The following is a 115,343-nucleotide window of genomic DNA, read 5'->3' on the forward strand; positions in this document are numbered from 1 at the left end:
TCATGCGCCGTGATGATGACCTTRGCCTTGTGTTTGGCGAGTGCGTAGAAGATCGACGGCGAGAGAATTTGCGACCAGCCGTGCACATGCACGACRGTCTCCTCGTCCGTTTCCTTCAGCAGACCGTCCAGCGCCTCGTAGGCACGCTTGTTGTAATTCTTCTCGAAGACATCGTTGAAAGCAGGCCCGTCGCGAAGGGGCCGTTCGCCGAGCGCGACCGTGCGGATGCCGGCAAAGCGCGGCTTCAGTCCTTCGCCGTCATCGCCGACCAGGATGGCGCAATTCAGCCCTGCTTGCCTGCTCGCATCAATGCATTGCAGCGCTACCTTTGTCGCTCCGCCGCGAATGATTGAGACGTCGTTGACAAGTATTAGACGCATGTAACCCCGAGACTCATTAACAGTATTTGCACGGGAGCGCGCGAAAGGGATTCGCCTTCTACATCAAATCCTTGATGACATTCAGCCGCTTATTCCCGCCGGATTTCAATTCGTCCTTTCGCATTAAGGCGAGTGGTCGCACGGCATGCGCGAGTAGGTTTCCCGATTGCTTCCTCTGGGATAGTTGACATCCGGAAAAGACCGAAACGTAAACACATGGGTCGCAGACCGCCTGGTTCGTGCCTTTCAACCTGCCGGGGCGTGGAGGTTTGAGGATATTATGAGTAGACAGCGACCAAATCCGCATCCTGCATAGAAATTATGGGCTGTTTGGATATTTTGCACCACAGGGTCCTTTGAAATCGGCGGCGTTCCGCGGCTTCAGGAGCACGACTAAAACCACGAGACGCCGGCAAAGAATGAATTGGTGCGTCGAGATCCCGAAGAGTGCTAATCTAAAACCCTGAGAAGAGGCCATATGCCTGTATTTGGCGATTTATGACCGCGACCGCGGTGTATCGGACTCGTCGTCTGGACGTTCCATATTGAGCAGGTCTGCCAGATCCTTCGCAACTCGCTCGCCAAGTCCGGCGAGGACAACGCCAGAATAGGTCACCACCTCCCCCGCGGTGGCATCTATGACGGACCACGATTTTCTCTCTTGCACCGCGCGATATCTTGCATAGGCCATGTTCCACCTCAGCAAGGGTGGTTCAATGCAACCATCAAGTGAAGCAAAGGTTCCCAACCGGTGGCAGATCGGACGTATGTGGCTCGAATATTAAGGTGCCAGTGGCGAGCCGGCAGTGTTCCGCAGCGGTGCAAGACATGGGTGGTCAGTCTTCGACAAGTMTGCCGTCAGCCCGCGGGGGCGATTGCTGGCGACAGACCGTCTCGTGGCGCCGTTAGGAGCTACGATGGCGAGGACGGGGGATCGCTCGCCATTTTGGAAATCGTGAGAGAAGGCCGTTCGTTCCATAGACAAATGGGCAAAGCCAATCGGCCAACTGTAAAATCCACGTGGACACGCCTATGATCGCTAATCATGGAAGGCGCACGAATAAATTTTTTCCGGCATGGCTGGCTTCACTTGCGTTAAAGTGTCCTGGTCTTCGCTCGCGTCCCAGAAATGCACCATGGTTCAGGGATTTATGCAAAGACTATAGCAAAGCGGTGATGCATCGCGACCGTCAGCGAAAGAAACTTGTCGATACAAATCGTTTGGGAGAATACGAGGGACTCTGCGCCGATTTGGAGAAAGAAGCCCGGCTCTATTTGAGTTTGTTAAATCAGAAATCGTAGGCGACTTGGTCCGATCCTCTATCAGCATCTCGACAGAACGAGCGGTGATAGTTTTTCGGCGTTGTCTGACAGTAAGAATGATGTCGCCATATCATAGAAAAGGTCTTTGCCCAACTTAACGAGTAAGAGCCAAGGCGTTGAATAAAGCCCGATATCTTCGTCGGGCATCGTTTACCGCTGAGGTTTGAGGGCGTTCCTCTGGATCAGGTCCTGGACATTCCATCAAATATTCGGCCTCGTCCTTCGTGAGGCAATCCACTACATGTCCGTCGACAACGACCGGCTGACCCGTGAAGACATCATTGATCGACCAATAACCGTTCCAGTCGTTCTTCTTAAGTTCGTAGCGCAGAGTGATCATGCGCTATTTTATTCCACCATAATAATTTAGATAAGATGTCTTTCATCATCATTCTTGAGTAATCACGGCCCGAAAAAGAATATACCCGCTTCTTCTGCTGCAGCTATAAAAGCGCCGCGGGCATATTCGACTGAGTCCTTACCGTCGCAAGCTTCGATCAATGCTTGCTCTGCAACCTTAAATACTTATCTGCCATCATTTCTCGGCCACAAGGCTTCCCGAGACGATCGCTCAGTTCTCTATCAGCGCGTTCCAAGGTTGTTTGACCAGCTTTCGCTCGCGCGTGGTGACGGCAGGTATGCCCGGCTGCAACGGACCTTGGGCCATGTTTAGCTCCTGATACTGGATGATTGGAGCTCGAACCGCTCAACGAACAGGCCTCTTGAGATGGCCGTGAGAACTTTCGATCGAGCCGTTCTCATGTGGCGACGCGCTTGTTGTTGTGGGTTGGCGTCATCCGATAATGAGCGCACAGTTCCTTATAGCGGTCTGTGAGATCGACCTTGGCATCGGCATCGAGGGTACTGAAGGCAGCCGACAGGCTGTCGCAGCGTGATAGAGCGGCGAAGCTTTCGGGCAATTCCGGATGACGCCGCAGCATCTCGTCGTGAACGACGACGGCACGAATGCTGGGAGCGGCGTTGAGGAGTGGAACGAACTCTGCATCAAAGATATGCTCAAGCTGATCGGCGCGCCGCCAACCGCGCGACGGCTTGTTCTGTGACGGAAGGCGCTGCTCTTTCTCGATACGGAATGCCGTCGCCCGGCTGATGGACGCCTTAGAGTCTCACCGTGATTGTCGCCGCGCAGAAAGCGGCCCATCGGAAATATCCTGGGGTAGACAATGTAGATTCTGATACAATTCAATGCGTGCGGTGAAAAGGAAATGAAACGCCAGGGGTGGGATGATCCTGTAAGAATCAAAATTCGCCATCCTGGCAGGCATGTCATCATCAACAGCACTGAAAGTGCTGCCCAATACATGTTCGAGGAGCCGCCTGGTGACCGCAGTACGACAGCCTTTCAGGCGGTGGCACGGGCTCTCTTCGATGCCGTTGACGAAAAGCTGCCGGTCAATGACGCCCCCCGCTACATCGGCCGGTGAAATCTACGAAGAGCAAATAAAAGCCGTTAGCGGCGATTGGTTTCTGCTAACGGCAACGGAACGCCACCCTGGCGGATTCGCGCCTGGGTAGGCCTCCAGCAGCCGTCGAACCTTGTGGTACCATCATTGTTACCGCTGCGACTCTGGGTTCTTTCGCTTAGCGCCGCACTTCCGCCGCGCGCATTTGGCATCCATCGCATTGCAGCATCTTTGTTGCGCACGCTCCTGGTAACCGGATTGTAGCCGCGGATTTCGAGGCGACGTTATCGAGCGCGGATTGTTCGTCTCGGATTTGCGTTACAGCACTCAATGGTGCTCCAACCTTGCGCTATTGGGACCAAGAATTTCCGAGCCTCGCTCGAACGATGTGCTTTTCAATCTCGGAACAAGTCTCATCGTACTTCCGCGCCAGATCCACTTTGAAGGATTGTCCCTGAAGAGCATTGCGAGCTTCCACAGCGGCCTGGTAGGCCTCGAAGAGTTCGAGCTGCCAAGGATCGCGCGCTTCCATAATAAGGTTTCGCATTTCTGGCAAACGCATCGCGAGGCGTCTGCGTCCGGCCTCACGCCTGTTGGATCGCGTCATCTCCGTTAATCTCCTGCCGGTGCCCGGGAGTATAAGGCTTCCCTTCGCAAGTAGGGCTGGCAGCGGACTTTAAAACGGGGTTGAGACCAAAGGCCGTAGGCCCTCAGACTGAAGTCCATATTGTGGAACGACCTGCCATGCGGTTCGTTGGTTCGCCAGCGGTCATGAGGCCTGCCTCAGGAAAGGCAGAAATACCTCGCTATTACGGCACCGCAACGGGGAGAGAGAACATGATCTATTCCACAGAAAAGTCCCATGGCCTGGCAATGCCCCTGATAGCCATTTTGTTGGCGATCCCCGACATTCTGGCCGCGCTTGTCGCCGCCAGGGGCCGGCATAGCGGTACTCCCGGCCCCGTCTTAGTTCCAGAGGTCCAATAGCGGGGTCCGGGAAAATGAACGCGCTCGCATCCGCCGCCTTCGGTATCGTCAGCTCGGTCGGGGCTTGCGTCATGCTCGCATCTGTCGCCTCCCAGTTCGTGGCAGATCCGGAACCCCATGCCTTCAAGGACATTGCAGCGCATGACCTATGGACAACGAAGCCGGTGAAAGTCGATCCTTGGCAGCAGCACTACGAACGCATTCCGCCGCTCTATTCTAGCTATGTCACCAAAGCCTCGTCAGTAAAATTAGTGCCGGAAGATCCCGCCCACTCGTTACGTCAACTGCCCACACCCAAGCCAAAGCTTTCGGGCGAGCACCTTGCTTGGTGTGCGGAACGCTATCGCTCCTTCAATCCTATAACCAACAGCTATCGATCCTATGGCGGCGGAATGCGAGAATGCTCTTCGCCGTTCCAACAGTTCGCCGATACGGCAGATCAACACGTCGGCCCGAAGGAAAATGCGGGCGCCGAAGCCTGGTGCGCCGCGCGCTATAAGTCGTATCGACCGGAAGACAATAGCTACCAACCGTGGGAAGGACCGCGACGCACCTGCGATCCCCCAGACACCGTTCTTGGCCCTGATCGCGTTGCGACCAGGGATTGAATCCTCTAGGCCGGTGGGTGAACTACACCAACTTAGATAGGCCGGGCAGCATCCGCATTAAAAATGCGTCTTTCATGATAGGGAATTACGTGTGAAATTGGAGACTGGCGATGACCGCCACGCTGATAACAGAAATCCAGCAAGCTCAGTTAAGAGCTTCGTTCTTGAGCAGGGCGGACCGGGGAGCACTCATTGTTCGCATCCTGAACGAGCTGAAGACGCATCGGTGCTCACTCCTCGGAAATGCGTCAGCCGACCATTTCGTCTGGATGGACAGGCTCATCGCGCGCGTCTCTTCGAGGATGCCGGAAATCGCCGGCATGCAGAGTGCCGAGTTCAATCGTGTGCTAAGTGAGTTCGAAAAGCTTATGATCACGCTCGATGGCATTTCGAATACAGTCACCCGACATTGAATGTCTGCTCCGGCGCAGATGGGATGCAATTTTCATAGGGAGCGGGAAAAAGGTGGGGGTAAGGATCTTCAGGTAAGCAGGTGCCTTTTGTGAAGGGGCAATCGTGACAGCGCAATTGCAGATGATCGTTTCGGTAGAGTTTGTTGGGATGGACGGCGTTCTGCAGCGTCGCGAGGTTACCAACGTCGGACGGATTGTCGATGGGGCCCGTCTCGATAATTTTGGCCTCTCCCTGGAAGAAGGCAAAGAAATACAGCGGCGCCTGCAAGGGGAACTGACGCAGTTTCAGACCGAAGCCACCCAGCGAGATCGGAAATGCCAAGGCTGTAACCGACCTCGCCAAATCCACGATTACAGACCCCGCACAATCCATTCGCTCTTCGGAACTTGTTCTTTGCGCGTACCGAGGTGGCGCAGCTGCGAATGCGGATCGACTTCGAGATCGGACATGGCCGCTCGTGCCCGCATTTGCTCGCGATTTCCGCCCGCTCTTTTTCTGGCCAAAACCTAGAATAGGAGTATCCTGAGGGGGCTACGTCGAGCTCGGCATGGGGGCGGGTATGGCAAAACTTCGCGAGTGGCTGGAGTCGCGGGGACTCGGACGCTATGCGGCCGCGCTACTCGCCCACGACATCGAAAGCGATATCCTGCCCCAACTGACAGACGCCGATCTCGCCACGGCGGGCTTACCCGTTGGCGCGCGCAAGCGCCTGCTTCAGGCGATTGGGGAACTGTCAAAGGACGACGGCTTGGAGCCGCTACCGCGTCCGATTGTTTCGGAAGTTGATCCGGCAGCCGAAGCGGAGCGACGGCAACTGACCGTCCTTTTCTGTGACGTCGTCGGCTCAACGCACCTCGCTGAGACGCTAGACCCGGAAGATCTCCGAGATCTCCTCCTATCCTTTCAGAAGGTTTGCGCAGATGCCGTTCAGCGCAACGGCGGACAAATCGGGCTTTTCATCGGCGATGGCGTKACCGCGTATTTCGGCTATCCCAAAGCCCATGAAGATTCCGCTCAGAGTGCAGTTCAAGCGGGCCTGGACATCCTAGCGGCGTTGGCGGAGCTTCGGAAGGATGGTCTGTTAGCCCGCTGCGGGGTCCACACCGGCCAGGTCGTGGTTGGTGAAATGGGAGCCGGCGAGAAGCGGCTTCGGGATGGCATAGTGGGCGAAGCACCCAATATTGCGGCACGATTACAGGGCTTGGCGCCTCCGGGCAACCTCGTCATGAGCGACGCAACCTTGCGGCTCGTCGAGGGCCTCTTCGAGGTCGAACCGCTTGGGCCGCAGGTGCTCAAGGGCGTCAGCGCGCCAACCGAAACCTACCGGGTGCTCCGTTCAAGTAGCGCGCCCAACCGGTTCGAAGCCAGAACCGGTCAATTCTTGACCTCCCTCATAGGCCGCGAAACCGAACTCGGCCTTCTCGCCAAGCGTTGGCAGCACGCGATGGAAGGCGAAGGTCAGGCGGTGCTTCTGCAGGGAGAACCCGGCATTGGGAAATCTCGTTTGTTGCAGACGCTTCGTGCGCAGCTTTGCGAAACGCCGCACTCCGAGATTGTCTTCTATTGCTCTCCCCAGCATCAGAGCAGTGCTCTCTGGCCGGTGATCCAGCAATTGCATCGGGCACTTGCTTCGGTGGGCGAGCAATGTGGCGGAAAGCAGCACCAGCGCCTTCGACAGTTTCTCGCTGATCTCGATCTGGATGTCGCCGAGGTAGTCGATCCCCTCGCCAGGCTCTTGGGCCCGCCTGTGGCACCTGGGATGGACACGACGCCTTCGGATGCAAAGCAGGTGCGTCGCGCCGTCTTCCTCGCACTGTCGCGGATTATTTCTGCGATGCAGCAGAGGAGCGCGACGCTACTAATTATTGAGGATTCCCATTGGATCGATCCTTCGACGGCAGAACTCGTTGGTCAACTGCTCTCCGGCATGGCGTGCCAGCGGCTCCTCGTCCTGATTTCCGCCAGGCCGGAGTTCCGGACGCCCTGGTCGAGCTCCTCGCTGGCGATCCTGCCACTCGCCAAGCTCAGCTATCGTGAGACCGAAGCGATGATCCGTGATATAGCCTCTCGTGAGCTGCCGGAAGCCATGTTAGCACAACTGATTGCCAAGACGGACGGTGTGCCGCTCTTCGTCGAAGAGCTAACCAAGTCGATAGCCGAAAACGGGAGTCATGGTGATTTTGGCACGACGTTCGAGATACCCGCGACCTTACAGGCCGCGCTTCTCACGCGTTTGGACCGTCTCGCGCCAATCCGGCAAATAATCCAGACAGCGGCGCTGCTGGGCCGCCTGTTCGACGCTGATCTTCTGACCAAGGTGACCCAACGAGATGCCGACACTGTGGAACGCGCGCTGCGCGACCTGACCGAGGCCGGGCTTATCTACCTGCGGAGGGATCGCGACAGGGAAAGCTATGAGTTCAAGCACGCTTTGATCCAGGATGCCGCCATCGGCACCCTTCTTCGCTATCAGCGGGCTGAGTTGCATCGCCGGATCGCTGCCGCCCTGGCGGAGCTGCGCGCCGAAGCGGTAGATCGCAACCCTGAGCTGCTCGCGCACCATCTCCAGGAAGGGGGGGATTTTGCCGGCGCGCTCGATCACTGGCAAAGGGCCGGAGATGCGGCCTTGGCGAGAGCCGCCACCCAGGAAGCCGTGTCGCACTTTGGCGGAGCTATTGCCTGCAGCAGGAGACTTGACCAAGTGTCCGGCGGCGCCGAACGGATGTCACGTCTGCACCTTTCGATGGCCAACGCCCTAATGCAGGCCGAAGGATATCGGTCCGACCGCCTTGGAAATACGCTCGAAGACGCTCGTGTTGCCGCCGCGGACACTCCATTGGTCGAACTGCAGTGTGACGTTGCGCTTTCACTCGCAGCGTATTTTTACGCGACCGGGCGCAATCGCGATTATCTGACGCTTGTTGAAGAGCAGCTTGCAAACTGTTCCGACCGCCTTCAACCGGCCTATCTGGCCGGTCTCTGGGCGACAAAAGGGATCGCGCATTCCAATCGGGGAGAACTACCGTTGGCAGCGGAGGCCCTGCGCAAGGCTTTGGATTTGATTGATCAGGTCGACCCCGCTCATCGCATTTCGTTCGCTGGTGCGGATCAACGTGTCTCTGCCCAGGAATATTTTACTGAAACGCTGACCCTAATGGGCTTCTTCGACGCTGCAGTCGAAACGAAAAAGCAGGTGATCCGTTCGTTTGACCAATCCGACAGGCCCTTCGAGCTCGCCTGGCACCATCTCACCCAGTGCGAATTGTGCGCGCTACTCGGACAACACGAGGAACTGCTTGAGCACGCCACGAAGATCGTCGCCATTTGCGAACGGCATGGCTACATGGCGCGTCGAAGCAGCGGAATCAGGTGGCGTGGCTATGCCCGCTCTCATCTAGGTGAGCTGGACGGCGGGATCGAGGACGTCCGGGAGAGCATGCGTCTTTGGCGTGGCCAAGGAGTCGTCTTTCACACGACTGAAAAAGCGTGCGCACTTTGTGACCTTTTGATGCGGGCGGGTCGCATTGAAGAAGCATCGCAAATACTTGATGATGTCAATGCCCTCGCTTTCGGTACGGACGAAGCGTCCCACCAAGCAGAATGTATTCGCCTTCGTGGACAGATCGCTGCCGGCAGAAATGATCTGACAGGGGCCGTTCACCTGTTCGAAAAAGCCATCGCCACTTCCAAGCGGCAGGGAGCCAGACTTTTCGAACTCCGCGCCAGCACACAACTGACGCTCGCTCTTGCACGGCAAGGACGTGTCCACGACGGCGGGACCCGCCTGCGAACATTAATCGACTCATTCGAGACCAAGCTCCCCATCGTTGATCTCGTCGACGCACGAGAAGCACTCGAGCGCTGCTCCAACTATTCAGGCTGACTTCCTGTCCGCAGACCTGAGTCTAATCTCAAGTTATTATATTCAACTTTCCGCAGCGTCCGGCTTGTTGCTATCGCGTTCACGGTTTAGGCCAGGAAAATCGCATAATGCATCGAAGGGAACTTCTCCGGCCGACGAACAGTAGAACGTGTTGCTTGCCAATCACTTAGCTATCACGAGTGGGGTGGTCGGCGGTTCGATTCCGTTCAAGGCGAGATCGTCGAAATACCGCTTACAGCGAACAACTAGAGCAGATCCTGTTCAATCCGGGTCATATCCGGCAGCCCTGAAGTAGTTCGCGCATTCTGGCGGAGTGAAGCGGGGTATCAAAGCGCCGACTGCGTCCCACAGTGCATCGATCTTTCGCTCCGCCCGGCCTCGCAACATGGCTTTCAATTTGGAGAATGCATTCTCGATGGGATTAAAATCGGGGCTATAGGGCGGGAGGAACGAGAGCCTAGCACCGACACGTTCGATGGCATCGCGCACACCAAGTGTTTTGTGGGCGGGTAGATTGTCCATCACCACAACGTCACCAGCCTTAAGGGTCGGCAACAACACCTGCTCGATATAGGCCAGAAAGACGTGTCCATTCATGGCGCCGTCGTAGACGAACGGTGCGGTCATTCCCGTGAGACGCAACGCTCCGGTAAAGGTCGTTGTTTTCCAATGGCCATGCGGCACACCGGCTCGGCAGCGCTCGCCTCGAATGGCACGTCCACGCAGACGCGCCATCTTCGTCGAAAGCCCAGTTTCGTCTATAAATATCAGTCGCTCAGGATCGAGATCGAGCTGGCCATCAAACCAGATGCGCCGGCGTTTCAGGACATCCGGCCGCTCCTGCTCCAGTGCATGTGCGGACTTTTTTTAAAGGTCCATCCGCGACCTCGCAGCCACGCACCAAGCGCACTCCGGCTGATCCTCACCTGCTGCTCGATGAACAGACGCTCTACCATCTCATTGAGTGTCACGTCCTTGCGGTCTTCGATCAGTTCAACAACGAATGCTTCGTGTGCATCCAGCGCTGACGGCCGTCTCCAACCTTGCGGCCGGGAGGTCGGCTCGCCCTCTTTTGCTCTTGCGATCCACCGGATCGCCGTCGAAATTCCAATTCCGAACCGGGCTGCAGCCTGCCTCGCAGACATGCCCGCCGCAGACGCCTTCAATACGCGTAATCGAAGATCATCGCTCAGTGCCTGTGCCATCATCCACCTCTTCGCTGTGTGGATGTTGAATCAGACGCCGATCGTTACGTCACCTCACAATCGATTCATCGATCGCAGGACCTGCTCTAGGTCTCTACCGAATGATATGAAAAGTACGCGAAAATAATAGGGTGGCCGATTATGTGCCAAAGATGCCAACCGGTCAGTTTCGTGCCGCGTGCGTTCCGCTTCGTGGCGTCACAGACTGATGACACTCCATGACAACACATGGAACGAAGCCGACCATGTTTGCGCAATGTTTGGAGCGAAGATGACGGCTGGGCCAATCTTGCTCAGATTGGTCAAAGCGGCTGTGGCCAAAACCGAATAGGCTGGGATGAAGAATTCGCCGTCACGGGAGAAAGACCAGATGAAATTCGTGCCATCATAGGTCAATCGCTGCCAAACGGGCTGGGCGGGTTGAGGCAAACCTACATCCTGGCTCGCAATATCATTGACACGGTTGTTTAGTCCGACACCGCCCGACGTAATGTAATAATCGAGGCGGTAGTCTCCCAGCCCGTTGGCGCTGATACCGAATTCGACGGCCTTGTTGTTAACTGCATCCCGCACGGCAATAGACGGCAAGGTAAAATTGGAGAGGCCTCCCGTGTAGACCCCAAGCATTGTCGCCTGCCAATGGCCCGACGGCACATCCGTTTCCGCCATCATCGCCGCTAGATTTACGGCAGCTGATGCTGACAGTGCGATGCCTCGAGTAGTATTTGTGAGTGTCGCGCCAGTCGGTGGCGTTGTAGATGTCTGCAGCACAAAGCTCGCTGCCGTTGGCTTGGTAACAGCAGTTCCGTTCAACCAATCGGCTCCACCGCCGCCCAAGGTGCCAGTTGCCGAAATTGATATACCGCCCGGAGAGCTGGCTCGGTTTGTCTGAACAGTTCCGGGCGTTTCGCTAAGTGGATTTCCGCCGTTGTTATGCTGCCGCCATCATTGGCATCAGCGCGTTGAAGTAAGCCTGATCCGGCGTCTGCCGGTCAAGAGATGAGTGTGGACGTCGGGCATTGTACAATAGGGCTACAGAACGCCCACAGGACCGCCGCGCGAAAGCTTCTTTATCCCTGGCACCCGTGGACCGAGCATATTGTGTACGCTCATGAGGTGTTCGACTCCATCCTGAAGCTGTATCCTCACGGTGCGGACGGCATGATGCACGCTCCGTTCCGGCCGGAAGCCATAGGATAAACGATGGAAATCGCTTTCCCAGATCGGCTCCAGGGCCATCAGCATGGCACGTTGAACGATGCGATCCGTCAGGGTCGGAATACCCAGTGGTCGTAGCTTCCCATTGGCTTTCGGGATATAGATGCGCTTGACCGGCTGGGGGCGATAACTATCCTCCAGCAGGCTTGTCCGCAGGCCGTCCAGATGCTCATCCAGCTTGACCTGCAGTCGTTGCTTATCCATTCCGTCGATGCCCGGTGTTCGCGCGCCACTTGACGCAAGAACCATCCGGGCGGCCTCGGCAAGCCATTCACGATTGGCAATCAGCCGAAGAAGCCGATCAAACCGTCGGTTTGGATCGTTTTCGGCCCATGTTGCGAGCTTGTGCTGCATTTCGCTGATTATCAAAGGTCTTCACCTCTTTTGGTCAGATAGTTTGCACTTCAAGCAGTTTGAACTGTTCTCCTTCGCCATGTGGCAAGCTTTCCCTGCCGCGGACTACTACGAGAACTCCGCCAACATGATGGACATCAGGGTCAACTCCCTTGCGATGCAGAACATCGTGAGCATTCCATCATGCCTTCCCTCGTTCATATGCTGGACGTTAGCGTATTGGTGAGGCTGCCGGTCGCAGTCTTTTCCCTTGCTTTCCGCAAGTCGATGCCGATGTCATGGTCTGGCTGCATTCTCCCCATGACCTACCGCGAGCATCCTTACATCTGTGCTCGCGTGAAGACGCACGCCGTCTTACGTGTCTGGCGACATCATCAGCATTTCGCCTATTAAGCCGTGTAGGCGAAGGCGACCTTTCAGCCCTCAGATGCGGGTTACGCTCGGCATCTCAGGCCGGATCGAGAATCCCTATTGGGATCGGACGAAAGGCGAGATGGCCGAGGATTGCGCCAATCCCGCGCTCCTTCGGCGGCTCTCTCCGTCGTCGCTCTCCTGCGCCTCGCCGACGAAGGGCAGATGGCAGGGCCACGGTACCCAGCACTGCGGTTACTGCCTGCCATGCCTGATCCGACGTGCCGCGCTCCTAAGGGGCCTGCGCCCCGATATCGACCCTACGGTTTACACCGTACCCAATCTCACAGCCTACGCGCTCGACACTCGCCAATCGGAAGGCGTGCAGGTTCGCTCTTTCCAGCTCGCGATCGAGCGCCTTCGGGCTCGCCCGGCATTGGCACCGATACTGATCCATAAACCGGGCCCTCTGTTCGACGAGTCCCCCGGCGCCAAGCAGCCCTCGCTGACGTCTACCGTCGCGGGCTTGAGGAAGTGGGTGCGCTTCTGACGGGCGTGAGGACGCGGCCCGGATGAGTGACATATCGTCGATTGGGGGAGTGGACTTTCATTGCCATCTCGATCTCTATCCCGACCATCAGGCGGCGATTGCAAAAGCCGAAGCCGGACGGATCTATACGCTGACGGTAACGACGACGCCGAAAGCCTGGCCGCGCAACTATGAACTGACGCAACACACCCGTTATGTCCGCGCAGCGCTGGGGCTGCATCCGCAACTCGTCGCAGACCGATCCTCCGAGCTGTGCTTGTGGGACCGTCACCTACCCGAGACACGATATGTCGGCGAGGTCGGTCTCGACGCGGGCCCTCGTTTCTACAAGTCGCTCGAGGCTCAGAAGAAAGTGTTCCGGCACATCCTCGAACGATGCGCTGAAGCGGGCGGCAAGATCCTTACGGTCCACAGCGTTAGGAGCGTTCCAGCTGTCCTGGATATGATCGAAGCGCATCTTCCGCGAGAACGCGGCAGCGTCGTGCTTCATTGGTTCACCGGCAGCAGGAGCGACGCCCGCCGAGCGGCCGCTCTCGGATGCTATTTCTCGGTCAACGCCGAAATGACCCGGACCGACCGTGGCAGGGAACTGATCGGAAGCCTACCGCGGGACCGGATCCTCACCGAAACCGATGGCCCGTTCACAAAACAGCAAGGCCGTGCCGCTGAACCCAGCGACGCGCCGTTTGCCGCAAGTGCACTGGGTGGCGTTCTCGGGCTATCACCAGACGCAATGACGAAAGTCATCGTGTCGAATCTCCGTGCCTTACTCGGCTGAGGTGTTTACCCAGTTTCGCACCGCCGTTGACGAAGTTTCTTCTGTTGATGCCGTCATCCGAAGATAGCTGCGTTGAACGAGGGACGAGGCGTAATTCGGGGCGGGTTGTTTCTCTCATTTCTCCCGGTGCTTTTCCGTCAATCATATGCAAAAACCCTATTAATTTGTTTGTTTTTGCGTATGATCAGCGCATGTCATTACTGGACGATTACATCGAAAGAAAGCTCATCAACGGGTTCTCAACGTTCATCCGCGAAGAGGTTTTGGCTGAGCTGCCGCTTAAACCTGACGCCCTCACTGCAGCTTTGACGCGGCAAATCTCCAGGAAAAGATTAGCCAACCCGAAACATGGATTTTACGTCATCCTGCGGCCCGAGGACAAGATTACCGGTGCTCCGGATCCTGCGCGCTGGATTGACCCGTTGATGAGATACCTCGGCCTCGACTACCGGATATCCCTTTTACGCGCGGCCGCGATGCATGGTTCGTCGCACCAGGCTGCCATGGTGTTTCAAGTTGTTGTTCCGCAGCAGTTTCGCTCAATCGTGATCGGGCGCCACCGTGTCCAGTTCATCTATTTGGCGCCTGCCATATTCAGTGCAACCAACCAAAAGGAATGGCTGGCGTCCCTGAAAACCGATACCGGCTACGCCCAAGCAGCAGGCGTCGAGCTCACCCTCTTGGACTGCATCCGTTATTTCAAGCGGGCCACCGGAATTAACGGCGTTGCGCAAATTGCGAAGGATATTGGCGACAGAGCGAATCCCAAGAAGTTGGCATCCATTGCGCAGCACTTCGAGAATACGTCCATCCGACGTCTCGGCTACTTGCTCGATATGTCGGATCACAGGAGGCAGGCTAATGCATTGCAGCCATTCGCCCGGCAAACCGACAAATATACACCCCTCGATCCATCGGTGAGGCCCCTGATCGAGGGTCTTTCAATTTCCGGAACGAGGGATGACCGTTGGCGTCTCGACATTAATGAAACTGTGGAGATCGACTTTTGATCCCGAACTCGCATCTTACCTCCTGGGCTTCTCAGGCGCCTTGGCCTGACTCTCGTCAGATCGAACAAGATCTTATTATTTCGCGCGCCCTCTGTGATCTCTTTTCGGCGCCGAAGCTTCGGGGCAAGATCGCCTTCCGGGGTGGCACGGCAATCAACAAACTGCTTTTCAAAAGGCCTTTGCGCTATTCGGAAGATATCGATTTGGTTCAGACCACTGCCGAGCCTATTGGACCGACGATCGACGCAATCCGCGACGCACTGTCATGGCTGGGGAAGTTCAAAAGAGAGCAGGCTGGTCATTCTACGCACTTGGTTTTCCGTTTCGCACCAGAGGCGGAGCCCGATTCCTGGCTTAAGCTGAAGGTGGAGATCAATACACGCGAGCACAAATCATTGTTTGGGACTCAGGCGTACCCCTTCTAGGTCGAGAATGGGTGGTTCGCCGGTGCTGCCGACGTMGTATCCTACGATAAGGAAGAGTTGTTTGGCACAAAACTCAGGGCTCTCCTGCAGCGGCGAAAGAACCGCGATCTCTTTGACCTACATGAAGGTTGGCGCGAGCTTTCCCTCGACGCTGGGCGACTCGTCGCAGCTTTCGAGCACTACCTTGCGCTCGAAGAAAATGTAATCACCAGGGCKAACGCGGAGCAACGAATGCTCGAAAAGCTGACGAAGAGTCTGACCGAGGACATTGCGCCGTTGCTTCCCCCAGGCGTCGAGTTCACCGACGACGATGCTATTCATGCGTTCGGTGTGATCTGGAATCATGTTTTACCGCTTCTCAAAGGCGAGGCATGGAAGTCGTCGGAGAGGGCGATAGAGCAACTTCGGGAGAAGAAATTCCCTACGCTTCTGCTATAGTCGGCAGGCCGGCTATAACACTGAAACAACTACGTTGGGTGCCCTGATCGGGCGGCTTAGCAACCGAGTCAGTCGTTCGATTCCCTTCACGGCGACATGTATTCTGGCGCTTCCTAAAGCCGATTGATTCGACATCCATGAGGGACACCTCGATGTGAAAGATTTCCGCCTCTCAACTGAAAGTGTAGGGACGTATATTAGTCGCTCTGCGGCTCCTCGAGATCTCGGTCCTGGTCCACCTATCGAGAGATCGCCGCGGCTCAGCTCTCGCTGGATAGTGCGCTCTTAAGATCTGTTTCTATAAAGTCACGCCCTTTGAACAGGATCGGCATCTTGAGAGTGTCCGCGCAAGCATAGGACAGGCAGTCGGCGAAGTTGAGTTGGGCGGGATGGCCCTTTCCCTTGCCGTATATGGCGAAGGCTTCCACCGCGCGCCGGGCGATGGCATCGGTGATCGGAACCACGGTGATTTTGGCCGCTTGAAGAAAAGCGTCGAACATCTCTTGGGCATCAAGGACCTCTAGCCCAAGAATACGCGCCAGATTGATGGTCGCCTCAAGCCGGACATGCGCACCAGTTTGCCGCCGTGCGGCGCCATCGAGCGCGTCCAAGTAGATATCGGCTTCCGGCTCTCCGGCAAGGATGGCGACGAAGGCTGAGGTCTCGATGAACATCATTGACCCCAGAGTGCGTCACGTTCCTCTTTCGTTAAGGGTGGGGCAGGTGGGAGCTTTGCCTTGGCAAGTGCTCGCGCACGGATCTCTGCGACGTGCTGTTTCAAGGGCACAGCTTCGTCAGCCCGCTCAATCTCGTGCTGCAACGCAAGCTTGATAGCCGCGGTCAGGTTGGAGGCGCCACGTTTGCGCATAACGGTTTCCGCTAGGGTACGAACTTCCTGATCTCGGATACTGAGCATGTGGCGTCCTTGTTGTCATGACAATGAGCGTATATACGCATGGACGCCATTTGTCCATACGCGTGCGCGTTCGAGATTATATTGCTCGCCACGCATCGGGAGAAAATCGTCGCCGCAGCATCACAGCAGGCATCGGGTAGTTCGAGTGGCCTTCCGCCTCGTCTCATTTGGTTAATAAAGCGTGGGGCAATTGGGGCCGTCCCGTATGAAAAGTCTCCATTGATTAGGCACGCTCATAAGCCTATGCGAATTGCTGCGCCTAATCGAACGATGGCAACCACGCTATATTCAACTGGGCTCGTGACTACGAAAGTGGAACGCTGAGATCATTGGGCGGTTTGAGGCTCCGACGAAAACAAGTCCGCCTCGGCCATCTGCAGGAGTATCGACGGCTCCCATGGGCTTCTGTCCCGCGAATGCGGTTGTTGACTGGCGAATAATTAATGAGGGATGGCCATGAACTGGTCACAGGATGAGCTTGCGAAAATTGATCAGGCGGACAATCTGAAGATTGCACCATTTCGCGAGGATGGCGCGACCTACGGCACCCCGACATGGATCTGGGAAGTCGTGGTTGATGGCAGTCTCTATGTGCGTGGCTACCATGGCCAGAAGTCGCGCTGGTACCAGGCCGCGCATCATCAGAAAGCCGGCCGGATTATTGCCGCCGGCATGACGCGGGAAGTCGCCTTCGAGCCGATCGACGGGCCGATCAACGACCGCATCGACGACGCCTATCGCGCAAAATACGGCAAGAGCCCGTATCTGGCGCCTATGATTAGCGCTCGGGCACGCTCGGCGACCATGAGGATCGACCTCCGCGAGAAACGCTGAGGGTGAGGTCGGATCGCATGAAGTTCGGGGCGCGCAATCCTGAGAAGCACGGCGTCTCATCCGCATCTTGATGATGCCGGCCGTCGAACACCAACTCCAAGGAAGGAACTGCAACATGAAAAAGCGCAAACTGGGCCAAGGCCTTGAGGTTTCTGCCCTGTCGCTCGGCGCCATGGGTTATGGCAAGGCGCGCGCGCTTCCCGACCGGGCGGAAATGATTACCCTTCTTCGCACCGCGGTCGAACGCGGCATGGATTTTTTCGACACCGCCGAGGTCTATGGCCCGTGGACCAACGAGGAGATGGTGGGCGAGGCGCTCGCCCCCGTCCGCGATAAGGTCAAGATCGCCACGAAATTCGGCTGGGATATCGACCAGGAAACCGGCCGGCATCGTGGCGGCGTCAACAGCAGGCCGACGCAGATCCGCCGCTCCATCGAAGGAAGCCTGAAACGTCTGCGCACCGACCACATCGATCTCTATTACCAGCATCGGGTCGACCCCGACGTGCCGATGGAAGATGTCGCGGGAACGGTGAAGGAACTGATTGCCGAGGGCAAGGTGCTGTGGTTCGGCCTGTCGGAAGCTGGCGCACAGTCCATTCGCCGGGCGCATGCGGTGCAGCCGGTTGCCGCACTGCAGAGCGAATATTCACTCTGGACCCGCGAACCGGAGACCGAAATCATCCCGACCATCGAGGAACTCGGTATCGGGCTCGTTCCCTTCAGCCCGCTGGGCAAGGGGTTCTTGACCGGCAAGATCGACGTCAGCACCACATTCGATAGCTCCGATATCCGGGCCGACATCCCGCGTTTCTCCGAGGAGGCTCGTGTCGCCAACCAGAAGCTGATCGATCTGATCCGCAAGATTGGCGAGAAGCATGATGCGACACCGGCGCAGGTCGCGCTTGCCTGGCTGCTGGCGCAAAAGCCCGGGATTGTTCCTCTGTTCGGCACACGCAGGCTGGAGCGGTTCGAGGAGAATATCGGCGCGTTGAATGTCGCTCTGGATAAGGCCGATCTCGACGAGATCGAACAGGCTGATATCGCCATAAAGGGCGCCCGCTACCCCGAAGCGATGCTGCGTCGTTCGGGGCTTTAGGTGTCATTGGTCTGAATGTCGGGCCGCCGCCACTGCCGGCAGCGGCATGAGCTCCAGCGATCCGACGTCTCCAGCTTTTTCGATCAGCGGCCACTCTGTATGATTGATCAATTTGCGAGGCGGTCACTCAACCGCCTATGCGTTTTGTGCCCATAGAGAACGAAGCGCCGATGAAGCTCGGCAAGCGTTCTGCCACGTCCGCGAATGTCTGGGTGGTCGCCCTCCTATTGCGGGAGGGCTCCTGCTGCGAGAAAGCCGCCGTCTACCGGAATTATTGCACCGTTCACATAGCTAGCGCCTTCTGACGAAAGAAACGCAACTACCGCGGCTATTTCATGGGGTTTCCCATACCGTCGGCTCGAGATCGCTGCAGTATACGTGGCGCGGAATTCCGCAGAATGCAAAGTCTCGGTCAGAGGCGTGTCAACCGGGCCAGGAGCAATTGCGTTACTCGTAATTCCAAATGCTGCGAGGAAAACGCCATCGAGGGCGGATTCCGTGAATTTGGGGGCCCGAACGCGCTCCGAGAACTAGCCGCTCACCTGTGGCTCTTCCGGCGATTTTCACGCACCGCCGACTTTTTAGAGCTATTTGCGAGACGGTTCAGGTCCTAATCAGGCCTAAACCCCGCAATGTCGTCTCTGTCAGCAGCCACAGGTCACTTTCGCCACGCACAACTTTAGAGAGGACATTGAGCCCGACCATTAGATTTTGCAGAGCAAGCGCCAGAGCTTGAACATCTGCATGACTGTCAATTTCGCCTTGCTCGCGCGCTATGGCCAATAGCTCTGCTATGCGCTTCGTTGAACTCGTCGCCAAGCTGGTCAGCATTGGCGCCGGTCCCTCGTCTGACGGGCAGAGCTCGGCAATCGAATTCACGATGATGCAGCCTTTGCCCTCGGGATCAGCGGCACGAATACGGCAAATGTTTCGCAGGACACCATGAAGGAGAGGTAGGATAGGTCCTTCCACTTCGGCATATAGTGGTGCGTCCGGCGCAGTGGCGGCATATCTGGAGATGATTTCAGCAAACAGCTCATCGCGCGAACCGAAGGCGTTGTAGAAACTTGATCGCGGAATGCCCAGTCGCTCGGATAGAGACTTCACGGACGCTTGCTCGTAGCCACCTCGTCGGATGACTTCTGTGGCGATATCCAAAGCTTCGTTGCGGTCAAACTTACTTGGTCGTGCCAATTTTCGATCTCACATTTTAGTTTTGTACATATATGGACAAAACAATCGAAATACAATATTCGTGCGGCAATACGGACATAGAGCCTCCATTCAGGAAGATGAAAGTGACTGCTTTGATTATGGCCCAAACTCGCCAGAAGGTCGTCAGAAAACGGGTGATGGTTTCGGTACGTTCTCTCACCGGGCACGTGAGGTCGTGAATCGGGGGCAATGATGCTGGCCGGCACGTAAAAACGCAGGCGGCCTAACTTTCCGTCTTTGAAGCAGCACGCCTCCTCAACATTGATATCGCAATGGAGTATTATCCATGTTCAATTTCTTCCCACCACGACGAATTGCAGTTCTCGCGCGGCTTTTGGCGCTATCGTTCACCGCGACCACGACGCTGCTTGCTACTTCGGCATGGGCGGCTGAAAGGGCGCCGGGAGTGAAGAACATTGTCCTCGTGCATGGAGCATTCGCAGATGGGGGGATTTGGTCCGATGTCATCCGACTGTTGCAGGCTAGAGGCTACCACGTCACAGCCGTTCAGAATCCCTTGACATCGCTAGCTGACGACGTAGAGGCAACTCGCCGGGTTCTCGCAAGGCAGGAAGGCAATGTTCTGCTGGTGGGTCATTCTTGGGCAGGCGCGGTTGTGAGCCAAGCAGGGAACGCTGCGAATGTGAAGGGTATTGTTTATCTTTCGGCGCTCGCTCCGGATAGCAATGAATCTGTCGCAGAATTACTAAAAAAGCGCGATGCGCCCATGGAAAGTCTCCTGCCGGACGAGAATGGTCTCGTTTGGCTCGATGATCCAACCGTATTTGCTCACGTCATGGCAGGGGATGTTTCTCGCAAACGCGTTGCGGTACTTGCTGCGACCCAACAGCCGATGGCCGCGAAAGCATTCGGCGAAAGCATCACCCACGCCGCGTGGCTAGATAAACCCACCTGGTATCTGGTGACGCAGGGAGACAATGCTCTACCGACACATGTGCAGGAATGGATTGCTAAACACATCGGAGCCAAGACTGCGACTATCAAGTCGAGTCATATGTCGATGATCACGCATCCTTATTTTGTCGCGGATCTCATCGCTAAGGCGGCCAGAGAGGCAAGGTGAATGGCGATCTCGGTGATGGCCTATTAGGAGTTGACGCGTCATTAGACTAGTGCCCGTCCATTGCTGCATCAAGCAGAAGGAGGTTCGATGAACTGACAACATGCTAAGTAGCTGCGTACGCAGCTGCGTAAAAGAGGAGGACATGGACATCGATCTGGCCGCGGGTCGCACCAGAGCAGCTGCCCGCCAGCACGCTTCCAGCTCGTTTGTTCCGATCAACTTGCCAGAGTTTCCTGAAGCGAGGCCGCGCCGAATGAAATTCCCAGCTAGACCAATCGCTGTGCCAGACCCGCCTGTTACCAGCTTGTGGTCGTCAATCGCTGCCCTATTGCAATCAGATCCTGATCGAATGTCGCATCGACGATCACCAATGTATCATCCTTCTCGGCAAGCGCAGGGGCGACTTCCTCGGCACCCTTGCGAACCGTATCCAGCGCGACGTGCCCAACGGACGATCGGGTCTGGTATCGCAGCTATCGGCGAATTTCGGGGTCCGTCAAGGGTTTAAGCGGATGGTTCTGCATGCCAGATTCACTCAGAAGCTGGTCATGGACGATGGTGCGCCATGTAGACAGTGCGGCCAACACCTGGGGAATCGAGCGCGGCTGCGAGCGCTTTGCCCACGGGTCCAATGGTCCAATCTTAAACTGCGCGGTGCGCAGTCCACCGTTAGGCGCCACGCCCTTGCAAGTGCGTTTGCAATATCGCTTGCGCCTGTAAAATCGTGGGCAATCACTCCTAAAAGCACTTCTTTCCCTTCTCCCCGCGAGACACCACCCGACGGGCGGCTTGCAGCGAACTGCTCTTATCGCCCCGCGCCGCCCTTACGCGAAGCCTTCTTTGGTCACTGCTTTGCGATCAGATCGCGCAGCTTTAAGACGGCCTGTTCGGGACTGCTGAAAACCGGCAAACCGCTGGCCTAACTGTGCGCACTGTCTTGGACGCTTAGTGCGGAGGACATATGCAGCACACCAAGTTCAGGGCTAGTGAGTACTGGCACCGATGTCTCGCTTATCTCATTTAGAGCATTTGCCATTGATGCTTGAGCAAGAACAACCACGTCGACACTGCCCACGAGGGAAGCGAGGCCTTCACGTATCATCGCATCATGCGCCGCCCTGTCCCCGTTGCGCAATTTATCAAAGGCTCCTTCACAAAGACGACCGGTTACAGAAACGTTATGACCTATTCTTTGAGCATGGCGTTCAATTAGGCGGGTTGTAGGGTTCATTGTTGTAGCCAGAGTTGCAAGGACGCCAATTCGGTTCCCGCGCTGGATCGCCTCAATCGCCATCCCGTCATCTATGCGGAAGAGGGGTACGGGGCAGAGCGGCACTGCCGCATCGACTGCAGGACCGAGCGAGGAACAGGTGACGAGGACAGCCGAAGCCCCCGCGTCCGCCGCCGACCAGATGTGAGTCGCAAGACGCCGCATGGTCTGGCGTGACAGCGTGCCTTCGGGGATCGTGTTCTCCAGCAGGCTCTCATCCAACATGTTGAACGAGCGCCAACCGGGCAGATGGCGGCCAACGAGTTCGTTAAACGCGGGGATGATCCCGGGGACCGTGTGGATCATGGCAAGCGCAGGGGACTCATGAACCTCTGTACTCATGGCTTCATCTCTGTTTTTGATTGTGCATGCGCTTCAATGTTCTGTAGCAGCAGGGTTGATATGAACCGATCGCGGCATCTGTCGTGTTACGACCGGAAGTCAATTCAAAACCACTGTCGTCAGACGATGCTCTGTAACTTACATGCTCAACGACCGAAGACTTGTCTGTCGTGCCGCCGAATACGGAACTTTCCGCCGTCCCTGCATGATCATTCGATGCATGCTGCTCGCCTTCCTCCGGTAGCTTCACATGAGCTCACTTCGAGGACGCGCCATGAAACCGATCTTTCCAGGCAATCTGCCCCTGCCCATCGGGCATTTCATCTGCGACCAGCTGCTTTCGGCCGAAGATGTCATCGACACGTATCGCGCGTCGAATGGCAAGGCTTAGGCGTATCCCGCCCGGCTCGCATCGTCATTCCAAGTCGATGCGATAACCGTCATCGTCGCAGATGTTTCTGCCGGAGGGGCAAGGAAACAGTGCCGTATAGATCAGCCGCCAAGATAAGTTCAGGTCAACCGATGGCTCCAATTGTCAAACGCATACAGAACGATCAGCAGCTCCCCGCCGAGGCGGATGTCGTCGTGATCGGGGGCGGCATCATTGGTGCAACGGCAGCTTTCTTTCTCGCGGAGCGGGGACTGTCCGTCGCCCTGGTCGAAAAGGGCTATATCGGCTGCGAGCAATCGAGCCGCAACTGGGGTTGGTGCCGCCAACAGAACCGGGATGAGCGCGAGCTGCCGCTCTCGGGCGTCGCCCTGCGGCTATGGGATGAGTTTGAGTCCAAAATCGGAGAGGACGTCGGCTTCCGCCGATGCGGTCTGCTTTACGCTACAGACAATCCGCACCAATTGGCGGAATGGGAAGCATGGCGTGATACGGCCCGCCAGTTCAACGTCAATACGAAGATGCTGAGCGCCAGGGAAGCGGCTGCCACGATTCCGGCGAACGGTCGCCGATGGCTGGGCGGAGTGCATTCGATCGATGACGGCAAGGGCGAACCCGCCATCGCCGCGCCGACGATCGCGAACGGCGCGCGCAAATTTGGGGCGACGATCCACCAGGAGTGCGCTGCGCAAGGCCTCGATCTGGTCAATGGAGCGATGGCGGGAGTGATTACCGAAAAGGGGCTCATTCGGACACAAGCCGTCCTCTGCGCCGGCGGTGCCTGGACGTCAATGTTTTGTCGTCAGTACGGAATTCTTTTTCCGCAGGCAAGCGTGCGCCAAACGGCGCTTCGTACGCGGCCCACGGCGAATCTGGGCGAGGCGATCTATACGCCGGAGTGCGCGCTGACCCGCCGGCTGGATGGCAGCTACACGCTAGCGATCAGCGGCAGGGCGATGCTAGATATCACCCCACAAGGTATTCGATACGCCCGCTGGTTCATGCCGATGTTCATGAAGCGCCTAAAAGCGGTGCAGTTCGGCATCGGTAAATCCTTCCTCCATGGTCCGGAGGCAATCGGTCGCTTGAACAAGAGTAAACCGTCGGACTTCGAGCGGGTCCGCGTTCTCGACCCGCCGCCGAGCCGCCGCACCATCACGGCTATCTTGAAACGGGTCACGGAGCAGTTTCCTGCATTGGCGGGGGTCGAAGTCGCCGATAGCTGGGGAGCCTACGTGGATTTCACGCCGGACGCGGTGCCGGTCATCTCGCCGGCCGACGGTGTGAGAGGTCTCTACCTGGCCGCGGGCTGCTCCGGCCATGGCTTCGGCCTTGGCCCGGGCATCGGCCGCCTGGCGGCCGACCTGGTTGCCAATGACACGCCCTGTGTCGACCCCACCCCCTTCCGCCTATCGCGCCTCATTGATGGTTCGAGGGTCATGGTCGGAGCAATCTGATCGTGAGGCCGGATCGGGAAACAAGCCTTTGGGGCGACGCGCCGAGGAAAGCGAGCGGAATGGATTACGACGTAATCGTCATCGGCGGCGGACTGGTGGGGGTATCGATAGCCTGGGGTCTGTCGAGGTGCGGGGAAAGGGTTTCAATCCTCGACGAGGGCGATGTGGCAAACAGGGCCGCCCGGGCGAATTTCGGTCTTGTATGGAGCTCCAGCAAGGGCCTCGGCAACGCCGCCTATTCGCGATGGTCGCGAACCTCGACGGCGAACTGGCACCAGCTGGCAGCCGAACTCAAGGCCGAAACCGGCATCGACACCGGCTTTGTCCAGTCGGGCGGCTTCTCAATCCGACTCACGCCAACTGTCAAGCGAATCGAGGAATTGACCCCTCTGCCGAATTGAAGAACTGACCCCCTCATTGGTTTGCAGTTTCGTTGGTTTCAAGCGCCGCTCCGGCCTTCTGCAGAAGGCCGGAGCGGCGCTTTTCGCGAAGTCGGTAGCTATCGCCCCGAATGGTGATCACTGTCGAGTGGTGAAGCAGGCGATCCAATATTGCCGTGGCAACGACGGGATCCCCAAAAACACTTCCCCATTCGCCCACGGAGCGATTTGAAGTGATCAGGATTGAGCCCTTTTCGTAGCGCCGAGACACCAGTTGGAAGAACAGGTGGGCGGCATTGGCCTCGAAGGGCAAGTACCCCAGCTCGTCGATGATCAACAATTTCGGTCGCGACAGAATCGTCAACTGTTTGTCGAGCGAGCCGTCGCTGTGAGCCTTCGCCAGCATAGCCACCAAGGTAGCCGCCGTGACGAACTGGACGTTGTAATTTTGACGGATTGCCTCGCGGCCGAGGCTCACAGCCAAATGCGTCTTGCCTGTACCTGGTGGTCCAAGGAACAGAACAGTATCACCGTGGGCGATCCAGCGGCAGGTCGCAAGTTCCCTGATCTGCCCCTGATCCAGCGAGGGCTGCGCCTCGAAGTCGAAGCCGTCCAGTTCGCGCACGAACGGGAATTGCGCCAGCTTGCTCGACATCGATATCCGCCGCTCGTCGCGCCGGGCGATCTCGCGCGATACCAGGAAGGCGAGAGCCTCCCGCAATGTCATCTTCGACCGCGCTGCCTCGTCTAGCAACGTATCGAGCTGGTCGCGGATTGCCGTCAGCTTCAGCCGGTCGAGCGTTGCGATCAGCACGTCATGATCCACAGTCGTCATCACCAGCCTCCTCCAACCACTGCTTCATATTCCGCAAGCGGCCGCAGCAAGGCAGCGGGCGCGGCCTCGATGGCCTCTTTACGCACCGGCCCGTCGAAGCCGGTCACGCCAACAAAGTGCGCCCGGTCCACAATTCGTTGTCGTCGCCCCCGGCACTGGAGATGGTCAGCGATGACCTGGCCGGCATGACGGATAATCACGCGGCCGGCCAACACTACGACCTGAACGCTTTCGCCGATCAGGTGCCAAGGGACCGAGTAGCTGTTGGTATCGAGGTCGATCGCGCAATCGGCTTGAACCTTGCGAACCAGATCCCGCAATTGTCCGAAGGGTGCCCGTCCGGCCAGCGGACGTAGCGCCTTGGCTTCGTCGGCAAAACGTTCCGCCGGTTTGACACCGGTGGTGCCGTGTTCACGCTGGTCGGCAACTTCGCGTGTCCATCGATCCAGGTGCGCTTCGAACTCGGCCCAGCTCTCGAAGCGTCGCCCGGCGATCGCGTTCTTCTTGACATAGCCGACCCCCCGCTCGTCTTTGCCTTTCGTTCTCGCCCGATACGGTGCGCAGGCCCGCGGCGTGAAGCCCCAATAACGGGCAAAAGTATGCAGTCGCGCGTTGAATCTTACCTCTCGCGTCACCGCATCATGATGCTCGACCAGGGCTTTCGCATTGTCGATCAGCACTTCCGCCGGAACCCCACCAAACCGCAGAAAGGCGCCTTCCATCCCCTCGAACCAGTCCGCCTGCCGCTCCCTGAGTGACGCGCGAGCATGCATCCGCCGCGAATAGCCCAGCGTCGCCACGAACAGATGAACCCGAGCCCGCTCGCCGCCGATCCACACCTTCGTATCACCGAAGTCGATCTGCATCTGATGGCCTGGCGCCGTCTCAAAGCGGACTGTCGCCCGCTTCTGTGCTTTTAGCTCTCGCCGCCACTGCCGAACTCGAAGCTCAACTGAACGCAGACCGATGGTGATTCCATGCTCACTCGCCAATTCCTGGCGGATTACATCCGCATTGCCGTCATGCCGGAAAAAACGCTCGCGAAGCCAATCATCAAGCCCGTCGAACGCCGTGCGTCGAACAGGCTGTTTGAACGGTGCAACTCCGCCTTCTCGAAGATAGCGCCGGACCGTATTGCGGGCGCATCCGAACTCCTTCGATAGACGTTTGGCGCCCCAACCGAGCTCGTGCAGCCGCAACATCGCCACCACCTCATCAGCCTGAAGCATATCCCCGTCCTGCATCGTTCGCGACAATGCAGGATGCGATAAAATCGTGCTCGTCATCCATCACTCCTCGTTTTGACACGAGGGGTCAGTTCTTCGGTTCGTTAGGGGGTCAGTTTTTCATTTCGCCCGACAAGGCGGGCGGGTAGCAACAATGCCGCTGCCACAGGACGTAGGCGCGGCCATTGCGGATTACATATTGAATGGACGGCCCACCACCGGATCCCGGACCATCTTTCACAGGGTCGAGACTCCCTGCACACCGTTCTTCACCGCCACACCTGTCATCCTTATCGCCGGTCGGGCACTGAAGCGGGCCGCGATTACAGGTCTTCGCTCACATCATGCCCATGTTTTTCGGCACACCTTTGCGACGATGGCGATCCGGTCCGGCGTGAGCCTCACGGAATTGGCCCGGGTTCTCCGCCACAAGGAGCCAGACACAACGAGAATCTATGCGAAGCTCGACACCGAGCGCCTTCGATTACTTGCCCGTCCGTGGATGGGAGCAAACCTATGAACACGATGAAGATGTCCCTTGAGCAATATCTGGCACTGCGCCGCTCTCTCGGTTTCAAGCTCCAGAGCCAGGAAAGCCGGCTGCGCAACTTCGTGGAATATGCGCAGGCGCGCGGCGAACAATACATCACCGCCAAGCTTGCGGTTGAATGGGCGGAGCACCAGTGCGGACCTCGGACTTGGTCATCGCGACTGTCGACCGTCAGGTCTTTCGCCCGCCATCTCATCTTGACGGACCCGAAGACCGAGATTCCGCCTTCCGGCATTTTCGCGCCACAACGGCGGCCACGGCCTTTCATCTATTCAGATGACCAAATCGCCGACCCGCTCAAGGCAATGCCTCTGTTGCATCCGGGAAGCTTTCGCGGCGTGACCTATCATTATTTCTTCGGGCTGCTGGCATCGACGGGCATGCGATTTTCGGAGGCTGCACGCCTGCTTCGCGAGGACGCCGATATGGAAACCGGCGCGTTGACGATCCGCGAGACGAAGTTCGGCAAGAGCCGATACATTCCCTTGCACACGAGTACCTGGGATGCACTCCGCCGGTATTGCATTGAGCGGGATCTTTTACCAAGCAGACGCGCCAGCAGGTTCTTCTTCACAGGGGTGCATCGGCGGAAATCGAAAGCGAAACCTCAACCGCTTTCTCCACTCAAAGCCCCCAGAAATTGCATCATCCCGAGAGGTTCGCAGGCGCAATCCTACTGCGTCCACAGCCGCTCTCCCAAGGTTTCGATTTTACGGCAGTGCCGGGAAAACCAATCTTGGTGATTGCTGGAAAGCACGACGACGCCGCCGTCGCTCGTCGTGCTTTCCAGCGATCTCCATAGATCTGGATCAGCAGCGTCAGGCGACATCAGTATAGCTGCTAATCGAGCGTGTCGACGTCCAGCATGCGATGACCTCAGCAGATAGCGTGGTGGCTACAAGTCGTTTCTGCGACGTCGCAGAGCATCAAGCAACTCAGCAAGTCCAAGTTCGAACCCATGCGGCCCTGCCGCATTTCCGTCTTCGAGCTGCTCACCCACCGACTGAGCGGCCATGGCAAGCGCTGCCCCGTGCGCATAGTCGATCAGGACATAAGCCCATCGCAGAGCCTGCTCCGATGACAGGCCGGACTCGCGCAGGAGAGAGATCAGCGTCTCCGTTATTCGCCGCGCCTCAGCTGGAAAAAGCGCCGGCCGCGCGAAGATCGCCAAGGTAAGGGAGGGATGCAAAAGCACCTTGGCATGGTAGGCGACGAGTAGGTCCTGCGCCCGTGCAAGCACATCGCCCGTGGTTGGGACAGTGACCCCAGCATAGACGAGTTCCGCCAGTTCACGGATCAACCCATCACGATCCCCGAAGCGGTGATAGATCGTCATCGGCGTGATGCCGACACGGGCCGCCAGGGCTCGCATCGTCAAGCCCTCGACGCCCTCGGACGAGAGGAGCGCCAGGGCGTCGGCCAAGATCGCGTCCTTGGCGATGGTCTTCCCGTCAGCCGGCCGACCGGGTTTCCTTCCAATCACCGGATGACCTCATAATACGACTGGACGAGGCCGGATGGGAAAGCCTGGCTGCGCAGATGTTTGAGCGCCACATCGCGGGGATCGCCGCCGAAGAGCGGAAGCCCTGCGCCGAGCAGGATGGGAATGGTCGTGATTACCATGTCGCTGATCAAGTCACGCTTGAGAAAGGACCGGATGACGGCGCCGCCATTGACATAGGCCCTCTTCGCTCCTTCCGAGTGCAGCATCGCCATTACCTCTTCAGGAGATCGGTCGGTGAAGCGCACCCGACCAGAGAGTTCGGGAGAAATCGCCCGTGGTGCAAGTTCTGACGACAAGACAAGCACCGGGCGGGTGTAGAACCAATCGCCCATGCCCCTGACTGCCTCATAGGTGCCCCGACCCATGATGATGACGTCGATATCACTGATGAAGTCGTCGTAGCCGTGATCCTCACCGGCCTGGTCATGCCTCAGCAGCCAGTCGATGTCACCGTTCTCGCGGGCGATGTAGCCATCAAGGCTCGTCGCAATGAAGACGTGTCCGGAAACCATGCCATGCTCCATATTTATACGACGTATAATTATGATGTCGGAGGCCTTGTCAAGCGTTGGCGATGCCCCGTTGCTTCATGGCAGAACCGGAGGCAGGAGACGAGACATAAGCGGAATGGGCGATCTAACGGACCGAGGCCGGTCCGCAGTCCCACGTGACACTCGGGTAGTGCGAGCTACACCAACTCGAGGGAAGGCATCAGAGTCCAGAATTCAGTTGCGTTTATCCGCTATGGGTCGCATGTAGCCAGCGGATGGACGACTGCAGCGCTGGCAAGTGTCGATGAGGAGAGCATGGGCCGTCAGAACCCGTTTGATGGATTGGCAGAATTCCTGGCGGTCGCAAGCCGGAACAGCGTTCGCAAGGCCGCACTGGACCTCGAGGTCACCCCGGGGGCCGTCAGTCAGGCGCTGCAGAAGCTCGAGCGTCGATTGGGCACGCCGCTGTTTCACCGAACGACGCGACGGATCTCCCTGACGGAGGCAGGTGAAGCGCTGCTCGCCGAGGTCGGACCTGCCGCACAGGCTATCGAGGCCAGCCTTGACCAGGCGTCAGGCTCCGCAAACGAACCTTCCGGGACCCTAAAGCTCATCGTCGAGCGCCTCGCGGTGCCCTTCGTCATCGAGCCGCTCCTGCCCGAGTTCTCTGCCGCCTGGCCCAAGGTCAAGGTCGATATCACAGTCAGCAACAGGCATCATGACTTCGTGGCCGCCGGTTACGATGCTGGGATCATCATCGGGCCTTATATCGCTCAGGACATGATTGCGGTCAGGCTTTCCCCGCACTTCCATTGGGCGGTTTTCGGGTCTCCGGACTATTTCCACAAGCATGGGCGGCCAATGGTCCCGGCAGATCTCGCCAAGCACAACTGCATCCGTTTTCGTCGTCCCGAAAAGGGCGACATCTATCGCTGGGAATTCCTGGAGAATGGGCAAAACGTCAGCATCGAGCCTACAGGCCCCGTCACCGTCAACGACGGAGAGCTGATGCAACGGCTTGCAGCACGCGGTCAGGGTCTTATCTACTCCTCGACTTACCACGCGTCACACCGCGTCGCTGCCGGGCAGCTCGAACCGGTCTTGCTCGACTACTCACCCGGCACGGACGGGCTCTATCTCTATTTTACCAAGGCAGCTCAGGCGCAGCCCAAGCTGCGCGTCTTTATCGATGCCTGCTCGGAGCTGCGGCGATCATCGATGGACTGAAACGGGCGCTGCATAGCCACAGACGACGCGCTCGCAAACGCCCGAGCAGCCATCTACAGATTGTTTAGTTACTCTATGCAGCAAGTGCAGCAGACGCCGATTTATCCACATCGATAAACACTGCATGTTCCGCCGACCTTCAGGTCTTCAACGGAGCAAGGCACATGGCGTTCACCCTCCAGATCAATGGACACCCGCATTCAGTCGATGTGGATGGCGACACGCCACTTCTGTGGGTCATTCGCGACGTCCTCGGCATGACAGGCACCAAATTTGGCTGCGGGCAAGCGCTGTGCGGCGCCTGTACCGTCCATGTAGATGGCGTTGCGACGCGGTCCTGTGTCGCTCCGATCGACAGCGTCGCCGACAGCGAGATCACGACGATTGAAGCGCTTGGGACGCTTCCGCACGGGACGGCGCTTCAGAACGCCTGGATCGAGCTGGATGTGCCGCAATGCGGCTACTGCCAGTCGGGTCAGCTCATGTCGGCTGCTGCCCTTCTCTCTGACGTTGAACATCCGACCGACGAAGACATCGACAACGCCATGTCCGGGAATGTCTGTCGATGCGGGACCTATCAGCGCATTCGCGCAGCCATCAAGCTTGCCAGCGCCTGAGAGGAGCAGAGATCATGTCGAACAGAATGAACGGCCCCAGCCTCAACCGACGCAGTTTCCTCAAGGCGAGCGCAGCACTCGGCGGCGGTCTCATCGTCAGTCTCGGACCTCTTTCCACCGGACCTCTTGGCGCCACAGACTTCGCACCGAACGGCTTCATCCGGATCGACCGCAGGGGTCTTGTCACCCTGGTCATGCCACAGGTGGAAATGGGGCAAGGGATCTATACCGCCCAGGCGATGCTGATTGCCGAAGAACTGGATGTCAGCCTGGAGGAAGTGAAGATCGAGCATGCGCCCGTCAACGAAGCGCTTTACGGTCATCCGGTGCTCGGACGACAGATGACCGGAGGGTCGACTTCGATCCGAGCATTCTGGACACCGTTGCGAACGGCTGGCGCGACAGCGCGGCTTCTTCTCATGCAGGCGGCGGCCAGGGAGTGGAAGGTCGACGTGGCCGCATGCAAGACCGAGCAAGGGTTCGTCCTAAACCCGGACGGGCGCACGCGGCGGGCCTATGGTGAGCTGGTCGACATGGCCGCCTCTATGCCGATTCCCCCTGCGGACACCATCACCCTCAAACAACCGGCCGACTTCAGGCTGCTCGGGACCTCAGCGAAACGCCTCGACACGCGCTCGAAAACGAATGGCGCATTGATATACGGTATCGACGCCTCGCCTGCCGGGATGAAGTTCGCAGCCATTGCAATCGCGCCAGTCCTCGGCGGGAAACCGATCTCTGTGAACCAGGCGGCAGCACTGGCCATCAAGGGTGTGAAGCAGGTCGTGATCACGGAGGATTCCATGGCGGTCGTCGCAGACCACACAGGGGCTGCCAAGAAGGGGCTCAAGGCCGCTGGCATCGCGTGGGAAGACGGCGCGAACGGCACGGTGTCACAGGCCGACATCCTCCGGCAGCTTGATGAACAGTCGCAGGAGAACGGAGCCGTGGCACGCAGCGAAGGCGATGTCGCAACGGCGCTATCCAGCGCGGCTGTCACGATCGATGCCGTATATCAATTGCCCTTCCTTGCCCATACGGCCATGGAACCGATGAACTGTACCGTCCATGTGCGCGAGGACACCTGCGAACTCTGGGTCGGAACACAAAACATGTCTGCGGCAAAGCAGGCGGCGGCTGCGGTCACCGGCCTGCAGCCCGAGAAGATCATCATCAACAACCACATTGTCGGTGGCGGCTTTGGTCGACGGCTGGAGGCCGATGGCATTGCTCATGCCGTGAAGATCGCAAGACAGGTCCAGGGCCCGGTCAAGGTGATCTGGAGCCGTGAAGAGGACATCCAGCACGGCTACTACAGACCTTATTATTACGATCGGATCTCCGGGGGGATCGATCAAGACGGCCGTCCTATCGCCTGGAGCCACCGCGTCTCCGGATCCTCGATTTTTGCTCGCATCGCACCCGCTGTCATGCAGAACGGCGTCGATCCCGACGGCGTCGAGGGCGCCGCCCACCCGCCCTACAAGCTTCCGACGATCCACGTCGAGTTCAAGCAGGTTGAGCCGCCAGGTGTCCTAACAAGCTGGTGGCGGGGCGTTGGGCCGTCCCACAATATCTTTGTGGTCGAAAGCTTCATCGACGAACTGGCCGCAGCGGCGAAGACCGATCCCGTCGACTATCGCAAACGGCTGCTCTCGGAAAACCCGCGTGCGCTGGCCGTGCTCGAGCTCGCGGCAGAAAAGGCGGGTTGGGGCAAAACACTCCCCGAGCGGCAGGGCCGCGGCGTTGCAGTACAATTCGCCTTCGGAACCTATCTCGCAATGATCGCCGATGTCTCAGTGGCGACAGATGGAACGGTTCGCGTTCCACGGATMGTGACGGCGGTCGACTGCGGCTTGACGGTCAATCCGGATACGATCGCCGCCCAGATGGAGGGTGGCGCGCTCTATGGCCTGACTGCGGCCCTCTACGGCGCAATCACCTTCGCCCAGGGCCGCGTCGAGCAAAACAATTTCGACACGTATCTGCCGCTTCGCATCGATGAGGCGCCGCATGTGGAAACTCACATCGTGCGAAGCGTCGAGGCGCCCGGAGGCATCGGCGAGGCAGCGACCTCTGCGGTCTTCCCCGCGGTCACCAACGCTATCTTTGCAGCCACAGGCAGGCGTGTCAGAACCCTGCCGATCAATCCGGAAGAGCTGAAGGCGTGACCATGCTCAATGCACTGCGATTGATCTTGTCCATCGCGACCCTCTGCATTGCGGGCCAGGCCGCCGCCGCAGACTCAGGCGACACGGTCCGTGGCCACCAACTCTTCAGCCGCTGTTCGGGGTGCCACTCGGTGGAAGGCGAGAACAAGTCCGGGCCCTTCCTAAACGGTGTCGTCGGGCGAGAAGCGGCAACCGTCGAGGGCTATCGCTACTCCCCGGCGCTTTCGAACGCCGGCATCATCTGGACGGAGGAGGCCCTCGACCACTACCTTGCCGGCCCGACCAAGGCTGTGCGTGGAACGCGCATGAGCGTCAGCGTTTCGAGCGAGTAGGATCGCGCGGATATCATCGCCTACCTTAAGTCCCTGGGTGGCCCGTGACCAGTTCCCGACGCACGTGTCCGACCGCCGACACCCACACCGGTGCTCGGGCTGGACCTAAGCAGATGAAGCGTGTTGCCGAAGCCGGCAACTTCTTTCCGATTGAGCAATCCGACTATGTGGGCACCGATGAGGGATCCTCAGTCAGACGAGAGGATCGTATGAACACCGAATACAGATCAAGGCGTTTGTCCAGGAAAGGCCCAGTCGCGAATCTCCCAAAACCGTCTGGCGATAGAGAAGGAATAGACGGCGTCGAGGCCATCTGCGACCTTGTCGCCCTGCGCTTTGGGCGTCAGAAGATCGGGTTGCAGAGAGACTTCGATTTCTTTGGTGCGATGGTCAGGGCCAAAGAGATCCGCGGCTCCGTTGAAATATAAAGCCATGACCTGGCTCTGCCCGCTTTCAGGAGAGCGGGGAGAGGCGCAAAGGCCGCCATCGCAGTCGGCTGGCCAGATCGTGTGGAGCGGATAGCGCTTCTATACTCTCTGCCTCGAATGGGCGTGCTGAAAACGCCATCATTCCGACAGGCATAGAGGTAGTGAGATCACTGGTTCATGGCCACGGAACGTGGTGCCGAGGCGATTGCTGAGGATCCACGTGGCTCTGCTCGCGTTCAGCGGGAGCGCGCCACGCTCTGGCCAGCCCTCACAAATCGAGCTGCAATTCATCGTCCGTTTGTGCAGGAACCGAACAACAGATCAGCGCCTCGCCATCTGCTACGGCATAGCCAGGCTTTGCTTGATAACTGACGTCGCCCTTGACAATTGTTGTCCGGCAATCGCCGCAATTGCCAGCCCGGCAGCCATAGAGTGGGCTGAGGCCGCACTGCTCGGCGAGTTCCAGCAAGGAGCCGCCGCCCGGCTTCCAGAGCACCCTCCTTTCCTGATCGTGTGAAGACGACGCGGGTCGGAGCTTGAGCTATGGGCAGAGGCGGCAGCGCGGACAAGCGAACACCGGGATCGCGCTTCAGACCGGAGGGGCCGAACGCCTCCGCATGTATACGACCGTCTGGAATATTCAATCCGCGCAGCCCGTCATACATCGACTGCATGAAGGCGGAAGACCCGCAGATGTAGAAGACAAAGTCTCCGAATGGCAAATATGCCTTCAACAGCGTCATGTCGATACGACCGGCCCTATCAAAAAGGCCCTCGTCGCCGACATCGGGCGTTCCGAGCACCCTGATATCCTGGACCGTCCCTTCGCTACGCGCGACCAGTTCGCCGATTTCGCGATCAAAGGCTCTTTCGGCAGAGATGCGCGACGACCGCACTAGCCAGACTGGCCGGCGATGGCGCGTTCTATCGCCAGTCTGGACGACATGGCGCAGCATAGACAGCAGCGGAGCGATACCGATGCCAGCCGCGAGGAACACGGCCGGACGGCTGCGTTCCGTCGCATCGATGGTGAACGCTCCAAGAGGCGCCAGCGCCTCGATCTCGTCGCCTTCCTGCAGTGCGTGAAGGAGCGTGGATGCCCGGCCCTCACGCTTGACGCTCAGCCTGTAGCAGTCATCCGATGGAGCACTTGATATCGTGTAGTTTCGACGACGCGTGTCCTTCCCGTCCTTGATGCGGATCGGCAGATGCTGGCCTGCAAGGTGCGGGATGACAGCCTCTCCATCGACCGGCGTAAGATGAAGCGAACGGATCGTTGAGCTTTCCTCGATGGCCCGCTCCACGCGGAAGCGCCTCCATGTCTTTGGCTGGGCCGCGATCTTCAAGCGGCTTACGGCCTCCTTCCAGCCCCCCGTCATCAGACTGTTCGGCGACATGCCGTCATGGGACCGGAACCCGCGCCTGATGCAAATATCGTGCCGCTGGATTTGCACATCCGACGGCCGACCTATTGGAGTGAAGATCAGGCGTAGATTTTATCACCAAATGGTGCTATCTATAACACCATAATTAGGAAGCCAAACGATGCGATCGACTATCAATCTCGACGACACCCTCATGGAAAGGGCTAGGTCTCTAACGGGCACGAAAGAAACCGCCACTCTGGTCCGCCAAGCGTTGGAGACGCTTGTTCGTGTGGAGTCGGGAAAACGCCTCATCGCGCTTGGCGGAACTATGCCGGATGCGGAGGCAGCCCCACGCCGCCGGAGCGCAGCTGCCAAGTGATACTTGCCGACACTTCCATCTGGATCGATCATTTCCGGCATGCCGATTCAGAGCTGCGTAGGATTATTGAGGACGATCGTCTCTTATGCCATCCAGCCGTAATCGGAGAGCTCGCACTTGGCAGCCTTCGGGATCGCAGTAGCGTGATAGCTTTCCTGGCGGCCCAGCGCGAAGCGTTCGTCGCGACGCACGACGAAGTTATGATGATGATTGATCGCCACGCCATTTTCAGTATGGGCATTGGCTATACAGATGCCCACTTGATGGCCTCAGTTCTCCTCGATCAACGAGCGGTCTTATGGACCAGAGACAAGCGTCTGCGGGCAGCGGCCGAAAAGGCGGGCGCTTCATTGCATACCCCTGCCAGCGCGCAAAACTAAATGCTATATCGAAGCGCTCATGCTGGTCGTGAGCCGCCTGAGCGCAGAGTTCCGATCGATGCATTATGCGATCTTCTTGGCCCTAAAACGCGAACCCCATAGCAACAAGTCGAACGCTGGCCTCGAAAGCTCCCGCCGTGCCTTAACCGTTGATCCCGCTATTTCGGTGTCAGTGGCGTAAGGGGTATTTATGGAACAGGATGCGGTTTGCTGGAGTTAGGTCTTTTTTAGCGACTATGACAACCTGAGGACATAGCAACGGGGCTGAAGCCAGATTATTTGAACTGGCAGCAAGCATGTCTCAGCTTACTCTCGAGTTGGGGACCCACCGGACGAATGGCGGTCGCTACGAGGCTTGCAGCTCTGTCGCAGTTCGTCCGGAATTTCCTGAACATTTCCCCCCCAGTCAAGATTGATCGCCTGCAGCCAGATTTCCCGCGCGCGCATCCAAGGTGTACTTGCAATGGGTGTTAACTCGCCAGCGAGTGATCTGACATGCGTTTCCCATCCCGCATCGGTAAGATCGCGCCACTCAACGTTTAAATGGACCTGTGAGTGTTGAAATAAATACCGCAGGGCATGTACAGGAAGCGTCGCACCAAATTCAATGTCTTCATTGATGTTCTCAGGCTCGGTCAGGCACTCTACTGACGCGCCTTTCCGCGCGGCCTCGACCAGGCGTGCGAGTTTGCGGGCCTGATATCCGATGTTCGCGACAACGTGGCGCCGTCTCCAGCCTGTAACGAGCGAAGGTGCGTCGAATTCCGCATCCGTCATTTCGTTGAGCTTGCGGGCAAAGTAGGCTGTTCCTCGTCGGGCCAGCAGAAGGTGATGCACCGGAGCCGTCGGCGCATCGTAACGCGCGCCCTGCCCCTGCCTGTCACGCAACCAGGCCTTAGCCGCTATCTCATTCTGATCAGTCATTCCGGACTCCTGCATCAGTCTCCTGGTTAGCGACCTACCCCTTCCACCTGGGTGCGGGCAAAGCCCAAACGCTCCATTATCGGCGCGTCCGAAAAGCGGAACAGATCGAATTGGGTTTCGGCCTTGAGTGACCAGGCCACCCAGGACGGGACGACAAAGAGATCGCCCTTATTAAGCTTGCTTTCGATATTGTTCAGCACAACAGTGCCTGCTCCCTCGAAAACCTGAAACACGCTCGAGCCCACCTCCCGGCGGGGCGGGGTTATCGTTCCCACGCGTAGCCGGTGAAACTCGCACCGAATAGTGGGCATGACGTCCCCGCCGGTGGTGGGATTGACATAGCGAATTGCGGCATGGCCCTGTTCAACCGTTGCCGGCTGTCCTTCGTTCTCCAGAAGCAATTGTTCGGTCAGCGCCTTGTCCGTGTTTTCCCACCGATAAGCAGCCAGCGGCGAACTCACAGTATCCTTGAGTTCCGACAATGGCCGTAAGCCGGGATGTGCCCACAGGCGCTCGCCGCGCGAAAACCGGGGGGTGGCATAGTCGGTAACGCGGTCTGCCCCGAATTCAAAAAATCCAACGTCGTTTTGGTATGAAAATGGAATATCGAGACCGTCGATCCAGGCCATGGGATGGTCCGTGTCATTATGATGTCCGTGGAAGTGCCACCCTGGCGTCAGCAAGAGATCGCCTCGGCTCATCCGCACGGGATCGCCGTTCACAACGGTCCAGACCCCTTCACCTTCGACAACAAAGCGGAATGCGTTCTGGGCATGTCGATGCTCTGGTGCTGTCTCTCGTGGCCCGAGATATTGGATTGCGGCCCAAAGCGTGGGTGTGATGTACGCCTTGCCACCCAGACCAGGATTGGCCAGTCCGATTGCACGCCGTTCGCCACCGCGACCGACTGGAACGAGTGCACCTGAGCGCTCAGCCAGCGGGAAAAGGTGAGACCACTTCCAGACGTGCGGCACCGCTTTTGGTTTTGGGACGACGGGCATGATGTCATCGATCTGAGTCCAGAGAGGCATCAGGTGCCCCGCCTCAAAATCCGCATAGAGTTGACGAAGTTCAGGGGTATCCTCGGATTTCATGACATTGCTGTGGCTTGCCTCGTTCATCTTCTCCTCCTTGCGGTCTTTTCCCGATGAACCAATGAACCTTTGGCTGCCGCCGTGCCTGGTTGCGTTGGATTTAGCTGAAACTGTCATTGCCGGCGGCGTGGTTGATATCACTCCGCATCGGGTTGATTGTCCGGAGCTGCCTGTTGAAATTGGGGCAATTGCGCGCAAGCTTCAAAGATCCGGCTGATCGTTGGATAACCAGACATATCTACATTGAAGCGCTGGTTGTTGATCACCTGGGCGTAGAGGCAGACATCCGCGATACTCGGCGCGTCTCCATGGCAAAAGCGGCCTGTCTTGGCATCTTCGGCCAGCATTTTTTCAAGAGGCTTGAATGTTTCATTAACCCAGTGTCTGAACCACAGGGCGATGGCGTCTTCATCGGCGCCGAAAGCGGATCGTAGATACTCGAGAACACGAAGATTGTTCAGCGGGTGAACCTCGCAGGCGATTGAGTAGGCGATTGCACGGACGCGCGCCCGGTCGATTGACGTCTTGGGTAACAACGGCGGCTCGGGATGCTCCCTTTCCAGATATTCTATGATGGAAAGCGATTGGGTTAGGGTCGTGCCATCCTCCAATACAAGCGAAGGAACCAGACCCTGAGGGTTTATCGCGAGGTAGGATGCCTCGCGGTGCTCACCTCTGCGCAAATGGTGAGGGACGTATTCGTATGGCAAACCCTTCCAGTTGAGAACAGCGCGGACCCTGACCGACGTGGACGAGCGGAAATAGTTATGAAGGATGAAGGCGGTCATGATAGCGCCGCACCGATCGGCGTTGTAATGGAACGGAGTCCCTCGATCTCAACTTTGCAGACATCTCCGGGAACCAAGGCGCCGACACCTGCGGGAGTCCCCGTATACACAAGATCTCCGGGAAGCAATTGCACAGCGCTAGACAAAATCGACACGATTTCGGGTACGGACCAGATGAGGTCGGACAGGTCTGCCTCTTGCCTGACCGTCCCGTTTACTGAAAGTCGGATCGCACCCTTTTCCAGTCGTCCGGTCTCGTGCGCCCTGCGGATTGGTCCGCATACCGCCGAGTTATCGAAAGCCTTCCCCCAGTCCCACGGTCTTCCCTTGTCACGTGCGTCGAGCTGCAGATCGCGCCGAGTTAAGTCGTTGCCAACCGCATAGCCCCAGATGAGCTCCCAAGCATCGCCTTCCGTCACGTTGAAACCGGGGCGACCGATCGCAACCACCAATTCCGCCTCATGATGAAAGTTCTGCGTGAGGGGCGGGTAGGGCACCACAATACCATCGTCCACAACGGCATCGGCAGGCTTTGTAAAGAAGAACGGAGGATCGCGCGAAGGATCCTTCCCCATTTCGCGCGCATGAGCTTCATAGTTTCGGCCAACACAAAAGATGCGGCGAACTGGAAAACGGGCGGACTCGCCTTCTACCGCAACACTTGGTACCGGCTGGTGCTCAAATACAAAATTCATGGTGGTTGCCTTTGCCTCCCTGTGCCGGATCATGGCGATCAAGCTCTTCCTCAACGCAATTATGCATATAACTGTGATAAATCACAATACTGATATATGCATCAGTTTTTTGTCTGGCGTTATCAGGGGGGCGCTCAACTGGCGCCCACCCTTCCTGACGAATGTCCGCTGGGCGGAAGATCTGTGCAGACGCCCTCAAAGAGCTCGGCAGCCATGCCGATCGTCTCGCCGAGGGTGGGATGCGGGTGAATTGTTCTGCCGATATCTACGGCATCCGCTCCCATCTCAATCGCGAGGCAGATTTCACCGATCATATCGCCAGCATTGGGTCCAACAATCACACCCCCGACAAGACGATGCGTATCAGGATCGAAGATCAGCTTCGTCATTCCATACGCCGCGCCGTTGGCAATCGCACGCCCAGACGCGGCCCAGGGAAACTTTGCTGTCTTCACTTTTCGGCCCGAGATCTTGGCTGCATCCTCAGTGACGCCGACCCAAGCAATCTCCGGATTGGTATAGGCGACGCTCGGGATGACTTTGGCATCGAAGTGACTTTTCATGCCGGCTGCGACTTCGGCGGCAACGTGACCTTCATGAGCGGCTTTATGCGCCAGCATAGGGTCGCCGGCAATGTCACCGATAGCGAAGATGTTTTTCGCACGTGTACGCATCTGATTGTCGACTGTGATGAAGCCGCTCGAGTCCACTGCAATGCCGGCCGCCTCGAGCCCKAGAGATGCGCCGTTGGGTCTGCGGCCGGCAGACTGAAGAACGAGGTCGTATGTCCGCTCCACCGGCGGCGAGCTGCCGATCGAAACCGTTATACCCTCTGGCCCGGCGGTCGCCTTCTCGACGCTTGCGCCAAGGAAAATATCGCCGAGACGCTTGGCGTTTTCCTTCCGCCAGATCGCTACGGCATCGCGGTCGATCCCCGCGAGGAGCCCATCGAGGCGCTCGACGACGTCGACCGTTGCCCCTAGCGCGCTGTAGACCGTCGCCATTTCGAGGCCGATAATCCCACCGCCGATCACCAGCATGCGCTTTGGAATGAGCGGCAACTCGAGCGCACCTGTAGAATCGATGATACGAGGGTCTTCAGGCAGGAACGGCAGCCGCACCGGCGAGGAGCCCGCCGCGATGATGCAATGGGCGAAACTGATCAAACCCGTGCCGTCGACGGTGAGACTACGGGACGAGGCGAATGTCGCCGTTCCCCGGACGACTTCGACGCTGCGCTTGCTTGCCATTTGCGCGAGCCCCGTTGTGAGACGTGACACTGTCGCATTCTTGAAGGACCGAAGCCTGCCGAGACCGATCGCCGGTTCGGAGAAGGCTAGCCCGTGTTCCGCGAGTCCCTCCATTTCAAGCTTGAGCGCTGCGACGTGCAGCAATGCCTTAGAGGGAATGCACCCCACATTGAGGCAGACGCCACCCAGGGTCTCATCCTTTTCGATCAAGACCACGCGAAGCCCAAGATCGGCCGCGCGGAACGCAGCTGAATAACCTCCAGGGCCGCCGCCGATGACCGCCACGTCGAAGTCAACCTCCGCCGCATCCTTTACCACCAGCATCGCTTGGGAGACCGGCGCTTCTTTCGTTACTCGGGACCGCTGGAGCTCTGCCGCAGCTTGTGGCACGGTCTCCGGCGCGGCTCCTGGCGCAGGCAAGATCGTCCCGATCAGCGAACCAATCGAAACGCGATCACCGACTGCGACGGCAACCGTTTCGATACGCCCAGCCTGCGGCGATGGCACCTCAAGTGTCGCCTTGTCGGATTCAAGCGTCAGGATTGGCTGGTCGAGAAGGACGTCATCTCCCGGTTTGATCAGCACCTCGATGACCGGAACATCTGTAAAGTCCCCAATGTCCGGAAGGCGTATATCGGTCATGTCATGTCCTCAGAGCGCTGCGCGACGGAAGTCGGCAAGGGTTGCGGCGATATGGCCGAGGAAATTTGCGGCTGCGACGCCATCCACCACGCGATGGTCCCAGGACAGGCTGATAGGGAGGATCAGACGTGGCCGGAAACCAGTCCCGTCCCAGACCGCCTCTGTGGCCGAACGACCGGCTCCCAGGATCGCCACTTCCGGGGCGTTGATGATGGGAGTGAACCCAGAACCGCCAACGCCTCCGAGCGAAGAGACCGAGAAGCACCCACCTTGCATGTCTGCACCCGCAAGCGTCCCTGTACGCGCCTTGTCCGCGAGTGCGCGCATTTCCGTCGCAATGTCTCGAAGACCCTTTGTATCACAGTCACGAATGACCGGAACCATGAGACCCTTTGGCGTGTCGGCTGCAAAACCGATATGGACATAGTTCTTCAGAATAAGTTCATCACCAACAAGCGAAGCGTTGAAACGGGGGAATGCCTTCAGTGCGCGAGCGGACGCCTTGATGAGAAACGCGACCATAGTGAGCTTGAAATCGGATGAACGCGATTCTGAGTTGATCGTCTGACGAAACGTCTCGATCTCGGTCACGTCAGCCTTATCGAAATTGGTGACATGCGGGATCGTCAGCCAATTGCGTGTGAGGTTGCCGCCAGAGATCTTTTGAATGCGCGACAAGGGCTCGCGGGTCACGGGGCCGAACTTTTCGAAATCGACGGACGGCCAAGGTGGCAGATCCGCTCCGATGCCCATCCCGTTTGCCGTTGCTGGCGCTTCCAGTGCTTTCTTCACATGCGCGGTGACGTCTTCATGCAGGACACGGCCCTTGGTCCCGGTGGCCTTGACCTTGCCGAGATCCACCCCGAGTTCTCGCGCCAAGGCGCGCACCGAGGGGGTCGCGTGTGCGCCGCCGGGGACAGATCCAGCCGGTGCGGCTTTTTCTGTGGCCGGAACCGGTTCGGGCGCTGGCGGTGCAGGATTATCTGCTATCGACGCCTGTCGAGCGGGTGTGTCGTTATCCGCCTTGCGTATTTCCAGCTCCGGGGTGGGACTGGCCGTCAGCTCCAGCACCATGAGCAGCGAGCCCTTCGACACCCTGCTGCCGACTTCGACCTTCAACTCATGCACCGTGCCGGCGTCGGTCGCCGGGACCTCCATCGTTGCTTTGTCGGACTCGACGCTGAGAAGCGGATCATCGCGGGAGATGCTGTCGCCGGGCTTTACGAGAATTTCAGTGACGGGAACGTCCTTGTAGTCGCCGATGTCCGGCAAGAAAATGTTTATGAGGTTGCTCATGATCAGCCTTGGAAGAATGGGGGTCAAACAGTCCAGGGTGCAGGCGCGTCAGCCGCGACCCCGTAGCGGTCGATTGCCTCGGCGACCGTTTCGCGCATGGTTGCACCTTCCCGTGCGAGCGCGGAAAGCGCCGTTATCACGATCTGATGGCGGTTAACCTCGAAGAAGGCACGCAGGGCTGCTCGGGTGTCACTGCGTCCAAAGCCATCCGTGCCAAGCACGGAAAAAGGTGCGTTCACATAGGACGCGATAAGCTGAGGCCACGCTMGGACATAGTCAGTTGCCGCTATGATCGGCGCACTGCCCCGCAAGCACGCCTCAACATGGCTCACTTGAGGTTCCGCAAGCGGGTTCAGCCTGTTATGGCGTTCGACATCGCGGGCGTCTCGAGCAAGCTCGGAAAAGCTGGTTGCCGAAAACACGTCTGTGCCAACACCCCAATCGTCCTTCAGAAGTTTTGCTGCCTCCACGACCTCCGGCAGGATTGCGCCGGAACCCAGTAGACGGACGGTTGGCTGGCCCTTCTGCGGTAAATGGGACGCGAGCTTATAGAGACCCTTAACGATGCCTGCCTCTGCGCCTTCAGGCATCGAGGGTTGGGCGTAGTTCTCGTTCATCGCAGTGATGTAATAGAATTCGTCCTTCTGCGCCTCCAGCATCGAGCGAGCTCCATGGTCGAGGAGAACTGCCATTTCATAGGCATAGGCGGGATCATAGGCGCGGCAGTTGGGGACGGCGGCGGCCATCACCAGGCTGGAACCGTCCTGATGCTGCAGGCCTTCCCCGCCGAGGGTCGTCCGTCCAGCGGTCGCGCCAATCAGGAAGCCTCGCGCCCGCTGATCGGCCGCCGCCCATATGAGATCGCCCACGCGCTGGAATCCAAACATCGAATAGTAGATGTAAAATGGCAGCATCGCCTTGCCGTGTGCACTGTAGGCGGTGGCGGCCGCCGTCCAGGAAGCAATTGCGCCGGCCTCCGTGATCCCCTCCTCCAACAGCTGTCCGTCCTTCGCCTCTTTGTAGTAGAGCATCGAGCCGGCATCCTCGGGCTCGTAGAGTTGTCCGACCGGAGAATAGATGCCAACCTGACGGAACATGTTGGCCATCCCGAAAGTGCGCGCCTCGTCGGCGACGATCGGCACGATGCGCGGACCAAGCTCGTTGTCTTTCAACAAATTGCTGAACAGACGCACGACTGCCATTGTGGTCGACATCTCCTTGCCGTCTGCCCTCAATGCAAACTCAGCGTAGCTGTCGATGGCCGGGACCGGGACGGCAGATGATTGGCGCTTACGGGCCGGCAGGTATCCGCCGAGCCCCTCTCGCCTTGCCCGCAAGTATGTCAGCTCAGGACTGTCTTCTGCAGGGCGGTAGAAGTCCAGGCGCTCCACCTGCTCATTGGTCAAAGCGAGGTCAAACCGGTCCCGGAATGCGAGAAGGGCCTCAATATCGAGCTTCTTTGCCTGATGCGCGGTCATCCTGGATTCGCCTGCGCCCCCCATGCCATAGCCCTTCTTGGTCTTGGCGAGAATGACGGTGGGCCTGCCTTTGGTCTGGCGCGCCGCCTCAAATGCAGCGTAGAGTTTCCGGAAATCGTGCCCGCCTCGACGCAGGGCATCAACATCGCGATCCGACATGTGAGCAACAAGCGCCCGAACTTCCGGGTCCTCATCGAAAAAGTGGGCGAGGTTATAGGCGCCGTCTTTTGCGCCGAGCGTCTGGTACTTTCCATCGACCGTTGCGGCAAAGCGACGAAGCAGCGCATGATTGACGTCGCGTGAGAAGATGCTGTCCCACTCGGAAGCCCAAAGTACCTTGACGACATTCCATCCGGCACCGCGGAACAGCATTTCCAATTCTTGAATTATCTGGCCGTTTCCACGTACAGGTCCATCCAGACGCTGAAGATTGCAATTGATGATGAAGGCCAGGTTGTCCAGCCCTTCCCGCGCGGCAAGCGACAGTCCAGCGATCGACTCGGGTTCGTCCATCTCGCCGTCGCCGAAGACGCCCCAGACGCGCCGTTCGTCTGTATTGGCCAGCCCCCGATCGCGAAGATATCGCATGAACCTTGCCTGATAGATTGCGCTCAATGGGCCGATACCCATTGATCCGGTTGGCAGCTGCCAAAAATCGGGCATCAGCCATGGGTGAGGGTAGGAACAAAGTCCGGGGCCGCCGATCTCCTGGCGATAACGTTCTAGCTGCTGCTGCGATAGCCGGCCTTCAAGGAAGGCGCGCGCATATACCCCGGGGGCGGAGTGTGGCTGGAAGAAAACGAGATCGCCACCCCCTTCGGCGTCTGGTCCCTGGAAGAAGTGATTGAAGCCAACCTCAAATATTTCGGCTGCCGAGGCATAGCTCGCAATATGCCCACCTAGTTCGCCATAAGCTTTGTTGGCCCGCATCACCATGACGAGCGCGTTCCACCGCAAGATCGCGGTAATCCGTTCTTCCATTTCAATGTCGCCCGGAAAGCGCGGCTGCTCGTCGATCGGTATGGTGTTTCGATACGGGGAGAATGGCAACAGGTCTGGCAGGACGCCCAACTCTGTCGCTCTTTCCTCAATTGCAGAAAGGATAAAGCGGGCGCGCTCCTTTCCACCGTTTCCGAGGAGTGACTCAAGCGAGGCCAGCCAATCGTGAGTCTCGGGCGGATCCGTGTCTCCCACCCTCGCTGCGACCGCGAGATTCTTAAGATTAGAATGCATAGTTGAGCCCTCCCTATTTTCGGACATATTATAAAAATAGCAGAGTTGCCACCGCAGGTCATGCTGAAGATGTTGATGTTTGCATCGTTTGAAGGTTATTATGCCGTATAGACCGCAAAATGCAGCACGAAGTGCCGAGGATCCGCATGGATACGATCGACGTGAAAATTTTGATCGAATTGCAGGAAGACGCCAGCCTGTCGAATGTCGAACTGGCTCAGCGCGTCGGACTATCTCCATCGCCGTGCCTCGTCCGCGTCCGTGCGCTTGAGACTTCCGGTGTAATAGCCCGGCGCGTCACCTTGCTTGATCCACATAGCGTTGGCGCCAACATCAGCGTTTTCATTCAGGTAACACTGGAGAGGCAGGCGGAAGTCCAACTGGAACGATTTGAAGCCGCGATCCAGACTTTTTCGGAGGTGATGGAGTGCTATCTGATGACCGGCGATTCAGACTATATGTTGCGTGTCGTGGTATCCGATGTCGGGGCGCTTCAGCATTTCATTGTCGAGAAACTCTCTAAAACACCGGGTGTTGCCAATATTCGTTCAAGCTTCGCTCTTAAACAGGTCAAGTACAAAACCGCGTTTCCCATTGGCGAGCTCCTTGACGCGCAACGGAATGTCGGGGTTCTGCCCAGGCGGCAACAACGGCCCGATCAAGGCTAAAGATCGCCGCCGTCGTAGCGTGGCAGCGCGACATACAGAAACACTCACGCCGCTGACACCCGCATTGCGTTGTTCTGTCGATCCGGGCATGGCATTAGGGTGCTGGCGAGGAGCCAAAACGCGTGTGATGGCAAGCACCGCCTGCGGCAGCGTTATGGCCTGGGAGTTCTACCGCTTCTTGAGGGCTGCTCTCTGACAGGAGGGCGGTTCGACATCGCCCCAGCTTCGCGACGAACGATTCTAGATGGGCTTGGGGCGAGGTCAATCCGAGGCCTGCGGCCCCCTGCCCTCCTGGTCGCAGGCGCGTTATTCGGCGGATATCGCTTCACGCAACGGCTCATGTTGCAGGCCCAGTGTCACAGGGACCGAGTTCCACAGGATATCGAGCACGGGGCAATGCTGATCAACGATCTTTTTCAGCCTTCGCAGCCGTTCTTCCGTGGCAGGGCTATCGATTGTCACAGTGCCGGTAATGTTTCGAAATCCTGGGCGGACTGAATTGTCCGCAGTGAAAAGAGCGCGCAGATCGATTTCGCCATCGAGCTTGACCGAAACGCCATTGACGGGACGCCGAGGGCGTCCGCGTAAGCCTGTCGGTAATCTCCTGACATGATCCAAGCGCGGCCAGAATATATTCAACGCGATTTGGGGGGCGGGTCGTTGCCGCCAAGGGCTGCGGGCTCATCCACCTTGACCGTGAACTGCCACGCCTGGACGCTGCTGTCGACGCCGTCGCCCTGGCGCGATTGCGTCGAGAAGACGGCGACCGCTTTTGTCGGTGCGTTGCGTAGCGCTGATTGCGTGCCATTGAATATGTCTTTGAACCGGAATGTCATCGTGGTTCCTCCAATGGGATTGGTAGCCGCTGAATCCGCCGGCGGCTCAGATTGAAGCCACGGTCGTGAGGCTCTGTTCGATATCAAGAAGAATATCATCGAGTTCGAGGCCGATTGAGAGCTTCACATAACCGTCCGACACCCGCTCGCGATCTGTTCCTCCAGGGTCAGTTGCGAGTGGGCCGTTGTCGCAGGGTGGATAGCGAGACGGCGGGCATCGCCGATATTTGCCACGTGGTAAAGAAGTTTGAGATTGTTGATGAAGGCGCTGCCCGCCTCCTTGCCGCCCCTGAGTTCGAAGCCACAAGCCCACCATATCCGCCCTTCCGGTATTTGTCCGCCCGCTCGCGATTGATCCCCTCCTGTCGCGACCGATGCGAAGAGAGGGAGGGTTTGAAAGATACCCTCCCTATCAGATTGCGGCAATTCGTGTCAGTCCAATGTCTACCCGCCCGATCTGCGGCACAGGCTCTCATCGGCGAAACAGATGTCAGACTAGCCCATTCGATATGCCTCGAATTGACCGCGAATGAATTCCTCGAGGGACCTCGGTTTTCGCCCGAGAAGCCAGGTCAAAACGTTGGGGTTTCCGACAAAATCGTGATTTGAATAGTGGTCGCTAATGCTCTTCAGAACCCGGTCCTGATGAGCAAACCTGCTCCGGTCACCATCTCCGAACAGACCTTTGCGATAGTCTTCAGAGTTCACTTCCTCGACGCGGATCTCGCGCCCCACGACGTGGGAGATCACCGCACCGATCTCATGCGCCGTAAATCGCCCTTCGCCGCTCAGTTCGTAGGTTGCACCATAGTGGCGCTCGCCCTCGCCGAGCACGCGCGCCGCAACATCAACAATGTCGCGTAGATCGATCATCGACTGCCGCCGATCGAGCGACCAGAACAACCGGAACACGCCGTCTCTGAAGGCAGGCAGAAACCGCCACGGCACCATGTAGTTAGTCGGTTGGAGAACTGTGAATTCCAGTCCGGAAGACAACAGGTGTTCTTCTATGTCGCGCTTGATCTCATGCTGCACCAGGTCCGATATAATAGGGTGAAGAACCGAACTGAACACGAAATGTCGGACGCCAGCCTGGCGCGCGGCATCCACCATACGAAGCCCCATCTCGCGCTCGCGAGGATGAGCAGATGGCCCGATGTGATAGACCCGACTTACGCCTTCAACGGCTCGCTCCAGGATATCCGGTTCGGCAATGTCTCCGACGATCACCTCCTTGACACCCAGAGCGCGAATAGCGTCAGCGGAGCTTTCGGACCGGGTGCAGGCTCGCACATTGAAGCCATCCTTAAGGAGCCGCGGCAGCAGTAGTTTTCCTTGGTTGCCATTCGCGGCTGTTAACAACAACATCACTCTTCTCCTTGTCGATTGTGATGAAAGGTACTTGCTCAGGACCCGCTGAAGAATCGAACATTGTACGGGCGACCCGTACTTTTCTGCAGGTCGATGGGATCCGTCGAACGCGCTGTCTGGACAACGCGCGATGCTAGGTCGCAAAAAGAATCTCAAATCCGGTTTGCGAACACATTGCCGATGAAGTCGTCAATCATCTTGTAGGTCTGGCGTGCGGCGCCGGGGTCGTAAACGCCAATACCGGGAACGTTAATCCCCTCTTCGGCGAAAGCGTGGAGCAGCCCACCGAAGTTGAGCATTTGCCATTTGGCTTCCGCGGCGTCGAGCTCCGCCTCCAATGCATCGCGGTCAGCCTTGGGTGCCACCGGATCTTTCGTCCCGTGTAATATGAACAAGGCGGCTTTGATGTCGCCTTTGCGCGCTGGCAGCGCTCCTGCGAGATCCCCGTGGACGCAAACAACCGCGTCGATGTCGGCTCCGCTCCGCGCCAGTTCCAGTACATTGGCGCCACCAAAGCAAAAGCCAATCGCAGCCGTTTTCGAGGGATCTCCGATTCCACGCCTGGTAGCCTCGGCGACCAATGAGTCGAGGGCTGCATTTACCCGCGTTCTGCGTTCTGCCGGATCTGAGGCAATCTCCTCCACCCACGCTTTCGACGTAGGCGGTCCATCGCAGGTCTTGCCCAGGCCATACATGCAACCCACGAAAGCGATATAATCGTCGCCGGCCATCCGTGCTGCCCGGGCGATCGCAGCCTCGGTCACTCCCAGCCAGTTTGGCATAACCAAAAGAAGCGGACGCGGCCGTTCGATCTTGTCATTCCACACGAGCGCGCCACGGCCGACGACGCTGCCCGCCGCATAGTCAATTCTCTCCACAACCAAAGCAACCGCCTCCCTCGATTCCACGGCCTCGGAAATTCTATAACGTGTACGATTTCATGACTTGTCAAGTTTTTGTTGGGCGCAGTACGAAAGATTGTGCTATAGTTGCCTTCACCACCGATGGCTCTAAAATGGCAGTCCGGATCGTACTTGATGGCGTGGTTCCGGGCCGCATAAGATGAAGGTTAGTAAAGTCCATGAAAGCTGTAAAACAGGTCCCTCGAGAGGAACCGGTAGACGACGACATCAACATTGAAGACAGCGATGGCCTCGATATTTATCGCCTTCGGGATTTGCTCGGGATCGATTCTGAACGGTTTGGCCTGCGAGAACAGAACAAGGTCGAAAAGCTGGAACGGATCTTTTTGGCGGCGCGCCGGCAGTTCGCGGACGTCGGCTACGATGCGACTACACTACGGGACGTCGCGAAAGAAGCACGGGTTGCGCTGGGGACACTCAGCTCATACGCGGAGACCAAGAGCGAACTGGTGCTGCTCGTGTTTAATGCAGGGATGCCATCGCTGATCGCCAAGTGCAGGGAGGAAGCAAAGAAGGAAGGCAATCTTCTCGATGCGCTGACCGGTTATTTCAGGCCAGCTTACACTGCCTATGCAAAGGAGCCCGGCCTGTTCCGCGTGCTCCTTCGCGAAAACGTATTCCACACCAACTCACTCCATGCGCGGGAATTCCACCGCGTCCGCGGCGAAACCCTGAACGACGTCAAGGTAATGATTGTGCAGGCACGTGAAAGGGGAGAGATCAGGCCGTACATGGACGCGACGTTGAGCGCGCGTACTATTTTTCTCCTCATGTTTGCCGCAGTGCGGATCTGGATATCAACCGACCAGCCGGATGTCGAAGCCGGGCTTAGCGAGCTGAAGAGCATGATCGCGCTGCTCCTGGACGGAATGAGGGGCGCAACAGCTTAACGCGAAGTTTGCGACCGGCGCTTCCGCCGGCGGCGGACGTGACTTGACTAATTAAAAAACGGACATATCATAGTTTTAGAACCGGTATTGGATATTGTCTCCAATCACTGGCTGTTTGCGGCAAGCACTGCTGAAACTCGCGATTTCGCAGGTCTCAGCCCTCGTCCGCCTAACCTGGGAGGAGAAACTATGATCCATGAAAGAATCACGCCGATCGATGTCGGACTGTTCCGCACTTTAATGCKACACGTCGCTTCGAGCGTCGGTGTCATAACGACGTCACATGAGGGACAATTGCACGGCATGACGGCGACGGCCATCAGCAGCGTTTCGGCCAGCCCGCCGCGGATACTGATCGTGGTCAATCGCTCCACTCGCAGTCACTCATTKATTTCCGGTAGCAGGAATTTTGTTGTCAACATTCTGGCTGACCATCAGAAGGATCTCGGAGAGCGCTTCTCCAGCAAATCTGAAAACCGGTTTGAGGATGTCGCGCACCGTTTCGGATGGCGAGGAACGCCAATCCTTGACCAAGCTGCAGCGCATCTGGAATGCGAACTGGTGAGCGAAACGGATGGGGAAACACATACGATCTTCATCGGCGAGGTTGTGGGCGGCGGCGTCTCGGGAGCCAGTCCGCTTCTGTATCACGATGGCGCCTACAAGGGGCTGACGCCACGAGTCAGCTCCTACGAGGTATCCCCGCTTTTCCTGGAGCGCTGGTCGCCCCGCGCTTTCTCTGAAGAGCCGATTGCGGAAAAGGAACTAATGACGATGTTCGAGGCGGCCCGATGGGCCCCCTCATCACACAACGCGCAACCATGGCGGTTCGTCTATTCAAGACGGGGCGGACCTGCCTGGGAAGATTTTCTCGGATGCCTCTTTGAGGTCAATCGCGACTGGGCATTTCGGGCAGCAGCGATGGTCGCTTTCATATCTAAGAAAACGCTGGAACGCGATGGCCTGACGATGGAATCTCGATCCCACGTCTTTGATACAGGCGCAGCGTGGATGTCATTTGCCCAACAGGCCAGTCTTCTTGGATGGCACACCCATTGTATCGGCGGCTTCGACCGAGGGAGATTGGCGGAAGCTCTGAAAGTTCCTGACGGCCACACGATCAATGCCGTCGCAGCAGTCGGCAAGCTGGGCGATCCTTCGATACTCGTCCCTCAGCTTCGAAGCCAGGAAATTCCCAGTGAGCGACAGCCAATTGAAGATCTGGTCTTCCACGCATCGATGGCAGGCTAGCGCGGGGCGAAAGTTAGTATCATGGCCCGGCACTTTTCGGCAGAGGTCGCTCGCATTAGACTAGGCGTGTAGAAGCCTGTCGAGGCCGCTCATCCTGGAGCCACTCGCGCTGGAACGGCAACAATGCGGCGTAGCGAAGTCAGCCATAAGGGCGGCGTTTCTGAAGATTTCTGGTTCGGGAAGCATCCAGCGTTCCGGCCCGGTTCTGCAGCCGAGTCGGACATCGAAACCGACGATCCGACGGGAAACGAGATGGACGAGGACACAAGTGACGTTTTGACGCCGGCACCTGTAAGGGCGTTGACCACCGACGATACAATCGAGATCTTGGGATTTGCCAGCGCCTGCTTGAAAGCGGGCAGCGACGTCGTTCTGGCGACACTCGTCGAGATCCGCGGTGGGGCTGCGCGCGCGCTGGGGTCGCATATGGTCGTGGCAGCGGACGGGCGGTTCTGTGGCTATGTGTCGGGGGGCTGTGTCGAAGCGGCAGTCGCTTGCGAAGCGCTTCTCGCCCTGGTGAAGGGCTGCGACAGGATCGTGACGTTTGGCGACGGCTCGCCGTTCTTCGACATCGTACTTCCTTGCGGCGGCGGTATCACCATCGCCCTCCATTTGCTGAAAGATGGCGGGCCGATCGAAGAAGTCCTCCGTCGTATCGATGAACGCCGGCCAGCGGGTCTGCGCTATTGCCGTGAGCGGCAGTCGCTTCAATTCATGGAGCCTCCGGAGCGGGCAGGCTGGCAGGGCGGAGATTTCCTGACGAACTACCGTCCGCGCACACGCGTTGTTATCTCCGGCCATACGGTGGAGGCAAGTGCCGTTGCTTGCCTGGCCGCAGCCTCGCAATTTGACGTTCTTGTATACGAGAACGGCGAGTTCGGGCGAGACATCGTCCGGCAGATCGATACCTATACGGCAATCCTGTTCCTGCACCACGATCTCGACCGCGAGGAGTCGCTCCTACGGAGGGTTCTGGGTTCGCCAGCTTTCTACGTGGGAGCGCTCGGAAGCACGCGCACGCATCGGAAACGTGTCGAGCGCCTGAAAGAACTCGGCTATAGCAATGATGATATTGCTCGCATCAAGGCGCCGATCGGGATATTCGGACCGACGCGCGATGCGTATTCATTGGCCTTGTCTGTCATGGCCGATGTCGTGGCTTGCCGATTGGCTATATACGGATGACCGAGGAAGAGCACGGATCACCTGCACGATCAGATCAGCTTTCCGTATCGATCGTTCTGCTTGCGGCAGGTCGATCAAGCCGCATGGGGGCGAATGGCGCGCATAAGCTGCTCTCCACGTTCCAGGGCATGCCGCTCGTCCGCCGCTCGACGCTGACATCGACTACGAGCGCGGCGCGGTCGGTGATCGTGGTCACCGGATACCGGCATTCCGACATTCAGCGGAGGATTGCGGATCTTCCCGTTAAGCTCGTCCACAACGCTTCATTCGCCTCGGGAATGGCTTGGTGTTTCGGCTGCAGAGGCCGAGGAGCCTGACGGTGTCATGATCGTTCTTGCAGACATGCCGGCTCTGACCGTTCCGGACCTCGATTTACTGATTTCGATGTTTCGAGCAGATGGTGGAAGATCCATTATTCGGGCCATGGGCCTGGGAATGCCCGGTAACCCCGTCGTGTTTCCTAAGGCGCTTTTTGGTGAACTGAAAGGCCTGACAGGTGACAAAGGCGCGCGTGCGCTAATCAGGGCTTTCGATCTGCCGGTTGTCGACGTGGAGATCGGCGACGGCGCTTTGATAGATGTCGACACGCCGGATGCCATCGAGGCCGCCGGCGGCGTGATCGTCTCATAGCCGCTATTCGAGCACGCCGGGTCCGTCCGGCACGATTTCGAGGGCGGTCGCAAAACGCGTATTTCCCACATACCAGGAAACCAGGGCCGCCAGATCGACGACGCCCCGCGCGCCAAAGATTTTCAGAGCCGTCTGGAACGTCTCTTCATTGACGCCGGTATTGGCGGACGTTTGATCCGCAAATGCGAGAGCCGCGCGCTCCTCGTCGGAATAGAGATCAGATTCGATCCAGTTGCGGAGCGCTTCGATCTTGGCCATGGATACGCCCATTTTCGTCGTCACGCCGACATGCACACTCCACTCATATGCGCCGCTATTCAATTGGCAGACGCGGAGCACCACCAACTGTCGGATCTGAGCGGCTATTGCCGACTCGCTTCGGAGTGCGGCAGCATAGGTCGCCATCGCGCGAAACATTCCCGGCGAATGGCAAAGGGTTTTGTGGATGTTCAGGATCTCGCCGCCACGGCCGTGTATCACGGCAAACGCCGCATCGACGCGCTCGTCGCTCCCTGCATAAGGTCCAAGCCTCGAAGGGTGGTCGGTAGTGTTCATTGTTTCTCCTTGTGTGTCGAACCCGTCTTGCGGTCGGAACTTATGCAATTTGCGCCAGCTCAAGCGGCGTGTTCACGAGAAGCTCCGCCTCCTTGTCGCGGACGACCATGAAGTCCGCCAGCATGACCCCGACGTCGACCTTCCAGTTGGCATCATGGAGGTTGATGTTGTTGCCAAACGCCATGCCCTCCTGAAGTTCCATCTCCGAGACGTGCGCACCGTTGACAGCGTTCACCCCAAATCCGCCAGGATAGACGACGCTGGGATGCTCTGGCGAGGCGGTTCCCATCGCGTGGAAGCCAAGCTCGACCCAGTCCAGCCCGGCCCGCTCGGCTGGCTTGCGTATCATCGCCACTGCCTCACCAATCGTGCGGCCCGTTGTCAGTGCGGCTTTGCTCGCATGCAAACATTCGACGGCAACATCCCAGATGCGCAGCAATTCCTTCGGAGCCTGCTTGCCGAGATAGACGGTGTATTCCGTATGGCAGCGGTATCCGCCGTACTTCGTGTGAAGCTCCGAAATGATGATATCCCCTGTTTCCAGCGGACGCATTGTGGGAGCGATCGGCTGGTCCGACCCATGCAGCAGATGCCAGAGCTCGTCTTCCGGGTGATCAACCGGTCCGGCCGCCCAAAGATTGAAAATGTTCGGTTCGGCCCCGTTGGCGATCTGCGCCTTTATCATCTCAGCGTATACCACTGCCTCGGGCACGCCTGGCCGCGCGGTTTCAATCAGCGCATCCACAGCTTTGCGCGCAATGCGTCCTGCCCCGCGAAGCATTTCGATCTCTTCTTCGCTTTTGACGACGCGCAACTCCTCGATCAGCCAGCTCGCTTCCACAAAGGTGGCGCCCGGCAGGAGCGTTTTCAGTCCCTCAACCTCTCTGTGAAGCAGGGTCGGTGTCCGCTGAATAGTGGAGGAAAATCCGACAATCCMAATACGCCCCTGCTCCAGTCCGCGAGCCCGGATTTCCTCGACAATCGCACCCAAGCCCGCCMGCCCACGAACATCTCCAACCCAATCCTGCATGGACGCGAAGGCGTTAAAGGGCCTGTTCATGTGAATGATGCCGGTCCAGACCACAGGATCGCTGGTTGCGGGAAACAGTGCGTCACCGCCAAGCTGGGCGTCCAGCTGAAACATGTACCGGAGATTGGCCATCCCCATGCCGAAATAGATGTCGTTGCCAAGGAACACCAAGGCGTCCAGTTCGGCAAACATCATTCGGCTTCTGGTCCTCGACCATCGTCGGTCGCGTTCGGCGATGGACAAGTGCGGAACGAATTTCTTGAGTTCACTTGTCGGCACCGCGTTCGATGGAATTGGACGCGCGGTGGGTTTGAAAGCTGGCATGGTCATGGACATTCTCATTCGTTCGGTTGGAGTGCCGGCTGCCGCAGCAGTTCGTACACGCTATGGAAATCTTAGGCCTCTGTGCCTGGCGGAAACATGATATCTTCGATCCGGATGGGGAACCGACGGACGCGGACACCCGTGGCGTGCCAGATGGCGTTGGCGATGGCACCCACCGTACCGGTGATGCCGATTTCGCCAACGCCTTTCGTGCCCAGAGCATTCACGTGCGGGTCGTGCTCTTCGACGATGATCGCCTCGAGTGAAGGCACGTCCGCGTTGACTGGAATTCGATACTCCGCGAGATCAGCGTTCACGACGAGGCCCGTCCGTCGATCAATGACAGCCTCCTCCTGCAAAGCGAAGGAAAGCCCCCAGATCATGCCACCGTAATACTGGCTGCGTACCATCCGGGGATTAATCACGCGTCCTGCAGCAAAGGCCCCAACAAGCCGCGTGACGCGAATTTGACCGAGGTCGGGGTCGACCTTAACCTCTGCGAATACGGCGCCATGCGAGTGCATTGAATAAGACTGCGCGGCCGGGTTCGGGCCGCATTTGCCGTTACCCTCAACGGCGCTGGTCCCTGCGCGAGCCAGTATTTCCGCGTAACTCTCACTTCGGCTTTCGTCGTCCCGGCGAAAGAGTCGGCCACCGCGCGCGATGAGGCCGGTGTTACCCGCACCGAAGAGAGGCGAGTTCTGATCCACCGTCGCCAGGGCCGCCAGTTTCGCGATGGCGTCCGCTCCAGCCGAGCTGATTGCTGAACCGGCAGTCGCAGTGTGAGCGGAGGCGCCCTCAATCCCCCCATCGGGAAGATCGGACGTGCCGGCGCGGAACTCGATCTGTTCGACGTCAAGCCCAAGGCTGTCTGCGCCTATCTGGGCAAGCGCCGTCAGGGAACCCTGCCCCATATCCGCCGATCCAATTTCGATGATTCCTGTGCCGTCGCTTTGAAGTACAGCTCGGGCAGCCGCCTGGAACGTGATCGCGGGGAAGGTTGCGGTCCCCATCCCCCAGCCGACCAGGAAACCACAGTCGTCACGCATTTGTCTCGGTTCAAGCGGGCGCTTCGACCAGCCGAAGCGCTCCGCCCCTTGAGCGTAGCATTCTCGCAATTCCTTCGAGGAGAACGGCATGTGATGTAGCGGCTCGACCTCCGAATAATTGCGAAGCCGGAAATCCAGAGGATCGATGCGTCGCGACCAGGCCAGCTCGTCTATCGCAGATTCGAGCGCGGCCGAGCCGGGCGCCTCACCAGGAGCCCGCATGAAAATTGGTGTGCCCTGATCTTGTCGCACCGCCCTGTGGGTGACCGAAACCGCGGGGGACGCATACAGCACGTGTGAGGCATCCCCAGCAGGCTCTATGAATTCGTCAAACGAACTGGTTGCTGTAAGGGTGTCATGGCTCAGCGCAGTCAGTCTTCCGTCACCGTCCATGCTGAGGCGCAACCGCTGACGCGTTGCCGCCCGGTGACCCACGGGGCCATACATCTGATCGCGGCGCAGTACCAGTTTGACTGGCCTGTTGACGAGACGCGCGGCCAGGATTCCGAGGACGGTGGGGCCGGTCAACATCCCCTTGCCTCCAAAACCTCCGCCCACAAGCGGGCTGCGGATTGAGATGTTCTCGGCAGGAAGGCCAAACATATAGGCGAGTTGTGAACGGGTGAATGCCGGGTTCTGGGTCGGCATGTCGATCGACAGCCTGTCGCCTTCCCAGACCGCCACCACCGCGTGGGGCTCCATTGGATTGTGGTATTGGTCGGGGGTTTCGTACCTGACGTCGACATGAGTGGCGCCGGCGGCAAGCCCGGCCTCGATATCGCCCGTGCCTTGTTCGGGCGGGCTCGCCACCCGGATGACCTTCGGCACAAAACTCTCGACATTGTCCAGATCAATCCGCGGGAGTTCGGCCTGGTAGCGCGGCGCAAGCAGCATCGCCCCTTCAGTCGCAGCCTCGAAAGTCTCGCCAATAACGACTGCGACGGGTTGCCTTGCGAAGCGAACGACGTTGTTTTGAAGCACATCGAGCCGCATCATGAAAGGATTCGGCCTGACATTGGGATCCGCCGCAAGCGGTGGCCGGTTCTCCGGCGTCATCACCTCCACGACGCCCGCATGTGCCTTCGCAGCCCCCAGCGAGAGCGAGGTTACGAGACCGCGCGCGATCGTGCTTTCCGCGATCACTGCATAGAGCATCCCCTCGGGATAACAATCCGCAGCATACCGCGCAGCGCCAGTGACCTTGAGTACGCCTTCCCGCCGTGTCAGCGGCTGGCCGGAGTTGGAGCCGTGGCGAATATGAGGAGTCGAGCCGACAAATCCGTATTCATGCGTCATTGGTGCACTCCCGGAGTGGTTGAGAACGGCGATGAGGGAAGTGGTGGAAGCCTTTCCGGGCTTCCGCTTGCGGCGGACAACAGGACGCGCAGGACGACGCGCCTCGAAAGTTCAATCTTGAACGCGTTGTCGCGACTGGGCCGCGCGTCAGCCAACGCGACCTCCGCGGCACGACGAAACGCAGCTTCGCTGGGCACCGCTCCTTTGAGAACGTCCTCGGCGGAACGCGCGCGCCACGGCTTGGGTGCGACCCCCCCAAGAGCGATGCGGGCTTCCGCAATCTTGCCATCTTCGATGTCGAGGCAGGCTACGGCAGACACCAATGCGAAAGCATAAGAGGTGCGTTCACGGAGCTTCAGATAAGAGGCGTTTGCTGAAAATGCCCCCGCTCGCGCAGGAAGGGTGACAGCGGTGATAAGGTCGCCCGGTTGAAGCACCGTTGCTATTTCTGGCGAGTCCTTTGGCAAATGATAGAAGCTCTCGAGCGACACTTCGCGTCTGCCAGTCTGCCCCTCAACTTCGACCAGTGCGTCCAGCGCGACAAGCGGAACACAGAAATCGGAGGGGTGAACTGCGCTGCAGGCCTTGCTCCAGCCCAGGATAGCACTGTATCTGCCGTCGTCCTCGGCGGCGTCGATAGCCGGGGCATCGGAGACGCTTGCAAGTGCCGCATGGAAGACATTCCGCGAGCGCTGCATGATGTTGCCGCCGACCGTCGCCGCATTGCGCAATTGCGCCGAGGCGCCGGACAGCAGCGCCTCAGCCACCGACGGATAGCTTCGAACGAAATCCTGGTCGTGCGCCAGCGTCGCATTCCGCACAAGCGCACCTATCCTCAACGTGCCGTCGTCGCGGCGTTCGATGTGGTCGAGGTCCGGAAGGCGCGTCACATCGACCACCCGTGTCGGCCGGTCAATTCCTGCCTTCATCAGATCAAGCAGGTTCGTTCCTCCGGCGAGATACGCGGAGCCGGGTTCAGATGCCGCGGCAACCGCCTCCGAAACAGAATTGGGGCGCAGATATTCAAACCGGTTCATGCCGCACTCCTGCGGTCTGTGCCGGAGAGGCTATTCTGAGCCTCCTGTATCGCTTGTGTGATGCCGAGATAGGCTCCGCATCTACAGAGATTTCCGCTCATACATTCGCGAATCCGTTCGGGGTCGTCGCCAGCCTGTCCCTCATTTATCAGGCCAATAGCACTCATGATCTGGCCAGGAGTGCAGAACCCGCATTGCAGACCGTCATGCGCAATGAAAGCTTCTTGAACGGGGTGAAGCCGGCCGTCGCCGGCAACGCCCTCGATCGTGAGAACTTCGGTGTTGTCCATAGCCACCGCCAGCGCCAGGCACGAGTTGATGCGGCGTCCGTTGACCAGAACCGTGCAGGCCCCGCATTGGCCGCGGTCACAACCCTTCTTTGCACCTGTCAGGTGCAGATGGTTGCGCAACAAATCGAGAAGCGTCACACGCGGATCCTCGATTTCAACTAGTCGCCGCTCACCATTCACAGTGAAATTGATGGAATATGCCATTCGTCTACTCCTTCGAATGAAGCTGAAGATTGTTCGCTGCGGGGCGCCCGGTCATGGCCTGTCCACGTCTAACCGGCTCTTTCGAGAAGCTCGGCGAGACGTTCGCCGATGAAGACGCATGTGGCCATCGTGGCGCATGCAGGGATTCGTGGCATGATCGAACTGTCGGCAATGCGAAGTTTGCCGACGCCGTTGACGCGCAACTCGGCATCGACAACCGCGCCGGGGTCGGCGCCCATTCGACAGGTCCCGCTCGGATGACTGTAGGTCGTCACCCCATCGCGCGCGAAATTTGCGAGCTCTTCGCCTTTGAGCTCCTTGCCCGGGGCGATCTCCCGCACGGCAAATGGCTTCATCGCTTCCGAATTGCCGATCTGACGGCACAACGCAATGCTTCGTTCAAGCGCTGCGAGGTCGTCGGGATGAGAGAGGTAATTTGCCTCGATAACGGGGCGATCTTTGGGATTGCTGGTCTTCAACAGGACGCGACCGCGGCTTTTCGGCACCATAAGGCCGGCGCATAGCGCCCAGCTTTTCGGTGTCGGGCCAAAGGCTTTGGCAATCGCTCCACTCGCATAGGGGAGTTCGACCTGGACAAGACTAATGTCAGGTCTGTCGAGTGTGGGGTCGCTTTTGAGATAGCCGAGAACCTCCGCACCGCTGTTTTGATGTTCCATCTGCTGCGGTGCTTCCCACAGGCAGGACCCGTGCAGAATATGGTCCTGGAGGTTCATCCCGACCTCAGGCAAGTGGACGGCCGGCTCAATTCCGACAGACTTCAGATAATCCTGATCGCCTATGCCGCTGAGCATGAGCAACTGCGGTGTACTGAAGGCGCCGCCGCACAATATGACCTCGCGGTCTGCCGCGACTGTCCGCCGCTGACCCTCATGCGTGAATTCGACCCCGGTGGCGATGCCTTTATCGAGGGCAATTCGATCCACATGAGCATTTGTTAGAAGCGTCACATTTGCCTGGGCAAGGACAGGGTAGAGATAGGATTTTGCCATGTTCTGGCGCTGGCCGTCCCGTATGATCTGCTCCGTCAGGGCAAAGCCTTCGCCGGTCTCCTCGCGCACGCCGTTCAAACTACTGTTGATCGGTAGCCCAAGGGCGCGACAGGCATCGAGCATCGCGAGTGCAAGCGGTGACGGATCGTGCGCGGTCTGGCACCAGACGGGGCCGCCCCGGCCGCGGTACCGCTCGCTCGGTACACCTTGCCAGTTTTCGATGCGGCGGAAGGTTGAAAGCGCGGACTCGTAGCTCCATCGCCTGTCTTGTGTCACCTCAGCCCAATAGTCGAAATCACTCTTGAAGGGGCGGGCCCAGATCGTTGCATTAATACTGCTGCCGCCGCCCAACAGCTTCCCCGTATGAATCACCACGCGTTGATTGTTGACATCAGCGGAAGGTTCGGAGGCGTCGCCCCAGTCGCGTTCGGTGCCCAGATTGGTGAACCACAGTCGCGGATCGAGAACTGATGGAGCGTCGTCCCAGCCTCCCGCTTCTATCAGGAGAACGCTTTTGCTTCCGTCGGCTGCCAGTTTGCCCACCAGGGCACAGGCCGCGCTACCCGCACCGCAGACAACGTAGTCGTAGTTGCCAGCAAGTGACCGGACTTGAGAGGCTTGATTGGTCTTGATTTCCTCCAGTGTCTGGGCGACGGACTTGACCCGAGACGCTGAGAGAAAGCCCAGAGCGAGAGAAGTCGCAATGAAGCGGCGACGACCAATCGTCCCCCGCAGAAACGCCGACTCTAGTTGATCCTGCCGCGCAGCGAGTTCATCTGTCGGAGTACAGTTCTGTCTATCCTGTTTCATGACACGCTCCCTCCCAAAGAACGCCGTAGACCTGTCTGCCTGTCATCATGGACGTCGGCCGTCCAACCGGCGTCCAACAGCGGCTCACGCCAAAGCGCAGCGCGAAGCTGTCCCTCCTATAGGGACGGAAACAATTGGCCGAGTTCGTCGCACGCGCGTGACGCGTGGAACTGGAGAATCTCGTAAGTGGCCATCGAATGCTGGTGGAATGGGTCTTCCTTCATCAATTGCTCCAGTTCTTGCCGGCTTACGCCCGAAGCGACCACCACACCGGGATCGCCATCCGCGCCACGTCCGGAAACAAGAAAAATACCGCGCGCGTACCCTGATGCGATGAATTCGCGATGGGCCTCCAAGTGTTTCATCACCGCTTCCACTGGCTGCGTATATCGCACGAGCACGACGAATATCGGCGCATCGATGGTCTTCATTGCTCAACTCGCTTTCTGTCTGGATGCCCTGTGCGGGAAGCGACGCTCGACGGGCCGACCTTGCTGGTTCGATCCCGCCGATGTCGCGCCGTCTCGTTACTATCGGTTGTTGGGCCAGTTGTGCATGAGCTCTTTCCAGCGAATGAAGCCGACACCCGGGGCGCCCATCATCTTTGTCTTTTCGACCGGATATTCGTCCCAGGTGCAGAACTCGAGCTTGTGGCCTTCCGGAGAGCGGAAGTAGACCGAGACGACATCGATATCGCGATGGGCCATCGGCCCGAAGAAGGGGATGCCCTCGTTCTTCAGTCGCTCGATGTTCGCATCGAGCCCTTCGACGCTTGTCCGGAAGGCCCAATGAGGAGCAATGTTCGGATCGTCGGCCTGTGGGGTGGATGGACCTGTTTCCGCCGTGATTTGCAGGAGAGTGCGGCCGATCCGGACAAAAAGGTGCGGCTTTCGGTTCGTTCCCTTGTCGTAGTCGTCAAAGCCAGCATAGTAATAAGGTTCACCTCCGAGGAACTCCCGGATAAACTGCTCCATCATAACGATGTCTGTCACCGGCAGCGCAATATGATCGACGCCCCAGAGCCCGAAGGCGTTGTCGCTCTTGTCTTCGCGGCCACCATGACGGGGGTTGATGTTCATCAGGTGGCCGGTATCGGGCCGCGCCTGTTCTGTCTTAAGCATTTGTTCTTTCTCCTATTGTGGTGCTGTACATCCCTTTGCATGGTGCGGGATCAGCACCGGACTTAGTATCGCCGCTCGCGGGAGTACCTCTCCGCACCTTGATGAAGCGGGACAAAGGTGTTTTTCCACATGACCGAGAAAGATCGACTGTTCCTGTAAGCCCTTACTCGGGGAGAAACAGCGACTTGATCTGAGTCTTCTGTCGATCGATGCCGCGGAGAGTGGAATAGACGAGGTCGTCTGGAAGATCCTGGCGGCAAAAAAGAACGTGCCCAGAAAAATCGATAACGGGAGCGTTTTCCTCCAGGCCGCGTAGCAAACGCCGAGGAATGACCGCACGGCGTATACGGTACCTGGTCTCCGTTCGAGCCAGGATATCCACCAAAACCAAGGATTCCTGGACCGGAGACAGCCATCTCCCGCAGCCAGGTCGGCGACGTCAACGCGATGTGATGCCCCTCGTCAACAAGTCGGGGAACAGCATGCAAGTTTCCGGATGCATATTGCTGGGAAGCCGCTGAACCGGCCCGCGAGAAACCAAAGTAGCCAAGGACGGCCGGATCGACCGTGCCGCCGTATTTCGAAAAGTTCGCTCCTGCACCCAACAACCTGATCGCGACGGGACCGTTGGTGAAATCCAGCATCATTCTTCCTCCCGGCGGACGGACAGGCATTCTGAACGCCTGCTCGGCCGAATCTGCTTTCTCAGCTCTCCCCCGACTATTAAAATGATATATGACCGCTTTTCAATTTTGTCCACTTTTTTATGCGACCCACCAGATTCTCGTCAGCCCTCGACCACAGGTTCTCAGAGGTGGAAGATCACCTCATATGGATAACTATTCATATAAAACGGTACTTTAGTGGAAACATCTTTGTGGCGTCGAGTCTAGTTATCGTCCTACCGGAGGCGCACGGATTTCGCCAGCCGACGAAACAGAGCCGCCAAAAAACGAAGAAATAAAAATGGACAAATAACAAAATTAATGAAATAGGAATGTGCAGGAGGATATTCATGATGCACTCAAACATTAAGAAGACCCAAGAGCTGGTGAATGCGGCCTCGGCTTTGGTCCCGTATCTCCGGGAGACCGCCCTTGATACGGAGAGGGCACGACGCGTTCCTGAGGAGACCATAGGTCGTCTGCGGGATGCCGGGCTCCTTGAAATTCTCGTGCCGCGCCAGTTTGGTGGTCATGAGGCCGACCTGACCACGGCGGCGCGGGTCATTACAGAACTCGGCCGCGGCTGCGGTTCCACCGCTTGGGTCTACGGGGTCGCAGCATCGCAGAACTGGATTGCTGCCACTTTCGATCTCGAGGCGCAGAAAGAAGTTTGGGCTCGGGGTGCGAGAACCGTGATTTCCGCCACCTATGGGATCAATCCCAAGGTACAATCGGCCACACGGGTCGATGCCGGGTTCCGGTTGTCTGGGCGCTGGGGATTTGCCAGCGGCTGTGACCATGCCGATTGGCATCTCGCGCAATTCCTTGCTCCTGCGGACGGAGACAAACCTCCGGTCGCCCATTTCGCACTTGTGCCGCGCAGTGATTTTTCGATCGAAGACGACTGGTATGTCATGGGTCTCGTTGGGACCGGCAGCAAGACGGTCTTCCTCGACGACGTCTTCGTGCCGGCACACAGGACGCTTGCCTACCCATTGATGAATAGCGGCAAGACCCCCGGTTCGGCTGCCAACGCCAATCCAATGTACGCTTTGCCCTTGATGTCCGCGACGCCTGTCGGCATTGCAGCAACGCTGCCTGGCATCGCCCGTGGCGCGCTCGAGGTCCTGATCTCCACGGCCGCCGCCGGCGACCGGGACTCGGCGCGCGGCAAGTTCAGTGACCATGTTTTGGCTCACGCCTGGATCGGTGAAGCGCTGGCGGATATCGAGGCTGCAGAGCTTGCGATCTTTACAAGCATGGATGTGCTGACAGCAGCAGCGCATGCGGGCAGGCAGCCGACGGTCGAAGAGCGAATAAGGATCCGCCGAAATTTTGCCTTCTCAACTCGGATGTCGACTGAGGCTGCCGAACTTGTCCTGAAATGCACGGGTGCGGCGGCCACCTCGCTGAGCCATCAGACGCAGCGCGCATGGCGGGACATCAATGCTGCGGCCAGACATATCGGATTGAACTGGGAGACCTACGCGACCCAGTCCGGCCGGCACGCGCTTGGAATGGAGCCCTCTGGCCTATTCTGAAAATGATATCGTCCGATGAGGTTGAGGCGGAACCCGACGGTCGTGCTCATCAACCTTGGCAAGCCGCAAGTTTCAGTCTAAAATCGGACGAAATACAAATTTGTGCCACAGGACAAAACGCGGAGAGTTTTGTTCTACGAGCGCCCGTCGTCGGACCTGACCAGTCTTCGCATAGCGTGGCGCGGGAAAATGCAGCAGGCCCATTTGGCTGGCACAGGTCGTTCTGCCAGCAAAAGCGCCAAAAATCGGAGGATTTTTGGCTTACGCGTTGAACAGCAGCGGAGGAATGCATGCTTCACACACTCAACGAATCGCGTTCGGCGGGGCCACCGCAGCCGATGATTTCTTCCCCGCCCGCTCTTACCAGCGTCGATATCAGGGATCTGAAATATATCTACGCGCCGGCAAACAAACGGCCAGTCACCGCGCTGGAAAACGTCTCGCTGGAGGTAAAGGCCGGGGAATTTATCTCGTTGCTTGGCCCTTCGGGCTGCGGCAAGTCAACTCTTCTCTACCTTATCGGAGGTTTTCTTCCGATCGTCGAAGGCACCATCTCCGTCGACGGGAAGCAGATTGCCGGCCCGGGTCCGGACCGGGGCATCGTTTTTCAGAGTTTTGCATTGTTCCCCTGGCTAACCGTGTTGCAGAACGTCGCCTACGGCCTGCGCAAGCAGGGCATGTCAAAGGCCAATGCCGAAGACAACGCGCGTAGTTTCGTGAAGCTTGTCGGGCTTGAAGGTTTCGAAGACAGTTTCCCTTCGCATTTGTCTGGCGGCATGAAGCAGAGGGCTGCGATTGCACGGACCTTGGCAATCGATCCCAAGATCCTCCTGATGGATGAACCCTTCGGCGCGCTGGATGCACAAACTCGAAGTCTGATGCAGGACGAGTTGCTTGCGATATGGAGGCGCTCACCAAAGACCGTCATATTCGTCACCCACGACGTCCATGAGGCGGCCTATCTCTCCCAGCGGGTTGTTGTGATGTCGGCGCGGCCGGGCCGCATCAAGACAATCGTGTCGTGCGATTTCGATCGCTCCGACCCGGCATTTGTGCGCAGTACTCAGTTTGTTGAGAAGGTTGACGAGCTCCAGCGTCTGGTGCGTGCTGAAGCCAAGCGGGCTGAGGATGCCATCGGCCGATGAGACACGCGATAGTTCACTATTCTCCTCTGCTGATCGTCGCCCTGCTGTGGGAGATAACGCCACGTCTGGGTATCGTTTCGGCCAATATCCTTCCGCCACTCAGCGCGGTTGCCATCTCATGGGCGCAGTTGCTGGGCGAGGGAGAGCTCGTTTCCAACGGCCTGGCATCGCTCACCCGCGCAGGCGCTGGGCTGGCGTTTGCTATTCTGTTCGGTGGCACGCTCGGGATCCTTATGGCGTGGTGGCGCCCCCTTAATGCCACCGTCGGCCCTCTGGTGCATATCTTTTATCCGGTTCCAAAGTCGGCGCTCATTCCCGTGACGGCGATTTGGCTCGGATTCGGGGACGCCTCGAAGATCCTGCTCGTCTTCATGGGTTGCTTGCTGCCGGTCATGCTTGGTGCGTTCAACGGAGCCCGCTCGACCGAATCCGCGCTTGTCTGGTCCGCTCGCAGCATGGGCGCGTCAAAATTCGGTGTGCTTCGTGATGTGGTCGCGCAGAGCGCGCTTCCGGAACTCCTGAACGGCATCCGCACGGCGCTGGCTCTTTCGTTCGTCTTGCTCGTTGCCGGCGAACTGATCTCGGCCAGCAACGGGCTGGGTTATCTGATCGGTCTGTACGGGTCGGCCGGGGCCAATGATGCAATGTATGCGGTCATCGTGTCGGTCGCCGCCCTTGGATTCCTGTTCGACCGCCTCTTTCAGACATTTTCGAAGAGAGTACTGGCATGGCAACAATAGAGGACGTCAAAAACGATTCCCGACGAGGCCAGGGTGCCCGCAACGCGATGATATTGCGGGCGGCAGCCGTCGGTCAAAGCTGGATTGGCCTTGTGTCACTCGCCCTCGTCTGGGAACTCTTCGCGCGAAGCGGGCTGGTGACGCCCTTTCAGCTTCCGACTCTCACATCGGTTCTTGGAACGATCTACACCTCCGCGCTTTCAGGCGAATTGTGGCAGAGCGTCCAGCTGACGCTTTATCGCACAATGTCGGGGTTTCTGATAGCAAGCACGCTTGGCATCGCTCTCGGCGTCCTTATGGCTCGGAACCGAACCATCCGCTGGTTTTTTGATCCCCTCATCTCGATCATGTTTCCAGTGCCAAAGATCGTGTTCCTCCCTATCGTCATTCTGTGGCTGGGGTTCGGTGACACCACGAAAATTTTCATGATCGTCATCGACGCGTTTCTTCCGGTTCTAACCGCGACCATTGCTGCCACAAGCACCGTGCAGCGCGATCTCGTCTGGTCAGCAAAGAGCATGGGCGCAAGCCGGACCGAACTGGTTCGGGAAGTCTTGCTGCCGGCGTCGATGCCCCAAATCCTGACCGGCTTGCAGGTGGCCCTGCCCTTATCCCTCATCATCTGCATCGTGACGGAGATGCTAACCGCGGGGGGCGGTCTCGGTGCCGACATGATCAACGCCTCGCGCTTTTCCAATTCGAAGGCGCTATTCGCCGGAATCGTCGAGGTTGCTGTCGTTGGCTTTGTCCTGATCAAGCTTCTTGCCGTTGCCCGGAAACATTTGCTGCGCTGGCATCCAGAGACGGCGCCCCCGGCAACCGTCTAGCGAAACTCTGGTCCGACGGGTGGGGTAGGACACCGCCGGACCGCGGAACATAACGGTGGCGTACCGCCGATTTGGGGGCAGCGAGGCCTCAACAACCAGGGAGGAATGCAATGAAACTATTGTCGAAGATCGCGCTCATGGTCGGGCTGACGACCATGTTGCACATGCCAGCAGCCGCAGAGCCTGTGACAATCAAGCTTTCCTGGGTCGTGCCAGTGACAAGCTGGGGCTCGATCGTGCTGGAAAAGAAGGACCTGATGCGAAATCTGGGCAAGACCTACAATCTTGAGGTCGCGCGCTTTCGTGGCACATCCGAGGCGCTTCAAGGGCTCGCCTCGGGCGACCTCGACATTGCAGACATTTCTGCCGGCGGGCTCGCGACCGCATATGCTAACGGAGTAACCGATATCAGTATTATAGCCGATGAGCTACAAGACGGCGTAAACGGCTATTATTCCACCGAGTTCCTGGTGCGGGACGACAGCAACATCCGTTCGGTGGCGGATCTCAAAGGCAAAATCATAGCAGTGAGTGCTATCGGGAGCGCGAACGACCTGATGTTGCGCGCCATGCTGCACAAGAACAAGATCAGCGATAAAGATGTAACGATTATTGAGGCGGCACCTGCAACCATGGGCGAGATGCTGAAGAGCGGAAAAGCCGATGCGTTCTCCGCGATACGGCCGTTCTCAGCCCAGGCTGCGTTCCGGGAGGGAAATCGCGTCCTTTTTACCGGGAAAGACGGGATGGGTGAAAGCGATCTCATCGTCTGGGTAGCCAAGAAAAGCTTCGTTGAAGAAAACCGGGCGGCGCTCGTCGATTTCATGGCCGACATGCAGCGCGTCGCATACTGGTTTTCCGACCCTGCCAATCACGCGGAAGTGGAGAAGATCGCCGCATCCGCGACGAAGCTCCCGGTCGAGTTCTGGAAAGGTTGGGTGTTCACGAAGCAGGATTACTACCGCAATCCTGATATGATGCCGAATGCTGCCGCGTTGCAGGCCAGCTTCGATCTGATGCAGCAGCTCGGATTTACCAAGGGCGCCATCAAGGTGTCGGACGTGCTCGACCCGAGTATCGTCGAAGAAGCATCGAAACGACCGCGTAACTGACGAGACGGAGGTAATGGCGCAACGTCTCTAAACGCTGTGCCATTACCAGCCGGCCGGGCCGTGCTCAGGCACGCCGGATCCATCCCATCACCAGATTTGGCCCACGTCCCTTTGGCAGGTTATCTATGAGGTCTCCGCAAGATGAAAAAGACAAACAAGATCGAGCAGGCTGCTCGTGAGTTGGAAGATGTTATACGCCGGCAGACAAGGCCGGCCCCAGTAGGACCCGAGACGGCGACGCGACCCGTGCAGAGGAACTTCCTGGGACTGATGCGACGAGGGATTGAGCTTGCGGGAAGTCTCATTAGAGACGCACTCCGGGGCGCGGCAACCTACTATGCAGGTTTTGATTGCGCCGCCGCGATACTTGGTGATTACTACGCGATGTCCCAGGATGGCGACAGAAAAATGCTCGATGACGAGCAGCAGTGAAGCGAAGGTATATCGTGCTTTTCCACTCGGGAAGCGGCAGTACGATGAGGCTTGCTCAAGCGTATGCGGATGGAGCGCGGCTCACTTTGTCGAATCGACCTGCGACATGCGCCGGAATTAACGGCTGAAGCAGAGATCGCTGGCGCAACCTCTTACTGGCCAAGCTTCCACTCAATCCGGAAATACCACGTAGCTCAACCTGAAGAACCCGCCGGACACGATGTCGTCAGCATGGGGCGCCGACGCGCCTCGGTTCGATGTCGGCACAAATGAAATTCGTCATCGACCGGCTGGGTCCGAAGTGGGAGAGGAGCGACTTGCACAATAAGTCGACAGGGTGAACCCAAGGATAGCAGACATGTTCAATACGGCAGACATCTACGACAAGCACCATGAACGGCTGCAGGTGTGCAGCCTTCAGTTTCACAATTTCGGAAATCAAGTTTGCTTTTCTGGCAAAGCAGCGACTTTGCGTGTTTTCGAAGATCACACGCCCGTTCTCAAGGCCGTTTCCGAGGCCGGTKACCAGCGTGTGCTCGTCGTCGATGCCGCCGGGTCCACGCGCGTCGGTGTGATGGGGGACCGGCTTGCCGCAATCGCCGTTGCGAACGGATGGGCGGGTGTCATCATACACGGCGTTATTCGCGACAGCGCCGCGATAGGTTCATTGGCGATCGGGGTGAAAGCTCTTGGGGCAACAGCCCGAAGAAGCTTTCAGCCGACACCCGGTGAGTTCGGCGTCGCTCTCAGCTTCGGCGAAGTGACAATCGCCCCTGGCGATTGGATTTATGCAGACGTCGACGCGATCCTGATCGCAGCAGGACCGCTCGAGTTCTCTTCGGACGAGGAGAAAGCGGAGTAGGTACTGCCGAATTCCCCTTGGCACGGGTCCGGCTCTGACGGCGCCATCACTGCCGCCGAAACCGCTCAACGATCGATAGTTGGCTTTGGAACGGCAACTTTGCATCTCTACCAAGATGCCAGAAACCGGAGCCGAGCGGCGGAACCGAGGGTGTGCGTCCAACGGCACATCCTGTCAACGATATCCGAGGTGTTTGGGCTTGAACCTCGAGCTTTGCCGGCATTCCCTGCCGGACAGTATAAGCTTGTTAGCGCTCGACCTCTCCCTCGATGGCGTTGGGGACCGTGCTGCGCGGCAGAGGCGCAGCGGCCATGACCTAAGCGACCCGGTAGAGATTTTCGGCCTGCCGGCGTGCTTCGTCGGGGAGATTGAACCGAGCTATCAGATCTCTCAGTCTCCTGGCTTCTTCCGACAGGGCAAAGGATGCCCGATTGGACTGCTCAACCATCGCCGCGTTTTGCTGTGTCGTTTGGTCCATTGAGTTGACAGCCTTACTGACTTCGACAAGTCCTATTGACTGTTCCCGCGCCGATGTCGCGATCGACTCCATATGCCCGTTCATTTCAAGGATGAACGAGCCAATGGCTTTCAGCGCTTCGGCAGTGTCGCGCACCAGTTTAACCCCGCTTTCGACTTCAGACGACGAATTCTGGATCAGGCCCTTGATTTCTTTGGCTGCCTGGGCCGCCCTTTGGGCCAGCTCGCGCACCTCCTGTGCAACCACTGCAAAGCCCTTACCCGCTTCGCCGGCACGGGCTGCCTCCACGCCGGCATTCAGTGCGAGAAGATTTGTCTGAAAGGCAATCTCGTCGATCACGCCGATAATGTTTGATATCTGCTGCGATGAACTCTCGATTTTTCTCATCGCGTCTTCGGCATGGGACACGACATCAGCTGATTTCGCCGCCGAATCATTTGCCCGTCTGGCGACGGCTCTTGCTTCTTCCGTCCGTTTGGTCGAGTTCGCCACGTTCGACGCGATCTCTTCAACCGCCGCGGCGGTCTCTTCCAACGATGCCGCCTGCTGCTCCGTTCGTCTGGAAAGATCCTGCGCTGCGGTCGCTATCTCCCGGGTGCCCACGTCGACATTGACAGCTGCATCCCTAATAGAACGGAGAGTCTCGCCCAGCTTGGACAAGGACTGATTAAAGTCAGTTTTCAAGAGTTCCGATCGCGGGGGGAAAACCGTGGAGATGAGATACGACAGATCGCCGGCCGCAAGTGCTGCCACCGCGTCACGCAACGCCGCAATAACACCCTGATCCTCTTCGGCGATTTTCCTGGCGCTTTGTTCAAGCAAGACCTGTTCATCAATCAGGGTAAGCGAGCCGCAAGCGCGCACGGTAGTGCCGTCTGCTTGATAGCGGCACCCCCCGGTCGCACGAAACCATCGATAGGAGCCGTCGCGGACCTTCAACCGATACGCCACATTGTAGCGCGATTTCCCTGTCTTATCTTGCAGGTGGCCACCAAATGCGGCGAAGGTGGGGCCGATGTCATCAGGGTGCAGACGGTCTGACCATGATGTCATCTGATTGGGGAACTCAGCCTGCGTTTCATAGCCCAATAACCGTCTGAACTCCGCCGACCAGACCCATCTAGCATCCTTGTGAGTAGCGTCCGCCTCCGGCATGTATGCTTCCCACAACCCAATGCCACAGGCGTCATCCAGGAGAGCGGCCCGCTCATTCACGGCTGCGAGTTCCTCCCGGCTGCACTTCAGTTCTTTCTTCAAGCGACCGCCCAGCATCGATTTCCCCCCGAGATAAATGACACGACAAGCATAAATGTATCTTGTCTTAATTAATAAAATGCGAAGTTTCACCATGCTGGGCATCAGACGCACAGTTAGGCGATCTTGCGTTGTCGAACTGACCCGAAATCCACGGCCATGACCGCAGAAACCGGGCCAGAGACATCTTGATAGACGTCATAAAAATGATATACGTTACATTTTGTAACGGCCGATGTTCTGCCTCGAGCGGAGAGACGGACGATGCGGTTGGCTCGCAGCTTTCCTAAAATCACACGCGGAGACTGAGAATGACAAAAAAGCTCTATTGGGTGAGTACGGCACTCCTCGCGTTGATGTATCTCGGGGCGGGGATCTTCTACCTGACCAATATCTCTGGGGTCCAACAGATGTGGGAGCATCTTGGGTTCCCGGCTTATCTCGTGCCCATTATGGCAGTGGTCAAGATCACGGCTGCCGTCGTCATTCTGTGGAGGCCTCTGACCGGGCTAACAGATTTCACCTACGCAGGAATGTTCTTCCACCTGTGTCTGGCTGTTTCTGCACACATCAATGCGGGCGACGGCGGGTTTGCACCGGCATTGGTGGGAATCGCGCTCGTGATCCTGTCCTTCTTCACTCAAAACGCAGGCCGAAAAAAACCGTCGCCTTACGGGCGGTTGCCCGGGGTTGCTGACGTATCCCCAGAACCGGCCCGCCCGAATAATTCGATTTGATACGGCTTCTTGGAAATCCTCGAGCCACCATATGCAGGAGACCTTCATGACTACTCACGTAGCCGTCCTTGTCGGCAGCCTTCGCAAGGCATCCGTTACCCGCACGCTATCGCGTGCGCTCGCGGAGCTTGCTCCGGAAGGGCTGCAACTGTCTGCTGTCGAAATCGGCGAAATGCAATTCTATAATCCGGATCTCGACGAGGCATCCCCACCCGCCTCGTGGCAAGCCTTTCGGGATCGCATCAGAGGATCCGATGGCGTCTTGTTCGTAACGCCTGAGTACAACCGCTCTGTTCCCGCGGTGCTCAAAAATGCGCTTGATGTTGGGTCGCGTCCAGGAGGCAAGAATGTATGGGCCGGAAAGCCGGCGGCGGTGATTTCTGCCTCACGGGGAGCATTGGGAGGGTTCGGCGCAAATCACCACCTGCGGCAGTCGTTGGTTTGCCTGGACGTCCCGGTATTGCAGCAACCGGAAGCCTATCTGGGCGATGCCTACAACCTCTTCGATGATGACGGAAAGCTCGCCAATGAGACGACGTTGGCGTTTCTCTCAACCTTTATGGAAAAGTTCGCCGCGTGGATTGCCACTAACCGCCGAACCTGAGGGGCTTGCCTTCGGTGACATTCGACTTGCCGTCGCCAGCCGCCTTCTGAGCTGGTTGATAGCTCCGGTCCAATTCTCGAGATGGTATGTGTGCGAAACTTACCCTTCGCGAAGAACCAGGATGTCGATCCCACCGGGTCGAAACCCCAGCCGGCGTGAGGAACGCCGAAAGGCTCCCCGGCCGGGGTATCGACCTGCTTATGGACAGCCTGATGTCAGGGTCCTTTCCTGGGATGGCCGCCAGTCATATAGTCTGCAACATTCGATAGCCAGCCGCGTTCCGCCTTGTCGGTCCAAGCCCGGAGGGCAGCAATATGATCCGTACCGGCCAGTTTAATTGTCGCCGCCAGATACGGATGGCCGCGTAGATTTCATCTGCTGCCGCCAGATGACAATCTTCGCGACGGTTGCGTATCGTGAAGACGAAGCGACCAGCGACAGCTGTCGACATCTTCTCCTGGAGCCCTCGACAAAAAGCTACGGTGGCTTCGGTGTCACCCCAAACTTTCGTGAGGAAGAGTTGTCTTCGCGGCCAGACAGCGGCGATCCCGGAAGGCAGCATCCGGCGCAAAAGGCCCCGCTCAACCGTTCCCGAGCCGCTCGAGCAAAGTTTTCGGGTTCCCGGCGGCGTCGATGCATTGGTGCCCGCTCCAAGCCGACCGGACGCGTTGCTCCATTGGACGGTCGCCCTTCGCGGTATGAAGGCTTTCCACTACGAGGCGTTCTCCCGTTCCTGTATTCAGCCTTATGCCGGTGAAACCTGTTCAAGCTCGTAAAGCACACCGCCCATATCCTTCGGGTGCAGGAAAAGAACGGGGTTGCCATGCGCGCCGATCTTCGGCTCCCCATCACCCAGAATACGAACGCCCTTTTTGACGAGATCGTCGCGAACCACGAAAATATCCGGCACCTCAAAGCAGAGATGGTGCGTGCCGCCGCCCAGATTTCTGTCGAGAAAAGCGGCGATCGGCGAATTTTCGCCGAGCGGATAAAGAAGCTCGATCTTCGTGTTTTCAGCCTGAACGAAAACCACCGTCACACCATGTTCTGGCAGTCGTTGCGGCGCTGAAACCTCTGCGCCCAATAGCCTGTAGCGGGCAATGGCGGCATCGAGATCGGGCACCGCGATGGCGACGTGATTCAGTCTTCCGAACATGGATGTCGCTCCCTTACACGTTCCGCCTGACGCCCTCGAGCAGGTCGATGACCTTGTTGGCCGCATCCATGACATTGGTGCCGGGCCCGAAAATCGCCGAGACACCGTGGTCGAGCAGGAACTGGTAATCCTGGCGCGGAATGACCCCGCCGACGACGACGATGATGTCCTCCGCACCCTTTTGTTTCAGCGCCTCGACAAGTTGCGGCGCGAGTGTCTTGTGGCCGGCGGCAAGCGACGACATGCCGACCACGTGCACCTTGTTCTGCACGGCGAGATCGGCCGCCTCAACCGGAGTCTGAAACAAGGGGCCGGCCAGCACATCAAAGCCGAGATCCCCAAAGGCGGAGGCAATGACCTTGGCGCCTCGATCATGCCCGTCCTGCCCGAGCTTGGCGACCATGATACGCGGCTTGGTGCCGATCCTTCCAGCCACACCTGAAAGGCGGGCGGCAAGCGTGGCAAGTTCCGGCTCGTCCTTATAGGCTTCGCCATATATGTCGCTTACCACCTCCGGCACGGCGGCGTGGTCGCCGAAGGCGGCACGCAGCGCATCGGAAATCTCTCCGACMGTGGCGCGTGCGCGTGCGGCGGCAACGGCGGCTTCGAGAATATTGCCCTTGCCGCTGCGGGCCACCTGCGAAAGCTTCTCCAGAGCCGGGTCGACCTCCTTGCCATCACGGCGGCGGCGCGTTTCTTCGATGCGGCGGATTTGCGCGGCGCGCACGGCGGCATTGTCGATATCGAGAACATCGATATCTTCCTCGTTTTCCAGACGGTAACGGTTGACGCCGACGATAATCTCCTCGCCCTTGTCCACCGCCGCCTGGCGGCGCGTTGCGGCCTCCTCGATCAGCCGTTTCGGCAGGCCTTCCGCCACGGCCTTGGTCATGCCGCCAAGCGCTTCCACCTCCTCGATCAGCGCCMAGGCCTTTTCAGCCAGTTCGCTCGTCAGGCTTTCGACGTAATAGGAGCCGGCCAGGGGATCGACCACCTTGGTGACCCCGGTTTCATGCTGGAGGATGAGCTGAGTATTGCGAGCGATGCGGGCGGAAAATTCCGTCGGCAGCGCGATCGCCTCGTCGAAGGAATTGGTGTGCAGCGACTGCGTGCCGCCGAGCACCGCGGACATCGCCTCGAAGGCGGTGCGGACGATGTTGTTGTAGGGATCTTGCTCCTGCAGCGACACGCCTGATGTCTGGCAATGGGTGCGCAGCATCAGCGAGGACGCCTTCTTCGGCTGGAATTCCTCCATGATGCGGGTCCAGAGCAGCCGGGCGGCACGCAGCTTGGCCGCCTCCATGAAGAAATTCATGCCGATGGCGAAGAAGAACGAAAGCCTTCCGGCGAAATCATCGACATTCAGCCCCTTCGCCAAAGCAGCCCGCACATATTCGCGACCGTCCGCAAGGGTAAAGGCAAGTTCCTGCACGAGCGTCGCGCCCGCTTCCTGCATGTGATAGCCGGAAATGGAAATGGAGTTGAATTTCGGCATCTCTTTTGCCGTATATTCGATGATGTCGGCAATGATCCGCATCGAGGGTTCAGGCGGATAGATATAGGTATTGCGGACCATGAACTCCTTGAGGATATCGTTCTGAATGGTGCCGGAAAGCGCAGCGCGCGGAACGCCCTGCTCCTCCCCCGCAACGATGAAACTGGCGAGCACGGGAATGACCGCGCCATTCATGGTCATCGACACCGAGACTTTTTCGAGCGGAATGCCGTCGAACAGGATTTTCATGTCCTCGACGCTGTCAATCGCCACCCCCGCCTTGCCGACATCGCCCTCCACGCGCGGATGATCGCTGTCATAACCGCGATGGGTGGCGAGATCGAAGGCGACGGAAACGCCCTGCTGGCCGGCGGCTAAATTGCGACGGTAGAAGGCGTTCGACTCCTCTGCCGTCGAGAAGCCGGCATATTGGCGGATCGTCCAGGGACGTCCGGCATACATAGTCGCGCGCGGGCCGCGCGTGAACGGCGCAAAACCCGGCAGGCTGTTCAGATGCGAAGTATCTTGCAGATCGTCAGCGGTGTAGAGCGGCTTAACCTCGATACCTTCGGGCGTATTCCAGACGAGTGTTTCCGGTGAACGCTTCAGCTCCTTTTCGGCAAGCGCCTGCCAATCGGCAATCTTGGCATCCGACATCACTCAAACTCCATGATCACTTCATCCACCGCCAGGCTTTGGCCCGCCTCAACCTTCACCGCCTTGACCACTGCCCTCTTCTCGGCTTTCAGCAGGTTCTCCATCTTCATCGCCTCGACCGTCGCCAGCGATTGTCCAACTTCGACCGTGTCGCCTTCCCTGACCAGCACCTGAGTGATGACGCCTGGCATCGGGCAGAGCAGCTTTTTCGACGTGTCGGCCGACTGCTTGATCGGCATGTACTGGGATAGATCGAACAGGCGCGGTGTCATCACGCGGTAGATCATGTCGATGCCGCGGAAACGAAGGCGCCATCCGGTGGAGGCGCGCGAGATCTTAACGCTTGATGCTTCACCATTGATTGTGAACGAGGCGAGCGTTTTGCCCGGTTGCCAGTCGCTTGTGACTGTGTGATTGACGCCGTCGCCATAGCGGATGTCGGTGGTGCCGGTCCCGCATGTCACGGTCTGCGGCCATGAGTGGTCGCCGCCGACGGCAACGAAGTCGATGCCCAGTTTACGCGTGTGGTTGGCGAGCGTGCCTGAAATCTGTGCGCGGCGCGCTTCCTCAACGAGGTGAACATAGGTCGCGATGGAGGCGAGCTGGCGGGCCTGATCGTTGTCTGGCGTGACACCGTGGAAACCTTCCGGCCACTCCTCGGCGATAAAGGCCGTCGTGATGTTGCCGAACTGGAACCGCGGATGTGCCATGACGGCTGAGAGAAAGGGCAGGTTGTGGCCGATGCCCTCGACCTCGAAGCAATCGAGCGCCTCGGCCATCGCCTCAATCGAGCGCGTCCGGTCGAAGGCCCAGGTGCACAGTTTAGCGATCATCGGGTCGTAATACATCGAGATCTCGCCGCCTTCGTACACGCCGGTATCATTGCGGACCACGATACCGTCATGCTGTGGGCCTTCTTTAGGGGGACGATAGCGGGTCAGCCGGCCAATCGATGGCAGGAAGCCGCGATAAGGGTCCTCTGCATAGAGGCGGCTTTCCATCGCCCAGCCATTGAGCTTGACGTCGGACTGGGCGATCGCAAGTTTCTCGCCATCGGCGACGCGGATCATCTGCTCCACGAGGTCGATACCGGTGATGAGCTCGGTCACGGGATGCTCGACCTGCAGGCGGGTGTTCATCTCGAGGAAATAGAAATTGCGCGTGCCGTCGACGATGAATTCAACCGTGCCGGCCGAGAAATAGCCGACGGCCTTGGCGAGCTGGACAGCCTGCTCACCCATCGCCTTGCGAGTGGCTTCGTCGAGGAAGGAGGACGGGGCCTCTTCAACGACCTTCTGGTTGCGACGCTGGATCGAGCATTCCCGTTCGCCGAGATAGATCATATTGCCATGCTGGTCGCCCAGCACCTGGATCTCAATATGGCGCGGCTGATCGACGAACTTCTCAATGAAGATGCGGTCGTCACCGAAGGAAGACCTCGCCTCGTTCTTCGACGCCTGGAAGCCCTCACGAGCCTCCTGGTCGTTCCATGCGATGCGCATGCCTTTGCCGCCGCCGCCAGCCGAGGCCTTGATCATGACGGGATAGCCAATGCCGGCCGAGATCCTTACGGCCTCTTCGGCATCGGCGATCAGGCCCATATGGCCCGGCACCGTGGAGACGCCAGCCTCGGCCGCGATCTTCTTGGAGGTGATCTTGTCGCCCATGGCTTCGATAGCGCCGACCGGCGGACCGATGAAAATCACGCCTTCCTGGCTCAAGCGCTCGGCAAAAGCGCGGTTTTCGGACAGGAAGCCATAGCCGGGATGGACAGCGTCGGCGCCGGTCTGCCTGATGGCGTCAACGATGCGATCGATGACGAGATAGGACTGGGCCGAGGGGGCAGCGCCGATATGCACGGCCTCGTCGGCCATGCGGACATGCATCGCCTCACGGTCGGCGTCGGAATAGACAGCCACCGTCTTGATGCCCATGGCGCGTGCGGTGCGGATGACGCGGGCTGCGATCTCACCTCTGTTGGCGATGAGAATTTTTGTAATCATGTGATTTTGCCTTACAGAGGGATGGTGTCGTGTTTGCGCCAGTAGGTTTCTGATCGCTTTGTGCGAAGCATGGCAAACGCCCGGGCGATGCGCTTGCGCGATGAACGCGGCATGATCACCTCATCGATGAAGCCGCGTTCCGCCGCTACGAAGGGATTGGCGAAGCGGTCTTCGTATTCCTTGGTTCGGGCCGCGATCTTTTCCGGGTTCTTGAGCTCTGAGCGGTATAGGATTTCTGCCGCGCCCTTGGCGCCCATCACCGCGATCTCGGCGGTGGGCCAAGCGTAGTTGACGTCGGCGCCGATATGCTTGGAGGCCATCACGTCATAGGCTCCCCCATAGGCCTTGCGCGTGATCAGAGTGACCATCGGCACGGTCGCCTGGCTATAGGCGAAGAGCAGCTTGGCGCCGTGCTTAATGATACCGTTATATTCCTGGGCGGTGCCGGGCAGGAAGCCGGGGACATCGACGAGCGTGAGGATCGGGATGTTGAAGGCGTTGCAAAAGCGGACGAATTTCGCGCCCTTGCGTGACGAGTCGATGTCGAGGCAACCGGCGAGAACCATCGGTTGGTTGGCGACGACGCCCACGGTCTGGCCCTCCATGCGGATGAAGCCAGTCAGGATGTTACGGGCGAAACCTTCCGAGATCTCGTAGAATTCGGTCTCATCGGCCAGCGCCAGGATCAATTCGCGCATGTCGTAGGGCTTGCTGGCGCTGTCAGGGATCAGCGTGTCGAGCCGCTCTTCCAGTCGGTCGGGGTGGTCGAAGAAGGGGCGGACAGGCGGCTTGTCGCGGTTGTTGAGAGGCAGGTAGTCGAAGAGGTCGCGGATGCGCAGCAAGGCCTCGATGTCGTTGTCGAAGGCGCCGTCGGCGACGGAGGACTTGGTCGTGTGGGTCCTGGCGCCGCCCAAATCTTCGGCGGTGACGATCTCGTTGGTGACGGTCTTCACCACGTCGGGGCCGGTGACGAACATATACGAGCTGTCTCGCACCATGAAGGTGAAGTCGGTCATGGCGGGAGAATAGACCGCACCTCCGGCGCAGGGGCCCATGATCACAGAGATCTGCGGGATGACGCCGGAGACTTCGGCGTTGCGGCGGAACACCTCGGCATAACCGGCGAGCGAGTCAACGCCTTCCTGGATACGGGCGCCGCCGGAATCGTTCAAACCGATCACGGGGGCGCCGTTACGGGCAGCCATATCCATGATCTTGCACATCTTCTGCGCATGGGTTTCGGAGAGGGAGCCGCCGAGGACGGTGAAATCCTGGGAGAAGACGTAAACGAGACGGCCGTTGATCGTGCCCCAGCCGGTCACAACGCCGTCGCCCGGCACCTTGTTCTCGGCCATGCCGAAATCGGTGGCCCGGTGGGTGACATACATGTCGTATTCCTCGAAGGACCCTTCGTCGAGCAGCACGTCGAGGCGCTCGCGCGCCGTCAGCTTTCCCTTGGAATGCTGGGCGGCGATGCGGGCTACGCCACCGCCAAGCCGCGCGGCGTGGCGGCGAGCTTCGAGTTGATCGAGGATTTCCCGCATGTAGTCACTCCTTGGTATCGTCTTTGCAATACACGCCGTTGTTTGGTTGCAAAACGTTGGAAGATGTGAGCATGTACAAACCGCAAATTATGATTTTGCTTTTTGTGAATTTGTGAAAATGGCGGCGGGAAAGCTCTATATCGGGCGCAAAGTGCGCGACTTGCGCCTTGCAAACCAGGCAACACAGCAACAATTTGCTGAGCGCTTAGGTATATCGGTGAGCTACCTCAATCAGATCGAGAGCAACCAAAGGCCGGTATCAGCCACCGTTCTGCTTGCCCTCGCAGACAAGTTCAAGATCGATCTATCCGATCTCAGCGGCGCTGAGGGCGACCGATTGCTTTCGGCACTGGCAGAGGCGCTTACGGACCCGCTGTTCAGTTCTCAGGCAATAAGTCACCAGGAACTGAAAATGGTGGTGCATAATGCGCCCGGCATTGCGCATGCGCTGATTGCAGCACATCAAGCCTACCGTCATAACTCTGAGCGCCTGGCGAGTATCGATGACACGCTTGGTCGCGCCTCAACCGTTGTCGAGCACACCCCATACGAGGAAGTGCGGGATTTTTTTCATTTCATGGACAACTATATCCATGAGATCGACGTGTTCGCTGAAAGGCTCGCAGACGAGATCGGCATCGGCGATCAGGACACACATGCCGCCTTATCCGCTCATCTGGAAAACCGGCTTGACATTCGCATCAATCGATCCACTGGCACTGGAGATATCATCAGAGACTTCGACGAGGAGCGCCGGTTATTGACCCTCTCGCCATATCTCGTTCCGGCCTCGCGTGATTTCCAGATTGCCCTCCAGATTGCACAGCTTGCGGGCGATGAAATCATCAGTCAGCTTCTGGATAAAGCAGCCTTTCGAAGCAGCGAGGCGACCGAAATCTGCCGCATGGGTCTTCACAACTATTTCGCCGGTGCGCTCGTTCTGCCCTATGGTCGGTTCATGACAGCCGCACGAGAAGTGCGCCACGATCTTGATCTTCTGTCAGCGAGGTTCGGAGCAAGTATTGAGCAAGTTTGCCATCGGCTATCGACCTTGCAACGACCCGGCCAAAAAGGCGTACCGATTTTCTTCGCGCGCATCGATCGCGCCGGCAACATCACCAAGCGGCACAGCGCGGCAAAACTGCAGTTCGCCCGCTTTGGCGCCGCCTGCCCGCTTTGGAACGCCCACAGGGCCTTCGAGGCACCCGGGCAGGTGATACGCCAATTGGCCGAAACCGCTGACGGGGTGCGGTACCTTTGTATCGCGACACAGGTTACCAAGGGCGACCGAGGATTTCATGCTCCCCGCCAACATTATGCGCTCGCGCTCGGCTGTGAAATTTCCTATGCGGATCAGTTTGTCTATGCAGACGATATGGACATCGGAAATCGCACAGCGTTCGATCCCATCGGCATCTCGTGCCGAATTTGCGAGCGGGCGAACTGCGCGGGCCGTGCCGTTCCACCCTTGAAGAGCCGCTTAGTAATTGACCATCGCAAGCGTGGCCGCTTGCCGTACCACATTGGCTGATACTCGTTGCTTTGACCGGATGCGTTTGTGGCGAACGGCGGCAAACCAGGCGGTGCGCTCACCCGACAGATCGATCGTCGCGTTCTCGGAAAGGCCCTAGTCGGCATATAGAAAAGCATTTGGGGAAACCGAGAAGATCGATGTCGGCGTCGCTCAGGCGTCTTGACGTTTCGCCCAATGCGCTTTCAGAATGTCGTAGTCCTTGCACTTTGGTCCGGAGATCCGCCCCACATGAGCGGGAGACCACCGACCACCAAGAGAGGATGACGACATCCGCGTTCGTTGCCACCGTCGCTGTCGGTATAGACCGTGAATTGGCGCCATTCGCTTGACTGACACGAAAAATTTAACTGCCGCCCTCCGCTGCCGCCGCGAGCGGATTTGTCTTGGACAGTCGGTCGCCCAGCTGCCATTCATTCTTCAAGGGCGGATCAACGTGGACGGTGACGATCGAGCTCGTTGACTGCGTGTTTGACCAGGGCCATCAGTTCCTCCGTTGTCGCCCCGTCGCGGGCCTGGACGGACATGCCCTGAACGATACTTCCGAGAAATCGGGCAAGCGAACCTGCATTCGTATCCGCGCGCAGATCCCCTGCGTGGATCCCGAGTTCGATGCGCGTTTTGAAGGCCTCGAGTGTGCGCTGGCGAAGCGAGGAGACGTAATAGACGATGTCCTCGTTCTCCGAGGCGCAGGTCAGGGCTGCGGTAGAGATCATGCACCCCTTGGGATGGTCCGGAGAGGTGAAGGATCTAGCCGAGTTCTGCAGGAAGCGTTCGAAGGCGGCGACCGTGTCGATCGGCTCCTGCAGGGGATTTCCCGGATCCGGCCGTGGCGTGCGCCGGTAATGATCGAGCGCGTCTCGATAGAGGTCTGCCTTGGACCGGAATGCAGCATACAGGCTTTGCGGCGTAATGCCCATGGAGGCCGTCAGATCGGCAATCGACGAGCCGTCATAGCCATGCTCCCAGAAGACATCCCGCGCGGCGGCAAGTACCGTCTCGCGATCGAAAGCCGGCGGTCGGCCGCGCTTGCGGCGGGTACCTTCCAGTTCATTCTTATTTTTCACAATGTTCACTCTGGAATTAGAAGTTGTTTCGCGCTAATCAGGAACGGTTATTGTGATTATAGAAGGTCCGATCGCATGAGTCTTCCCCTTGAAGCCGAAACACCGGCCGGTACGCTTGCCCGCGCCATTGATGATGTCATTGACCACACCCTAGCGCAAAATCGGCTAGTAGGCACGGTCGTGCTCGTTTCTCAAAAAGGCGCTATCGCCTATAGACGTGCCGCTGGTCTTGCGGAGCGGGAAACCGGCCAGCCGATGGCGGAAGACACGATCTTCCGCCTCGCATCCGTCACGAAGCCGATCGTCGCCATTGCCGTGATGCGGCTTTACGAGCAGGGCCGCATCGGACTGGACGATCACGTGACGAAATGGCTGGCGGATTTCCGTCCGCAGCTTGCTGACGGCTCGGAGCCCGTGATCCGTATCCGCGATCTCCTTACGCATATGTCCGGCCTCAGCTATGGCTTCCTGGAGGAAAACGGACCTTATGTTCGCGCGGGCGTTTCCGACGGCCTTGCCGAGCCCGGCCTGTCGCTTGACGAAAACCTTGCCCGCCTCGCAGGACAGAAGCTTGTCTTTGCGCCCGGCACGAACTGGCGGTATTCGCTGTCGATGGATGTTCTCGGCGGCGTCATCGAGAAGGAGACCGGCGTGCAATTGGGTGAGGCCATCGAGATGCTCGTCACGGGGCCGCTTGGGTTGCGGGACACCGGATTCAACGTCGTCGATCGTCAAAGGCTGGCAGCTGCCTACGCGGACGGTGAGACCGAACCACGCCGCATGGAAGCGGAAACCTTTGTCACCGCATTGACGGGATCGGTCAAATTCGCCCCGGATCGCATTTTCGATCCCAAATCCTATCACTCCGGGGGCTCCGGCATGGCGGGAACCGCCCGGGACGTATTGGCCATACTGGAAACGGTCCGCAAGGGCGGCTCGCCGCTTCTGTCTCGGCAAACGGTGGACTTGATGACGCGTGATCAGACCGGCGGGCTGCGCCAGTCCCTCGATCCCGGCATCGGCTTTGGTTTCGGATGGGCCGTAATCACAGATCCGGTCGCGGCACAGGCGCCGTGGTCAAAAGGGACCTATCGCTGGGGCGGCGTCTATGGCCATAACTGGTTCGTAGATCCGGTCAGGGAACTGACGGTCGTATCGCTTACCAATACGGCAATGGAGGGCATGTGGGGTCGGTTCACCGTCGAGTTGCGCGATGCTATCTACGGCGCTCTGCGGTAGCGGCCGGCACATTGCATGTTCCGGCTTCACGCCGGAACATGCCTAGCCGATCGGCAGGACCTCGGAGCGCTTGACCTGTCGAAGGGCAAGGCTGGTTTCTATCGACGCTATGCCCTCCAGACGGGCCAGCTTCGTTGTCAGGAAATGGTCGTAGGCCTGAAGATCCCTTGAGACGATGCGCATCAGGTAGTCGCGCTGACCGGTCATAAGATAGCAGTCAACCACTTCTGGCCAGACGGAAACCGCAGCAGCAAAGCGTTCCAGGTTCTGTTCGACCTGCCTCTCGAGCCTGATCGATACGAACGCGCTGATCGGAAGTCCGACGGCATCCTGATCGATCACCGCGGTGTAGCCCTTGATGATGCCAGCGTCTTCCAGCAGGCGAACCCGGCGGGCCGTCGGAGAGGCCGACAAGCCTACTTTGTCGGCTAGATCGCTCATAAGAATCTTTCCATCGGACTGGAGAACCCGGATTATCTTCTTTCCAATGGCATCAAGATCAGTGGCTGACATTTGACAATACCCCCTCAAAATTCCTGTTGCAGCGCGTATAGAGTCGCGCAATGATCCAGCGACTTGGTTAGGCTGGCAAGATCGGCGTAGACCTGATCGCCGCTCGCAAACGCCCCGAAACCCTCGGTAGGACTGCTCGTCTTCCGTCGACTGCCAAGCGCTCATGCGGACATCCCGGGTGCGTCAGGCCTCGATCGAGCAAGGAAATGACTGACAGCCGTTTTCTCACCGTGCAGCCAGTTTTCCTGGCGCGAAAGTGGCTTTGCGGCGCAACCTCCGACATCAAATGCGCAACACCGAAGTCCGTCAGAAGCGCTGTTGAAAATGTCGCCGGTGCATAATGCTGCCGTGTCAGTCATTCGGCTCCGCGTGAGACGCTCCGTCGGCCAAACTCTAAAGACAGGGGAATGCCAGGACGTTCCTACCGTTTTCAAGTCAGGCGAGAGGATCAAGCGCTGCACTGAGTGCCTTGGATCCGGTGTGGTCGGCATGATGACGACCTGCTTCTTCTTGCTCTTCGCTCAAGTCAGGAAACGGCCCCCTCAGGGCAGGCGGTGCGGTGCCCGGCTCAACCTATTGTTGGCTTCGGCCAGCTTTCTCAGCAACGCTATCAGTTGCGCTTGCTCGCGCACGTTCAAGGGGCCAAGGAGGCGCCGTTGCGATTCCTCAACGCTGGGCATGACATCATTCAGAATCTGCCGCCCGCTATCGGTGATGGACACGATTTTCGCACGCTTGTCCTTGGCCGAAGGTTCCCGTGTGATCATGCCCCGCTCTTCCAACTTGGTGAGAACGACGACAATGGTTGTGCGATCAAGTGCCGCGACGCCGCCGAGTCTTGCCTGATCCATTGGCCCGAAACCATCCAGGGCCGACAGAACACTGAACTGCAAAGGTGTGAGGTCAGACGCCCGGCATTCGTCGAGAAAAATCGCGACACCGATTTGATGGCAGCGCCGCAAAAGATAACCKGCCATGGAGAGAAAGCGGCTCTCTTCCGTTACCGCCTCGTGATTGGGCGTCACCTTACTTTTCCGCGCATTCGTTGTCACATTCTACTCCTTTCAAATTCCATCCAACCCGCCATCGAACTCAGGCAATTCGGCACACAAATCGAAGAGGCGGCTGATCGTCGGACAGGGCAACATGGCTACATCAAAGCCACGATTGTTGAAGACCTGAGCATCGAGGAAAACATCGGCCGGACCCGGCCGGTAGCCATGCCAGAAGCCGCCTGTCAGATGATCTTTTACAAGCGTCTTCTCCAGGAGCGCGAACGCCTCGCTCACCAGGTCCCGGAACCACACTGCCGTTACCTCGTCATCTGCGCTCAAGGCACCGGAACAACCTCGTCGACGAGTGCGCCAGCAGGCTTGGAAAAAAGGATCGGAACACGCTGACGCTCGGCGTCTCTTGTGGAGGGAAAACAAAAGTCAACTGGATCTCCTGACGGTCTCTCTACCTGTCGCAAGGGCGGGCAAGTCGTTGAAACTGGCCGGCCCGTCCTCCTCCGTGCACTGGAGCAGCGTGCTACCGATGCGCACGAAAGGGTGCGGCTTGCGGTTGATTTTGCGATCCTGGTCATCAAACCCGGCGTAGTAATACGGCTCTCCCCCATCAATTCACGAACGAAGCGTTCCATCAGTAGCAGCTCGCGCGCGGGAAGCGCGAAATGGTCGATGCCCCGACAGCCCGAAGGCGTTGTCGGTTTTCTGGTCGCGCGCGCCTTTCGGCGGGTTCAGTTGGAGAGCTCGAAAGTCGCGCTCCTCTGTCGTACTCAAGTGTTTTATTCTTGTTTTTTGGTAACGATACCACTCATTCAGCATCGATGGAGCGTCTTTTACATGTACCCGCGATCGCGATAGTATTTCTCCGCCCCTGGATGCAGCGGCACGTAGGTGTCCTTCCACATCTGTGATAGATCAACCGGGCCTGTCAGGCCCTGCTCCGGAAGAAATATCGACTCGATCTGGCGTTTCTGCTGATCGATACCCCGTATGGTGGCGTATGCAATTTCGTCGGGGAGATCCTCGCGGCAGAATAATATATGTCCGGAGAAGTCCACGGTTGGCACATCGGCATCGACGCCACGCAGAGAGTTCTTCGGCATAATAGCCCGGCGGATCCCGTGCTTGCGCTCCATCCGGTCCAGTACGTCTTCGTCGATCGGCAGGAAGGTCAGATCGACGGTGTCAGCGATGTCCTTCCAAGGCCTGGTCATGAGCGCTTCATCAAACACTGCATTCAGGGCTCCGCTGCGCATGCCAGAGACGCGATCCAGCCGGCCTTCCGGCACTCTCTCCATGAGATTGGGCTGCCGGTCACCGAACACCACCGAGCCGCCCCAGGATTCTATCTCCTCGATAGACATGCCGTACTCTGCCAGCACGATGTCGAGCACCCAGCCGGTCGGATGACGAAGATGCGTTGGCGCGGTCGAAATCCTGAGCGGAATTTTTTGCTCCTTGATCTGCCTGATTGAGCTTATGCCCAGATCCTTGCGCACGGCGAACGCAAACTGATCAAAATGCGGGAACACGCCTATGGCCATCAGGCGCAGAGGCCGCTCTCCGAAGCCATTCGTGCCACGACCCGCCCTGGCGGTTTCGACCAGCCAGGAAGGAGAGGTCAGAGCCATGTGATAGCGACCGCTGTCGACGAGTTCCGGCCCTACAATGCAGGCCTCGCCCGGATGCATGTTGTGCACCGATACCGTCGTGCCCTCAGGAAGGTCGCCAAAGTATCCGGTCAACCCCTGGCCGGTCATACTCCCATATTTCGAAAAGTTTGCGCCGGCGGCCAGGATCTTGATCTCCGTGGCGGCCCCATTTTCGGTTGTCATGCTTCGCTCTCCTCCCAGGACGAACTTGCGTCCAAACCCGGCAGACTGCCTGCGCACGCCAAGTTTCGTCTTCGTCAATTACGCAGCATTATGCGCATAATGCTGACGTTTGCAAGAAGGTTCCACCACTGGGATCGAACGTCGCGGCGGCAATCGACGTAAAAACTCTCAAGCTGCAGAATGGAGACGGGAGTTGCGGCCTCTCCGTTCCGGATAGTGCTCTTTCGTTTTCAAGGGGACGAATTCCAGGAGCCTTTCCTGCTGGCGCCCTCCGCTCTTGCTCGCTTGCAAAAAGATGAAGGGGCGTTTTTAGCGCCATTCATCAATATTGGTTGAAGAAGCCAAAATCCTACGCGAAAAAGGCCACCACGCGCACCCTGATCGTTTTACGACGCATAGTTTGGCTGGGATCTCCGATCAATGAGGGGTACATTCGTCCGCATGCCTATCCGTCGGAGGGCTCCGGCAATCTCGAAGAAGCACGAGGGAGTTCAGTCTTGAACGACGCCAATCCTAAGCCGGGAACGGTCGCCTATGTCGGGAAGAACGGCGGCACCCCTGGCCAGATATTCGCACAGTTTGTCGGCTCGCTGGCGACGGATACCGTCCTGACCCCGCGGGAGCGGGAACTGGTTTACATAGGCATACACACGGCGCTCAACCTGGAAAACTCGCTGCGCGCCCATATCCCTCGCGCGCTGCAGGCCGGCGCCACGAAGGAGGAACTAGCTGCCGCCATGATGATCGCCGTCGCCAATGGTGGCGTGAACGGCGCCTTGATCGGGCTGCCGATCCTGTTCGAGGAACATTGATCCGCGACGGCGCCGAACGGAGAATTTCGGTTCGGTGCAAGGATGGAGGCGCGAGACCGGTAGCGAATGGTGGGAACTGGCGCGGTCCACTGGACGATCCATGACTTGATGGGGTTGTGCGGCGTGGCCGGAAGGTCCCATTTCGCAGGGAGCTTTAGATCCGTCCGATACGTTCGCTCGGTTCGATAGCGGATCGGGCCATCCTTCACCATCATGCCAGCTTGTGGACCGGGAGGAGAGCCGATCCTGATTTGGTCAGATTGACTGTCGTTGCTGGTATCGCCGGCTCATAAGTCCGGCGCGGCCGCGTTTTGTGTGGTTATCCCTCTGGCGTGCCAAGGAAACCCACGCTTCCGCTGGCGACATCCCTCCCCCTTGAAAGCCAAAACCTCCAGTCACCAGACATCGAGATTGTTAAGCGAATTCCCGACTGTTCGGCGGCTCTTCGGCTCCGGGCAATTGTCCTACCGGCGCGCGTTAGAGCGGTCACCGTCGTGACGCAGGATCATCAACGAGACTCTTCTCTCCCCCACTCACCGTTCCTGGATTCGGTCATCAATCCGCGATCGTCAACCGGTGACCAGAGTCAAAACTCAAACAAAGCTCTCGAATTCCAATGGTGATACGAGCCAAATTTCTGCGCTCCTGACCGCCACTTTGGCAACTTCTGTCATGGATTCCGTGAACACATCGTTCCTGTGCCAAAACAGTGGAGTGAGAACAGGAGAATCGATTTTCACTCGCTACCACTATATTTGACATATGTTATATTTTCGGACATGTATCATTTTGGCTAGGCCCGCCTCTGACAGTTCCACAAAATATGAATGCTGGCGCTGGAGCGTCGGGCCGACGCGGAACGGACACATCCGTTCTCGACAAACCCAGCAAAGAATAAAGCGGAGACAGTAATCGATTCGGCGAGGAATCGGGTCCATCCGCTCAAAGGAGGAAAAAGATGGATGGCGACGGTTTCCCGCTCCGCGGTCTCAGGGTGCTTGAAATCGGACACTTTGTGGCGGCTCCGTTCGCCACGCGCCTTCTGGCCGATCTCGGCGCTGATGTTATCAAGATCGAGCCGCTCACCGGAGATCCTGTGCGTCAATGGGGCGAACAAGTCGACGGCAAGTCGATCTGGTGGTCTTTGCATGGCCGAAACAAGCGGAGCCTGGCCTGCAACCTCAAGGATCCGAGAGCGATCGAACTGATCCTAAGGCTGGTGCGTGAATGTGACGCCGTCGTCGAGAATTTCCGTCCCGGGCAGCTTGTCAGGCTGGGAATTGGTCCAGACGTTCTACGCCGGGAAAGGCCGGATCTGATAATCGCGCATATCTCCGGCTTTGGCCAGACAGGGCCTTATCGGGACCGTGCCGCGTTCGGCGTCATAGGTGAGGCGATCGGCGGCCTCAGGCATCTGACCAATCAAGCGCCGGGCAGTACCGACCTTCCGCCAGTGCGCGTGGGGGTCAGCATTGGCGATTCGCTTGCCGGCCTCTACGCCGCGTTCGGTCTGGTTTCGGCGCTGTGGCAGAGAGATCGCACCGCCGGCGACGCCAAACCGCGTACCATCGACGTCGCTCTCACGGAGAGCGTGCTGAGCCTTATGGAAGGAATGCTTCCTGAGTACGGGAGGCTTGGAAAGGTCCGCCAGCCGACGGGTGGAGGCATCCCGACGGCGGCACCGACCAATGCCTATCCCAGCGCCGACGGAGCGTACGTTCTGATCGCTGCGAACTCCGAACCGCTTTTCGCAAAGCTGATGGGTTTGATAGGGAGGCCGGACCTGATCGGTGTTGCGGGTTTCTCAGGCAATCAGCAACGTGTTCAAAATTCAGTCGAACTCGACGAATTGATTGGTCAATGGTCACGCCGACATGATTCAAAAACGCTCATCGGGTTGCTGACCGGCGAGGATATCCCAAACTCGCGCGTGTACACCGCCGCTGATATCGCTCATGACCCGCAATATCGGGAGCGCGGGATGATTTTGGACGTTTATGACGAGGCATTTGACGGCCCAATTCTGCATCCTGGCGTCGTACCGCGCTTTGGTGACGAACCAAATGCAATCCGGTGGCCGGGACCGGCTATTGGCGCCCACAACGAGGAGATCCTGCGCGGACTGCTCAGCATGGATGACCAGGAAATTTTCGTCCTGCGCGAAAAAGGAGTGATATCATGAGCCAGGACGTAACCTTGATCGAAGTCGGGCCGCGCGACGGTTTCCAGCCGATCAGCATGTTCATTCCGACCAGCCACAAGATAGACTATATTCGCCGCCTCTACGAAACAGGCCTCAGGCGCGTGGAGGCTAGTGCGTTTGTGAGCCCCCGCGCTATGCCGCAAATGGCTGACGCGGCCGAAGTCCTGGCGGCGGCACAGGCAATGCCGGATCTTGGCGTGCAGGTCCTGGTTCCAAATCAGCGCTACTGTGAAGAGGCTGTCTCTGCCGGAGCGACTGCCATCGCATTTGTGCTTTCGGTGAGCCCGAAGCACAACATGAACAACGTGCGCAAAACCCCGCGGGAATCCGTGGAAGAATATGCCGGGATTGTGGGGCAACTTCCTCCGTCAATTTCACTTCGCCTGAACCTGGCGACGTCGTTCGACTGTCCGTTCGACGGACCGGTTGCGCCAGACGATGTCATCGGGTTGCTTGACCAACTCGTTCCCATCCGCCCACAGGTCGAGATCGCGCTTTGCGACACTACAGGTCGGACGACGCCCGACAAGGTCGAGGCCCTGTTCGCGCGCGCCATGGCACGTTTCCCGAACGGACCCGGCTGGGTATTCCATGGCCATGACACATATGGCCTCGGGGTCGCAAATGTCCTTGCGGCCTATTCGTCCGGCGTGCGGGCCTTTGATGCGTCGTTCGCCGGACTGGGCGGGTGCCCCTTCGCTCCCGGTGCGACCGGTAATGTCGCGACGGAAGACGTCGTGTGGACCTTCGATAACATGGGCATAGCCACCGGCATCGATCTTGGCCGCCTGCTTGATGTCGCGGAAGACGGCGCCAGGATTGCGGGAGCCACCCCGGGTGGCCGTGTACGCGCAGCACTGCGTGGCAATCGATGCATTGCAGAGGAGCCAACAAAATGACCAGACCCCGCACGCTCTATGAAAAATCTGGGACAATCACGTTGTGGCGGCGCTCGAGAAGGATCCCTGGACGGATTGCCGATTGACGTTGTCTTCATAGGCTCCTGCACAAACAGCCGCATCGAAGATCTGCGAGCGGCGGCAATCGCTCGTGGACGGATGGTTGCATCCGGCGTGAGAGCGCTTGTTGTTCCAGGATCGGGCGACGCCAGGGCCCGAGGTGAAGCCGAGGGGCTCGACCGCATCTTCATCGCCGCGGGGTTCGAATGGCGTGACGCCGGCTGTTCGATGTGCATTGGTCTTAATCCGGACAAGCTGATATCGGGACAGCGCAACGCATTGACTTTAAACCGGAATTTCGAGGGTCGGCACGGGGGTGGCGGGCGAACCCATCTCGTTTCCCCGGCGATGGCCGCCGCAGCGGCGGTCACGGGTTGCCTCACGGACGTGCGGAGACTGGCTATATGACCCCTTTGTTTCAATTACCGCAATCGCGGCTCCACTGGAGCTTGCCGACATCGGCACGGACATGCCGTTTCCCGCAGCCTTCATGAAAACCGTGTCGCGAGACGGTTTGCCCAAGGCCTTGTTCTGCAACGGCCGGGTTGCCGATCCAGAATTTCCTCTGAACAAGGCGCCACGGGATCGAGCCGGCATCATGGTCGCGCTCGACAATTTCGGGTGCGGATCAAGTCGTGAGCACGCCCCGTGGGCTCTGTTGGATTTCKGGATCAGATGCATCATCGCGCCCAGTTTTGCGGAGATTTTTCGAGGAAACTATTTCAAGAACGGCATCTTGCCCGTCGAACTTTGCCGGCAGGATGTGGAGACGCTTCTTTCTGATGTGAGGAACCCCGAAACGGCGGTTCTGACGGTCGATCTGGAAACTGAGACGATCACTCGGGCGGCAGGCGCTCAAATCMGTTTTTCGACCGAACCCCGAAAGCGTTACCGCCTGCTGAATGGTGTCGATGACATTGACCTGTCCCTCACCCACGCCCGGGATATCACATCACATAAAAATGCCGCGGCCAGGGCGTATCCCTGGCTAAGGTCCGCCCCGGCGGAACTCCCCTAAGAAATTGAAATATAATAGCGTCACGACCTTGCCACGTCGGGCACGGTTCGAGCGCAGTGCGGTTTTCACGACGACCGTTTGAGAGCGTCGAATGCGAAGGCGAGGCAATCGGAGCCTAGCCTTCGCATATGGCAGGGAACGAGGGCGCAAACGACGCGCTCGAAACGGATCGCAGCCGGTAGTCATCCAGCAAGCGCCTTGCCGCTTCATGTCGGAGATACCCGAGCCGATTTTGCATCATCAGAAGCAGAGGCGTCTTGGCGTCGATCTTGGCGTCCCGCAAGAGCGCCAGGTGCCTTGATGCGACCTTCTCATTGCGTCGGAGCTTGACCATGCCGGGCGGTCGAGCGGAATGCGCAACTCGCGGAGGCTGCGCACTTGTTCGTCGTCGACATTCAGGTACGCCTCCTCCTCCTCCTCAGTCATCCATGGCTTGTCGGTGATGAAACTGATCGCTTTCGTGTAACCGTCACGCAATTTTATGATCTCCTGATACTCGTCGCTCATCCAGAACCCCCGGGCGGCTTTTTCGTCGGGGAATTCCAGAATGACGGGGCGAGCCCCTCTCCAGCTTTCGTCTCCCTCCACAAGTTCCGCCCCTTCACCAAACATTCGGTAGGTCGCGCCATATTTCTTCGCCAGAGCTATCGAACGTCTGGGGTAGCCAGACTTTACCAAAGTATCAAAATTATCGATCTTGATGATCAACACCACATAAGCAGGCATAGTCAGTATCCTCCAGTTTTCCACATTGTTCTAACGGCGCATCAGGATGCGCACGCAATCGATTTGTCCTAAATCAATTCTGATCCGGGTTGCCGCTACAGGTCGGGAACCCTCCGTTCCTGCAGCAGCAGCAGTCAGGAAATCTTGTACATGCCACCGTCGACGACTATCGCCTGGCCCGTGATGAACGAGGCATCATCGCTCGTCAGAAATGCAACCGGTCCGGCAATATCGTCGGGATCGGCGAACCGCTTTATTGCCTGCTGCATCCACACCTCCCGCTTGACCTCATCTGGAAGGCCTGCCATGCCGGGTGTATTCGTTATGGCCGGCAGAACCGCGTTGACGGTGATGCCATCGCCGCCAAGGTCGTTTGCAAGTCCGCGGACAAAACCGATGACGCCCATCTTACTCGCCATGTAGTGGCTCAGGCCCTGTTGCGAAACGCCGATGGAATTCGACGAGATGTTTACAAATCGGCCCCAGTTGTTCTTGCGCATGAGCGGCACGAAATGTTTCGCGCTGTGAAAATGTGAATCGAGGTTCACGCGCAGCACTGCATCCCAATCCTGGGCATCCATTTCATCAATATGCTTCACCGGGAGAATCCCGGCGTTGTTAACAACAATGTCGGCTCGCCCAAAGTGACTGAACGTGACTTCGGCCAGTCTTGACCAGTCCGTTGCGAGTGAAACGTCAGCTACGGCACTGATGTGCTCCGTGCCGATCTTTTGCGCCGTTTCCAGGCACTCCGCTCGGTCCACGAGAACAAGTTTCGCACCGTGCTGGGCGAGTTTGATGGCGATCGCCCGACCTATACCTCTCGCCGCGCCGGTCACGACGGCAACTCTGTTTGAATGAGACATTGACATGATTGCTCCTTTCTATGAGCTCGGAAAAAATGAAGGCTGTATCGAGCCCCGCAGCGCCGGATGAGGCTGTAATCTGCCGGAACGATCAGTAATGAAGGCTGCTTCGTCGAAGACGAGGAAGGTGACATGATCAGCATCATCGTCCGGGCCTTGATGCCGCTTGATGTTTAGCTTTCGTATTTTCACACCTGCAGATATCGCGTCGTTGTTTGTGGCAAATCAAGTTCCCCGCCCTCAACTTCGACGAGCGCTTTCACCTCTTCGAGAGCACCGAAACCTGCTACGGCGACATCTACACCGTCACCGACAAGGTTGCAGTTAGCCGAGCGACCGAAACAGGCGACGCCACCGGTCACAACCGCAATTCTGCCTACCAAACGACGGTTCATTGTGTGTCCTTACTGACGGTTCACCTGCTGGCGCCTGTGTTGGGGGTGGGCGCGCCTCCGGTCTTGTTTGCCCGTTCGATTACGTGAGGAGCGGCAGAAGATCGTTGATCGACTTCTTGGCATCGCCATAGAACATGCGAGTATTGTCCTTGTAGAACAGCGGGTTTTCGATGCCGGAATAGCCCGTGCCCTGTCCGCGCTTGGAGACGATCACGAGCTTCGACTTCCACACTTCCAGCACGGGCATGCCGGCGATAGGCGAGTTCGGGTCGTCCTGTGCCGCCGGGTTGACGATGTCGTTGGAACCTATGACGATCACGACGTCGGTATTGGGGAAGTCGTCGTTGATCTCGTCCATTTCAAGCACGATGTCGTAGGGCACCTTCGCTTCGGCGAGCAGCACGTTCATATGGCCGGGCAGACGTCCCGCCACCGGGTGGATGGCGAAGCGGACCGTCTTGCCGGCGGCTCTGAGCTTGCGGGTCAGTTCGGAGACGGTTTGCTGCGCTTGCGCCACCGCCATGCCATAGCCCGGGACAATGACGACGCCGTCTGCGTCGTTGATCGCCGATGCCACGCCTTCGGCGTCGATCGCCACCTGCTCGCCCTCGATTTCCATCGCCGGACCCGTCGCGCCGCCGAAGCCGCCGAGGATGACCGAGATGAAGGAGCGGTTCATCGCCTTGCACATGATGTAGGAGAGGATCGCACCTGAGGAACCGACGAGCGCCCCCGTCACGATCAGCAGATCGTTGCCGAGCGTGAAGCCAATGGCGGCGGCCGCCCAGCCGGAATAGCTGTTCAGCATCGAAACGACGACCGGCATGTCGGCGCCGCCGATGCCCATGATCAGGTGGTAGCCGATGAAGAAGGCGAGAGCAGTCATCAGAAGTAACGTCCAGTCGCCACCGCCGAGCAAATAGACGAGCAGAAGGATGAGTGAGTGGGCAGCGGCACCCGCGTTCAGCAGATGTCCGCCCGGCAGCTTCTTCGCCTTGCCATCCACCTTGCCGGCAAGCTTGCCGAAGGCAACGACGGAGCCTGTGAAGGTGACCGCGCCGATGAAGACGCCGAGGAAGACCTCGACCTTCATGATCGCCAGTTCCACCGCCGTCTTGTGGGCAAGAATGGCGGAAAAGCCCGTCAGCAACGAACGCGCCGTTTCATCGAGCGAGGCGACATGCGCTTCCTCGATATGGGCGTTGAAGCCRATRAAGACGGCGGCAAGRCCGACRAAGGARTGAAGRGCCGCSACAAGCTGCGGCATCTCGGTCATCTGCACCCGGCTCGCCACGAAGTAGCCGAGCACGGAGCCGCCGGCCAGCATGAGGAGCACGACGAGCCATTGCCCGACACCCTTGCTGATCTCAGGGCCGAAGACGGTGGCGATGATGGCAAGGCCCATGCCAACGATGCCGTACCAGACGGCGCGCTTGGCGCTTTCCTGGCCGGAAAGACCGCCGAGCGAGAGGATGAACAGAACGGCTGCGGCAACATAGGCCGCGGAAACGATACCAATGGTCATTTAAACAGATCCCCGCTTGGCTTACGACTTCTGGAACATGGCGAGCATGCGCCGTGTCACGAGGAAACCGCCGACGATGTTGATCGTCGCGATCAGGACGGAAAGCGAGGCCAGGATCACCACCAGCCAGTTGCCGGAGCCGATCTGCAGCAGCGCGCCGATGATGACGATGCCGGAAATCGCATTGGTGACGGCCATCAGCGGCGTGTGCAGCGAGTGACTGACATTCCAGATGACCTGGAAACCGACGAAGCAGGCAAGCACGAAAACGATGAAGTGGCTCATGAAGCTTGCTGGCGCATAAAGGCCGACGAGCAGCAGGATGGCCGTGCCGACAACCAAAAGCCCGACCTGGTTCTTGGTCTGCGCCTTGAACTCGGCCTTTTCCTTGGCGTGCTTTTCCTCAGGCGTCAGCTCTTTTGCTTTTTCCTTCGGCTTCTGGGCGGCAATCGCCTGGATCTTCGGCGGAGGCGGCGGGAATGTTATCCCGCCCTGATAGGTGACGGTCGCGCCGCGGATGACGTCGTCTTCCATATTGTGAACCGGCTTGCCGTTCTTTCCGGGCGTCAGGTCGGTCATCATGTGGCGGATGTTGGTGGCGTAAAGCGTCGAAGACTGCGTCGCCATGCGGCTCGGAAAATCCGTGTAGCCGATGACGATGACGCCATTGTCGGACACGATGCGCTGATCGGGAACCGTCAGATCGCAATTGCCGCCGCGCTCGGCGGCGAGGTCGACGATGACCGAACCCGGCTTCATGGTCGCTACCATGTCGGCGAGCCAGAGTTTCGGGGCGTCGCGGCCGGGGATCAGCGCCGTGGTGACGACGACATCGATTTCAGGCGCGAGTTCGCGGAATTTTTCCAGCTGCTTCTCGCGGAATTCCGGCGAGGAGGGGGCGGCATAACCGCCGGTGGCTGCGCCATCCTGCTGCTGGTCGGCGAAATCGAGATAGACGAACTCAGCGCCCATGGATTCGATCTGTTCGGCTACTTCCGGGCGAACGTCGAAGGCATAGGTGACGGCTCCGAGCGAGGTGGCCGTGCCGATGGCGGCAAGACCGGCAACGCCGGCACCGATCACCAGAACCTTGGCGGGGGGCACCTTGCCGGCGGCGGTGACCTGACCCGTGAAGAAGCGGCCGAAATTATTGCCGGCCTCGATMACCGCGCGATAACCGGCGATATTGGCCATGGAAGACAGGGCGTCCATCTTCTGGGCGCGGGAGATACGCGGCACCATGTCCATGGCGATGACGTTGGCGCCCTTTTCCCTGGCCTGCTCCAGAAGGTCCTTGTTCTGGGCGGGATAGAAGAACGAGATCAGCGTCTTGTCCGAAGACAGGCGATCAGTCTCCGATGTTTCCGGCGGGCGAACCTTGGCGATGATGTCGGATCCGGCGTAAAGCGCATCGGCGCTGTCGACGATCGTCACACCGGCTGCGCGATAGGCGTCGTCGGAAAAACCGGCCGCCTTACCTGCACCGGTTTCAAGAATGCAATCATATCCGAGTTTCTGCAAACCTAGCGCGCTGTCGGGCGTCATGCCGACGCGCGCCTCGCCAGCGCGAATTTCTTTGGGGGAACCAATTTTCATAAGAAACCTTTGAATTGTGATACATCACGCCCAAACTGCAACATTCGGCGTCAATCCCCATAAGGGTCCCCGGACACGACAGCGTCGCGTCCGGTTATCAGGCGTGTCCCGATTTTTGCTTTATGACTGGCGCGGGATAGCGACGCCGGGAAAGGGGTCGGTGCTTAACCAGATGTACTCGTACCGTCGCTCCAGGAAACGCCATTTGCCATCGGTTTTAACAACGACATCATGGTATAGGCCGAGGTTGTTATAGAAATGATCAGCGGGCCCCGATGCCATTTCCCAGACAGGCGACCGGATCGTCGCCCGATCTCCTTTCACGTCGAGCACACCATGAGTGACAAGTTGGGTGAAAAAAATCAGCCCGTCACGCAGGAAATGCAGATGACTGAGGATGGAATCGATTCCTTCGCATTTTGCTTCGAAAGGCTGCCCGATAAGCCACCTCCCCTCCGCCATCCAGGTTTCTGTGAACTGTTCGATATCACCGCGGATGCACGCGTCGGAAAAGCGGGCAACCAGGTCCCTGATAGCGAGTTCGTCAGCAATATCGGCGGTCCCGTGGTTGTTGTGAGGCGCGCTCATTCAGTTCACGCTGCCTTTCCCTGGGATGCAATGTTGTCGAGGGTCGACAAATGCTCTGGCAACAAAACCAACGCTCCGGCAGCAAAATTCTCCCTGAGGTGCTGGACTGACGACGTACCTGCGATCACCAGAATATTGGGCGCGCGCTGCAGAAGCCATGCAAGAGCGACCTGTTTCTCTGTCGCGCCGAGTGACGACGCTACTTGGGAAAGTGATGCTGACTGAACCGGCGTAAACCCGCCCAGAGGGAAGAAGGGGACGTAAGCTACGCCCTGGCGGCTCAACTCATTGATAAAATCATCGTCATTTCTATGCACGAGATTGTACTGGTTCTGGACGCAGACGATGGATGTGACAGAACGTGCTTCTTCGAACTGGACCTGGGAGACGTTGCTGAGGCCAATGTGTTTGATCAGGCCTTTTGACTGCAGTCCAGCCAAAACCGACAATGGCTCGCTGATCGAACCTTCTGCGGGACCTGTAGCGCCTCCGACCCTCAGGTTTACCAGGTCCAGAACGTCCACGCCAAGGGTCTCCAGGTTCTGATAGACCGCTCCCTCGAGCGCATCTCTGCTCAGATCGGGGAACCACGAGCCATCATTACCTCTCTCGAACCCCACTTTTGTAGCGATGAAGAGATCTTCGGGATAGGGGAACAGGGCCTCCCGGATCAGTTCATTGGCCACTCGGGGGCCATAGAACTCGGCCGTATCGATGTGGTTGGCGCCGAGGTTCACCGCCTCCCGCAAAACGGCAAGTGCAGCGTCTCTGTCACGCGGCGGACCCCATACATGAGGACCGGGCAGTTGCATGGTGCCATAGCCAAGCCGCGACAGTTGGATAGAAGTGCCAGGCAGGTTAAATCTGGAATGTTGCATCAATTTTCCTTTCGTTTCGATTGTAACATGGCGGTCGCATCTTCAGCGTTCGAACCGAATGCGGTTATTCTGGTATTCAGGTTAGCCACCCGGTCACGGGGCACATGGTCTCTTTGTGGTGGAAGGTAGCGGCTGCGAATGGGAGCCGGTTGCGATGTGCAGCGCCGGCGCCGGCGCCGTCAGGCAAGATTCTCGAGACCAGGTCGCGGCGCGTCGGATATCTCATTGAAGGACGACAACGACCTGGGTGTGTGCGGAAGCCTGATGTCAAAGCAATTGCCGTCAAATCCTGTGGCTATAGGAACGTCCTGCGGGTTGAGTGAAGCCGCTTCCACATGGATCAGCACGTCGCCGCGACCAACGACCGGAAGAGGGACTTCGTCAAGTCGCGGCTCGTTTTTTAAGTCGTTGATCCTGATCGCTCTCACTGCAGCCCCCAAATATGCACCCGGTGCAATTAGGCATAGTGCACCCGGTGCAAATTTACAAGAGGATTCTTTCGTGCGATAAACTCCCTCAATCCAAGAGGTGAGATCAGACATGGGACTTCGCGAAACAAAACGCCGTGAAAGGCATGAAAAGATTATGGAAACCGGTCTTCGGCTTTTCACGGAGCGCGGATACGCCGCAACAACCCTTGATGCCATAGCCGACGAATCCGGAATCGCACGCAGGACGTTCTTTCATTATTTTCGATCCAAGGAAGAGATCATTCTGGCCTGGCAAGGTATGGTGCCGGATGAACTTGGGAACGAGATCAGGGGGCTCGGCACGGCCGTCTCCCCCTTTGAGACAGTTGAAACCGCGCTGTCCTCGCTCGCACGAAAGATGAAACCCGAAACGGCCATCATGATCGGTCGGATCGTGATGTCGGAGGAGCAACTGATCGCGGGCAATCAGGCCAAATTCATCGAAATGGAACGCGCAGCATTCGATGCTTTGTCTGCGCTTTGGCCGGACGCGGCCCGCGCCGTCGGGTTGAGGTACGTCGCTTTGACGGCAGTCGGCGCGATGCGCCTTTCCTTCGACGCGTGGGTTGACGAAGAATGTGAGAAACCCCTGAATTGGTACCTCGCCGAAAGATTTGCCGCTTTAAGATCTGAACTTCAGGTGAATTGAGTATGATGGCAATGCGGGCCGGCATCAGGGTAATAATCTCGCGGAGGCTCCAGACGGCGCATTCCGGTTATTGCCTGCGCCGGGACATGACCGGGGTTTGCCAAATCCATTGCGGTCTGCTGTCGAAAGTGAAAAGCCGACGTGTTGCTGCGTGTCGGGCACGAAAGGTTCGTTTCCCAGCGGAGATGAACGTTGAGAGCGGGTATCGGGCCACTGATCCCACCTCCCGGTTTTCATGCCGGTGAGTTTACCGAAACGTCGTCTCCGACACTAGGCTGTTTACATGGGCGCGTGCCCCTCTGCCGGCAGCGGCTCGTCTCGCCGAAGATGGGGGGGTCTGTCCGGATGCCCGATCTTAACTACTTTGCTAGCTGATGACGCAAAATCGGACTACAAAAGTCGTTGCCGATATTCTGTATCGTTCGCCGAAGCGAGTAGGCGATAAATCTCTCATCCAATCCAGCTCAGGACCGCTCGTAGGATTAACGATTTGCAGCAATGGACAGCTCGAATGCGGTTTTGCTGCAGCCGGATACCACCGATCGCATTTTGAATGCCTTATATTGCCTCTGGCGGCAACGTGAAAACGTGGTACCTTTATTTAGGACCGAGTGCAAAAATAGGCTTTGACTGAATCTGGGAGGGTTCACGATGGAGATATTTTCGAAGCGGGACGGGCCGCGTCGGGAGGACGCGGAGATCCGACGTTTGATAGAACGGAACCGCGGAGTCATTACAAAACTCGCGGATCAAATCAGCGGCGGCCGTTACTCGGAATCAAAAAAACCAACGACAGCCCCGCAACCGGAAGGTCTCATCATCCATATAGGGGGCGCGGCACCGGTTCACGCGGTGGAACCGAAGATCCGGGTCACGACCAACGGCCGCGTAATCGCCGTCGATGTCGGCACCGGGCGGCAGTTGCAACATTTCGGGGATATTCGCGACCGCAATGGTATGAAGGTTTTTGCTTTGGCGACAAAGGCCAATGGTTTTATTGCACCGCTCGACGACGCAATGACGGACGCGCTGTCGGATGTGAACGGTGTTCTGGTAGGACCCGCCTATGGCACCGCGGACTTGGCGGCTGACATCGGCCGGCGGCTCGACATTCCTCCCGAGACCTGAGGCGTGGCGCACGCCTTCGTCTTCTGCGCCATTTTGGCGTAAAGTTCCCCCGAATGTGGAATGTGAACAGCCGTATGAGCCGAGAGATGTACACGCCACGACCTTCAGCAAAATCCCGCCCTCAGGCGGCTGGCCGGTCTTTGGCTGGTGATGCGATGTTGGCGTCCTCCTATGACGAGCGTGTCACGATGCGCGCTTGGGAATCGCTTGTGGGGGGCAGCAGCCATCCGAGCCGGTCTTCGCTGCCGGTGCGCTCGACAATCAACGACTCCTGGCAGCGGTGTGCCAAGGGCGGTATCGACGCACAGCGCAACGAGGCGCCAATTGAGACTGACAAAGATGCGATAGAAGCCCTTGCAAGGAGCAGGCAGGAGCTGCTGGTCGCCGCAGCCCGCCCCTTCGGCGCGATCGGCAGGCTGCTGGGCGGCACGGGCGCCATGCTCATGCTTGCAGACAGCGACGGCGTCCTGATCGACGTCATTGGCGATGAGAAGACAATCTTCGACGGGATGGACATTCATCTCGGGGTTGGCGGCAAATGGACCGAAGACGTCGTCGKAACCAACGGTATCGGGACGGCCCTTTGGACTGGCGAGCCGGTGTTCGTCCACGCTGCMGAACATTTTTGCGCCGGCATAAAGGCCTGGACTTGCGCTGGCGCGCCGATCCACGATCCTTACGATGGTAAGGTCATCGGGGTTGTCGATTTGTCGGGTTCCCCCGATATTTTCCGGCCGCACAATATCGCACTGGTCACGGCCGCCGCGCGGGAAATCGAGCAGGCGCTCGCGGATTCGCAGAATGAAGAACGGACGCGGTTGCTCGAAGCCTTCATCGCATCGGCGAGCCGGTATCGTTCGAACGATGGCGTGATGATCATAGATCGCCATGGCCGCGCCATCTACAGCAGTAATGTGCCGGACGCGGAAAGAAAGCGGTTTGGGGAATTGGCTCGTAGAGGTTCAGGGCACTGTCAATTGCCGGAGCTGAGCAGCACCGGTTATCTCGACAGCCTTGCGAGCACGCTGCCCGATGACATGCAATCCTGCCATATTTGCCCGCTCGAATTGGATGGCGACGTCCGCGGCGCGGCATTTGTTTTTCCCAAGACCGACAGTGGGAGAACGGTGCAGATTGGAAACAAGCCTGCATCCCAGCGGTTGAAGGATGAACGTGCGCTGATCGTTGGGCAAAGTGAAGCCCTGCGCGCGGCCGTCGATATCGCCTGCAAGATCGGCGAAACGAACGATGTCACATCGGTCCTTATCGAAGGAGAAACGGGGGTCGGAAAGGAACTCTTTGCTCGGCTCATCCACACCGCCAGCCGCAAATCGGGAAACAGCCCCTTCATCGCGCTTAACTGCGGCGCGGTCACCAAGGAGCTGTTCGGCAGCGAGCTGTTCGGCCATGTCAGCGGCGCGTTCACGGGAGCCTCCCGGGAGGGCAAGCCCGGCTTGTTCGAACTCGCGAGCGGCGGCGTGCTTAGCCTCGATGAAATCGGCGAGATGCCTCTGGACATGCAGCCCTTCCTGCTGCGCGTGCTAGAAGAGCGGGCGGTCAACCGGCTGGGCGAAAGTCGGCTACGGCCTGTCGATGTAAGGCTAGTCGCCTCGACAAACCGCGATCTCAAGATCGAAGTCGCAAACGGCCGTTTCCGCAAGGATCTTTTCTATCGGATCAGCACGGTGTCCATCTGCGTTCCGCCGCTCCGGGAGCGAGGCAGCGACAGCCTGCTGCTGATCGAACACTTCAACCACAAACTGGCTGAGCGCAGGGGAAGTCTGCCGCTGCTATTCTCGAATCAAGCGCTGGACGCCCTCCTCGCCTATCCCTGGCCGGGAAATGTGCGCGAGCTGCGCAACCTTGTTGAACGGCTTCAACTGCTCTCAAACACGGGGCACATAGAGCTTGAAGATCTTCCTGCCGATATAACCTCATCCCCCAAGCTCTCTGCAGCCCCTGATATCGAAGGTGCAGTGGACACTGAGGTCTTGAGTTTTGAGGATGCGGAGCGCCAAGCTCTCCAAAGCGCCTTAAGGGCCGAACAGGGCAATCTCAGCAAGGTTGCTCAAAGGCTAGGTGTCTCGCGGCCGACGCTCTACCGGAAACTAGATCAATTCGGGATCAGAAGGAGGTTCATGTAACACTGCGGGGCTTTGAGGTGGGAAGTGATCGGTTCGCAAAGGAGGCCCCATCATTTTGTCTAATCCTCGTTGCGTTCGCGGGAGCCGCTTTATCTGCTCCAAAGCGTGATTCCACCTGCATTCTCTAACTGTGGATGACCACGAACTACCTGAAACGGCCATGCCGCTGCAAAACTTCAATGCGATAGCCGTCGGGATCGGTGACGAAGAAGAAGCGGGCCAACAGGTAACCGTCCCTGTTGAAATCGACAATCTTGCCGACTTCAATTTCGGCATCCCTAAGCCGGCTGTGTTCCGCCTCAATGTCTGCGACCGACACCGCGATATGACCATATCCATCACCAAGGACATACGGGTCGGTTCTGCCCTTGTTGATCGTTAGTTCCAGTTCAAAGTTGTCCTCAGCATTGCTCAAATAGACGAGCGTGAACGTCTCAAAATCCAATCGATCCGCGACGTCGAAGCCGAAAACCTTTCCGTAGAAATCGACGGATCGGGCTTCGTCGAGCACGCGGATCATTGAATGAATCATTCTTGCCAATTCGGCCTCCGTTGGTTTCCATGAACAGGCGCCTAATGTCGGTGCCCTTACTGAAGCAATGAATGGGCGCGGTTCATCTGACTATTCAGCCATCTCCGCGAGCCTGCGGTTTCGCCCGCTTGCAGCCGAAGCTGCGGATGGGCGAAACCCAATCAGTCAAACGAGATCGAAGCGATCGACGTTCATGACCTTGTTCCAGGCGGCAACGAAGTCGTTGACGAACTTCTCCTCGGCGTCGGCCTGGCCGTAGACTTCGGCGAAGGCGCGCAGCTGCGAGTGCGAGCCGAAGACCAGGTCGACGCGGGTGCCGGTCCACTTAGGCGCACCCGTCTTGCGGTCGCGGCCTTCATAGACGCCGTCCTTGCCGGCGGTCGGAACCCACTGCGTGGCCATGTCGAGCAGGTTGACGAAGAAGTCGTTCGTCAGCGTCTCGGGACGGGCGGTGAAGACGCCGTGTTCCGGCTGGCCGGCCTTGAGGACACGCAGGCCGCCGACGAGGACGGTCATCTCAGGTCCGGTCAGGGTCAGCAGCTGGGCACGGTCGACGAGCGCTTCTTCCGGCTTCATGAACTGCAGGCGCTTGCCGTTTACATAATTGCGGAAGCCGTCGATGCGCGGTTCTAGCGCTGCGAAGGAATGCGCGTCCGTCTGGGCTTCGGAAGCATCCATGCGGCCCGGCGTGAAGGGCACGCTGACGGCATTGCCGCCGGCGGCCGCCGCCTTTTCAACGCCGGCTGCACCCGCGAGCACGATCAGGTCGGCGAGCGAGATCTTCTTCGCCCCGGTCTGGGCGGCGTTGAAGCCCTTCTGGATGCCTTCAAGAACGGCGAGGACTTTGGCGAGCTGGGCCGGCTGGTTGACCTCCCAATCCTTCTGCGGAGCAAGGCGAATGCGGGCGCCATTGGCGCCGCCGCGCTTGTCGGAGCCGCGGAAGGTCGATGCCGAAGCCCAGGCGGTCGAGACCAGTTCCTGCACGGAAAGGCCGCTGGCGAGAACCTTAGCCTTGAGGTCGGCAATGTCCTTGTCGTCGACGAGCGGATGGTCGACGGCCGGGATCACGTCCTGCCAGATCAGGTCTTCGGCCGGAACTTCCGGGCCGAGGTAGCGCACCTTCGGTCCCATGTCGCGGTGGGTCAGCTTGAACCAGGCGCGGGCGAAAGCGTCGGCGAACTCAGCCGGATTTTCGAGGAACCGGCGCGAGATCTTCTCGTAGATCGGATCGAAGCGCAGCGCGAGGTCGCTCGTCAGCATGGTCGGCAGGTGCTTCTTCGAAGCGTCATAGGCATCCGGAATGGAGGCTTCGGCGTTCTTGGCCTGCCACTGCTTGGCGCCGGCCGGGCTCGTCGTCAGCTCCCATTCGAAAGCGAAGAGGTTTTCGAAGAAGTAGTTGCTCCACTTGGTCGGCGTCTGCGACCAGGTGACTTCGAGGCCGGCGGTGATGGCGTCCTTGCCGACGCCGGTGCCGAACGAGCTCTTCCAGCCGAGGCCCTGGTCCTCGATCGCGCCGCCTTCCGGCTCGACGCCGACCAGGGACGGGTCGCCGGCGCCGTGCGTCTTGCCGAAAGTATGGCCGCCGGCGATCAGCGCCACGGTCTCTTCGTCGTTCATCGCCATGCGGGCGAAGGTTTCGCGGATATCGCGGGCCGAAGACAGCGGATCGGAATTGCCGTTCGGACCTTCCGGGTTGACGTAGATGAGGCCCATCTGCACGGCGCCGAGCGGCTCGGCGAGCTCACGTTCGCCGCTGTAGCGCTCGTCGCCGAGCCAGGTGCCTTCGGGACCCCAGTAGAGTTCTTCCGGCTCCCAGACGTCGGCGCGGCCGCCGGCGAAGCCGAAGGTCTTGAAGCCCATGGATTCCAGCGCGACGTTGCCGGTGAGGATCATAAGGTCGGCCCAGGAGATCCGGTTGCCGTATTTCTGCTTGATCGGCCAGAGCAGCCGGCGAGCCTTGTCGAGATTGGCATTGTCGGGCCAGCTGTTCAGCGGCGCGAAACGCTGCTGTCCCTGGCCGGCGCCACCGCGCCCGTCGGTGATGCGGTAGGTGCCGGCGCTGTGCCAGGCCATGCGGATGAAGAGACCGCCGTAATGGCCGAAGTCGGCCGGCCACCAATCCTGCGAATCCGTCATCAGCGCGGTAAGATCCTGCTTCAGCGCGTCGAGATCGAGCTTCTTGAACTCTTCGGCATAGTCGAAGTCCTTGCCCATTGGGTCGGAAAGACCGGAATGATGGTGAAGCATCTGCAAGTCGAGTTGATCCGGCCACCAGTCACGATTCCGTTGACCCGAAGTTGCCGAATGATTGACGGGGCATTTGCCTGCTTTGTCTACCTTTGCGTCCATCTAAATGACCTTTAGTGTTTGCGGATTTCTCACTTGAAGCGCCTGATGCTTCGCCGGTGTCTTTTTGACGGCTCGACTAGGGGCGACCTAGTTTCTCCGCGCCGCCACCAAGCGCAGGACCCGCGGTTGGGTCGGCCTCGTCTTCGGCGAGATCGCCAATTAGCGTCTCGGTCGTCAGAATGAGCTTGGCCACCGACGCCGCATTGCGAAGCGCGGTATACGTTACCCGGACCGGATCGATGATGCCGGCGTCGATCATGTTCTGATAGGTACCAGTTGAGGCATTGTAGCCGTGCCCGCTATTCACACGAGTCACTTCTGCAATGATCGCTTCCGGGTCCGCGCCGGCATTAGTTGCAATGCGCCAAAGCGGCCGCGTGAGGATTGATTTGACGAGGCGCACACCCTCCGCAACATCGCCGCTCGTCTGCTTGAGCAGTTCATCCAGCGCTGGCGCGGTCTGCGCCAGTGCCGAGCCACCACCGGCGACGACGCCCTCCTCCGCCGCGGCACGCACCGCATGCAGCGAATCCTCGATGAGCTGGATCGTGCGCTTCTGTTCGACCGGTGTTACACCGCCAGCATAGAGCACCGCCGTGCCACCGGAGAGCTTCGCCAGCCGCTCCCGCAGCTTGTCTTGTTCGATATTGGGCGGGGCTGCCTCGAACTGGCGCTGGACCTGTGCCCGGCGCGCGATGATGGCAGCATGATCGCCGCCGCCGCGGACGATGGAGGTGTGGCCCGCGCTCGTGCGTACACGTTCCGCCGAACCGAGATCCTCGACGGTGACATCCTCGATGCGCCCGCCGAGATCACGCGCGATCACGTGACCGCCAGTCAGGATCGCGAGATCCTCCATCATCGCTTTGCGCCAATGACCATATTCCGGCGGATGCACGACGAGATATTTGCCGGGACCGCTCTTGCCGAGCAGTGTCACCACCACTTCCGGCGCCATCTCCTCGGCGATGATCAGCAGTGGTCGACCAGCCTTGTCGGCAATGTTACGGGCGGCGTCGAGCGAAGACGGTTCCTTGATCTTCAAATCGGTCATGAGAATAAGGGGCTGCTCGAGCACCGCTTCCATCCTCTCCTGATCAGTGACCATATGATGGGAAAGGTAACCTCGATCGAAGGACATGCCCTCCACAACGTCGAGCGTCGTCTCTGTGGTGACGCTGAAATCCGTGGTGATGACGCCTTCCGTTCCGACCCGCTCATAGGCCTCCGCGACCAATGCGCCGAGCTTGGGATCTGTCGCAGCAATATTGGCGACGGCCGCAAGGGCACCATTGCCCTTTGCTGGCTTCGACTTGGCTTTCAGCGCCTCTACGACCTTGTCGACCGCCAGGTCGATACCTCTGCAGAGATCGACGGACTTTGCGCCGCGCTCGTTGGCTTCAATCCCCTTTTGCACCAGCGCATTAGCCAGCACGATCGCGGTCGTCGTTCCATCGCCCGCGATTTCATTGGTCTGCATCGAAACCTCGCGGACCACCTGTGCACCCATGTTCTCAAAGCGATCTGACAGCTCGATCTCGGACGCGATGCTGACGCCGTCACGGGTCACCATGGGCGTACCGATGGGCCGGTCGATCATGGCATTCATGCCTCTCGGGCCAAGCGTCGGCTCGACGGCGGCTGCAAGGCGGCCGACGCCGCGCGCCAGCGCCCGGCGAGCATCAGAATTGTGTAGCATGAGTTTGGGCATGACTCCTCCTTCCGCCTGACGGGCGGCTTGTTGGTTGGGGCCTCTTTCGGGGAAGGCCGTTTTTCAGTTGCAAGACGTATGCGTGGTATCGGTGCGCGCCGGGACGCGACCGGCGATGAAGTCCACCAGCGTCGGCTCGCCATCGACGATGTTCATCTCCTTGTACCGCGTGTGCTTCAGTCCCCGGCAGAGCGCGCCGTTGAACTCCATGTTGATGCGCACGCTGCGCAGGTCGGCCAGATAGGCGTCGAGGGATTCCACCTCTATCCGGTCTCCCTCCCAGGTAAGAAAGACAGCATCGTCCTGTCGCTGGTCGGGCCACCGGTCGAGCAGCGCCTGACGATAGCGCGGCTTTTGCCGGGCCGCCTCGGCGTCGTCAAAGAAAAACGCGTCAAATGAAGAGAGGTCCATCCTGGCAATCTCTGTGTCCGTAAGTCCTTTCTGACGCAAACCCAGGAGCACCGCCTCCTGGCGCCGCTTGAAAGCCTTCGCCCGAAATATCGCGTGGAGGCTTTCAAGGTCCTCGTCACCGGCGAGTTCGCCGAAGATAGCACTAAACGACTTTCCCCCAGCGATGCCCTTGTTAACTTCTTCAGCAAACATATGATCGTGCAGTGTCACCTGGTAAGCGGGCGACCATGATAGGGAATCAAGTGCCTCCCGGACGCCGTCCAGCATCAGGAAAGCAAAGTTCGGTGAACACCAGTAGGTGGGCAGTCGGAAATCGACACGTACGCTGCCATCGTGTGCATGAACAACACGCTCCACAAAACCCATCGCAGTGATCGGCTCGTCCAGTTCCGGATCGTTCACCTGTTCGAGGCGCCGCCAGACCTCCTCAATCTGGCGGGCTGCGCTCGTGCGGTCTGGTATCATCGTTCCTACTCCGCCGCGACGCCGAAGGGAGCGTTGGCAAGCGCCACCTTCTTGGCCTCGATGTTGATGTCGTAGAGGCGCGCCGCGTTCAGGCCGAGGATTTTTTCCTTGATCTCCGGTGTAAGATCGACACCGCGCTCCTGCTTGATGTCATCGGGCAGTTCAAAGGCCCAGAATTTTTCGACCAGCCAGCGCGGCGTCCAGATCGCGTAATCCGATCCAAACAGGATCTTGTCGGAGCCGCACCAGAACAGCAGTTCGGAAATGACTTCGGCGAAGTAGCGCGGCCGCGAATGGATGAAAGGTAGAGCCACGGCAAGGCCGCCAAAGACGTTTGTCTCCTGAACCGCGATCCAGCAGAAATCATCAAGGCGCGGAAGACCGCAATGCTCGATGATCCAGTTGAGGTTCTGGAAATCCGTTGCCGCATAATCGACGTCGTGAACATCGAATGCGTCCTTGTTGAGCGGTATAATAGTCGGTCCTTTGTGGACATGGATGTTTTTGATTCCGAGTTTCTCGCACAGCTCGAAACACTTGTAGGCGTTTGGATCGTTAAGCTTCCATCCCTTCGAGGCGCCGTTCCACTCGGCCGTGTACATTTTCACGCCCTTGATGTCGTAGGTCTCCTTCATGAAGTGGATGTATTCAAGCGCCTTCTCGCCGTCGCGCGGATCGAAGGAGCCGTTGACGATGAAGCGCTCCGGATAGCGCTTGGCCATCTCGGCATTCTTCTCCACTGTGTTGAAGCCGTTTTTGTAAAAGTCCTTCAGATAAGTCGATTGCACGATGGCCACGTCATCAGGGCCGTCGATGAACAGGTCGCGATAGAGATCGTCGGCGCTGTATTTCTCGAACTTGCTCTTCTCCCAGAGTTGCTCCTTGGGACTGAGCGCAGTGTGATAGGCGTAAAAACACTCGACAAATTGCTTGCCGTGAATGTTGCGCTGGTTCTCCGGGCTGCCATCCCAGAAATGGGTGTGGCCGTCGACGACGAAAATCTCTTTACCTTCGGGTGTAATGTACATGTTATCCTCCTCTCGAATGATGCAGCCTAGACGGCGCGCCCTCAGCAGACGCGCCGTTGCCTCCTCTCTCAGATGTACTCGAAGACCTCATCCATATTGCCGAAGAGGATCACTTCATTGTCGTCGATCCGGACCATGCGGCCATAGTGGGTAGAGGTATTAACCTCGAAGATCTCGGCGGTCATTTCCCGTCCGAGATAGTCGCTGATTTCATCCATCTTGAAGATCAGCTTGCCGTCGCCGTCGATTCGGATCATGGCCGGCGCATAGGTGACGACGACACCTGGCTTCTTGCTCATGAACTCGGCGATGGCGCGCGCCTCGACGGAGTCGTTCATAGTGACCCCACACTGGTGCGAGATCGTCTGCTCGAAGGTGATGTCCTTCATCGACTTGAAGATGTTGTTATTGGAATTGTCGCGTGCGACTACTGACATGATGTTGCTCCTTGGATTAGCGCTTTAGGCCGAGTTCGCCGAGAATCCTGGCGAGCCGTTCCGCGGACTGTGCGCGGACGTCAGTGAAAGCGACGGGCTTCGAGTGCGGCATCGACCAGATCGGCTGCAGGTCGAGTGCGGCTTTCTCGGCCAGCGCCGCATGCTTGGAGACCCAGCTTTGGAAGAGCTGCCTGTTGTGGTCGCCATACTGCGGGTCGTTGACCAGCAGGTAGGCGAGGTCGATGGTGTTGGCGAGGTTGCGCTCGTAATCGGCCTCGGCTGCGGAAATCACCGGCGGCGTGATGAAATCGTGATTGGCGGCAGAAGCCTGCATCAGGAAGCCGGAACGAAACAGTTCACCGACCAACGGCTCGAACACGATATTGATCGCGAAATACTGCTCGAGATAGTCGGTCGCGCCCATGATCGTTTCGATCGCCTCGCGGGTGCCTTGCCAGACGCCATCCTCGAGCCAGTGCTTCTTGCCGAGCTCGTCGTCCCAACCCGCAATGTCCATGCCGACCTCGGCGAGATAGAGCGTGATGTCCTGGGCGAGGCGCAGCTTGTAGGATGAGTTGGTTAGCGTGGCGTTGTTGATCATCTGGGTGTAGCCGTAACGCTGGGCCTGCATCAGCGACGTGCCCATGCCGAACTCGGCATGCTTCCACGCTCCCAGATGCGCCTGCAGGATCTTGATCCAGACCTTGTCGAAGGTCTTCGGCGCACCGGCCCGGCGGGCGTTGGAGATCACCGACTGCACCATCGTCTCGATTTTGGACTGGCGCTGGTAGTGGGTGCGCTCCCATTCCTGGTCGGGCGCTCGGAAGGCGTGCCAGTTTGAGCTGCGCGCGGCCGTCGCGTCCTTCACATAGGCACCCTTGCCGTTGGCGAAGGAGATAATCCAGTTCTGTTTGAGATAGCGCTCCGGATCGGGCTGGACGTCGACGGTGACGTCCTCATAGTGCGTGGCCCGCTGGCCTCGGGGTTCGAAATAGCGATATTTACGGCTGTCGGAATCGGCGAAGATCGCCGCACCAGCGGCTCCAGAGCCGACTGAACTCGATACTGCAGGCATGTTCTCACTCCCTTGTTGAAGTTCCAAGATGGATGTCGGTTCTTCGCCCCAGCCCTAGTGACCCGGAGCTCCTCCGGACGAAGTTGTGAATTTGTCGAAGAAGATACGCTCGCTCTCAAAGCCATTCATGAACAGGATCGGCTGAAGGGCGTCGATCATGGGCGGGGGACCGCAGGCATAGACATCACCCTCGCCGTCGATGTTGAGTTCMTTGAGCTTGGCATCGACGCTCTGGTGGACGAAGCCGCGCTCCCCTGTCCAGCCGCTGTCCTCAGGAGCATGCGACAAGACCGGGATAAAGGTGACGTCGCGGTGACGCGAGACAAGGTCCCCGATGCGGTCGAGATGAAAGAGGTCATCCTCTGTGCGCGCGCCGTAGAAGAAATATACCGGGCGCGGTTCACCGCTTGCKAGATGGTCGTTGAGAATTGACCAGACCGGCGACATGCCCGACCCGGCTCCGACCAGGACTAGCGGTCCATCCCGTCCTTCCCGTCGGAAGCAGGTTCCGTAGGGTCCGACCACGCTGACGGAAGCTCCGGTCCTGATGCCGCCTGCGTCGAGTTCGCCGGAGAATTTTCCTTCGGGGTATTTCTTGATGATGAAAGAGAGTTTCTGGGTTTCGCTCGGCGTATTTGCCATGGAGAACGAGCGTGTAATCGTCTCCCCTTTTTGCGTGGTGACCGTGATGTCGACATATTGCCCCGCCCAGAATTTCATCGGGGATGCGAGTTCGATTTCAATGCCTCTGATATCGTGGGTGAGCTTCTCGATATGCGAGATGCGGCCCTGGAAGGTCTTGACCGCGATCGATTTCGACAGCACCTCCTCGTCGTAGTTTAGAAGCTCGACCTCCATGTCGGAATAGGCAATCGACCGGCAGAGCAGGATGTGCCCTGATTCCTTTTCCATGTCGTTGAGTGCGAAGGTCGAATATTTCAGCATGTCGACCTCGCCGTCGAGCAGCACGCATTTGCAGGCGGAACATTGTCCTTCTTTGCAGCCATGCGGCAGAGCGATACCTTGGCGGAACGCGGCGTTGAGCACGGTTTCGCCATTCTCGACCTCAAATTCGACGCCGACCGGCTCGAGCCTTACCTTATGCGCAGCGACGGGCACTTTCTGAGCGTCAGCCATTTCGTTTGAACCTCCCAATTCCCACACGCGTCCTCCAATCAGACGCGGCCTCTTCCAGGGTGATGCAGAGGCCGGAATACCGGCCTCTGCACTCGCATAGCTTCAGTTGCAGGCATTGATGGTGAAGCCCGCACGATATTCGGCGAGGTGCTTTTCACGATCGGCAGGGGACATTTCCCGCAGCAGCGTTAGTGGCGACAGCAGCGTGTGGCCGCGAACGTCGTCTAGCGTCCACATATCCTTGTTGTCGAAGCGCAGATGCGGCTGTGGCATTAGCGTCTTGCCGTMGGAGCGTACGAAGTTGAGATCCTTGATGGCATCCGCCAGATCCCAACCATGATAGAGCGTCTCCCACTCGCGCTTGCCGCTGAAGCGGCCCATGGCCGGCGTCGCACGGCCCTGGTACTCGTCGGCGAAGGCCTCGACTGCGGTCCAGCGGTCGAGTTCGTGAGCAAAGGTGTGCAGCTGACCGTCGATCTCGTCGACCACGATGTCCTCGCGGATCAGGCAGGGAACGAGGCAACTCCAGCAGCGATGCGGATAGACGTAACCGACATCCTGATTGAAGGTGATGACGGTCTCGCCGGGACGGCTGAGCTTGTCATACCATTTCCAGAATTCACCGAATTGCGCATACCAGCCCGGATACTTCTGCTCGAACCATTCGAAATCGGCCTCCCCTTGTGCCTCGATGCGCCAGAAGTTGACCGGCCAGCCGACCGCGAAGAACTGGGCGACCTTGTGGACGTAGTGCTTCTTGGTGATGCGGTTCCAGGCTTCGTGCACGTCGTCGTGATGGATCTTGATGCCGTATTTTTCGAGCGGCAACATGTAGGTCCGATAATAGTCCTCGAAGATCCAGCGATGCCACATCTCCGCGTAGGACTCCTTGTTCTTGTCGCGGTTCGTGGTGCCATATTCGATGAAGGTGCCGATGGCGGCATCGACGATCGCATGGTTCTGCCAGAAGGCATAACGCAGATCGCGTTCCAGGAGCAGGTGGTTCTCGGGCTCCTTAAGCGCCGCCATCAGCAAGGAGTGGCCGTTCCCGATATGTCGGCTTTCGTCGGACTGGACCGACAGAAACACCGTTGGCAGCGCATAGTCGCCATTGCGGGCTGCCTCCGACGGCATGGCGACGAACAGCGTGTTGGTGAACGCGGTCTCGGCGACCACAGTGAGATAGAGGCATGCCGACGTCATCACATCACCGGTGATGAATCCCTCGCCGAACTGGCGGCCGATCGTCGTGGCATAGCATTTGCCGAAGGCCTCTTCCGTGATGTCGAAGCCGGCCGGATCGATATAGTTCTCCATATACCACTTCTTCAGGTTCATCTGAATTGTGGAGTGCCGGAACTCGTCGACCATCTGCATGGTGAAGCCGGTGCGGAGGTCTTCACCCGGCGCGATGCGGGCAACCATCGCCATGGAGCGGGCGGCGGAGATTTCCGGGAACGGAATGATCGCCAGGAATAGCTTCATCCACTCGACCCAGCGCGGCTCCACGTTGCGGAACATGTCGCCGCGCAGCGCCGCGTCGAGCGCGCCGTAGACACGGTTGTCCTTTTCCTCCTGCATCGGGAAATAGGAGCGCAGCACCTGCTTCATCGGGTCGCGCGGCGCCTTGGTGATCTTGTAGTCCGTCGGAAACGTCATGGCTTCCTGGACATAGGTCGGGTTCCAACCGAGGTCGGAAATCTTCTTCGTCGCTTCGCCGACGGATATGCCGCGCTGCGAAGTAATCTTGTTAAGCGTCAAAGACGACATCGTCATTAGCCTCCACTGTGTTTGAACCGGGAGCCTCCCGGCGCCGGCTGGAAACGGCGCCATAAGCACCGCGAGCGAAAGTCGAAACGGTTCGGCGAAAGCCAGCGCCGTGGCGCGGCCGGGGACCGACCATTCAAGTAGATGATGGCAAAGGTTTCAGGGAGAATGGCCCAGTCCTCCAAGCAAGGACTGTTGCAAGCGTTCCCGGTACTCCTTCGTTCTTCTGGCGTCGCTTCAAGCGCGATGGCTTCTTGTGAAATAGAACCTGCAAGGCCCGTGCCAGTTTCGAAATGCCTGAAAATCAATATCTCGGAGCCGCCTAAGAATAAAAGTTGTAACGATATTTTACATTTGTAAAATACAAGGTGTAACATCATTTTTACTTAGCACTCGCAGCAAAGTCTGATTTAAACGCAATAAAAACAATGTTGGACACAGTTTTAATATTTACCTATATAAGTGACGTCATTTCAATTCCGGAAGACAGATATGGCAGACGACGATCATCCGACAGAAGGATTGAGTACCGAAGAGGATGTCAGCACGACGCTCGCGCGGCTCATGCAGCGAGACCTTATTTTCGCGATGCGCTTTGTCGGCGAGAGCCAGCATCTGATGCAAAGCCACTTCCAGCGGTTCATTCTCCGGGAATTGGCCATGGTCGGCGTGACACCCGAAACCCATCCGATGATTCATGCCTTTGCTGAAAAGCACGCGCTCATGCTGCGGGAATTTGTCTTCTCCGGTGTCTCGCTTTCCCGGCAATTCCGCGTCGAGGAGATGGAGCAGTTGACCGGTGACACTTTGATCCGCGTCGATGTCTGGGATCATTTGCGCGGCCATGTTTCGATGGCGGAACAGCAATTCAGAACACAGCTTCCGGACCTTCCAACTGTTCTGGAGGCCTGGAAGGCACCCGATGCCGGCAATGGCGATCGCCGCTGAACACGTCGCCATACTCAGGAGGTTTTCGATGTCCGCTCTCGATTTCATGCGCCGCCGGGTCGACCTCGTCGGCACTGTCTCAGTGCTGACCGCAAAGGCTTTGCAGCTCACCCAGGCGGTCTCCGGAGCTGAAATGGAGATGCAACGCTTGTCACTCGAAATCGACCGCGATCCGGCGAACGAGCAACTGGTGCAGGAATTGCATGACCAGGAGCAGAGCGCTGCGGCGATCCGCAGGGAACAGGCCGATTGCGCGGAAGACATCGCGGCGGCGGAAAGGGACGTTGCCGCCCTGGATGTGTTGATTGCGGCCGCTAAGGGAGAATGAAATGAACCAGCAGACTATCCCCAACGTCACTCTCTTCAGTCTCCTGGCGCGCAATTGGGGGCGCCCGGCGCCGATTCGCCAACTCTGTTTCAACGGAGACGACACAGCCTTGGCGATCTGTTCCGCTGACGGTGCGGTCGCCCTTGCCCGCCTCGGCGACAACGAACCGCCGGAATCGCGCATCACGATTGACAACGGCCAAACGACGATCTCGCCCCGCCAAGGCAATCCCTCGCCGTTGATCAGCACGCGCATCCAGGAGGGCGATGGCCTATCTGCCTATCGGGGCGACAGCTTCCTCGTTTCGACTGCCAGCGGCGAACTTCTCCACCTCGCGCGCTCCGGCGAGATCGAGAGCAAGGTTCTGTCCGACCGGACGCCGATTGACGCCTTCGCCCACAACCCTGCGACTGACCTGACAGCGGTGGTCGTGAGAAGGCGGCTGCGGCTGCAATCGGGCGAACCACCCCCGTCCCGTGACGTCGAACTCGGCGACTTGGCTCCGCGGCTCGTGTCGATATCGGACGATGGCGCGTTAATCGCCCTTTCCGGCCGGGATCGATTGAGCGTCCGGCGCACCGCCGATGCTTCCAAGCCGCTGTGCGAGATTAGTCTTTCGTCACAGCCGCAGTCGCTGAAATGGAGTCCGGACGGTCGCTGGCTCGGCATCGGACAACAAACCGGGGGCCTCTGCCTGCTGGATGTAGACGGTGGAGAGAGCATCGCGTTCAGCGAATTTCCTGGTCCGATCAGATCCATCGACTGGAGTCCGACGGTGAACACGGTCATTGCTTCCGGAGCCTATCGCATTGCTGGCTGGTCTATGGGGACGACGCTCGCCAAGGCACTCGCCACGGGACGCGCAGGCTTCGTCATGGTGGAGACCGTCGCGGCGCATCCGGTTAAGACACTGGTGGCCGCAGGCTACGCAAACGGCAGAATTGCGATCGCCGGGATAGGATCGCCTGATGAGCTGACCATTCGGGATAGCGGCGGCGCCGTTACTGCGCTGCGATGGTCGGCAAGTGGCCGCT

At 58.5% G+C, this 115,343-nt stretch carries 107 protein-coding genes and 12 pseudogenes (1 of these 119 running past the window's edge); 52 read left to right on the top strand and 67 right to left on the bottom strand.

Annotation, left to right across the window (positions count from 1 at the left end):
- The 3 genes and pseudogenes from QD357_RS25120 to QD357_RS25130 form a co-directional block, all read right to left on the bottom strand.
- Positions 1-380: pseudogene (locus tag QD357_RS25120) on the bottom strand (polysaccharide biosynthesis protein); the annotation flags it as partial.
- A 1,417-nt stretch (positions 381-1,797) separates the two neighbouring features.
- Positions 1,798-2,043 (bottom strand): hypothetical protein, encoded by a 246-nt coding sequence (locus tag QD357_RS25125; protein ID WP_414125244.1) that lies wholly within the window; start codon positions 2,041-2,043, stop codon positions 1,798-1,800.
- 62 nt (positions 2,044-2,105) lie between these two features.
- Positions 2,106-2,207: pseudogene (locus tag QD357_RS25130) on the bottom strand (DUF982 domain-containing protein); the annotation flags it as partial.
- 31 nt (positions 2,208-2,238) lie between these two features.
- Here QD357_RS25130 and QD357_RS25135 point away from each other — a divergent pair.
- Positions 2,239-2,373: pseudogene (locus tag QD357_RS25135) on the top strand (ATP-binding protein); the annotation flags it as partial.
- A 42-nt stretch (positions 2,374-2,415) separates the two neighbouring features.
- Here QD357_RS25135 and QD357_RS25140 read toward each other — a convergent pair.
- A pseudogene (locus QD357_RS25140) lies at positions 2,416-2,827 on the bottom strand (IS21 family transposase); the annotation flags it as partial.
- Positions 2,828-2,929: 102 nt separating this feature from the next.
- Here QD357_RS25140 and QD357_RS25145 point away from each other — a divergent pair.
- Complete coding sequence (locus QD357_RS25145) at positions 2,930-3,148, top strand: hypothetical protein (protein ID WP_414125245.1); 219 nt, start codon at positions 2,930-2,932, stop codon at positions 3,146-3,148.
- A gap of 328 nt (positions 3,149-3,476) precedes the next feature.
- Here the strand turns inward: QD357_RS25145 and QD357_RS25150 are convergent, their stop codons facing one another.
- On the bottom strand, positions 3,477-3,734 hold the full coding sequence (locus QD357_RS25150; RefSeq protein WP_414125246.1) for a hypothetical protein: 258 nt from the start codon (positions 3,732-3,734) through the stop codon (positions 3,477-3,479).
- Positions 3,735-4,128: 394 nt separating this feature from the next.
- Between QD357_RS25150 and QD357_RS25155 the strand changes: the two genes are divergently transcribed.
- The 4 genes and pseudogenes from QD357_RS25155 to QD357_RS25170 all read left to right on the top strand — a co-directional run bounded on the left by QD357_RS25155 (position 4,129) and on the right by QD357_RS25170 (position 9,019).
- Positions 4,129-4,722, top strand: a complete 594-nt coding sequence (locus tag QD357_RS25155; protein ID WP_414125247.1) for a BA14K family protein — start codon at positions 4,129-4,131, stop codon at positions 4,720-4,722.
- 110 nt (positions 4,723-4,832) lie between these two features.
- Entirely contained in the window at positions 4,833-5,135 is a 303-nt protein-coding gene (locus QD357_RS25160) for a hypothetical protein (RefSeq protein WP_414125248.1), read from the top strand.
- Between the two features lie 121 nt (positions 5,136-5,256).
- Positions 5,257-5,577 (top strand): annotated as a pseudogene (locus QD357_RS25165) (ISKra4 family transposase); the annotation flags it as partial.
- Positions 5,578-5,695: 118 nt separating this feature from the next.
- Positions 5,696-9,019, top strand: a complete 3,324-nt coding sequence (locus QD357_RS25170) for an ATP-binding protein (protein WP_414125249.1) — start codon at positions 5,696-5,698, stop codon at positions 9,017-9,019.
- Between the two features lie 261 nt (positions 9,020-9,280).
- On the opposite strand, the gene QD357_RS25175 is transcribed toward QD357_RS25170, so the two are convergent.
- From QD357_RS25175 to QD357_RS25190, 4 genes and pseudogenes are all read right to left on the bottom strand, one after another.
- Positions 9,281-10,224, bottom strand: a protein-coding gene (locus QD357_RS25175) for an IS630 family transposase (protein WP_414125250.1) whose coding sequence is annotated in 2 segments (ribosomal slippage) — positions 9,281-9,888 and positions 9,888-10,224 — 945 coding nt in all. Because the reading frame shifts where the segments join, the coding sequence is not laid out codon by codon here.
- A 198-nt stretch (positions 10,225-10,422) separates the two neighbouring features.
- Positions 10,423-11,037, bottom strand: a complete 615-nt coding sequence (locus QD357_RS25180) for a hypothetical protein (protein ID WP_414125251.1) — start codon at positions 11,035-11,037, stop codon at positions 10,423-10,425.
- Between the two features lie 118 nt (positions 11,038-11,155).
- Positions 11,156-11,284, bottom strand: a pseudogene (locus QD357_RS25185) (IS3 family transposase); the annotation flags it as partial.
- A gap of 68 nt (positions 11,285-11,352) precedes the next feature.
- Positions 11,353-11,811: pseudogene (locus tag QD357_RS25190) on the bottom strand (reverse transcriptase domain-containing protein); the annotation flags it as partial.
- A gap of 412 nt (positions 11,812-12,223) precedes the next feature.
- On the opposite strand from QD357_RS25190, the gene QD357_RS25195 reads away from it, so the two are divergent.
- From QD357_RS25195 to QD357_RS25210, 4 genes and pseudogenes are all read left to right on the top strand, one after another.
- A complete protein-coding gene (locus QD357_RS25195) occupies positions 12,224-12,697 on the top strand; it encodes a hypothetical protein (RefSeq protein WP_414125252.1) in 474 nt (157 codons plus the stop codon).
- Between the two features lie 22 nt (positions 12,698-12,719).
- Positions 12,720-13,475, top strand: coding sequence for a Qat anti-phage system TatD family nuclease QatD (gene qatD, locus QD357_RS25200; RefSeq protein ID WP_183938353.1), 756 nt, complete (start codon positions 12,720-12,722; stop codon positions 13,473-13,475).
- A 191-nt stretch (positions 13,476-13,666) separates the two neighbouring features.
- Positions 13,667-14,485: a type IV toxin-antitoxin system AbiEi family antitoxin domain-containing protein gene (locus tag QD357_RS25205; RefSeq protein WP_414125253.1), complete on the top strand. Its 819-nt coding sequence runs from the start codon at positions 13,667-13,669 to the stop codon at positions 14,483-14,485.
- A pseudogene (locus QD357_RS25210) lies at positions 14,482-15,348 on the top strand (nucleotidyl transferase AbiEii/AbiGii toxin family protein). The gene QD357_RS25205 and the pseudogene QD357_RS25210 overlap by 4 nt, the downstream one beginning before the upstream one ends.
- A gap of 260 nt (positions 15,349-15,608) precedes the next feature.
- Here the strand turns inward: QD357_RS25210 and QD357_RS25215 are convergent.
- Positions 15,609-16,022, bottom strand: coding sequence for a type II toxin-antitoxin system VapC family toxin (locus QD357_RS25215; protein ID WP_414125254.1), 414 nt, complete (start codon positions 16,020-16,022; stop codon positions 15,609-15,611).
- Positions 16,022-16,264, bottom strand: a complete 243-nt coding sequence (locus tag QD357_RS25220) for a type II toxin-antitoxin system VapB family antitoxin (protein ID WP_183938349.1) — start codon at positions 16,262-16,264, stop codon at positions 16,022-16,024. The genes QD357_RS25215 and QD357_RS25220 overlap by 1 nt, the downstream gene beginning before the upstream one ends.
- A gap of 456 nt (positions 16,265-16,720) precedes the next feature.
- On the opposite strand from QD357_RS25220, the gene QD357_RS25225 reads away from it, so the two are divergent.
- Positions 16,721-17,098: a DUF2255 family protein gene (locus QD357_RS25225; RefSeq protein ID WP_414125255.1), complete on the top strand. Its 378-nt coding sequence runs from the start codon at positions 16,721-16,723 to the stop codon at positions 17,096-17,098.
- A gap of 115 nt (positions 17,099-17,213) precedes the next feature.
- Positions 17,214-18,197 carry an aldo/keto reductase gene (locus tag QD357_RS25230; RefSeq protein ID WP_414125256.1) on the top strand — a complete coding sequence of 328 codons (984 nt, stop codon included), beginning with the start codon at positions 17,214-17,216 and terminating at the stop codon, positions 18,195-18,197.
- Positions 18,198-18,421: 224 nt separating this feature from the next.
- Here QD357_RS25230 and QD357_RS25235 read toward each other — a convergent pair.
- A pseudogene (locus tag QD357_RS25235) lies at positions 18,422-18,658 on the bottom strand (SDR family NAD(P)-dependent oxidoreductase); the annotation flags it as partial.
- Positions 18,659-18,800: 142 nt separating this feature from the next.
- Positions 18,801-19,391 (bottom strand): TetR/AcrR family transcriptional regulator, encoded by a 591-nt coding sequence (locus tag QD357_RS25240; RefSeq protein WP_183938319.1) that lies wholly within the window; start codon positions 19,389-19,391, stop codon positions 18,801-18,803.
- Between the two features lie 307 nt (positions 19,392-19,698).
- Between QD357_RS25240 and QD357_RS25245 the strand changes: the two genes are divergently transcribed.
- On the top strand, positions 19,699-20,496 hold the full coding sequence (locus QD357_RS25245) for an alpha/beta fold hydrolase (RefSeq protein WP_183938318.1): 798 nt from the start codon (positions 19,699-19,701) through the stop codon (positions 20,494-20,496).
- Positions 20,497-20,792: 296 nt separating this feature from the next.
- On the opposite strand, the gene QD357_RS25250 is transcribed toward QD357_RS25245, so the two are convergent.
- Together QD357_RS25250 and QD357_RS25255 are read right to left on the bottom strand one after the other, a co-directional pair.
- Positions 20,793-20,969, bottom strand: a complete 177-nt coding sequence (locus tag QD357_RS25250; RefSeq protein WP_183938628.1) for a four-carbon acid sugar kinase family protein — start codon at positions 20,967-20,969, stop codon at positions 20,793-20,795.
- A 446-nt stretch (positions 20,970-21,415) separates the two neighbouring features.
- Positions 21,416-22,108: an aspartate/glutamate racemase family protein gene (locus tag QD357_RS25255; protein WP_414125257.1), complete on the bottom strand. Its 693-nt coding sequence runs from the start codon at positions 22,106-22,108 to the stop codon at positions 21,416-21,418.
- Between the two features lie 522 nt (positions 22,109-22,630).
- Between QD357_RS25255 and QD357_RS25260 the strand changes: the two genes are divergently transcribed.
- Both QD357_RS25260 and QD357_RS25265 read left to right on the top strand, forming a co-directional pair.
- On the top strand, positions 22,631-23,953 hold the full coding sequence (locus tag QD357_RS25260) for an NAD(P)/FAD-dependent oxidoreductase (RefSeq protein ID WP_183941375.1): 1,323 nt from the start codon (positions 22,631-22,633) through the stop codon (positions 23,951-23,953).
- 59 nt (positions 23,954-24,012) lie between these two features.
- Positions 24,013-24,354 carry an NAD(P)/FAD-dependent oxidoreductase gene (locus QD357_RS25265; RefSeq protein WP_246451694.1) on the top strand — a complete coding sequence of 114 codons (342 nt, stop codon included), beginning with the start codon at positions 24,013-24,015 and terminating at the stop codon, positions 24,352-24,354.
- Positions 24,355-24,367: 13 nt separating this feature from the next.
- Here QD357_RS25265 and istB read toward each other — a convergent pair whose 3' ends face one another.
- Together istB and istA are read right to left on the bottom strand one after the other, a co-directional pair.
- Positions 24,368-25,168: an IS21-like element ISSme2 family helper ATPase IstB gene (gene istB / locus QD357_RS25270; RefSeq protein ID WP_183941377.1), complete on the bottom strand. Its 801-nt coding sequence runs from the start codon at positions 25,166-25,168 to the stop codon at positions 24,368-24,370.
- A complete protein-coding gene (gene istA, locus QD357_RS25275) occupies positions 25,168-26,454 on the bottom strand; it encodes an IS21 family transposase (RefSeq protein WP_414125258.1) in 1,287 nt (428 codons plus the stop codon). The genes istB and istA overlap by 1 nt, the downstream gene beginning before the upstream one ends.
- Positions 26,455-26,548: 94 nt before the next feature.
- Between istA and QD357_RS25280 the strand changes: the two genes are divergently transcribed.
- Complete coding sequence (locus tag QD357_RS25280; protein WP_414125259.1) at positions 26,549-26,914, top strand: tyrosine-type recombinase/integrase; 366 nt, start codon at positions 26,549-26,551, stop codon at positions 26,912-26,914.
- Positions 26,911-27,687: a tyrosine-type recombinase/integrase gene (locus QD357_RS25285; protein ID WP_414125260.1), complete on the top strand. Its 777-nt coding sequence runs from the start codon at positions 26,911-26,913 to the stop codon at positions 27,685-27,687. The genes QD357_RS25280 and QD357_RS25285 overlap by 4 nt, the downstream gene beginning before the upstream one ends.
- Positions 27,688-27,839: 152 nt before the next feature.
- Here the strand turns inward: QD357_RS25285 and QD357_RS25290 are convergent, their stop codons facing one another.
- Positions 27,840-28,427, bottom strand: a complete 588-nt coding sequence (locus tag QD357_RS25290) for a TetR/AcrR family transcriptional regulator (protein ID WP_414125261.1) — start codon at positions 28,425-28,427, stop codon at positions 27,840-27,842.
- A complete protein-coding gene (locus tag QD357_RS25295; RefSeq protein WP_414125262.1) occupies positions 28,424-28,960 on the bottom strand; it encodes a dihydrofolate reductase family protein in 537 nt (178 codons plus the stop codon). The genes QD357_RS25290 and QD357_RS25295 overlap by 4 nt, the downstream gene beginning before the upstream one ends.
- 294 nt (positions 28,961-29,254) lie before the next feature.
- On the opposite strand from QD357_RS25295, the gene QD357_RS25300 reads away from it, so the two are divergent.
- The 5 genes from QD357_RS25300 (at position 29,255) to QD357_RS25320 (ending at position 33,714) form a co-directional block, all read left to right on the top strand.
- Positions 29,255-30,166, top strand: coding sequence for a LysR family transcriptional regulator (locus QD357_RS25300; protein ID WP_414125263.1), 912 nt, complete (start codon positions 29,255-29,257; stop codon positions 30,164-30,166).
- Positions 30,167-30,330: 164 nt separating this feature from the next.
- Entirely contained in the window at positions 30,331-30,783 is a 453-nt protein-coding gene (locus QD357_RS25305; protein ID WP_414125264.1) for a (2Fe-2S)-binding protein, read from the top strand.
- A 14-nt stretch (positions 30,784-30,797) separates the two neighbouring features.
- Positions 30,798-32,954 carry a molybdopterin cofactor-binding domain-containing protein gene (locus QD357_RS25310; RefSeq protein WP_414125265.1) on the top strand — a complete coding sequence of 719 codons (2,157 nt, stop codon included), beginning with the start codon at positions 30,798-30,800 and terminating at the stop codon, positions 32,952-32,954.
- A gap of 2 nt (positions 32,955-32,956) precedes the next feature.
- Positions 32,957-33,286, top strand: coding sequence for a c-type cytochrome (locus QD357_RS25315; protein WP_414125318.1), 330 nt, complete (start codon positions 32,957-32,959; stop codon positions 33,284-33,286).
- 113 nt (positions 33,287-33,399) lie between these two features.
- Positions 33,400-33,714 carry a hypothetical protein gene (locus QD357_RS25320; RefSeq protein ID WP_414125266.1) on the top strand — a complete coding sequence of 105 codons (315 nt, stop codon included), beginning with the start codon at positions 33,400-33,402 and terminating at the stop codon, positions 33,712-33,714.
- Between the two features lie 268 nt (positions 33,715-33,982).
- Here QD357_RS25320 and QD357_RS25325 read toward each other — a convergent pair whose 3' ends face one another.
- Both QD357_RS25325 and QD357_RS25330 read right to left on the bottom strand, forming a co-directional pair.
- On the bottom strand, positions 33,983-34,210 hold the full coding sequence (locus tag QD357_RS25325; RefSeq protein ID WP_414125267.1) for a 2Fe-2S iron-sulfur cluster-binding protein: 228 nt from the start codon (positions 34,208-34,210) through the stop codon (positions 33,983-33,985).
- 181 nt (positions 34,211-34,391) lie between these two features.
- Positions 34,392-35,111: pseudogene (locus QD357_RS25330) on the bottom strand (FAD-binding oxidoreductase); the annotation flags it as partial.
- A gap of 148 nt (positions 35,112-35,259) precedes the next feature.
- Between QD357_RS25330 and QD357_RS25335 the strand changes: the two are divergent.
- The gene (locus QD357_RS25335) at positions 35,260-35,460 is read left to right on the top strand and encodes a type II toxin-antitoxin system VapB family antitoxin (protein WP_016736583.1); all 201 of its coding nucleotides are present in this window, start codon (positions 35,260-35,262) and stop codon (positions 35,458-35,460) included.
- On the top strand, positions 35,457-35,840 hold the full coding sequence (locus tag QD357_RS25340) for a type II toxin-antitoxin system VapC family toxin (protein ID WP_414125268.1): 384 nt from the start codon (positions 35,457-35,459) through the stop codon (positions 35,838-35,840). Before QD357_RS25335 ends, QD357_RS25340 begins: the two co-directional genes overlap by 4 nt.
- 306 nt (positions 35,841-36,146) lie before the next feature.
- Here the strand turns inward: QD357_RS25340 and QD357_RS25345 are convergent, their stop codons facing one another.
- The 7 genes from QD357_RS25345 to mdeB form a co-directional block, all read right to left on the bottom strand.
- Positions 36,147-36,764: a maleylpyruvate isomerase N-terminal domain-containing protein gene (locus QD357_RS25345; RefSeq protein WP_331371236.1), complete on the bottom strand. Its 618-nt coding sequence runs from the start codon at positions 36,762-36,764 to the stop codon at positions 36,147-36,149.
- Positions 36,765-36,790: 26 nt separating this feature from the next.
- Positions 36,791-37,885 (bottom strand): cupin domain-containing protein, encoded by a 1,095-nt coding sequence (locus tag QD357_RS25350; protein ID WP_414125269.1) that lies wholly within the window; start codon positions 37,883-37,885, stop codon positions 36,791-36,793.
- Positions 37,886-37,995: 110 nt separating this feature from the next.
- Complete coding sequence (maiA, locus tag QD357_RS25355; protein WP_414125270.1) at positions 37,996-38,646, bottom strand: maleylacetoacetate isomerase; 651 nt, start codon at positions 38,644-38,646, stop codon at positions 37,996-37,998.
- Positions 38,643-39,341 carry a fumarylacetoacetate hydrolase family protein gene (locus QD357_RS25360; protein WP_183940770.1) on the bottom strand — a complete coding sequence of 233 codons (699 nt, stop codon included), beginning with the start codon at positions 39,339-39,341 and terminating at the stop codon, positions 38,643-38,645. Before QD357_RS25360 ends, maiA begins: the two co-directional genes overlap by 4 nt.
- A gap of 134 nt (positions 39,342-39,475) precedes the next feature.
- Positions 39,476-41,233 carry a dihydrolipoyl dehydrogenase gene (gene lpdA / locus QD357_RS25365; RefSeq protein ID WP_414125271.1) on the bottom strand — a complete coding sequence of 586 codons (1,758 nt, stop codon included), beginning with the start codon at positions 41,231-41,233 and terminating at the stop codon, positions 39,476-39,478.
- Between the two features lie 9 nt (positions 41,234-41,242).
- The gene (locus QD357_RS25370; RefSeq protein ID WP_414125272.1) at positions 41,243-42,529 is read right to left on the bottom strand and encodes a 2-oxo acid dehydrogenase subunit E2; all 1,287 of its coding nucleotides are present in this window, start codon (positions 42,527-42,529) and stop codon (positions 41,243-41,245) included.
- Between the two features lie 23 nt (positions 42,530-42,552).
- On the bottom strand, positions 42,553-45,240 hold the full coding sequence (mdeB, locus tag QD357_RS25375) for an alpha-ketoglutarate dehydrogenase (RefSeq protein ID WP_414125273.1): 2,688 nt from the start codon (positions 45,238-45,240) through the stop codon (positions 42,553-42,555).
- 146 nt (positions 45,241-45,386) lie between these two features.
- Here mdeB and QD357_RS25380 point away from each other — a divergent pair, with 146 nt between their 5' ends.
- Positions 45,387-45,908, top strand: a complete 522-nt coding sequence (locus QD357_RS25380; protein ID WP_414125274.1) for an Lrp/AsnC family transcriptional regulator — start codon at positions 45,387-45,389, stop codon at positions 45,906-45,908.
- Between the two features lie 306 nt (positions 45,909-46,214).
- Here the strand turns inward: QD357_RS25380 and QD357_RS25385 are convergent, their stop codons facing one another.
- From QD357_RS25385 to QD357_RS25405, 5 genes and pseudogenes are all read right to left on the bottom strand, one after another.
- Positions 46,215-46,547 carry an OsmC family protein gene (locus QD357_RS25385; protein ID WP_414125275.1) on the bottom strand — a complete coding sequence of 111 codons (333 nt, stop codon included), beginning with the start codon at positions 46,545-46,547 and terminating at the stop codon, positions 46,215-46,217.
- Positions 46,544-46,744, bottom strand: coding sequence for a hypothetical protein (locus QD357_RS25390; protein ID WP_414125276.1), 201 nt, complete (start codon positions 46,742-46,744; stop codon positions 46,544-46,546). The genes QD357_RS25385 and QD357_RS25390 overlap by 4 nt, the downstream gene beginning before the upstream one ends.
- Positions 46,745-46,790: 46 nt before the next feature.
- Positions 46,791-47,121, bottom strand: a pseudogene (locus QD357_RS25395) (PLP-dependent transferase); the annotation flags it as partial.
- Between the two features lie 118 nt (positions 47,122-47,239).
- Positions 47,240-48,112 carry an SDR family oxidoreductase gene (locus QD357_RS25400; protein ID WP_183940645.1) on the bottom strand — a complete coding sequence of 291 codons (873 nt, stop codon included), beginning with the start codon at positions 48,110-48,112 and terminating at the stop codon, positions 47,240-47,242.
- 155 nt (positions 48,113-48,267) lie between these two features.
- Entirely contained in the window at positions 48,268-48,993 is a 726-nt protein-coding gene (locus QD357_RS25405) for a dienelactone hydrolase family protein (protein ID WP_414125319.1), read from the bottom strand.
- A gap of 203 nt (positions 48,994-49,196) precedes the next feature.
- Between QD357_RS25405 and QD357_RS25410 the strand changes: the two genes are divergently transcribed.
- From QD357_RS25410 to QD357_RS25430, 5 genes are all read left to right on the top strand, one after another.
- The gene (locus QD357_RS25410) at positions 49,197-49,928 is read left to right on the top strand and encodes a TetR/AcrR family transcriptional regulator (RefSeq protein ID WP_183940649.1); all 732 of its coding nucleotides are present in this window, start codon (positions 49,197-49,199) and stop codon (positions 49,926-49,928) included.
- Between the two features lie 189 nt (positions 49,929-50,117).
- Complete coding sequence (locus QD357_RS25415) at positions 50,118-51,179, top strand: flavin reductase (RefSeq protein ID WP_414125277.1); 1,062 nt, start codon at positions 50,118-50,120, stop codon at positions 51,177-51,179.
- A 252-nt stretch (positions 51,180-51,431) separates the two neighbouring features.
- Positions 51,432-52,364: an XdhC family protein gene (locus QD357_RS25420; RefSeq protein WP_414125320.1), complete on the top strand. Its 933-nt coding sequence runs from the start codon at positions 51,432-51,434 to the stop codon at positions 52,362-52,364.
- The gene (locus tag QD357_RS25425) at positions 52,361-52,681 is read left to right on the top strand and encodes a nucleotidyltransferase family protein (protein ID WP_414125278.1); all 321 of its coding nucleotides are present in this window, start codon (positions 52,361-52,363) and stop codon (positions 52,679-52,681) included. The genes QD357_RS25420 and QD357_RS25425 overlap by 4 nt, the downstream gene beginning before the upstream one ends.
- Before the next feature lie 7 nt (positions 52,682-52,688).
- Entirely contained in the window at positions 52,689-52,994 is a 306-nt protein-coding gene (locus QD357_RS25430; protein ID WP_414125279.1) for a nucleotidyltransferase family protein, read from the top strand.
- A 3-nt stretch (positions 52,995-52,997) separates the two neighbouring features.
- On the opposite strand, the gene QD357_RS25435 is transcribed toward QD357_RS25430, so the two are convergent.
- The 8 genes from QD357_RS25435 to QD357_RS25470 all read right to left on the bottom strand — a co-directional run bounded on the left by QD357_RS25435 (position 52,998) and on the right by QD357_RS25470 (position 61,720).
- A complete protein-coding gene (locus tag QD357_RS25435) occupies positions 52,998-53,549 on the bottom strand; it encodes a carboxymuconolactone decarboxylase family protein (RefSeq protein ID WP_414125280.1) in 552 nt (183 codons plus the stop codon).
- Between the two features lie 40 nt (positions 53,550-53,589).
- Positions 53,590-54,909, bottom strand: a complete 1,320-nt coding sequence (locus QD357_RS25440) for a M24 family metallopeptidase (RefSeq protein WP_414125281.1) — start codon at positions 54,907-54,909, stop codon at positions 53,590-53,592.
- A 65-nt stretch (positions 54,910-54,974) separates the two neighbouring features.
- A complete protein-coding gene (locus QD357_RS25445; protein WP_414125282.1) occupies positions 54,975-57,248 on the bottom strand; it encodes a xanthine dehydrogenase family protein molybdopterin-binding subunit in 2,274 nt (757 codons plus the stop codon).
- On the bottom strand, positions 57,245-58,285 hold the full coding sequence (locus QD357_RS25450) for an FAD binding domain-containing protein (protein WP_183940661.1): 1,041 nt from the start codon (positions 58,283-58,285) through the stop codon (positions 57,245-57,247). The genes QD357_RS25445 and QD357_RS25450 overlap by 4 nt, the downstream gene beginning before the upstream one ends.
- On the bottom strand, positions 58,282-58,779 hold the full coding sequence (locus QD357_RS25455; RefSeq protein ID WP_414125283.1) for a (2Fe-2S)-binding protein: 498 nt from the start codon (positions 58,777-58,779) through the stop codon (positions 58,282-58,284). Before QD357_RS25455 ends, QD357_RS25450 begins: the two co-directional genes overlap by 4 nt.
- 68 nt (positions 58,780-58,847) lie before the next feature.
- Complete coding sequence (locus tag QD357_RS25460) at positions 58,848-60,599, bottom strand: GMC family oxidoreductase (RefSeq protein WP_414125284.1); 1,752 nt, start codon at positions 60,597-60,599, stop codon at positions 58,848-58,850.
- A 116-nt stretch (positions 60,600-60,715) separates the two neighbouring features.
- Positions 60,716-61,030: a YciI family protein gene (locus QD357_RS25465; RefSeq protein ID WP_414125285.1), complete on the bottom strand. Its 315-nt coding sequence runs from the start codon at positions 61,028-61,030 to the stop codon at positions 60,716-60,718.
- Between the two features lie 99 nt (positions 61,031-61,129).
- Positions 61,130-61,720 (bottom strand): VOC family protein, encoded by a 591-nt coding sequence (locus QD357_RS25470; protein ID WP_183940667.1) that lies wholly within the window; start codon positions 61,718-61,720, stop codon positions 61,130-61,132.
- Between the two features lie 1,018 nt (positions 61,721-62,738).
- On the opposite strand from QD357_RS25470, the gene QD357_RS25475 reads away from it, so the two are divergent.
- From QD357_RS25475 to rraA, 7 genes are all read left to right on the top strand, one after another.
- Positions 62,739-63,926 (top strand): acyl-CoA dehydrogenase family protein, encoded by a 1,188-nt coding sequence (locus QD357_RS25475; RefSeq protein WP_414125286.1) that lies wholly within the window; start codon positions 62,739-62,741, stop codon positions 63,924-63,926.
- A gap of 290 nt (positions 63,927-64,216) precedes the next feature.
- Positions 64,217-65,071, top strand: a complete 855-nt coding sequence (locus QD357_RS25480; protein ID WP_246451601.1) for an ABC transporter ATP-binding protein — start codon at positions 64,217-64,219, stop codon at positions 65,069-65,071.
- Positions 65,068-65,811, top strand: coding sequence for an ABC transporter permease (locus QD357_RS25485; RefSeq protein WP_183940670.1), 744 nt, complete (start codon positions 65,068-65,070; stop codon positions 65,809-65,811). Before QD357_RS25480 ends, QD357_RS25485 begins: the two co-directional genes overlap by 4 nt.
- Complete coding sequence (locus QD357_RS25490) at positions 65,799-66,638, top strand: ABC transporter permease (protein WP_183940672.1); 840 nt, start codon at positions 65,799-65,801, stop codon at positions 66,636-66,638. Before QD357_RS25485 ends, QD357_RS25490 begins: the two co-directional genes overlap by 13 nt.
- Before the next feature lie 110 nt (positions 66,639-66,748).
- A complete protein-coding gene (locus QD357_RS25495; RefSeq protein WP_414125287.1) occupies positions 66,749-67,750 on the top strand; it encodes an ABC transporter substrate-binding protein in 1,002 nt (333 codons plus the stop codon).
- Between the two features lie 141 nt (positions 67,751-67,891).
- On the top strand, positions 67,892-68,182 hold the full coding sequence (locus QD357_RS25500) for a hypothetical protein (RefSeq protein WP_414125288.1): 291 nt from the start codon (positions 67,892-67,894) through the stop codon (positions 68,180-68,182).
- 358 nt (positions 68,183-68,540) lie between these two features.
- Positions 68,541-69,044 (top strand): ribonuclease E activity regulator RraA, encoded by a 504-nt coding sequence (gene rraA / locus QD357_RS25505; protein ID WP_414125289.1) that lies wholly within the window; start codon positions 68,541-68,543, stop codon positions 69,042-69,044.
- 316 nt (positions 69,045-69,360) lie between these two features.
- Here rraA and QD357_RS25510 read toward each other — a convergent pair whose 3' ends face one another.
- The gene (locus QD357_RS25510) at positions 69,361-70,872 is read right to left on the bottom strand and encodes a PAS domain-containing methyl-accepting chemotaxis protein (protein WP_414125290.1); all 1,512 of its coding nucleotides are present in this window, start codon (positions 70,870-70,872) and stop codon (positions 69,361-69,363) included.
- A 215-nt stretch (positions 70,873-71,087) separates the two neighbouring features.
- Here QD357_RS25510 and QD357_RS25515 point away from each other — a divergent pair, with 215 nt between their 5' ends.
- A complete protein-coding gene (locus tag QD357_RS25515; protein WP_414125291.1) occupies positions 71,088-71,513 on the top strand; it encodes a DoxX family protein in 426 nt (141 codons plus the stop codon).
- A 31-nt stretch (positions 71,514-71,544) separates the two neighbouring features.
- The gene (locus QD357_RS25520; protein ID WP_414125292.1) at positions 71,545-72,117 is read left to right on the top strand and encodes an NADPH-dependent FMN reductase; all 573 of its coding nucleotides are present in this window, start codon (positions 71,545-71,547) and stop codon (positions 72,115-72,117) included.
- Between the two features lie 745 nt (positions 72,118-72,862).
- Here QD357_RS25520 and mce read toward each other — a convergent pair.
- Genes mce through QD357_RS25540 form a run of 4 tightly spaced genes read right to left on the bottom strand, consistent with a single transcriptional unit; the run spans position 72,863 to position 78,972 of the window.
- Positions 72,863-73,273 carry a methylmalonyl-CoA epimerase gene (mce, locus tag QD357_RS25525; RefSeq protein WP_183940679.1) on the bottom strand — a complete coding sequence of 137 codons (411 nt, stop codon included), beginning with the start codon at positions 73,271-73,273 and terminating at the stop codon, positions 72,863-72,865.
- 13 nt (positions 73,274-73,286) lie between these two features.
- Positions 73,287-75,425 (bottom strand): methylmalonyl-CoA mutase, encoded by a 2,139-nt coding sequence (scpA, locus tag QD357_RS25530; RefSeq protein ID WP_414125293.1) that lies wholly within the window; start codon positions 75,423-75,425, stop codon positions 73,287-73,289.
- Positions 75,425-77,428, bottom strand: coding sequence for an acetyl-CoA carboxylase biotin carboxylase subunit (locus QD357_RS25535; RefSeq protein WP_414125294.1), 2,004 nt, complete (start codon positions 77,426-77,428; stop codon positions 75,425-75,427). Before QD357_RS25535 ends, scpA begins: the two co-directional genes overlap by 1 nt.
- A gap of 11 nt (positions 77,429-77,439) precedes the next feature.
- A complete protein-coding gene (locus QD357_RS25540) occupies positions 77,440-78,972 on the bottom strand; it encodes an acyl-CoA carboxylase subunit beta (RefSeq protein WP_414125295.1) in 1,533 nt (510 codons plus the stop codon).
- Between the two features lie 118 nt (positions 78,973-79,090).
- Here QD357_RS25540 and QD357_RS25545 point away from each other — a divergent pair, with 118 nt between their 5' ends.
- Entirely contained in the window at positions 79,091-80,503 is a 1,413-nt protein-coding gene (locus QD357_RS25545; RefSeq protein ID WP_414125296.1) for a helix-turn-helix domain-containing protein, read from the top strand.
- A gap of 431 nt (positions 80,504-80,934) precedes the next feature.
- Here the strand turns inward: QD357_RS25545 and QD357_RS25550 are convergent, their stop codons facing one another.
- Complete coding sequence (locus QD357_RS25550) at positions 80,935-81,579, bottom strand: TetR/AcrR family transcriptional regulator (RefSeq protein WP_414125297.1); 645 nt, start codon at positions 81,577-81,579, stop codon at positions 80,935-80,937.
- Positions 81,580-81,645: 66 nt separating this feature from the next.
- Here QD357_RS25550 and QD357_RS25555 point away from each other — a divergent pair, with 66 nt between their 5' ends.
- Positions 81,646-82,809: a serine hydrolase domain-containing protein gene (locus tag QD357_RS25555; protein ID WP_414125298.1), complete on the top strand. Its 1,164-nt coding sequence runs from the start codon at positions 81,646-81,648 to the stop codon at positions 82,807-82,809.
- Between the two features lie 42 nt (positions 82,810-82,851).
- Here the strand turns inward: QD357_RS25555 and QD357_RS25560 are convergent, their stop codons facing one another.
- From QD357_RS25560 to QD357_RS25575, 4 genes are all read right to left on the bottom strand, one after another.
- Entirely contained in the window at positions 82,852-83,322 is a 471-nt protein-coding gene (locus QD357_RS25560) for an Lrp/AsnC family transcriptional regulator (protein ID WP_414125299.1), read from the bottom strand.
- Positions 83,323-83,864: 542 nt separating this feature from the next.
- On the bottom strand, positions 83,865-84,347 hold the full coding sequence (locus QD357_RS25565; RefSeq protein ID WP_414125301.1) for a MarR family winged helix-turn-helix transcriptional regulator: 483 nt from the start codon (positions 84,345-84,347) through the stop codon (positions 83,865-83,867).
- Between the two features lie 39 nt (positions 84,348-84,386).
- The gene (locus QD357_RS25570; protein ID WP_414125302.1) at positions 84,387-84,656 is read right to left on the bottom strand and encodes a hypothetical protein; all 270 of its coding nucleotides are present in this window, start codon (positions 84,654-84,656) and stop codon (positions 84,387-84,389) included.
- Between the two features lie 506 nt (positions 84,657-85,162).
- Positions 85,163-86,164 carry a TAXI family TRAP transporter solute-binding subunit gene (locus QD357_RS25575; RefSeq protein WP_414125303.1) on the bottom strand — a complete coding sequence of 334 codons (1,002 nt, stop codon included), beginning with the start codon at positions 86,162-86,164 and terminating at the stop codon, positions 85,163-85,165.
- A gap of 497 nt (positions 86,165-86,661) precedes the next feature.
- On the opposite strand from QD357_RS25575, the gene QD357_RS25580 reads away from it, so the two are divergent.
- The 5 genes and pseudogenes from QD357_RS25580 (at position 86,662) to leuD (ending at position 91,156) form a co-directional block, all read left to right on the top strand.
- Complete coding sequence (locus QD357_RS25580) at positions 86,662-86,976, top strand: carboxymuconolactone decarboxylase family protein (RefSeq protein ID WP_414125305.1); 315 nt, start codon at positions 86,662-86,664, stop codon at positions 86,974-86,976.
- Between the two features lie 958 nt (positions 86,977-87,934).
- Entirely contained in the window at positions 87,935-89,158 is a 1,224-nt protein-coding gene (locus tag QD357_RS25585; protein WP_414125306.1) for a CaiB/BaiF CoA transferase family protein, read from the top strand.
- A 14-nt stretch (positions 89,159-89,172) separates the two neighbouring features.
- A complete protein-coding gene (locus tag QD357_RS25590) occupies positions 89,173-90,078 on the top strand; it encodes a hydroxymethylglutaryl-CoA lyase (RefSeq protein WP_414125307.1) in 906 nt (301 codons plus the stop codon).
- A gap of 66 nt (positions 90,079-90,144) precedes the next feature.
- Positions 90,145-90,546: pseudogene (locus QD357_RS25595) on the top strand (aconitase family protein); the annotation flags it as partial.
- Entirely contained in the window at positions 90,455-91,156 is a 702-nt protein-coding gene (leuD, locus tag QD357_RS25600; protein WP_414125308.1) for a 3-isopropylmalate dehydratase small subunit, read from the top strand. The pseudogene QD357_RS25595 and the gene leuD, both read left to right, overlap by 92 nt.
- Positions 91,157-91,396: 240 nt before the next feature.
- Here the strand turns inward: leuD and QD357_RS25605 are convergent, their stop codons facing one another.
- The 7 genes from QD357_RS25605 to QD357_RS25635 form a co-directional block, all read right to left on the bottom strand.
- A complete protein-coding gene (locus tag QD357_RS25605) occupies positions 91,397-91,882 on the bottom strand; it encodes a DUF1330 domain-containing protein (protein WP_414125309.1) in 486 nt (161 codons plus the stop codon).
- A 134-nt stretch (positions 91,883-92,016) separates the two neighbouring features.
- Complete coding sequence (locus tag QD357_RS25610) at positions 92,017-92,754, bottom strand: SDR family NAD(P)-dependent oxidoreductase (protein WP_414125310.1); 738 nt, start codon at positions 92,752-92,754, stop codon at positions 92,017-92,019.
- Between the two features lie 182 nt (positions 92,755-92,936).
- Positions 92,937-93,143: a hypothetical protein gene (locus QD357_RS25615; protein ID WP_183940710.1), complete on the bottom strand. Its 207-nt coding sequence runs from the start codon at positions 93,141-93,143 to the stop codon at positions 92,937-92,939.
- 79 nt (positions 93,144-93,222) lie between these two features.
- Positions 93,223-94,668: an NAD(P)(+) transhydrogenase (Re/Si-specific) subunit beta gene (locus QD357_RS25620; RefSeq protein ID WP_183940712.1), complete on the bottom strand. Its 1,446-nt coding sequence runs from the start codon at positions 94,666-94,668 to the stop codon at positions 93,223-93,225.
- Between the two features lie 21 nt (positions 94,669-94,689).
- Complete coding sequence (locus QD357_RS25625; RefSeq protein ID WP_183940714.1) at positions 94,690-96,264, bottom strand: Re/Si-specific NAD(P)(+) transhydrogenase subunit alpha; 1,575 nt, start codon at positions 96,262-96,264, stop codon at positions 94,690-94,692.
- A 120-nt stretch (positions 96,265-96,384) separates the two neighbouring features.
- Positions 96,385-96,852: a nuclear transport factor 2 family protein gene (locus QD357_RS25630; RefSeq protein WP_183940716.1), complete on the bottom strand. Its 468-nt coding sequence runs from the start codon at positions 96,850-96,852 to the stop codon at positions 96,385-96,387.
- A 5-nt stretch (positions 96,853-96,857) separates the two neighbouring features.
- A complete protein-coding gene (locus tag QD357_RS25635) occupies positions 96,858-97,730 on the bottom strand; it encodes an oxidoreductase (RefSeq protein ID WP_183940717.1) in 873 nt (290 codons plus the stop codon).
- Positions 97,731-98,270: 540 nt separating this feature from the next.
- Between QD357_RS25635 and QD357_RS25640 the strand changes: the two genes are divergently transcribed.
- The 3 genes from QD357_RS25640 (at position 98,271) to QD357_RS25650 (ending at position 102,121) form a co-directional block, all read left to right on the top strand.
- Positions 98,271-98,849, top strand: coding sequence for a TetR/AcrR family transcriptional regulator (locus QD357_RS25640; protein WP_183940719.1), 579 nt, complete (start codon positions 98,271-98,273; stop codon positions 98,847-98,849).
- 651 nt (positions 98,850-99,500) lie between these two features.
- Positions 99,501-99,977 carry a hypothetical protein gene (locus QD357_RS25645; protein WP_183940721.1) on the top strand — a complete coding sequence of 159 codons (477 nt, stop codon included), beginning with the start codon at positions 99,501-99,503 and terminating at the stop codon, positions 99,975-99,977.
- Positions 99,978-100,165: 188 nt separating this feature from the next.
- Entirely contained in the window at positions 100,166-102,121 is a 1,956-nt protein-coding gene (locus QD357_RS25650) for a sigma-54-dependent Fis family transcriptional regulator (RefSeq protein ID WP_414125321.1), read from the top strand.
- 145 nt (positions 102,122-102,266) lie between these two features.
- Here QD357_RS25650 and QD357_RS25655 read toward each other — a convergent pair whose 3' ends face one another.
- From QD357_RS25655 to QD357_RS25695, 9 genes are all read right to left on the bottom strand, one after another.
- Positions 102,267-102,662, bottom strand: coding sequence for a VOC family protein (locus QD357_RS25655; RefSeq protein WP_183940723.1), 396 nt, complete (start codon positions 102,660-102,662; stop codon positions 102,267-102,269).
- A gap of 156 nt (positions 102,663-102,818) precedes the next feature.
- Positions 102,819-105,002 carry a catalase/peroxidase HPI gene (katG, locus tag QD357_RS25660; protein WP_414125311.1) on the bottom strand — a complete coding sequence of 728 codons (2,184 nt, stop codon included), beginning with the start codon at positions 105,000-105,002 and terminating at the stop codon, positions 102,819-102,821.
- Between the two features lie 76 nt (positions 105,003-105,078).
- Positions 105,079-106,713 (bottom strand): molecular chaperone GroEL, encoded by a 1,635-nt coding sequence (locus QD357_RS25665; protein ID WP_183940727.1) that lies wholly within the window; start codon positions 106,711-106,713, stop codon positions 105,079-105,081.
- Positions 106,714-106,776: 63 nt separating this feature from the next.
- Positions 106,777-107,589: an iron-sulfur cluster assembly protein gene (locus QD357_RS25670; RefSeq protein WP_414125312.1), complete on the bottom strand. Its 813-nt coding sequence runs from the start codon at positions 107,587-107,589 to the stop codon at positions 106,777-106,779.
- 5 nt (positions 107,590-107,594) lie between these two features.
- A complete protein-coding gene (locus tag QD357_RS25675; protein ID WP_183940731.1) occupies positions 107,595-108,617 on the bottom strand; it encodes an amidohydrolase family protein in 1,023 nt (340 codons plus the stop codon).
- 68 nt (positions 108,618-108,685) lie between these two features.
- Entirely contained in the window at positions 108,686-109,054 is a 369-nt protein-coding gene (locus QD357_RS25680) for an MmoB/DmpM family protein (protein WP_183940733.1), read from the bottom strand.
- Positions 109,055-109,070: 16 nt separating this feature from the next.
- The gene (locus QD357_RS25685; RefSeq protein WP_414125313.1) at positions 109,071-110,129 is read right to left on the bottom strand and encodes an aromatic/alkene monooxygenase hydroxylase subunit beta; all 1,059 of its coding nucleotides are present in this window, start codon (positions 110,127-110,129) and stop codon (positions 109,071-109,073) included.
- A gap of 54 nt (positions 110,130-110,183) precedes the next feature.
- Positions 110,184-111,266 carry an NADH:ubiquinone reductase (Na(+)-transporting) subunit F gene (locus QD357_RS25690; RefSeq protein WP_414125314.1) on the bottom strand — a complete coding sequence of 361 codons (1,083 nt, stop codon included), beginning with the start codon at positions 111,264-111,266 and terminating at the stop codon, positions 110,184-110,186.
- A 102-nt stretch (positions 111,267-111,368) separates the two neighbouring features.
- Entirely contained in the window at positions 111,369-113,042 is a 1,674-nt protein-coding gene (locus QD357_RS25695; protein WP_414125315.1) for an aromatic/alkene/methane monooxygenase hydroxylase/oxygenase subunit alpha, read from the bottom strand.
- A gap of 483 nt (positions 113,043-113,525) precedes the next feature.
- Between QD357_RS25695 and QD357_RS25700 the strand changes: the two genes are divergently transcribed.
- The 3 genes in view from QD357_RS25700 to QD357_RS25710 are tightly spaced (at most 1 nt apart) and all read left to right on the top strand, a layout consistent with a single transcriptional unit that may run on beyond the window.
- Positions 113,526-113,981, top strand: coding sequence for a hypothetical protein (locus QD357_RS25700; protein WP_183940741.1), 456 nt, complete (start codon positions 113,526-113,528; stop codon positions 113,979-113,981).
- The gene (locus QD357_RS25705) at positions 113,956-114,309 is read left to right on the top strand and encodes a hypothetical protein (RefSeq protein ID WP_183940743.1); all 354 of its coding nucleotides are present in this window, start codon (positions 113,956-113,958) and stop codon (positions 114,307-114,309) included. Before QD357_RS25700 ends, QD357_RS25705 begins: the two co-directional genes overlap by 26 nt.
- A 1-nt stretch (position 114,310) precedes the next feature.
- A protein-coding gene (locus QD357_RS25710) for a WD40 repeat domain-containing protein (RefSeq protein ID WP_414125316.1) crosses the window boundary here: on the top strand, positions 114,311-115,343 show its 5' portion. It continues 68 nt past the right edge of the window; the window shows 1,033 of its 1,101 coding nt (coding positions 1-1,033); it begins with the start codon at positions 114,311-114,313; its stop codon lies off the right edge, out of view.

The organism is Rhizobium sp. BR 317 (genome assembly GCF_047445835.1).
In the GTDB taxonomy this organism is placed as follows: Bacteria; Pseudomonadota; Alphaproteobacteria; order Rhizobiales; family Rhizobiaceae; genus Rhizobium; species Rhizobium paranaense.

Bases quoted from the DNA above. Each gene is read 5' to 3' on its own strand.
- QD357_RS25685 (WP_414125313.1), bottom strand. From the start codon at position 110,129: ATGCCTGCAGTATCGAGTTCAGTCGGCTCTGGAGCCGCTGGTGCGGCG.
- QD357_RS25485 (WP_183940670.1), top strand. From the start codon at position 65,068: ATGAGACACGCGATAGTTCACTATTCTCCTCTGCTGATCGTCGCCCTG.
- QD357_RS25265 (WP_246451694.1), top strand. From the start codon at position 24,013: ATGGATTACGACGTAATCGTCATCGGCGGCGGACTGGTGGGGGTATCG.
- QD357_RS25475 (WP_414125286.1), top strand. From the start codon at position 62,739: ATGCACTCAAACATTAAGAAGACCCAAGAGCTGGTGAATGCGGCCTCG.
- QD357_RS25535 (WP_414125294.1), bottom strand. From the start codon at position 77,428: ATGATTACAAAAATTCTCATCGCCAACAGAGGTGAGATCGCAGCCCGC.
- katG (WP_414125311.1), bottom strand. From the start codon at position 105,002: ATGGACGCAAAGGTAGACAAAGCAGGCAAATGCCCCGTCAATCATTCG.
- QD357_RS25150 (WP_414125246.1), bottom strand. From the start codon at position 3,734: ATGACGCGATCCAACAGGCGTGAGGCCGGACGCAGACGCCTCGCGATG.
- QD357_RS25260 (WP_183941375.1), top strand. From the start codon at position 22,631: ATGGCTCCAATTGTCAAACGCATACAGAACGATCAGCAGCTCCCCGCC.
- QD357_RS25285 (WP_414125260.1), top strand. From the start codon at position 26,911: ATGAACACGATGAAGATGTCCCTTGAGCAATATCTGGCACTGCGCCGC.
- QD357_RS25615 (WP_183940710.1), bottom strand. From the start codon at position 93,143: ATGAACCGTCGTTTGGTAGGCAGAATTGCGGTTGTGACCGGTGGCGTC.
- QD357_RS25160 (WP_414125248.1), top strand. From the start codon at position 4,833: ATGACCGCCACGCTGATAACAGAAATCCAGCAAGCTCAGTTAAGAGCT.
- QD357_RS25205 (WP_414125253.1), top strand. From the start codon at position 13,667: ATGTCATTACTGGACGATTACATCGAAAGAAAGCTCATCAACGGGTTC.
- QD357_RS25225 (WP_414125255.1), top strand. From the start codon at position 16,721: ATGAACTGGTCACAGGATGAGCTTGCGAAAATTGATCAGGCGGACAAT.
- qatD (WP_183938353.1), top strand. From the start codon at position 12,720: ATGAGTGACATATCGTCGATTGGGGGAGTGGACTTTCATTGCCATCTC.
- QD357_RS25380 (WP_414125274.1), top strand. From the start codon at position 45,387: ATGGATACGATCGACGTGAAAATTTTGATCGAATTGCAGGAAGACGCC.
- QD357_RS25630 (WP_183940716.1), bottom strand. From the start codon at position 96,852: ATGAGCGCGCCTCACAACAACCACGGGACCGCCGATATTGCTGACGAA.
- QD357_RS25455 (WP_414125283.1), bottom strand. From the start codon at position 58,779: ATGGCATATTCCATCAATTTCACTGTGAATGGTGAGCGGCGACTAGTT.
- QD357_RS25220 (WP_183938349.1), bottom strand. From the start codon at position 16,264: ATGCTCAGTATCCGAGATCAGGAAGTTCGTACCCTAGCGGAAACCGTT.
- QD357_RS25560 (WP_414125299.1), bottom strand. From the start codon at position 83,322: ATGTCAGCCACTGATCTTGATGCCATTGGAAAGAAGATAATCCGGGTT.
- QD357_RS25575 (WP_414125303.1), bottom strand. From the start codon at position 86,164: ATGACAACCGAAAATGGGGCCGCCACGGAGATCAAGATCCTGGCCGCC.
- maiA (WP_414125270.1), bottom strand. From the start codon at position 38,646: ATGACCGCCTTCATCCTTCATAACTATTTCCGCTCGTCCACGTCGGTC.
- QD357_RS25280 (WP_414125259.1), top strand. From the start codon at position 26,549: ATGCCGCTGCCACAGGACGTAGGCGCGGCCATTGCGGATTACATATTG.
- istA (WP_414125258.1), bottom strand. From the start codon at position 26,454: ATGACGAGCACGATTTTATCGCATCCTGCATTGTCGCGAACGATGCAG.
- QD357_RS25295 (WP_414125262.1), bottom strand. From the start codon at position 28,960: ATGGTTTCCGGACACGTCTTCATTGCGACGAGCCTTGATGGCTACATC.
- QD357_RS25145 (WP_414125245.1), top strand. From the start codon at position 2,930: ATGAAACGCCAGGGGTGGGATGATCCTGTAAGAATCAAAATTCGCCAT.
- QD357_RS25515 (WP_414125291.1), top strand. From the start codon at position 71,088: ATGACAAAAAAGCTCTATTGGGTGAGTACGGCACTCCTCGCGTTGATG.
- QD357_RS25585 (WP_414125306.1), top strand. From the start codon at position 87,935: ATGGATGGCGACGGTTTCCCGCTCCGCGGTCTCAGGGTGCTTGAAATC.
- QD357_RS25445 (WP_414125282.1), bottom strand. From the start codon at position 57,248: ATGACGCATGAATACGGATTTGTCGGCTCGACTCCTCATATTCGCCAC.
- QD357_RS25195 (WP_414125252.1), top strand. From the start codon at position 12,224: ATGCGGGTTACGCTCGGCATCTCAGGCCGGATCGAGAATCCCTATTGG.
- QD357_RS25470 (WP_183940667.1), bottom strand. From the start codon at position 61,720: ATGCTTAAGACAGAACAGGCGCGGCCCGATACCGGCCACCTGATGAAC.
- QD357_RS25465 (WP_414125285.1), bottom strand. From the start codon at position 61,030: ATGAAGACCATCGATGCGCCGATATTCGTCGTGCTCGTGCGATATACG.
- QD357_RS25680 (WP_183940733.1), bottom strand. From the start codon at position 109,054: ATGTCAGTAGTCGCACGCGACAATTCCAATAACAACATCTTCAAGTCG.
- QD357_RS25540 (WP_414125295.1), bottom strand. From the start codon at position 78,972: ATGCGGGAAATCCTCGATCAACTCGAAGCTCGCCGCCACGCCGCGCGG.
- QD357_RS25360 (WP_183940770.1), bottom strand. From the start codon at position 39,341: ATGAATTTTGTATTTGAGCACCAGCCGGTACCAAGTGTTGCGGTAGAA.
- QD357_RS25315 (WP_414125318.1), top strand. From the start codon at position 32,957: ATGCTCAATGCACTGCGATTGATCTTGTCCATCGCGACCCTCTGCATT.
- QD357_RS25605 (WP_414125309.1), bottom strand. From the start codon at position 91,882: ATGCCTGCTTATGTGGTGTTGATCATCAAGATCGATAATTTTGATACT.
- QD357_RS25700 (WP_183940741.1), top strand. From the start codon at position 113,526: ATGGCAGACGACGATCATCCGACAGAAGGATTGAGTACCGAAGAGGAT.
- istB (WP_183941377.1), bottom strand. From the start codon at position 25,168: ATGACGACTGTGGATCATGACGTGCTGATCGCAACGCTCGACCGGCTG.
- QD357_RS25230 (WP_414125256.1), top strand. From the start codon at position 17,214: ATGAAAAAGCGCAAACTGGGCCAAGGCCTTGAGGTTTCTGCCCTGTCG.
- QD357_RS25320 (WP_414125266.1), top strand. From the start codon at position 33,400: ATGAAGCGTGTTGCCGAAGCCGGCAACTTCTTTCCGATTGAGCAATCC.
- QD357_RS25665 (WP_183940727.1), bottom strand. From the start codon at position 106,713: ATGCCCAAACTCATGCTACACAATTCTGATGCTCGCCGGGCGCTGGCG.
- QD357_RS25425 (WP_414125278.1), top strand. From the start codon at position 52,361: ATGACCGAGGAAGAGCACGGATCACCTGCACGATCAGATCAGCTTTCC.
- QD357_RS25345 (WP_331371236.1), bottom strand. From the start codon at position 36,764: ATGACTGATCAGAATGAGATAGCGGCTAAGGCCTGGTTGCGTGACAGG.
- QD357_RS25635 (WP_183940717.1), bottom strand. From the start codon at position 97,730: ATGCAACATTCCAGATTTAACCTGCCTGGCACTTCTATCCAACTGTCG.
- QD357_RS25435 (WP_414125280.1), bottom strand. From the start codon at position 53,549: ATGAACACTACCGACCACCCTTCGAGGCTTGGACCTTATGCAGGGAGC.
- QD357_RS25705 (WP_183940743.1), top strand. From the start codon at position 113,956: ATGCCGGCAATGGCGATCGCCGCTGAACACGTCGCCATACTCAGGAGG.
- QD357_RS25350 (WP_414125269.1), bottom strand. From the start codon at position 37,885: ATGAACGAGGCAAGCCACAGCAATGTCATGAAATCCGAGGATACCCCT.
- QD357_RS25675 (WP_183940731.1), bottom strand. From the start codon at position 108,617: ATGTACATTACACCCGAAGGTAAAGAGATTTTCGTCGTCGACGGCCAC.
- QD357_RS25125 (WP_414125244.1), bottom strand. From the start codon at position 2,043: ATGATCACTCTGCGCTACGAACTTAAGAAGAACGACTGGAACGGTTAT.
- QD357_RS25555 (WP_414125298.1), top strand. From the start codon at position 81,646: ATGAGTCTTCCCCTTGAAGCCGAAACACCGGCCGGTACGCTTGCCCGC.
- QD357_RS25460 (WP_414125284.1), bottom strand. From the start codon at position 60,599: ATGAAACAGGATAGACAGAACTGTACTCCGACAGATGAACTCGCTGCG.
- QD357_RS25255 (WP_414125257.1), bottom strand. From the start codon at position 22,108: ATGAGTACAGAGGTTCATGAGTCCCCTGCGCTTGCCATGATCCACACG.
- QD357_RS25430 (WP_414125279.1), top strand. From the start codon at position 52,689: ATGATCGTTCTTGCAGACATGCCGGCTCTGACCGTTCCGGACCTCGAT.
- QD357_RS25520 (WP_414125292.1), top strand. From the start codon at position 71,545: ATGCAGGAGACCTTCATGACTACTCACGTAGCCGTCCTTGTCGGCAGC.
- QD357_RS25495 (WP_414125287.1), top strand. From the start codon at position 66,749: ATGAAACTATTGTCGAAGATCGCGCTCATGGTCGGGCTGACGACCATG.
- QD357_RS25670 (WP_414125312.1), bottom strand. From the start codon at position 107,589: ATGATACCAGACCGCACGAGCGCAGCCCGCCAGATTGAGGAGGTCTGG.
- QD357_RS25215 (WP_414125254.1), bottom strand. From the start codon at position 16,022: ATGTTCATCGAGACCTCAGCCTTCGTCGCCATCCTTGCCGGAGAGCCG.
- QD357_RS25305 (WP_414125264.1), top strand. From the start codon at position 30,331: ATGGCGTTCACCCTCCAGATCAATGGACACCCGCATTCAGTCGATGTG.
- QD357_RS25545 (WP_414125296.1), top strand. From the start codon at position 79,091: ATGGCGGCGGGAAAGCTCTATATCGGGCGCAAAGTGCGCGACTTGCGC.
- QD357_RS25640 (WP_183940719.1), top strand. From the start codon at position 98,271: ATGGGACTTCGCGAAACAAAACGCCGTGAAAGGCATGAAAAGATTATG.
- QD357_RS25300 (WP_414125263.1), top strand. From the start codon at position 29,255: ATGGGCCGTCAGAACCCGTTTGATGGATTGGCAGAATTCCTGGCGGTC.
- QD357_RS25490 (WP_183940672.1), top strand. From the start codon at position 65,799: ATGGCAACAATAGAGGACGTCAAAAACGATTCCCGACGAGGCCAGGGT.
- QD357_RS25410 (WP_183940649.1), top strand. From the start codon at position 49,197: ATGAAAGCTGTAAAACAGGTCCCTCGAGAGGAACCGGTAGACGACGAC.
- QD357_RS25610 (WP_414125310.1), bottom strand. From the start codon at position 92,754: ATGTCAATGTCTCATTCAAACAGAGTTGCCGTCGTGACCGGCGCGGCG.
- QD357_RS25450 (WP_183940661.1), bottom strand. From the start codon at position 58,285: ATGAACCGGTTTGAATATCTGCGCCCCAATTCTGTTTCGGAGGCGGTT.
- QD357_RS25390 (WP_414125276.1), bottom strand. From the start codon at position 46,744: ATGACATTCCGGTTCAAAGACATATTCAATGGCACGCAATCAGCGCTA.
- QD357_RS25645 (WP_183940721.1), top strand. From the start codon at position 99,501: ATGGAGATATTTTCGAAGCGGGACGGGCCGCGTCGGGAGGACGCGGAG.
- mce (WP_183940679.1), bottom strand. From the start codon at position 73,273: ATGTTCGGAAGACTGAATCACGTCGCCATCGCGGTGCCCGATCTCGAT.
- QD357_RS25510 (WP_414125290.1), bottom strand. From the start codon at position 70,872: ATGGTGAAACTTCGCATTTTATTAATTAAGACAAGATACATTTATGCT.
- QD357_RS25245 (WP_183938318.1), top strand. From the start codon at position 19,699: ATGTTCAATTTCTTCCCACCACGACGAATTGCAGTTCTCGCGCGGCTT.
- QD357_RS25500 (WP_414125288.1), top strand. From the start codon at position 67,892: ATGAAAAAGACAAACAAGATCGAGCAGGCTGCTCGTGAGTTGGAAGAT.
- QD357_RS25480 (WP_246451601.1), top strand. From the start codon at position 64,217: ATGCTTCACACACTCAACGAATCGCGTTCGGCGGGGCCACCGCAGCCG.
- QD357_RS25335 (WP_016736583.1), top strand. From the start codon at position 35,260: ATGCGATCGACTATCAATCTCGACGACACCCTCATGGAAAGGGCTAGG.
- QD357_RS25155 (WP_414125247.1), top strand. From the start codon at position 4,129: ATGAACGCGCTCGCATCCGCCGCCTTCGGTATCGTCAGCTCGGTCGGG.
- QD357_RS25400 (WP_183940645.1), bottom strand. From the start codon at position 48,112: ATGTTGTTGTTAACAGCCGCGAATGGCAACCAAGGAAAACTACTGCTG.
- QD357_RS25420 (WP_414125320.1), top strand. From the start codon at position 51,432: ATGGACGAGGACACAAGTGACGTTTTGACGCCGGCACCTGTAAGGGCG.
- QD357_RS25370 (WP_414125272.1), bottom strand. From the start codon at position 42,529: ATGAGCAACCTCATAAACATTTTCTTGCCGGACATCGGCGACTACAAG.